105 protein-coding genes and 5 pseudogenes (1 of these 110 cut by a window edge) are annotated in these 113539 nt (G+C 71.9%); 78 read left to right on the plus strand and 32 right to left on the minus strand.

Annotated features, from left to right (window positions below; translation table 11 throughout):
• Positions 1–90 precede the first annotated feature (90 nt).
• Positions 91–1626 carry an IucA/IucC family protein gene (locus ACWEQO_RS19610; RefSeq protein WP_452984610.1) on the minus strand — a complete coding sequence of 512 codons (1536 nt, stop codon included), beginning with the start codon at positions 1624–1626 and terminating at the stop codon, positions 91–93.
• Positions 1627–1741: 115 nt separating this feature from the next.
• On the opposite strand from ACWEQO_RS19610, the gene ACWEQO_RS19615 reads away from it, so the two are divergent.
• Positions 1742–3373, plus strand: a complete 1632-nt coding sequence (locus ACWEQO_RS19615; RefSeq protein ID WP_452984690.1) for an IucA/IucC family protein — start codon at positions 1742–1744, stop codon at positions 3371–3373.
• Between the two features lie 363 nt (positions 3374–3736).
• Here the strand turns inward: ACWEQO_RS19615 and ACWEQO_RS19620 are convergent, their stop codons facing one another.
• Entirely contained in the window at positions 3737–3922 is a 186-nt protein-coding gene (locus tag ACWEQO_RS19620) for a hypothetical protein (protein WP_452984612.1), read from the minus strand.
• A gap of 298 nt (positions 3923–4220) precedes the next feature.
• Here ACWEQO_RS19620 and ACWEQO_RS19625 point away from each other — a divergent pair, with 298 nt between their 5' ends.
• Positions 4221–4784, plus strand: coding sequence for a hypothetical protein (locus tag ACWEQO_RS19625; protein ID WP_361455615.1), 564 nt, complete (start codon positions 4221–4223; stop codon positions 4782–4784).
• Between the two features lie 9 nt (positions 4785–4793).
• On the opposite strand, the pseudogene ACWEQO_RS19630 reads toward ACWEQO_RS19625, so the two are convergent.
• Positions 4794–5051 (minus strand): annotated as a pseudogene (locus ACWEQO_RS19630) (transposase family protein); the annotation flags it as partial.
• A 103-nt stretch (positions 5052–5154) separates the two neighbouring features.
• On the opposite strand from ACWEQO_RS19630, the gene ACWEQO_RS19635 reads away from it, so the two are divergent.
• From ACWEQO_RS19635 to ACWEQO_RS19670, 8 genes and pseudogenes are all read left to right on the plus strand, one after another.
• On the plus strand, positions 5155–5409 hold the full coding sequence (locus tag ACWEQO_RS19635) for a DUF6332 family protein (RefSeq protein WP_361455618.1): 255 nt from the start codon (positions 5155–5157) through the stop codon (positions 5407–5409).
• A 38-nt stretch (positions 5410–5447) separates the two neighbouring features.
• A pseudogene (locus tag ACWEQO_RS19640) lies at positions 5448–6254 on the plus strand (IS5 family transposase).
• A gap of 62 nt (positions 6255–6316) precedes the next feature.
• Entirely contained in the window at positions 6317–6481 is a 165-nt protein-coding gene (locus tag ACWEQO_RS19645) for a hypothetical protein (protein WP_361455621.1), read from the plus strand.
• 672 nt (positions 6482–7153) lie between these two features.
• The gene (locus ACWEQO_RS19650) at positions 7154–8350 is read left to right on the plus strand and encodes a helix-turn-helix domain-containing protein (protein ID WP_361455624.1); all 1197 of its coding nucleotides are present in this window, start codon (positions 7154–7156) and stop codon (positions 8348–8350) included.
• A 254-nt stretch (positions 8351–8604) separates the two neighbouring features.
• Complete coding sequence (locus ACWEQO_RS19655; RefSeq protein ID WP_361455626.1) at positions 8605–9021, plus strand: ATP-binding protein; 417 nt, start codon at positions 8605–8607, stop codon at positions 9019–9021.
• Between the two features lie 35 nt (positions 9022–9056).
• The gene (locus tag ACWEQO_RS19660) at positions 9057–9446 is read left to right on the plus strand and encodes a DUF6415 family natural product biosynthesis protein (RefSeq protein WP_361455629.1); all 390 of its coding nucleotides are present in this window, start codon (positions 9057–9059) and stop codon (positions 9444–9446) included.
• The gene (locus ACWEQO_RS19665) at positions 9443–10156 is read left to right on the plus strand and encodes a hypothetical protein (RefSeq protein ID WP_361455632.1); all 714 of its coding nucleotides are present in this window, start codon (positions 9443–9445) and stop codon (positions 10154–10156) included. The genes ACWEQO_RS19660 and ACWEQO_RS19665 overlap by 4 nt, the downstream gene beginning before the upstream one ends.
• Positions 10157–10322: 166 nt before the next feature.
• A complete protein-coding gene (locus ACWEQO_RS19670) occupies positions 10323–11426 on the plus strand; it encodes an NAD-dependent epimerase/dehydratase family protein (protein WP_452984616.1) in 1104 nt (367 codons plus the stop codon).
• Here the strand turns inward: ACWEQO_RS19670 and ACWEQO_RS19675 are convergent, their stop codons facing one another.
• On the minus strand, positions 11427–12302 hold the full coding sequence (locus ACWEQO_RS19675) for a glycosyltransferase family 2 protein (protein ID WP_361455638.1): 876 nt from the start codon (positions 12300–12302) through the stop codon (positions 11427–11429).
• Between the two features lie 88 nt (positions 12303–12390).
• Here ACWEQO_RS19675 and ACWEQO_RS19680 point away from each other — a divergent pair, with 88 nt between their 5' ends.
• The 9 genes from ACWEQO_RS19680 to ACWEQO_RS19720 all read left to right on the plus strand — a co-directional run bounded on the left by ACWEQO_RS19680 (position 12391) and on the right by ACWEQO_RS19720 (position 22783).
• Positions 12391–13107: a transferase gene (locus ACWEQO_RS19680; protein ID WP_452984618.1), complete on the plus strand. Its 717-nt coding sequence runs from the start codon at positions 12391–12393 to the stop codon at positions 13105–13107.
• Between the two features lie 164 nt (positions 13108–13271).
• Positions 13272–13595, plus strand: a complete 324-nt coding sequence (locus ACWEQO_RS19685; RefSeq protein ID WP_452984620.1) for a hypothetical protein — start codon at positions 13272–13274, stop codon at positions 13593–13595.
• Positions 13596–14127: 532 nt separating this feature from the next.
• Positions 14128–14910 carry a CoA transferase subunit A gene (locus tag ACWEQO_RS19690; protein ID WP_361455647.1) on the plus strand — a complete coding sequence of 261 codons (783 nt, stop codon included), beginning with the start codon at positions 14128–14130 and terminating at the stop codon, positions 14908–14910.
• A gap of 1 nt (position 14911) precedes the next feature.
• A complete protein-coding gene (locus tag ACWEQO_RS19695; protein ID WP_361455650.1) occupies positions 14912–15571 on the plus strand; it encodes a CoA transferase subunit B in 660 nt (219 codons plus the stop codon).
• 179 nt (positions 15572–15750) lie between these two features.
• Positions 15751–17220 (plus strand): extracellular catalytic domain type 1 short-chain-length polyhydroxyalkanoate depolymerase, encoded by a 1470-nt coding sequence (locus ACWEQO_RS19700; protein WP_452984623.1) that lies wholly within the window; start codon positions 15751–15753, stop codon positions 17218–17220.
• A 291-nt stretch (positions 17221–17511) separates the two neighbouring features.
• Positions 17512–18309 (plus strand): 3-hydroxybutyrate dehydrogenase, encoded by a 798-nt coding sequence (locus ACWEQO_RS19705; RefSeq protein ID WP_361455656.1) that lies wholly within the window; start codon positions 17512–17514, stop codon positions 18307–18309.
• Between the two features lie 75 nt (positions 18310–18384).
• A complete protein-coding gene (locus ACWEQO_RS19710) occupies positions 18385–19779 on the plus strand; it encodes an MFS transporter (RefSeq protein WP_452984624.1) in 1395 nt (464 codons plus the stop codon).
• Positions 19780–19952: 173 nt separating this feature from the next.
• On the plus strand, positions 19953–21944 hold the full coding sequence (locus ACWEQO_RS19715) for a GAF domain-containing protein (RefSeq protein WP_452984691.1): 1992 nt from the start codon (positions 19953–19955) through the stop codon (positions 21942–21944).
• Positions 21945–21979: 35 nt separating this feature from the next.
• Positions 21980–22783, plus strand: a complete 804-nt coding sequence (locus tag ACWEQO_RS19720; RefSeq protein WP_452984625.1) for an SAM-dependent methyltransferase — start codon at positions 21980–21982, stop codon at positions 22781–22783.
• Between the two features lie 234 nt (positions 22784–23017).
• Here ACWEQO_RS19720 and ACWEQO_RS19725 read toward each other — a convergent pair whose 3' ends face one another.
• The 6 genes from ACWEQO_RS19725 to ACWEQO_RS19750 are packed head-to-tail and all read right to left on the minus strand — an operon-like array spanning position 23018 to position 28566.
• A complete protein-coding gene (locus ACWEQO_RS19725; RefSeq protein WP_452984626.1) occupies positions 23018–23917 on the minus strand; it encodes an alpha/beta fold hydrolase in 900 nt (299 codons plus the stop codon).
• Positions 23914–24975 carry a branched-chain amino acid ABC transporter permease gene (locus tag ACWEQO_RS19730; RefSeq protein WP_452984627.1) on the minus strand — a complete coding sequence of 354 codons (1062 nt, stop codon included), beginning with the start codon at positions 24973–24975 and terminating at the stop codon, positions 23914–23916. Before ACWEQO_RS19730 ends, ACWEQO_RS19725 begins: the two co-directional genes overlap by 4 nt.
• On the minus strand, positions 24972–25898 hold the full coding sequence (locus tag ACWEQO_RS19735; RefSeq protein WP_452984628.1) for a branched-chain amino acid ABC transporter permease: 927 nt from the start codon (positions 25896–25898) through the stop codon (positions 24972–24974). The genes ACWEQO_RS19730 and ACWEQO_RS19735 overlap by 4 nt, the downstream gene beginning before the upstream one ends.
• Positions 25898–26638, minus strand: coding sequence for an ABC transporter ATP-binding protein (locus tag ACWEQO_RS19740; protein ID WP_361455677.1), 741 nt, complete (start codon positions 26636–26638; stop codon positions 25898–25900). The genes ACWEQO_RS19735 and ACWEQO_RS19740 overlap by 1 nt, the downstream gene beginning before the upstream one ends.
• Complete coding sequence (locus ACWEQO_RS19745) at positions 26638–27378, minus strand: ABC transporter ATP-binding protein (RefSeq protein ID WP_361455680.1); 741 nt, start codon at positions 27376–27378, stop codon at positions 26638–26640. Before ACWEQO_RS19745 ends, ACWEQO_RS19740 begins: the two co-directional genes overlap by 1 nt.
• A 3-nt stretch (positions 27379–27381) precedes the next feature.
• Entirely contained in the window at positions 27382–28566 is a 1185-nt protein-coding gene (locus ACWEQO_RS19750) for a substrate-binding domain-containing protein (protein ID WP_452984629.1), read from the minus strand.
• A 456-nt stretch (positions 28567–29022) separates the two neighbouring features.
• Here ACWEQO_RS19750 and ACWEQO_RS19755 point away from each other — a divergent pair, with 456 nt between their 5' ends.
• The 3 genes from ACWEQO_RS19755 to ACWEQO_RS19765 all read left to right on the plus strand — a co-directional run bounded on the left by ACWEQO_RS19755 (position 29023) and on the right by ACWEQO_RS19765 (position 32860).
• Entirely contained in the window at positions 29023–30288 is a 1266-nt protein-coding gene (locus tag ACWEQO_RS19755) for a MalY/PatB family protein (protein WP_452984630.1), read from the plus strand.
• 277 nt (positions 30289–30565) lie between these two features.
• A complete protein-coding gene (locus ACWEQO_RS19760) occupies positions 30566–31798 on the plus strand; it encodes a PP2C family protein-serine/threonine phosphatase (protein WP_452984692.1) in 1233 nt (410 codons plus the stop codon).
• 147 nt (positions 31799–31945) lie between these two features.
• Complete coding sequence (locus ACWEQO_RS19765; protein WP_452984693.1) at positions 31946–32860, plus strand: HipA family kinase; 915 nt, start codon at positions 31946–31948, stop codon at positions 32858–32860.
• Between the two features lie 61 nt (positions 32861–32921).
• Here ACWEQO_RS19765 and aceB read toward each other — a convergent pair whose 3' ends face one another.
• Positions 32922–34547: a malate synthase A gene (aceB, locus tag ACWEQO_RS19770; protein ID WP_452984631.1), complete on the minus strand. Its 1626-nt coding sequence runs from the start codon at positions 34545–34547 to the stop codon at positions 32922–32924.
• A 155-nt stretch (positions 34548–34702) separates the two neighbouring features.
• Positions 34703–35281, minus strand: a complete 579-nt coding sequence (locus ACWEQO_RS19775; protein ID WP_452984694.1) for a nucleotidyltransferase family protein — start codon at positions 35279–35281, stop codon at positions 34703–34705.
• A gap of 249 nt (positions 35282–35530) precedes the next feature.
• On the opposite strand from ACWEQO_RS19775, the gene ACWEQO_RS19780 reads away from it, so the two are divergent.
• Positions 35531–35848, plus strand: coding sequence for a DUF5955 family protein (locus tag ACWEQO_RS19780; protein WP_361455695.1), 318 nt, complete (start codon positions 35531–35533; stop codon positions 35846–35848).
• A 115-nt stretch (positions 35849–35963) separates the two neighbouring features.
• On the opposite strand, the gene ACWEQO_RS19785 is transcribed toward ACWEQO_RS19780, so the two are convergent.
• The gene (locus tag ACWEQO_RS19785) at positions 35964–36770 is read right to left on the minus strand and encodes an IclR family transcriptional regulator (protein WP_452984632.1); all 807 of its coding nucleotides are present in this window, start codon (positions 36768–36770) and stop codon (positions 35964–35966) included.
• Positions 36771–37026: 256 nt separating this feature from the next.
• On the opposite strand from ACWEQO_RS19785, the gene allB reads away from it, so the two are divergent.
• Positions 37027–38367 carry an allantoinase AllB gene (allB, locus tag ACWEQO_RS19790; RefSeq protein WP_452984633.1) on the plus strand — a complete coding sequence of 447 codons (1341 nt, stop codon included), beginning with the start codon at positions 37027–37029 and terminating at the stop codon, positions 38365–38367.
• A gap of 80 nt (positions 38368–38447) precedes the next feature.
• Complete coding sequence (gene alc / locus ACWEQO_RS19795) at positions 38448–39596, plus strand: allantoicase (RefSeq protein ID WP_452984634.1); 1149 nt, start codon at positions 38448–38450, stop codon at positions 39594–39596.
• A gap of 35 nt (positions 39597–39631) precedes the next feature.
• On the opposite strand, the pseudogene ACWEQO_RS19800 reads toward alc, so the two are convergent.
• From ACWEQO_RS19800 to ACWEQO_RS19810, 3 genes and pseudogenes are all read right to left on the minus strand, one after another.
• A pseudogene (locus ACWEQO_RS19800) lies at positions 39632–39814 on the minus strand (oxidoreductase); the annotation flags it as partial.
• A 96-nt stretch (positions 39815–39910) separates the two neighbouring features.
• Positions 39911–40771, minus strand: coding sequence for a Cof-type HAD-IIB family hydrolase (locus tag ACWEQO_RS19805; RefSeq protein ID WP_361455707.1), 861 nt, complete (start codon positions 40769–40771; stop codon positions 39911–39913).
• Positions 40772–40877: 106 nt separating this feature from the next.
• Positions 40878–41900, minus strand: coding sequence for a Gfo/Idh/MocA family protein (locus ACWEQO_RS19810; protein ID WP_361455710.1), 1023 nt, complete (start codon positions 41898–41900; stop codon positions 40878–40880).
• Between the two features lie 128 nt (positions 41901–42028).
• On the opposite strand from ACWEQO_RS19810, the gene ACWEQO_RS19815 reads away from it, so the two are divergent.
• From ACWEQO_RS19815 to ACWEQO_RS19900, 18 genes are all read left to right on the plus strand, one after another.
• Complete coding sequence (locus tag ACWEQO_RS19815) at positions 42029–42766, plus strand: GntR family transcriptional regulator (protein WP_452984695.1); 738 nt, start codon at positions 42029–42031, stop codon at positions 42764–42766.
• Between the two features lie 283 nt (positions 42767–43049).
• A complete protein-coding gene (locus ACWEQO_RS19820) occupies positions 43050–44234 on the plus strand; it encodes an ROK family glucokinase (RefSeq protein ID WP_452984635.1) in 1185 nt (394 codons plus the stop codon).
• Positions 44235–44293: 59 nt separating this feature from the next.
• Positions 44294–44803, plus strand: coding sequence for a sugar kinase (locus ACWEQO_RS19825; RefSeq protein ID WP_452984696.1), 510 nt, complete (start codon positions 44294–44296; stop codon positions 44801–44803).
• Between the two features lie 147 nt (positions 44804–44950).
• Positions 44951–47941, plus strand: coding sequence for a DEAD/DEAH box helicase (locus tag ACWEQO_RS19830; RefSeq protein ID WP_452984636.1), 2991 nt, complete (start codon positions 44951–44953; stop codon positions 47939–47941).
• Positions 47938–50073, plus strand: a complete 2136-nt coding sequence (locus ACWEQO_RS19835) for an SWIM zinc finger family protein (protein WP_452984637.1) — start codon at positions 47938–47940, stop codon at positions 50071–50073. The genes ACWEQO_RS19830 and ACWEQO_RS19835 overlap by 4 nt, the downstream gene beginning before the upstream one ends.
• 276 nt (positions 50074–50349) lie before the next feature.
• On the plus strand, positions 50350–50874 hold the full coding sequence (locus ACWEQO_RS19840; RefSeq protein WP_452984638.1) for a hypothetical protein: 525 nt from the start codon (positions 50350–50352) through the stop codon (positions 50872–50874).
• A 445-nt stretch (positions 50875–51319) separates the two neighbouring features.
• The gene (locus ACWEQO_RS19845; RefSeq protein WP_452984639.1) at positions 51320–53485 is read left to right on the plus strand and encodes a hypothetical protein; all 2166 of its coding nucleotides are present in this window, start codon (positions 51320–51322) and stop codon (positions 53483–53485) included.
• A 127-nt stretch (positions 53486–53612) separates the two neighbouring features.
• Positions 53613–55142, plus strand: a complete 1530-nt coding sequence (gene pelF / locus ACWEQO_RS19850; RefSeq protein WP_452984640.1) for a GT4 family glycosyltransferase PelF — start codon at positions 53613–53615, stop codon at positions 55140–55142.
• Positions 55139–56530 carry a hypothetical protein gene (locus ACWEQO_RS19855; protein ID WP_452984641.1) on the plus strand — a complete coding sequence of 464 codons (1392 nt, stop codon included), beginning with the start codon at positions 55139–55141 and terminating at the stop codon, positions 56528–56530. Before pelF ends, ACWEQO_RS19855 begins: the two co-directional genes overlap by 4 nt.
• Before the next feature lie 92 nt (positions 56531–56622).
• Complete coding sequence (locus tag ACWEQO_RS19860; protein WP_452984642.1) at positions 56623–57624, plus strand: GDP-mannose 4,6-dehydratase; 1002 nt, start codon at positions 56623–56625, stop codon at positions 57622–57624.
• Between the two features lie 112 nt (positions 57625–57736).
• Positions 57737–58450, plus strand: a complete 714-nt coding sequence (locus ACWEQO_RS19865; RefSeq protein WP_452984643.1) for a sugar phosphate nucleotidyltransferase — start codon at positions 57737–57739, stop codon at positions 58448–58450.
• A gap of 6 nt (positions 58451–58456) precedes the next feature.
• Entirely contained in the window at positions 58457–59425 is a 969-nt protein-coding gene (locus ACWEQO_RS19870) for an NAD-dependent epimerase/dehydratase family protein (protein WP_452984644.1), read from the plus strand.
• Entirely contained in the window at positions 59422–60108 is a 687-nt protein-coding gene (locus ACWEQO_RS19875) for a spherulation-specific family 4 protein (RefSeq protein ID WP_361455745.1), read from the plus strand. The genes ACWEQO_RS19870 and ACWEQO_RS19875 overlap by 4 nt, the downstream gene beginning before the upstream one ends.
• Positions 60105–60968: an endo alpha-1,4 polygalactosaminidase gene (locus tag ACWEQO_RS19880; RefSeq protein WP_452984645.1), complete on the plus strand. Its 864-nt coding sequence runs from the start codon at positions 60105–60107 to the stop codon at positions 60966–60968. Before ACWEQO_RS19875 ends, ACWEQO_RS19880 begins: the two co-directional genes overlap by 4 nt.
• Before the next feature lie 134 nt (positions 60969–61102).
• Positions 61103–63022: an ABC transporter ATP-binding protein gene (locus tag ACWEQO_RS19885; protein ID WP_361455751.1), complete on the plus strand. Its 1920-nt coding sequence runs from the start codon at positions 61103–61105 to the stop codon at positions 63020–63022.
• A 375-nt stretch (positions 63023–63397) separates the two neighbouring features.
• On the plus strand, positions 63398–64201 hold the full coding sequence (locus ACWEQO_RS19890) for an alpha/beta fold hydrolase (protein ID WP_452984646.1): 804 nt from the start codon (positions 63398–63400) through the stop codon (positions 64199–64201).
• Positions 64201–65490, plus strand: a complete 1290-nt coding sequence (locus ACWEQO_RS19895; RefSeq protein WP_452984647.1) for a PP2C family protein-serine/threonine phosphatase — start codon at positions 64201–64203, stop codon at positions 65488–65490. The genes ACWEQO_RS19890 and ACWEQO_RS19895 overlap by 1 nt, the downstream gene beginning before the upstream one ends.
• Positions 65487–65861: an STAS domain-containing protein gene (locus ACWEQO_RS19900; RefSeq protein ID WP_452984648.1), complete on the plus strand. Its 375-nt coding sequence runs from the start codon at positions 65487–65489 to the stop codon at positions 65859–65861. The genes ACWEQO_RS19895 and ACWEQO_RS19900 overlap by 4 nt, the downstream gene beginning before the upstream one ends.
• Before the next feature lie 199 nt (positions 65862–66060).
• Here the strand turns inward: ACWEQO_RS19900 and ACWEQO_RS19905 are convergent, their stop codons facing one another.
• Positions 66061–66234, minus strand: coding sequence for a CsbD family protein (locus tag ACWEQO_RS19905; RefSeq protein WP_361455763.1), 174 nt, complete (start codon positions 66232–66234; stop codon positions 66061–66063).
• 138 nt (positions 66235–66372) lie between these two features.
• Between ACWEQO_RS19905 and ACWEQO_RS19910 the strand changes: the two genes are divergently transcribed.
• A complete protein-coding gene (locus ACWEQO_RS19910; RefSeq protein WP_361455766.1) occupies positions 66373–66543 on the plus strand; it encodes a hydrophobic protein in 171 nt (56 codons plus the stop codon).
• Positions 66544–66925: 382 nt separating this feature from the next.
• Here ACWEQO_RS19910 and ACWEQO_RS19915 read toward each other — a convergent pair whose 3' ends face one another.
• Together ACWEQO_RS19915 and ACWEQO_RS19920 are read right to left on the minus strand one after the other, a co-directional pair.
• Positions 66926–68020 (minus strand): hypothetical protein, encoded by a 1095-nt coding sequence (locus tag ACWEQO_RS19915; protein WP_452984649.1) that lies wholly within the window; start codon positions 68018–68020, stop codon positions 66926–66928.
• Positions 68017–69684, minus strand: coding sequence for a M48 family metallopeptidase (locus ACWEQO_RS19920; RefSeq protein ID WP_452984650.1), 1668 nt, complete (start codon positions 69682–69684; stop codon positions 68017–68019). Before ACWEQO_RS19920 ends, ACWEQO_RS19915 begins: the two co-directional genes overlap by 4 nt.
• 565 nt (positions 69685–70249) lie before the next feature.
• On the opposite strand from ACWEQO_RS19920, the gene ACWEQO_RS19925 reads away from it, so the two are divergent.
• The 7 genes and pseudogenes from ACWEQO_RS19925 to ACWEQO_RS19955 all read left to right on the plus strand — a co-directional run.
• Positions 70250–71056 carry an SDR family oxidoreductase gene (locus tag ACWEQO_RS19925; protein ID WP_361455774.1) on the plus strand — a complete coding sequence of 269 codons (807 nt, stop codon included), beginning with the start codon at positions 70250–70252 and terminating at the stop codon, positions 71054–71056.
• A gap of 33 nt (positions 71057–71089) precedes the next feature.
• Positions 71090–72076, plus strand: a complete 987-nt coding sequence (locus ACWEQO_RS19930; protein ID WP_452984651.1) for an aldose 1-epimerase family protein — start codon at positions 71090–71092, stop codon at positions 72074–72076.
• Positions 72077–72197: 121 nt separating this feature from the next.
• Entirely contained in the window at positions 72198–73976 is a 1779-nt protein-coding gene (locus ACWEQO_RS19935; RefSeq protein ID WP_452984652.1) for a cation:proton antiporter, read from the plus strand.
• A gap of 486 nt (positions 73977–74462) precedes the next feature.
• Entirely contained in the window at positions 74463–74897 is a 435-nt protein-coding gene (locus tag ACWEQO_RS19940) for a DUF7144 family membrane protein (RefSeq protein WP_452984653.1), read from the plus strand.
• A gap of 846 nt (positions 74898–75743) precedes the next feature.
• Positions 75744–76025: an FmdB family zinc ribbon protein gene (locus ACWEQO_RS19945; protein ID WP_387037397.1), complete on the plus strand. Its 282-nt coding sequence runs from the start codon at positions 75744–75746 to the stop codon at positions 76023–76025.
• Positions 76026–76046: 21 nt separating this feature from the next.
• The gene (fmdA, locus tag ACWEQO_RS19950) at positions 76047–77291 is read left to right on the plus strand and encodes a formamidase (protein ID WP_452984654.1); all 1245 of its coding nucleotides are present in this window, start codon (positions 76047–76049) and stop codon (positions 77289–77291) included.
• A gap of 301 nt (positions 77292–77592) precedes the next feature.
• Positions 77593–78081 (plus strand): annotated as a pseudogene (locus tag ACWEQO_RS19955) (transposase); the annotation flags it as partial.
• Between the two features lie 29 nt (positions 78082–78110).
• Here ACWEQO_RS19955 and ACWEQO_RS19960 read toward each other — a convergent pair.
• The 4 genes from ACWEQO_RS19960 to ACWEQO_RS19975 all read right to left on the minus strand — a co-directional run bounded on the left by ACWEQO_RS19960 (position 78111) and on the right by ACWEQO_RS19975 (position 82146).
• Positions 78111–79496, minus strand: coding sequence for an MFS transporter (locus ACWEQO_RS19960; RefSeq protein ID WP_452984655.1), 1386 nt, complete (start codon positions 79494–79496; stop codon positions 78111–78113).
• Positions 79497–79501: 5 nt separating this feature from the next.
• Positions 79502–80458, minus strand: a complete 957-nt coding sequence (locus ACWEQO_RS19965; protein WP_452984656.1) for an isocitrate lyase/PEP mutase family protein — start codon at positions 80456–80458, stop codon at positions 79502–79504.
• A gap of 337 nt (positions 80459–80795) precedes the next feature.
• On the minus strand, positions 80796–81725 hold the full coding sequence (locus ACWEQO_RS19970; protein WP_452984657.1) for a LysR family transcriptional regulator: 930 nt from the start codon (positions 81723–81725) through the stop codon (positions 80796–80798).
• Positions 81718–82146 carry an HtaA domain-containing protein gene (locus ACWEQO_RS19975; protein WP_452984658.1) on the minus strand — a complete coding sequence of 143 codons (429 nt, stop codon included), beginning with the start codon at positions 82144–82146 and terminating at the stop codon, positions 81718–81720. Before ACWEQO_RS19975 ends, ACWEQO_RS19970 begins: the two co-directional genes overlap by 8 nt.
• Before the next feature lie 79 nt (positions 82147–82225).
• Between ACWEQO_RS19975 and ACWEQO_RS19980 the strand changes: the two genes are divergently transcribed.
• From ACWEQO_RS19980 to ACWEQO_RS20005, 6 genes are all read left to right on the plus strand, one after another.
• Positions 82226–83140: an SDR family oxidoreductase gene (locus tag ACWEQO_RS19980; RefSeq protein ID WP_452984659.1), complete on the plus strand. Its 915-nt coding sequence runs from the start codon at positions 82226–82228 to the stop codon at positions 83138–83140.
• 23 nt (positions 83141–83163) lie between these two features.
• A complete protein-coding gene (locus tag ACWEQO_RS19985; RefSeq protein ID WP_361455837.1) occupies positions 83164–84426 on the plus strand; it encodes a cytochrome P450 in 1263 nt (420 codons plus the stop codon).
• Between the two features lie 36 nt (positions 84427–84462).
• Positions 84463–84786, plus strand: a complete 324-nt coding sequence (locus ACWEQO_RS19990) for a 2Fe-2S iron-sulfur cluster-binding protein (protein WP_364745934.1) — start codon at positions 84463–84465, stop codon at positions 84784–84786.
• 6 nt (positions 84787–84792) lie between these two features.
• On the plus strand, positions 84793–86037 hold the full coding sequence (locus ACWEQO_RS19995) for an NAD(P)/FAD-dependent oxidoreductase (RefSeq protein ID WP_452984660.1): 1245 nt from the start codon (positions 84793–84795) through the stop codon (positions 86035–86037).
• 200 nt (positions 86038–86237) lie between these two features.
• The gene (locus ACWEQO_RS20000; RefSeq protein ID WP_452984661.1) at positions 86238–87563 is read left to right on the plus strand and encodes an MFS transporter; all 1326 of its coding nucleotides are present in this window, start codon (positions 86238–86240) and stop codon (positions 87561–87563) included.
• 690 nt (positions 87564–88253) lie between these two features.
• Positions 88254–89090, plus strand: a complete 837-nt coding sequence (locus ACWEQO_RS20005) for an oxidoreductase C-terminal domain-containing protein (protein WP_452984662.1) — start codon at positions 88254–88256, stop codon at positions 89088–89090.
• Here the strand turns inward: ACWEQO_RS20005 and ACWEQO_RS20010 are convergent.
• Entirely contained in the window at positions 88985–89698 is a 714-nt protein-coding gene (locus ACWEQO_RS20010) for an aldehyde dehydrogenase family protein (RefSeq protein ID WP_452984663.1), read from the minus strand. The genes ACWEQO_RS20005 and ACWEQO_RS20010 overlap by 106 nt on opposite strands.
• Positions 89699–89730: 32 nt before the next feature.
• A complete protein-coding gene (locus ACWEQO_RS20015) occupies positions 89731–90297 on the minus strand; it encodes an aldehyde dehydrogenase family protein (protein ID WP_452984697.1) in 567 nt (188 codons plus the stop codon).
• Positions 90298–90302: 5 nt separating this feature from the next.
• Here ACWEQO_RS20015 and ACWEQO_RS20020 point away from each other — a divergent pair.
• A pseudogene (locus tag ACWEQO_RS20020) lies at positions 90303–90650 on the plus strand (superoxide dismutase); the annotation flags it as partial.
• A gap of 324 nt (positions 90651–90974) precedes the next feature.
• Here the strand turns inward: ACWEQO_RS20020 and ACWEQO_RS20025 are convergent.
• On the minus strand, positions 90975–91364 hold the full coding sequence (locus ACWEQO_RS20025) for an ArsR/SmtB family transcription factor (RefSeq protein ID WP_361463070.1): 390 nt from the start codon (positions 91362–91364) through the stop codon (positions 90975–90977).
• A 94-nt stretch (positions 91365–91458) separates the two neighbouring features.
• Here ACWEQO_RS20025 and ACWEQO_RS20030 point away from each other — a divergent pair, with 94 nt between their 5' ends.
• The 3 genes from ACWEQO_RS20030 to ACWEQO_RS20040 all read left to right on the plus strand — a co-directional run bounded on the left by ACWEQO_RS20030 (position 91459) and on the right by ACWEQO_RS20040 (position 94407).
• On the plus strand, positions 91459–93435 hold the full coding sequence (locus ACWEQO_RS20030; RefSeq protein WP_452984664.1) for a heavy metal translocating P-type ATPase: 1977 nt from the start codon (positions 91459–91461) through the stop codon (positions 93433–93435).
• Positions 93432–93836, plus strand: a complete 405-nt coding sequence (locus ACWEQO_RS20035) for a (2Fe-2S) ferredoxin domain-containing protein (RefSeq protein WP_452984665.1) — start codon at positions 93432–93434, stop codon at positions 93834–93836. Before ACWEQO_RS20030 ends, ACWEQO_RS20035 begins: the two co-directional genes overlap by 4 nt.
• 418 nt (positions 93837–94254) lie before the next feature.
• Positions 94255–94407 (plus strand): hypothetical protein, encoded by a 153-nt coding sequence (locus ACWEQO_RS20040; protein WP_452984666.1) that lies wholly within the window; start codon positions 94255–94257, stop codon positions 94405–94407.
• A gap of 140 nt (positions 94408–94547) precedes the next feature.
• Here ACWEQO_RS20040 and ACWEQO_RS20045 read toward each other — a convergent pair whose 3' ends face one another.
• Positions 94548–95141 (minus strand): TetR/AcrR family transcriptional regulator, encoded by a 594-nt coding sequence (locus ACWEQO_RS20045; protein ID WP_361461402.1) that lies wholly within the window; start codon positions 95139–95141, stop codon positions 94548–94550.
• Positions 95142–95277: 136 nt separating this feature from the next.
• On the opposite strand from ACWEQO_RS20045, the gene ACWEQO_RS20050 reads away from it, so the two are divergent.
• Positions 95278–96633 (plus strand): NtaA/DmoA family FMN-dependent monooxygenase, encoded by a 1356-nt coding sequence (locus ACWEQO_RS20050; RefSeq protein ID WP_452984667.1) that lies wholly within the window; start codon positions 95278–95280, stop codon positions 96631–96633.
• Positions 96630–97667 carry an LLM class flavin-dependent oxidoreductase gene (locus tag ACWEQO_RS20055; protein ID WP_452984668.1) on the plus strand — a complete coding sequence of 346 codons (1038 nt, stop codon included), beginning with the start codon at positions 96630–96632 and terminating at the stop codon, positions 97665–97667. Before ACWEQO_RS20050 ends, ACWEQO_RS20055 begins: the two co-directional genes overlap by 4 nt.
• Positions 97668–97791: 124 nt before the next feature.
• Here ACWEQO_RS20055 and ACWEQO_RS20060 read toward each other — a convergent pair whose 3' ends face one another.
• A complete protein-coding gene (locus ACWEQO_RS20060) occupies positions 97792–98469 on the minus strand; it encodes a CBS domain-containing protein (RefSeq protein ID WP_361461395.1) in 678 nt (225 codons plus the stop codon).
• A gap of 81 nt (positions 98470–98550) precedes the next feature.
• Positions 98551–99165, minus strand: a complete 615-nt coding sequence (locus tag ACWEQO_RS20065) for a CBS domain-containing protein (RefSeq protein ID WP_452984669.1) — start codon at positions 99163–99165, stop codon at positions 98551–98553.
• Between the two features lie 463 nt (positions 99166–99628).
• Between ACWEQO_RS20065 and ACWEQO_RS20070 the strand changes: the two genes are divergently transcribed.
• The 10 genes from ACWEQO_RS20070 to ACWEQO_RS20115 all read left to right on the plus strand — a co-directional run bounded on the left by ACWEQO_RS20070 (position 99629) and on the right by ACWEQO_RS20115 (position 108165).
• Positions 99629–100057: a hypothetical protein gene (locus ACWEQO_RS20070; RefSeq protein WP_452984670.1), complete on the plus strand. Its 429-nt coding sequence runs from the start codon at positions 99629–99631 to the stop codon at positions 100055–100057.
• On the plus strand, positions 100054–100986 hold the full coding sequence (locus ACWEQO_RS20075) for a hypothetical protein (RefSeq protein WP_452984671.1): 933 nt from the start codon (positions 100054–100056) through the stop codon (positions 100984–100986). Before ACWEQO_RS20070 ends, ACWEQO_RS20075 begins: the two co-directional genes overlap by 4 nt.
• 94 nt (positions 100987–101080) lie before the next feature.
• Positions 101081–102370 carry a V-type ATPase 116kDa subunit family protein gene (locus tag ACWEQO_RS20080; RefSeq protein ID WP_361461384.1) on the plus strand — a complete coding sequence of 430 codons (1290 nt, stop codon included), beginning with the start codon at positions 101081–101083 and terminating at the stop codon, positions 102368–102370.
• Complete coding sequence (locus tag ACWEQO_RS20085) at positions 102367–102789, plus strand: ATP synthase subunit C (RefSeq protein WP_361461381.1); 423 nt, start codon at positions 102367–102369, stop codon at positions 102787–102789. The genes ACWEQO_RS20080 and ACWEQO_RS20085 overlap by 4 nt, the downstream gene beginning before the upstream one ends.
• Position 102790: 1 nt before the next feature.
• Complete coding sequence (locus ACWEQO_RS20090) at positions 102791–103012, plus strand: V-type ATP synthase subunit F (protein WP_452984672.1); 222 nt, start codon at positions 102791–102793, stop codon at positions 103010–103012.
• On the plus strand, positions 103009–103536 hold the full coding sequence (locus ACWEQO_RS20095) for a hypothetical protein (protein WP_452984673.1): 528 nt from the start codon (positions 103009–103011) through the stop codon (positions 103534–103536). Before ACWEQO_RS20090 ends, ACWEQO_RS20095 begins: the two co-directional genes overlap by 4 nt.
• Positions 103524–105257 (plus strand): V-type ATP synthase subunit A, encoded by a 1734-nt coding sequence (locus tag ACWEQO_RS20100; RefSeq protein ID WP_452984674.1) that lies wholly within the window; start codon positions 103524–103526, stop codon positions 105255–105257. Before ACWEQO_RS20095 ends, ACWEQO_RS20100 begins: the two co-directional genes overlap by 13 nt.
• 30 nt (positions 105258–105287) lie before the next feature.
• Positions 105288–106724: a V-type ATP synthase subunit B gene (locus tag ACWEQO_RS20105; protein ID WP_452984675.1), complete on the plus strand. Its 1437-nt coding sequence runs from the start codon at positions 105288–105290 to the stop codon at positions 106722–106724.
• Positions 106721–107359, plus strand: coding sequence for a V-type ATP synthase subunit D (locus tag ACWEQO_RS20110; protein ID WP_452984676.1), 639 nt, complete (start codon positions 106721–106723; stop codon positions 107357–107359). The genes ACWEQO_RS20105 and ACWEQO_RS20110 overlap by 4 nt, the downstream gene beginning before the upstream one ends.
• Before the next feature lie 131 nt (positions 107360–107490).
• Positions 107491–108165, plus strand: a complete 675-nt coding sequence (locus tag ACWEQO_RS20115) for a CBS domain-containing protein (RefSeq protein ID WP_452984677.1) — start codon at positions 107491–107493, stop codon at positions 108163–108165.
• A 70-nt stretch (positions 108166–108235) separates the two neighbouring features.
• Here the strand turns inward: ACWEQO_RS20115 and ACWEQO_RS20120 are convergent, their stop codons facing one another.
• The gene (locus tag ACWEQO_RS20120) at positions 108236–108691 is read right to left on the minus strand and encodes a hypothetical protein (RefSeq protein ID WP_452984678.1); all 456 of its coding nucleotides are present in this window, start codon (positions 108689–108691) and stop codon (positions 108236–108238) included.
• Positions 108692–108706: 15 nt separating this feature from the next.
• Positions 108707–108937: a hypothetical protein gene (locus tag ACWEQO_RS20125; RefSeq protein WP_452984679.1), complete on the minus strand. Its 231-nt coding sequence runs from the start codon at positions 108935–108937 to the stop codon at positions 108707–108709.
• A gap of 245 nt (positions 108938–109182) precedes the next feature.
• Here ACWEQO_RS20125 and ACWEQO_RS20130 point away from each other — a divergent pair, with 245 nt between their 5' ends.
• Positions 109183–109701, plus strand: a complete 519-nt coding sequence (locus tag ACWEQO_RS20130; RefSeq protein WP_452984680.1) for a universal stress protein — start codon at positions 109183–109185, stop codon at positions 109699–109701.
• A 128-nt stretch (positions 109702–109829) separates the two neighbouring features.
• Here ACWEQO_RS20130 and ACWEQO_RS20135 read toward each other — a convergent pair whose 3' ends face one another.
• On the minus strand, positions 109830–110168 hold the full coding sequence (locus tag ACWEQO_RS20135; RefSeq protein WP_361461356.1) for a helix-turn-helix transcriptional regulator: 339 nt from the start codon (positions 110166–110168) through the stop codon (positions 109830–109832).
• A 286-nt stretch (positions 110169–110454) separates the two neighbouring features.
• On the opposite strand from ACWEQO_RS20135, the gene ACWEQO_RS20140 reads away from it, so the two are divergent.
• The 4 genes from ACWEQO_RS20140 to ACWEQO_RS20155 form a co-directional block, all read left to right on the plus strand.
• Positions 110455–110946, plus strand: coding sequence for a hypothetical protein (locus ACWEQO_RS20140; RefSeq protein ID WP_452984681.1), 492 nt, complete (start codon positions 110455–110457; stop codon positions 110944–110946).
• A gap of 69 nt (positions 110947–111015) precedes the next feature.
• Positions 111016–112044, plus strand: coding sequence for a TerC family protein (locus tag ACWEQO_RS20145; protein WP_361461351.1), 1029 nt, complete (start codon positions 111016–111018; stop codon positions 112042–112044).
• Between the two features lie 468 nt (positions 112045–112512).
• Positions 112513–112962 (plus strand): universal stress protein, encoded by a 450-nt coding sequence (locus ACWEQO_RS20150; protein ID WP_452984682.1) that lies wholly within the window; start codon positions 112513–112515, stop codon positions 112960–112962.
• Positions 112963–113165: 203 nt separating this feature from the next.
• A protein-coding gene (locus tag ACWEQO_RS20155) for a bifunctional acetate--CoA ligase family protein/GNAT family N-acetyltransferase (protein ID WP_452984683.1) crosses the window boundary here: on the plus strand, positions 113166–113539 show its beginning. The gene runs 2320 nt beyond the window's last position; 374 of the gene's 2694 nt are visible here — the first part of the coding sequence; the start codon lies at positions 113166–113168; its stop codon lies off the right edge, out of view.

Consider the following 113539-nt stretch of genomic DNA (forward strand, 5'->3'; position numbering starts at 1 on the left):
CTGCCCACAGCCTGACATCCGCAAGGTCCCCACCCATGACCACACCAACGACCGATCTGGTCAGCAGTCACGCCAAACACCGTTGCAGTACTAGAGCCGGAGGGGATTGGGCAGTTCGGCCCATTCGTCCCCGGCCGCGCGGGGGGACAGCCGCATCAGCGTCAGGGCCTTGGCGGGCAGCGGTTCGCCGAGCAGGGCGGCAAGGTCCGGGGTGCGCGGCAGACCCCGTACGGCCGTCTCCAGCGCGGCCCGGAGCGCCGGGCCCGAACCCGTCGTACCGGCCAGCGCACCCGCGACCAGCGACCCGAACAGCTTGCGCCGCAGGGCGCGTTCGTCGTCCGTGACCATCCGGGCGGGCAGCTCGGGCACCGGGACGCCGTGTCGCGCCAGCCGCTCGGGGCTGATCCGCAGATCGGCCAGATCGCGGTAGACCAGCCGCACCGGCTCCCCGTCCGGCTCCAGCACCACCAGGAGGTTCTGACCGTGCGCCTCCAGCGCCACGCCCAGCTCGAGCAGCCGCAGCCCGACCGTGAGGGCGAGCCGCGCGAACCGGGCCGCCCAGGCGGAGGAGCGGGACACCTCGGTGGCCGCCAGCGCCGCCACCGGGACCACCCGCTCCCCGGCCGACACGTACTCCTGCGGCGACTCGCGCACCACGGCCGCCAGGTCGGGGGAGCCGGCCGCCGCGGCGCCCAGGGTGCGGGTGATGTGCAGCAGCCCGCCGGTCCGCGCGGCCACCGACTCCCCGAAGCCGGACAGCACCGCGGACGCGGCGACCGAGCCGAGCGAGATGTCCCGCACCGAGGACGTCAGCCGCGTACTCAACGCCGTTTTGACATGAGGGCCTTCGGGCAGGGCGAGGGTGCGCAGCGCCATCAGCGGATGCGCGGCGACCCGCCGGGCGGGGGCTTCCCGCTCCTCTTTTCCGGGTTCTCCGGGCTCTCCCCGCCTGAGCACGTGAGCCGCCTGCCACGGGTGCACGGGGATCACCATCCGCTCCCCGTCCCGCAGCCACTCCGGCCAGACCCCCGTCACCAGGCAGCCGTCGGCCGGTACCGGCACCAGCCCCAACTCCACGACCGGCCGGTGCTCGGGCCCGTACGCCAACTGCTCGGCGACCGAGAAACCGGGCCGGGAACGGCAGTTGGGATGGAACGGGTGCCCGTCGACCACCCGCTGCTCCCACTCCCAGTCCCACCGGGGCCCCGCGTCCGGGCCGTCCTCCGGCCGGTCCGCCCGGGACAGCGCCAACGAGGCGACGCTGTGCGCCAGTTCGACGGCGAAGGCCGCCGAGCGCGGTACGGCGAGCCGCGTCATCAACCGTGCCGGATCGTCGTACGCCACCTCGTCCAGGTGGACGACGGTGACGTACGCGGCGGTCGCGTACGGATCCGGTCGCGGGCCGTGCAGCCGCCGCCCGTCCGCCAGCCGCAGGGTGAGCCCGTCCCGGTGCGGCTCCCGGCCGGTGATCCACGGCAGCGGATCGTGCGCGAGGCCGCGCCACAGCCGGGTCAGCACGGCCGCGCGGGCCCCCGGCAGTGCCGTCGCGTACCGGGGCAGCAGAGCAGGCCGTACGGCGGCCAGCTCGTCGGCGATCTCGGCCTCGGCGGTGGGGGGACGGTGCACGGGCGGGCTCCTCGGGTACGAACAGCGTTGCGGGACGAACAGGCGGTCCGCGACGGACATACTGATCGTCCCCGTCCGGACAGACCGTTGGGAAACAGTGGAACGCGTGGACCCCATGCCCCCGCCCGCAGACGACGACGCGGCGACCCGCGCCCACCACACCGCCGGGCTCGCCGCCCGCGCCGACGCGTACGCGGCCGTACCGCTGCTGAACTGCCTGCTGCGCGAGGTGGCACAACCCGTGCCGGACACGGACCCGGACCCGGACCCGGACCCGGCCACGGACCCGGACCCGGCCACGGACCCGGACCCGGCCACGGACCCGGACCCGGACCCGGCCACGGACCCGGACCCGGACCCGGGCCTCAGGACGTACCGCCTGCCCGGCGTCGACGGCCTGCTGCGGGTCCGCGGCACCCGCCGTCCCGCCGCACCCGAGGTCCGCGTGGACGGCGCCTGGCACCGCGTGGACCACGCCGAACTGGTGAAACTCGTCGCGGAGGAGCTGCACCGGCACACCGGCCTGCCCAACCACGAACTGCCCGCCGAGATGACCGACAGCAGGGACGCGGTGGCCGCGCTGCTCGCGGCACGGGCCCGGACGGCCCCGCCCGTCGACCCCTACCTCCGCTCCGAACAGTCCCTGCTCACCGGCCACACCCACCACCCCGCCCCCAAGGCGCGCGGCGGCGGCCCCGCGGCGAACTGGCTGCCGTACGCACCGGAGGCGTACGCCCGCTTCCCGCTGACACTGCTCGGACTGCGCGAGGACACGGTCGTCGAGGAGGGCGACACCTCGGCCCTCGACCGGCTCGGCACCGCCCCGCCCGGCTACAGCCTGCTGCCCGCCCACCCCTGGCAGCTGGAACTGACGGCCCGGACCCTCGCCCCCGCCTTCGCCGACGGCCGTCTGCTCCGACTGGGCACGACCCCGTTCCCGACCTGGCCCACGGCCGCGGTCCGCACCGTGTACGCCCCGGCACGCGACCTGTTCCTGAAGTTCAGCCTCGACGTCCGCATCACCAACGACATCCGCCGCCTGTGGCGCCACGACCTGCTGAAGCTCCGCAGGACCGACACGGCGGTCCGCGAGGCGTTCGCCGCCTTCGACGGCCCGGCGGCCTGGCTCGGCGACCGCGGATACCGCACCGCGGACTTCGCCTTCGAGGAGCTGGCCGTGGTCGTCCGCGACGGCCTGCGCGACCACCTCCTCCCCGGCACGACCCCCCACCTCGCCGCCGCCCTGGCCGAGGAGTACGACGGCAACCCGCTCGCCGCCACCACGACCCCCGCCGCCTGGTGGGAGGCCTACCTGGCCCAGGTCGTCCCCCCGGCCCTGACCGCCTTCGCCCGGCACGGAGTCGTCGTGGAGGCACACCTGCAGAACACCGTGATCGCCGTCGACGCCGGCGGCACGCCCGCACAGGCCCTGTACCGGGACGCCGAGGGCGTGAAACTCCTGCCGGAGGTATCCAGGGAGGCGGGCTGGGAACGCCTGGTGTACTGCCTGATCGTCAACCACCTGACCGAGATCGCCGCCGCCCTCGCCGAGCACCACCCCGGCCTCGACCCCTGGCCCGCGGTACGCCGCGAACTGGCCCGCCACCCTCTCCCCGAGACCCCCGCCCTCCTCACCGCCCCCACCCTCCCCGCCAAAACCAACCTCCTCCTCCGCTGGACCAACGCCGACGGCGCCTCCGCCCGCTACCGCCCGGTCCCCAACCCGTTGACGGACACGCAACCATGACCGCCCCAGCCGATGGTGTTCCTGCGGGTGGGGTAAGAGGTCTGAACGCGGCGTCGCAGGTCGGGGACGGTGGTGCTGCCCGGCGGGCGTGAGATCGAATGGCGGTGCATCGGGCCTTGTCGGGGGCGGCCGACTGCTCGTGCGGGCGGTGTTCCGCGACCGCCCGGCGGGACGGCGGACTCGACGTGGGCGGCGCCGGGACACGCGCCCTTGCCCCCGGGGATGACACACCGTTCCAAAACCGTGAGCACTTCAGCCCCATCTGTCCTGATACCGCTCATCTGAGCGCTTGAGTGACACATGGCCGCCAACTGCTCACGCTTTTCCGCAAGGCACCCGTCTCCGGGCCCGGTTCGGCACCGCTCACGTCACACTCCACGCCCCGAGCGCAGTCAGACCGATAGTGCCGTCTTCCTCCGAGGTGAGAACGCCGTCCTGCGTGGCGGTGACGGAACGCCCCCGCCTGCGCGGGGAACACTCCAGCAGCTCGTCGAAAAGGTTGGCGAAGAGCTTCAGCTCCAATTGGTCCCGCACTACCGCTGTCGTCACGTGAAAGTTCTCCCGACATCTCAGTAGCCCACCAGCGTCAACGCCTCGATGTCGTATGGACGGAGTGACCGCCCTGTGCATTACACCTGGCGAGTCTCGGGGAGGGGGAAACACTGAGCCCCGCCAACTTGACGTCGCAGGTCAAAGGGCTGGTGTGGCGGCCTCCTGGGGTACTCGCGCCGGTCATGGGCGGGAGTCTGCGGGGTAGATCGTCCGTCAGCTTGCCGCTTAACGTCTGGTACCGAACTTGATCAGTGGACTGTGAGCGGCTTCGAGGGGTGCTGTGGATCTCGGCTCTGTGATCATCGCGGTGGCAGGTGTGGCCGGAACACTGGGGGGATCGTTGCTTACTCAACGTGTCTCTGAACGGGCAAAACGTCGGGAGATAGAGCTGGTTCGGGACCATGAAGAGGTCCGCGACAACCTCCTGCTCCGACGTACCTGCTATGTGGAGCTCAATCGGGACGCACGTCAGTTCACCACGGCGCTCAGCCAGTTCCTGCATGTCATGCAGGAACGTGGGGCCGAGGAGACCGATCGGGCAGCACTCGATGAGGCAAAAAGAGCCCACCGCGACACGTACTCCCAAGCGCAGATGATCGCCCCTGACGACGTGCTCGTATCTGCGAGTGAGGTCAACAAAGCCCTGACCAATGTATATGGCCAGGTCAAACGCCTGGAGCGAGAAGCGCCCGGCCCTGAGGAGACGATGGCCGCTGCGTTCCGGGCCCAGGCGGAGGTCTGGGGCCTGCTGCGGGCCATGAGGACTGTGATGCGCCGTGACCTCGGGGTGACCTTTGTGAGTGACGACGCGTCGGTACATCTCCCCGCCCAGTTGGCCGGTCCTCAAGGCAGGGGTTGAATCACAAGCTCAGCGGTTGACTTCGAGGTTCGTCAGGACGAGCAGAGCGCGCAGGAGTCGGGTGGCGCGGGCGGGATCGGTGCGGAGCTTGGTGAGGATCCGCCAGTTCTTGAGGTGGGCGAAGCCGTGCTCGACCGGTGCCCGTCCGATCGCGAGGACGCGGTTGGCTTCCTTCTCGCCCGGGGTGAGCTTGTGGGTGCGGCTGGCGGTGTAGCCGGTGACGATGACGGGATCGTGGATGTCGTTGTCCAGGCCACGGAAGCCGAGGTCGGCTAAGAAGCCATCTCAATTGGTGTGTGCGCCTCCGCACGTGAGAGTCAGGCTGTCCGGCCCATGCACCATGGCTTGACCGTGATGTGAGACTTGCGGCATGGACATGGGGCGTGAGTCGCGGTGGGAAAAGGACGCAATGACGGTGGAGATCGTTTTCGCCCTGGTGACTGCCCTCGCGCTGGCTGCGGCGATCTTCGCCGTTGCTCTGGCTCTCTCGCTAGCCTTTGGCATCTCTGGTGCAGCGAAGGAGGGCGTGTTGGTGGGGGGCGCACTGCTCGGAGCGACGGCCGGAATGTGGCGTCTGGTACGGGTGCTGCGTCGGTTCGACGAGCAGCGCCGAATGGGCCGCTGACTGCAGGCCCTCCCCTTGAGGTCGCTAGCCTGCCGGCGGTGGCAGGGATCGTTGAGCGGCTGGTGCCGGACGAGTTGTGGGAGCTGTTCCAGCGGGTGGTGCCGGAGGCGCCGACGCGGCCCCAGGGCGGTGGCCGACGTCGGCACGGCGACCGTGAGGTGCCGGCCGCGATCGTGTTCGTCGCGACCTCCGGCTGCACGTGGCAGCAGTTGCCCGCCGCCTCGTTCGGGCCGTCCGGGGCCACGGCGCACCGCCGGTTCACCGAGTGGGCCAAGGCCCGGGTCTGGGCCAAGCTGCACCGGCTGGTCCTGGACGAACTCGGCGCCCGCGGCGAGCTGGACTGGTCGCGGTGCGCGATCGACTCGGTGAACCTGCGGGCCCTGAAAAGGGGGACCTGACGGGTCCGAATCCTGTGGACCGGGGCACGTACGGCTCGAAGATCCATTTGATCACCGAGCGGACGGGTCGGCCCCTGTCCGTCGGCATCTCCGGCGCCAACGTCCACGACAGCCAGGCTCTGGTCCCCCTGGCCAAGGGCATCCCTCCCGTCCGCTCCCGGCGGGGCCCCCGTCGGCGCAGGCCCGGCAAGTCCATGCCGACAAGGGCTACAACTACCGCCATCTGCGGCAATGGCTGTCCCGGCGGGGCATCCGGTACCGCATCGCCCGCAGGGCATCGAGACCTTGCAGCGGCTCGGCCGACACCGGTGGACGATCGAACGCACCATGGCCTGGCTCGCCGGCTGCCTTCGGCTTCACCGCCGCTACGAGCGCAAGGCCGAGCACTTCCTGGCCTTCACCAGCATCGCCTGTACCCTCATCTGCTACCGCAGACTCGCCAAATGAGATGACTTCTAAGCTGGATCTGGAACTGGCAGCCGGAGGAGTTGCGGCCCGACCCCTCGCGCGTGCGCGGGAAACTGCGGCTGTGGCGGCAGGAGTGGAGGTCGGTCGGCGGGGAGGTCGACCGGGCGGCCGCGCTCACCATCCCCGACCTCCTCAAGTGCCTCGACCAGTGTGACGAGTCCACGAACATCGGCAAACGCGACGCGTTCATTCTCGCCCTGACCTAGTGCAACCTCCACCGTCGCGCCGAGCTGACCGACCTCCTGGTCAAACAGGTCAAGATCCTGCCCACGGGCCTGATCGTCACCACGGCGACGTCCAAGACGGACCGGCAGGCAAAGAGCGCAACGGAGTTCATCGCCAACCGCGATGACATCCGGTTCGTCGCCCGCGCCCGGGCCTGGTACGCGGTGCTCAAGGAGCTCGGCGCGGACGGTCCGACTCAGCCGGTGTCCCGGGCCCTGACGGTCACGGGCCGGCTCGCGAACCGGGCGCACGCCACCCGGCGCGGGGAGCGCATGAAGGGCGGCGCGATCAACGAACGCGTGCAGCTTCTCGCAGGCCGGGCCGGGATCCCCTACATCGGGGAAGAAGGTGCGGGCGCACAGTCTGCGGGCCGGCGCCGACACCGACATGATCGTCGCCGGGGTGCCCCTGCGGGAATGCAATCGGCGCGGCCGGTGGTCGGCGGAGTCGAACACGGCGGACACCGTTTATGACCGGCCGGTGATCGATCCGCAGGACGACCCGCTGTCCAAGGTGCCTCTCGGGGGCCACACGACAGTCCCTGAGCAGTAAACGACGAAGCCCCACCGCTCGGTTGAACGGTGGGGCTATTCGTGTACCTGCGGAGCCGACCGCGGGTACGGTTCTGGTGTCGAAGCAGAACAGGAGCCAGTATGCATGCTCTGCCGCAAGACCACACCGGTACTCGAATCGCACGTCTGCGCCGCGAACGGGGCCTGACGCAAAGGGCCCTCAGCGAACTCGCGAACATCCCGTACAGCACCCTGACGAAGGTCGAGCAGGGCGCCGCCCCCGCCTCACCCCACGTCGTGGGTGCGTGCGCCCGCGCGCTGCGAGTAGAGGTCTCCACCATCCAGGGACAGCCCTACGCGGACGAGCTGCGCGCCGACCAACTCGACGTGCTGATAAGGCCCATCCGCGAAGCCCTCGACGTGTACGACCTGGGCCCGGACCCCGACGTTCGCGCCCGCCGGCCGGAGGAACTGCACCGCGAAGCCGAACAGCTCTGCGCCGATGTGCGGGCAGGGCACATCAAGAGCGTCGCGTCGCGCGTCGCGGGCCTCATCGAAGAGGGCACGACCGCCGCGCACACTGCGCAGACCAGGGAGGGCTGGCTGACCCTGGCGAGTTTCTACCGCACGGCCTACGACGTCGCGGCAAAACTGGGCTACCCCGACCTCGCCCAGCTCTCTCTCGCCCGGCTCGACTGGGCGGCCCAGCGCGGGTCAGACGCCGTCCTCGGAGGCATGCACCACTACATGCGTGCCCTGACCTACCTGCGCGAAGGCAAGTACCACACGGGCCACCGCCTGGTGCGTCTTGGCCTGTCCACCCTGGAGCAGGCCGAGCCTGGACGTGAACGGCAGGTAGTCACCGGGCAGTTGCACCTTGGCGCCGCGGTGTTGTCCGGCCGCGCGCACAACGCGGAACAGGCGCACGTACACCTCGACGAGGCCGAGCGGATCGCGGCGGAGACCGGCGAAGCGATGGAAGTTCACTGGCTCGCTTTCGGGGAGACCAATGTGCGCGTGCACCGCGTAGCGGTTCTCTCAGAGCTGGACCAGTACGGCAAGGCCGTCGAGGAAGCGGAGAAGACCCGCATCCCGAAGGGATGGGCCAACTCCCGGACCAGTCACCACTATGCGGAGGTCGCGCGCTCATTCCTGTGGACAGGCAACCTCGACGCCTCCTTCGAGAACCTGCTCAGGGCGCGCAAGGCCGCTCCCCAGCAGGCCAAGTACCACCCGACCGTGCGCGAGACGTACGCGGGCCTTGAGGCCGCTCACCGGCGTCTCCCGAACAGCTTCCTCTCGTACGGGGCATGGCTCGGCCCCGCACCCGCACACTGATTCACAACGGGTGAAACTTTGGCCCCAACTATCCGAAAGTCCGGATAGTTGGGGCCTTTACGGTCCGCCACCATGTCGTCACTGGCCATTTCGACATGGAGCCGACCATGACGACTACCCCCCGCCCGGCACCGGGGCTCGCCCGTCGAAGCGCCTCAGACGCCGCTGAGTCCTCCCTGCCGGCCGCCGCACCAGCAGACGGCTTACCCCACGATCGCCTTCCACCCGCACCCGCCCGCCTGATCAACGACCCGATGAGCGTGTGCTTCGAGGTCTGCCCGCCCCGGGCCGGAAACGGCGTCCCCGAGGACGACGCTCGCCGTGTGGGAATGGCCCGGCGCCTGACCACCGACCGACTGCGGTACTGCGGCCTGGAGCCGCTGGTCGACGACGCCACGCTCATCGTCTCCGGGCTGGTCACCAATGCCATCCTGCACAGCGGTGGCGCACAGATCACCTTCACCATGACGGTCCGCGACGGCTTCTTGCACCTGGCCGTGCACGACGAGATGCCGGGCCGGCCGGTCGCCCGGCGCGCCGATGACACCGCCGAGCGCGGCCGGGACCTCTTCCTCGTCAACTGCCTTGCCAGCGCCCACGGCGGAGCCTGGGGTACCAGCGGCGACGGGACGACCTGGTGCAAGCTCGGCCTCTCCGGCAGCCGGCCGTGACCGCCCGCGGCACCGCCCGATGCCTCCCCCGGCCTGTGGAGCAGTGGAAGCCGCCCCTGCCCCATGACCAGCTGGCCACCGTCCTGGACAAGCTCCGCGCCTGGCGGCCGTTCGACGGGTATGCCCTCCTCGACGACGTCGCGGCCGCCCTGGACGACGTCGTACCGGCTGAAGAGGACGTCGCGGAGATCGCCGAGCGGCTGCGCGGGCACCTCATGCAGCTCGTGGACATCGCCCTCGCCGCCGAAGAAGACCAGCGGGACGTCACCTCGGCACAGCTCATCGAGCAGGCCCGCACGCTGCGCACTGAAGACCTGCCCGGAGACCACCGCAGGGCCGTCGGGCACCTGCGCCGGATGGGCTGGACCGTCAACGAACTCCTTGACCGGCTCGTCGCAACGCGCTGCCTGCGGGAGGTGGCATGACCCGCTCCCAGACGCCCACCCGTACGCCCCTGCCCCGTACGAGAGAGAACACCGTGCGCACCGAGCCGCCCCTGGTCCCCTTCGTCATCCAGCGCGAGGGGGAGGAAGCCGCTCCCGACAACCTGATGCTGTCCCCGCTCGGGAAGGGCCGCTACCGGCTGAGCTACGCCGACGAGGACCCCCGGGACCGGGACCTGCGCGGCGTGCTGTGGGCCCGCTGCGGTTTCGGCGCCGTCGACGGCCGCGGGATGCCGGCGGGTCGGCCACAGTGGCGGATGATGCACCCCCTGCGGCAGCGGGGGACGATGCAGATGATGCGCTGCCAGGTCTGCGCCGAACGCGCGCGGACCCCGCTCGGGTACATCTTCCTCGCCGGGCCGGACACCGTGGACCCCGACGACCCGGTGATCCTCACGAGCCAGCCGCCGGTGTGCGCCCAGCACGCGCGCCCTGCTGCCGAACAGTGCCCGCAGCTCACCCCCGACCCGATGGTGTTCCTGGCGCAGAGCGCGCCCCTGTACGGCGTGAACGGCGTCGGCTACGGCTACAAAGACCAGAAGATGCAGGTCGTGGAGCGACCGGCCGGACCGATCCCCTACGGCCACCCGCTTCTGCCGACCGTCCTCGCCTCCCAGATGGTGCGCCGGCTCAGCTCCTTCCGGCTTGCGGGCCTGAACGAACTGCTCCGGAACCTGGAGCGCACCGCATAGACCCCTGTCCGGTGGCCCGGCTGTCCCCCGACCTGGGCCGTCGTACAGGTCCAACTCCCGGCGCGGGGCTGACTGCCCGACTCGTGTTCCCCCACGGCAAGGTCACTGCCCCGCGCCGGGTCCATCAAGAAGCCCTACACCTCGCTGTTGACTGACGGAGGGCATTGTGCACGACACCCAGTTAAAGGAACTCGCAGGGCGGACCGTACTGGTCACCGGCGGCGCCGGGCTGATAGGCAGCCGGATCACCGGTTACCTGCGGCAGCTCGGGGCCCGTCCGATCGCCCTGTGCACGCTGGACGCCTACCCGCGGCACACCTATCGGGACCTTTTCGGCGTCGACCCCTCCGACCCGGACGTCATCGTCGGCAACATCCAGAACCCGAGCCTGGTCAAAAAGGTAGTGGCCGAGGCCGACTACGTGATCCACGCCGCCGCCCTCGCGGACGTCGCTGCCTGCACCCGCAAGCCCATGGCGGCGATCCACAACAACATCACCGGTACGCAGGTGCTCCTCGATGCGGTCGCGGCCTGCGAACGGATCCGTCGGCTGGTGTTCGTCTCCTCGGCCAGCGTCTACGGCAACGGAAACCCGGATGACTGGGCCCGCCCCTGCGATGAGTACCGGGCGGTGCGGGCGCTGCTGGAATCCGTCTACGGCCGGATGCCGCCGCAGTTCCACGAGTACGGGCCGCTGCGACCGATGTCCCTCTACGGCAACACCAAGGCGTGGGGGGAGACCCAGGCTGCTCTCACGCTGGGCGCCGTAGGCACCTCGTACACGATCGTGCGGTACTTCTCCGTCTACGGCGATCCGCAGGTGATCAAGGAGAACAGTCATTCGTGGGTGGTGGCCTGGTTCGCCACCCGCGCCGCGCTGGGGCTGCCCCTGCACCTCAACGGAGGCGGCCACCAGATCCGGGACCTGGTCCACGTCGATGACATCGCCGCCGCCACCGTGCGGGCCCTGGTCGCGCCGCGGGCCCACAACGAGACGCTCAATATCGGTACGGGAACCCCCACCAGCATCCGCAAGGTGGCGGAGCTGGTCACTGCGCGGTACCCGGGAACCCGACTGGTGGAGACACCGAGGCCGCCCGGCGACCCACTCGGCGGATACGCGGCCACCCACCGCATGGAAACGGTGCTGGGCTGGCGGCCGACGATCACCGTCGAGGAGGGGGTGGCCCGCTATGCGCGCTGGCTGGGCCGGACCCCCGCAGTGATCCCCGAATGGTTGCGGAGCGAGTCCGAAGCCGCGTCCGCCTGATCAGATGACCGGCGGCCGACCCAGCCGGGTCATCCGCCACACCGTGGACCACCGCATCGGCCGGCGGGGTGGGCACGCAGTGCGCACCCCCTCGGCGAACCCGCCGAACCAAGCCCGAAGACCTCCCGCCGACCGGGTGCGTGCCACGGTCACCACGGCCCACACGCCCAGGTAGACGGGGACGAGGGGGGCGGGAAGGTGCCTTTTGGCGAGCCAGACCCGGTTACGGGCCACCATTCGGTGAAAGACCGCGTGCCGGGTCGGCGACGTCCACGGATGTTGGAGCACCAGCTCCGGCGCGTAGAGCACCTTCCAGCCCGCATTTAGCGCCCGCCAGGCGAGATCGGTCTCCTCGTGCGCGTAGAAGAACGGCTCCGGCCACCCGCCGATCTGATCCAGCATGCGCATGGACAGCCCGTGGCCGCCCCCCAGGAACGTCGTCACCAGCCCGCCGCGCATCGGGTCCGATGCCCGCAAGCGCGGGATGTGACGGCGCTGGGTGCGGCCGAGTTCGTCGGCGATGCGGAAGCTGACAATGCCCAGCCGGTCGTCCGCCGCGTACAGGTCCGTAAGGCGGGTGAAAACGTCCGGACTGATCAGCAGGCCGTCATCGTCCAGGTCCACCACCACATCGACGTCCCCGAACTCCCGCAGCCGGGCCAGAGCAGCGTTGCGGCCGCCGGAGACCCCCAGGTTCTCCGGCAGTTCGACGCCGGTCACCCCCTCGGGCAGGGGCGGCAGCGGCGAGCCGTTGCCGACGACCACCACCCTCGCAGCGGGCGTGTCCTGCTCGGCGACCGATGCAAGAAGGTCAGCGAGCTCGGCGGGCCGCGTGCCCATGGTCAAGATGGCGACGCCTAAGCGCGGGTGGCGCACGGATGAACTCCCCGCTCCTCGACTCTGGTGCCGGTGATGCTAGCCGTCCCAGAGCCGTCCACCGACCACCTACAGGAAGGCCTCCTCCATGCCCACCCTCCGCCTCGGCGAATACCTCACCGTCCCCACCAGCAGCATGCTGGCCGGCGCCCCGTACGAGCAGCTTGAGGAGACGGAACTGGCCGACTTCCTCGCGCGCTGGGAGGACTGGCACGACCAGGCCCTGGCCCGGCTCCCCCATCGCATCCATCCCACCGCGCAGATCCACCCGACCGCGATCATCGGCGATGACGTGATCATCGGCCCCGGGGTACGCGTGTGGGAGTTCTCCACCGTCCGCGCCGGAGCCGTGCTGTGCGCTGGTGTCTCGGTCGGCTTCAACTGCGAGGTCACCCGTACGTTCCTCGGCGAGCGGACCGTCCTCGGCCACCGGATCGGCGTCAACCGCACCCTGGTCGGTGCGGATGCCCACCTGTCCGCCAACCTGACCGTCGCGGCCATCAGCATGTGGAGCCCTCACATGCGCAGCCCCGAACGAGAGATCGTCCTGCGCGCACCCGGCGGCCTGTACCGATGCGGCACACCGCAGTTCGGTGCCCTGATCGGCGACCGGGTCCAGACCGGCAACAACATCAGTCTCGGGCCCGGTCTTGCGGTCGGCCGTGACTGCCGGATCGCCAGCGGCGTCACCCTCGCCGCACGCACCATCCCCGATCACAGCGCCATCAACGCACCGCACACCGCCGACGTCCATGTCCGCCAGCGTCCCGCCCGCACGTTGCAGGAACACCAGCCCCAGCACTGACCGGCACGGCCCTGACCTTGGTAGTCCCCGCTCCAGAGCGGGGACCACCCCGTTCTCCCTCTCCTTTCGGACCACCCAGGTGTAACGTCTTGGGCGCTCACTCCGTCCATATGACATCGAGGCGTTGACGCTGGGGGCCACTGAGATGTCGGGAGAACCTTCAGGTGACGACAACGGTAGTGCGGGACCAACTGGAGATCGGGCTCTTCGCCAACCTCTTCGATGAGGAGTTGGAAGGGCCTCCGCCGCCCCCCGCCCCAGCCCAGACCGATTCTCTCGCGCACGTGTGGATCGTCGTTGCGGAGCTCAAGGTCAAGGACCGCATCGCGAAGCAAGCCGACTTCCGCGGCTCGTTCACCGCCGCGCCCGAGACCCGCGTGGATGCGCGGAACACCCCCCCCGCCTGCGCAGGGACCACTGGCCCGCACCAGCTGATCGCGTTTCACCAGCCGAACACCCCCCGCCTGCGCAGGGACCACGCTTCGTGACCTGGGGCGCCAAGAGGGCTTTGCCGTTTCTTGACTATTGGCGGGCCTCATTGACATGGGTGAATTTTGCCAGAGTCGTCCTCTGGTGTGTGGGTGTATGGGAGCTGAGTGGCTTCCTCCGGTGTGAAAGTTGCTCGGTCTGTTTCATGCCGCAAGCCGGAGGGCCGTGAAGCGATGTGAGTGGTGGACCGGCGTGGAGAACGGGCTGCTCGGGAAGGAGTGGGCTCTGCGAGCGGTCTGAGGTGGCTGTCGAGCGGGCACGGTGAGGGCGTGGATGACGGCTGCGGGTGTGGTTGCCGGCGCCATAGCGTCCGGGCGTGCGGCTGGGGTGCTCGCGTGCATGTCGGGCTTCTGTGCCTGGTCGCGAGCCACACTCCGACCGTGCGGTAGGTGTCGGAGGCAGCTATATCGGTGGGCTCCGGTGCGTCCTTAGGGTCGTCACGTCGATGGATGCCGGGACATGTGGAGGGCACACCCTCTGCGCGTCCCGGCGGCTCGGGGCGGGACGCGCCCCTTGATGGAGAGGGGCCGTATGGGGCTGGACAAAACGGTCGGCAGCGTGGGCGAGGCAGTGGCGGACATCCCCGAGGGGGCGTCGCTGGCCGTCGGCGGGTTCGGCCTGTGCGGCATACCGAGCGCGCTGATCGCCGCACTGCTGCGGCGGGAGGCGGGCGGGTTCAAGGTCGTCTCGAACAACTGCGGCGTGGACGACTGGGGGCTGGGGCTCCTGCTGCGGGCCGGCCGGATCGTGCGCATGACCAGTTCGTACGTGGGCGAGAACAAGGAGTTCGCCCGCCAGTACCTCAGCGGGGAACTGGAGGTGGAGCTGGTGCCCCAGGGCACGCTGGCGGAACGCCTGCGGGCCGGCGGGGCGGGCATCCCGGCGTTCTACACACCGGCCGGGGTCGGGACGCAGATCGGGCAGGGCGGACTGCCCTGGCGGTACGGCGCGGACGGGCAGGTCGTGGTGGCGTCGCCGCCGAAGGAGACCCGGGTCTTCGACGGGCGCGAGTACCTGCTGGAGGAGGGCATCAGGACCGATTACGCCCTGGTGCGGGCGGCCGTCGGGGACCGGCACGGCAACCTGGTGTTCCGTTCCTCGGCCCGCAACTTCAACCCGCTGGCCGCGATGGCCGGGCGCGTCACCGTAGCCGAGGTCGAGCACCTGGTGGAGCCGGGTGAACTGGACCCGGACGAGGTGCACCTGCCGGGGGTGTTCGTGCAGCGGGTGGTCCGGGTCCTCCCCGACGACCCGACCGCCACCCGGCGGATCGAACGACGGTGTGTGCGGACCGAACAGGAAGGCGGTGCCTGACATGGCGCTCACTCGCGAGCAGATGGCGGCCCGGGCGGCCCGCGAACTGGTGGACGGCACCTACGTCAACCTCGGCATCGGCCTGCCCACACTGATCCCGAACCACCTTCCGCCGGGAGTCGAGGTGGTGCTGCAGTCCGAGAACGGCATTCTCGGCGTCGGCCCCTACCCGCTCGAGGAGGAACTCGACGCGGACTTGATCAACGCGGGCAAGGAGACGGTGACCGCCTTGCCCGGGGCGTCGTTCTTCGACTCCGCGCTGTCCTTCGGAATGATCCGCGGCGAGCACATCGACGCCGCGGTGCTGGGCGCCATGCAGGTGTCGTCCTCCGGGGACCTGGCGAACTGGATGATCCCGGGGAAGATGATCAAGGGCATGGGCGGTGCCATGGACCTGGTGCACGGGGCGCGCCGGGTCATCGTGCTGATGGAGCACACCGCCAAGGACGGCAGCCCCAAGCTCGTGGAGCGATGCGGTCTGCCGCTGACCGGCACCGGGGTCGTCCAGCGCGTCATCACCGATCTCGCCGTCGTCGACGTCACGCCGGAGGGTTTCTCGCTGGCCGAACTCGCCCCCGGCGTCGGCGTCGACGAGGTGCGTGCCGCGACCGGGGCCGACCTGCGCGTTCCCGCGCGGCTGGAGACGGTGGCCGGTGTCTGAGTAGCAGATGCCACCCGGCGGCACAACCGGTTCGGGTCCCCAACGCGGCAAGCGGGCTGTGGTGCTCCCTGCCATATCGTTGCGCGTTGAACGGACCCTACGGTGCCGGGCACCGGGCCGCTCCGGCCGATCCACGCCCTTGGAGCGGCCCGGTGTCCCCACCGCACCGAGGAGCCGCCATGCAACCGTCGTCTTTCCGGGGCGCCGTCGCCCCGCTGTCCCGTCTCGTGGCCGTCGTGGTCCTCGCCCTCGCGGCCGCCCTGGTCGGTCCGGCGCCGACCGCTCGGGCCGCGGTCGGCCTGACCAAGGTCACCGATTTCGGCGCCAACCCGGGCCAGTTGAACATGTACGTCTACCGGCCCGCGTCCCTGCCCGCCGAGCCGGCTGTGGTGTTCGCGCTGCACGGCTGCAGCCAGAACGCCCAGATGTACGCCGACAACTCCGGTCTGCCCGAACTCGCCGACCGGCACGGGTTCCTGGTGGTCTTCGCCGAGACCACTTTCTCGAACCACATGAACAAGTGCTTCAACTGGTACCAGAGCACCGACATCCGCAGGGGCCAGGGCGAAGCCGCGTCGATCCGGCAGATGGCCGCGCACGCGGTCTCCGCCTACGGCGCGGACGCCGGGCGGACCTACGTCACCGGCCTGTCCGCCGGCGGCGCCATGACGTCGGTGATGCTCGCCATGTACCCGGACGTCTTCCAGGCCGGCGCGGTCGTCGCGGGTCTGCCCTACGGTTGCGCCGGCGACGTCATGGCCGCCTTGAAGTGCATGGACCCCGGAGTCGACCTGACGCCGGACCAGTGGGCGAAGCGGGTCCGCGACGCCCATCCCTCGTGGTCCGGACCCTGGCCCCGCGTGGCTGTCTGGCACGGTGACGACGACCCCACGGTCGTCCCGCTCAACGCCGACGAACTGCGCGACCAGTGGACCGCACTGCACGGCCTGTCCCAGAAGCCGACCCGCACGTCCGTGATCGGCCCGAACTCCACCCGGCACGAGGAGTACGCCGCCGCGGACGGCTCGGTGGCCGTCGAGGTGAACCGGGTCCCGAAGATCGGGCACGCCACGCCGGTCGATCCCGGCAGCGGGCCCCAGCAGTGCGGCAGCACCGGCACCGTCAACTTCCGGGCCTCCATCTGCTCCAGCCACTGGATCGCCCAGTTCTTCGGCCTGACGAAACCCTTCGAGGACGACAGGCTGCCCGCCCCGGCCGGCCTGGCCGCGACCGACGCCACCGACACCACCATCCGCCTGAGCTGGAACGCCGTCGACGGCGCCGACGACTACGTCGTCTACCGCGACGGTGACCCGGACCCGCTCGCCACGGCAGACGCCACGTCCTATACCGACACCGGCCTGACCGCGGGCTCCTCCCACACCTACGCGGTCGCCGCCCGCGACGCGGACGGGAGGACGGGACGGTTCTCCGGCGCGGTCACCGCGCGGACCACCGGCGCCACCGCCGTCTGCTGGACCGCCACCAACTACGCCCACGTCCAGGCGGGACGCGCCACGACCAGCGGCGGCCACACCTACGCCAAGGGCTCCGGACAGGACATGGGTCTGTACAACACATTCGTCACCCGCACCCTGAGGGAGGCGCCCGTCGGCCACTTCACCGTCGCGGACGGAACCTGCGGCTGACGCAGGGCGCAGGGCCGGCCACGACCGTGGACGCCTCCCCGCACCCTCCACGGTCCCGTGTCCGTCATGGTGGCGGCCCGGAAGCCGCCGCCGTGTCGGCCCCGGCACGGTCGGTCACCGACGGTGCCGACGGCCCCTCCTGTCCCGCCACCGATGGCCGCCGCGGGGCCCGGCCCGCGGAGCGCGTCACGTCACGCCTCGCCTTGTGGAGGGAGCCACCATGGAAGCAGCCCTCACTGTGTGGGTCGCATCCATAGGTGTGTTCGGGCGGCGTCCGTACTGTTTCCGGCCATGACAAGCGAATTCCCTCCTCCCACCGCCCACTCGGCGCCGCCCGGCGCCGGCGTGGACCTGACGTCCCGGACCGCTCTGGTCACCGGTGGCGGCAGCGGCATCGGCAAGGCGTGCGCCACGGCGCTGGCCGCCGCGGGTGCCACCGTGCACGTGGTCGACCGGGACGCCGATTCGGCCAAGGAGGTCGCCGCCGGGATCGGGGGCGAGGCGCACGTCGTCGACCTGGCCGACCCGGCCGCGATCGAGACACTGCCGACCGAGGTCGACATCCTGGTCAACAACGCCGGCCTGCAGCACGTGGCACCCCTGACCGAGTTCCCGCCGGAGCGGTTCGCCCTCATCCAGCAGGTGATGGTCACCGCCCCGTTCCTGCTGATGCGCCGCAGCCTGCCGCACATGTACGCGCAGGGCTGGGGCCGGCTGATCAACATCTCCAGCGTCCACGGACTGCGGGCCAGCGCCTACAAGTCCGCCTACGTGACCGCCAAACACGCGCTGGAGGGCCTGAGCAAGGTGGCCGCGCTCGAGGGCGCCGCCCACGGCGTGACCAGCAACTGCGTCAACCCCGGCTACGTCCGCACCCCCCTGGTCGAGAACCAGATCCGCGACCAGGCCGCCGCACACGGGATCAGCCCCGACGACGTCCTGACCGATGTGCTGCTGACCCGCTCACCCGTCAAACGCCTGCTGGAGGCGGAGGAGGTCGCCGCGGCCGCGCTGTGGCTGTGCGCCGACCACAGCAGCTACATCACCGGAACCTCGCTGCCCCTCGACGGCGGCTGGGGAGCCGGCTGACCCGCCGCCCCGCACCCGAGACCGCCCCCCACGCCCGTCCCCGCACCCACACCTCACCCGAGAATCGGTGAAGCCATGTCCGAGACCACAACCGCCAAGCCGGGCGAGCCCCGCTCCGGCGGCATCGCCCGCATCGTCGGGGCGAGCCTGATCGGCACCACCGTCGAGTGGTACGACTTCTTCCTCTACGGCTCCGCCGCCGCGCTGGTGTTCAACACCCTCTTCTTCCCCAGCAGCGACCCGCTGGTGGGCACGCTGCTCGCCTTCATGACCTACGCGATCGGGTTCCTGGCCCGGCCGATCGGCGGCATGGTCTTCGGGCACTACGGCGACAAGATCGGCCGTAAGAAGCTGCTCGTGCTCAGCCTGCTGATGATGGGCGGCGCCACCTTCGCCATGGGTCTGCTGCCCACCTACGGCAGCATCGGCGTCGGCGCCCCGATCCTGCTCACCGTCCTGCGCCTGATCCAGGGCTTCGCCCTGGGCGGCGAATGGGGCGGCGCCGTGCTGATCGTCTCCGAGCACGGGGGCGACAAGCACCGCGGTTTCTGGGCCTCCTGGCCGCAGTGCGGCGTCCCCGCCGGCAACCTGCTGGCCACCGCCGTTCTCGCGGTGCTGGCCTCGGTCCAGTCCGAAGCGGCGTTCCAGTCCTGGGGCTGGCGCATCCCCTTCCTGCTCTCCGGCGTCCTGGTCCTGATCGGACTGTGGATCCGCGTCTCGGTGTCCGAATCCCCCGTCTTCCTCGCCGCCCAGGCCAAGGCCGACGCGGCCGCCGCCCAGGGGGCCAAGGAACAGCCGCCCGTCGTCGAGGTCTTCCGCCGCAGCTGGCGCGAGGTGCTCGGGGCCATCGGCGTCCGCTTCGGCGAGAACATCTCCTACTACATCGTGACCTCCTTCCTGCTGGTCTACGTCACCACCCATCTGGACCTGCCGAAGAGCACCGCGCTGAACGCCGTCCTGATCGCCTCGGCGGTGCACTTCGTCACCATCCCGCTGTGGGGAGCACTCTCCGACCGCATCGGCCGCAGGCCCGTGACGCTGATCGGCGCGGTCGGCATGGCCGGCTGGGCGTTCGCCTTCTTCTCCCTGGTCGACACGGAGTCCTTCACCGTGATCACCCTCTCGGTCACCGTGGGCATGCTGCTCCACGGCGCCATGTACGGACCGCAGGCCGCCTTCATCTCCGAGATGTTCGACACCAAGGTCCGCTACTCCGGGGCCTCCGTGGGCTCGCAGCTCGCCTCGATCCTCGCCGGCGCCCTCGCCCCGATCATTGCCGTCGAGCTCCTCAGGCGCTTCGGTTCCTCGACGCCCATCGCCCTCTACCTCGCGGCCGCCTCGGTGGTCACCGCCGTCACGGTCCTCGTCATCAAGGAGACCCGCGGCCGTGACCTGACCGTCTCGATCGCGGACGAGCCGTCGGAGCGGCAGCGGCAGGAGGCGTCGCTCACCGGTACCGACCGGGCCTAGAAGTCCGAAGGCCCGGAGGCCGCCGTGTCGCGGTCCGCCCCGTGCAGGAGGAGACGGGCGGACCGCGGCATGCCCGTCCGCAGAGACCGCGCCCCCGAGGGGGCTACCACAGCCCATCCGCGCACCAGCCGAGCAGCTGGAGGGAGGACCGCCCCATGCCCCCCACGCCCCCCATGTCCCCCGTGACCGTGGGCAGCGACCCCTCCCGCACGGCGACGGCGGCACTCCGGCAACTGCTCGACCTGCTCGCCGCCGACGCACCCGTCGAACGCCTGGCCCAGCCCGCGGCCCGGGCCCGCGCGGCCGGAGCCGACCCGGGCGAGCAGGCCGTCATCGACGAGGCCACCCGGACCGCACTGGACATCCACCGGGCCCTGACCCAGAGCCGGCGCCGGGAGGCCGAGCTCGCCGCCCTCTTCGACACCGCGAGCGACCTGGCCGCACTGCGCGACCTGGACGCCGTACTGCGGGCCATCGTGCACCGGGCCAGAACCCTGCTGGGCACCGACACCGCGTACATGACCCTGAACGACCCCACGGCCGACGACACGTTCATGCGGGTGACCGCCGGCTCGGTCTCCGCGAAGTTCCAGCAGCTGCGCCTCGCCATGGGGGAAGGGCTCGGTGGTCTGGTCGCGCAGACCGCCCGCCCCTACGCGAGCCCCGACTACCGCACCGACCGCCGTTTCAAGCACACCGGAACCATCGACGAGGGAGTCGACGAGGAGGGCCTGCGCGGCATCCTCGGCGTGCCCCTGCGCGTCGGCCGGCGGGTGATCGGCGTCCTGTTCGCCGGAGACCGCGCGCCGCGCGACTTCACCCCCGAGGCCATCGCCCTGCTCTCCTCCCTGGCCGACCACGCCGCCGTGGCCATCGACGGCGCGCGCCTGCTGGAGGAGACCCGCTCCGCGCTGGTCGAACTGAACGCCGCCAACGAAACGGCCCGGGCCCACAGCGAGGACCTGCACCGCGCGGCCGACGCCCACGACCTGCTCACCGACCTGGTCCTCAGGGGCGGCGACGTCGACGACGTCACCCGTGAGATCGCCGCCCTCCTCGGCGGCGGCCTGGCCGTGCACGACGCGGACGGCACCGAACTCGCCCGCCTGGGCACCGGCCCGGTCCGCCCGCCCGAGCGGGGCATCGAAGCCTCCCGCCGAGGCGGCCGGGCCGTCCCCGTCGGCGGCAACTGGGTGTGCGCCGTCCTGGCCGGCCCGGAACTCCTCGGCAGCCTGGTGCTCACCGGCCGGGCCGACCTCACCGACGCCGACCGGCGCCTGTTCGAACGGGCCGGCATGGTCACCGCCCTCCTGCTGCTGCTGCGCCGGTCCGTGGCCGAGGCCGAGGACCGGGTGCGCGGCGAACTCCTCGACGACCTGCTCACCACCCAGCCCCCCGGGAGCCACCGCAACACCGGCAGCCTGACGCTGCGTGCCAGGAAACTGGACATCAACCTCGCCCAGCCGCACGCGGTACTCGTCCTCAACTGCGACCCGGACCTGCGCTCACGCCTGCTGATCGAGGCGGCGCGCCGTGCCCGCACGCTCGGCGGCCTGGCCGGCACCCGCAACGGGCACACCGTCCTGCTCGCCCCCACCCCGACCCCGGGCCCCCTCGCCCAGGAACTCGCCCAGAGCCTCTCCCAGGGCCTGGGCACCCCCATCACCGTCGGAGCGGCCGGTCCCGCCACGGGCCCCGAACACCTCCCCGGCACCTACGACGAGGCACGCCGCTGCCTGGAAGCCCTCGAAGCACTCGGCCGCACCGGCACCGGCGCCGGACTGGCCGACCTCGGCTTCCTCGGGGTGCTCCTCGGCGACCGGGCGGACATCCACGGATACGTGGAGCGGGTCCTGGGCCCCGTCCTCGCCTACGACGCCCAGCGCGGCACCGAACTCGCCCGCACCCTCGGCGCCTACTACGACCACGGCGCCAGTCTCGCCAGGGCCAAGGACGCCCTGCACGTCCACGTCAACACCGTGGTCCAGCGCCTCGACCGGGTCGCCCAGCTCCTCGGCCCCGACTGGAACACGCCCGGCAGGGCCCTGGAGATCCAGGTCGCCCTGAGCCTGCACCACCTCGCCCGGAACCAGGATCCCGGCCACCGAGCTGGATTCGACGATCGGCGTCGTGAGTCCAACACCGAACCGAAACAAGGGAGTTGAGAGCCCCGAAGGGCTCCGTGTGTCATGCTTCGATCATGACTGACCGAGACGCCCGGGGCAGCGGGCTGCAGACCGACCGACCCCACTCGGCGCGGGTGTGGGACTACCTGCTCGGCGGGAAGAACCACTACCCGGTGGACAGTCAGGCCGGCGACCTGATCCTCCGGAACTTCCCCGAATTCGCGGCCGTCGCCCGCGTGCAACGGCGCTTCCTGGTGCGAGCGGTGCGGTTCCTGGCGCGCGACGCCGGGATCCGCCAGTTCCTCGACATCGGGACCGGCCTGCCGACCGCCGACAACACCCATGAGGTCGCCCAGGGCATCGCGCCGGAAAGCAAGATCGTCTACGTGGACAACGACCCCATCGTCCTCGCCCACGCCGACGCCTTGCTGCGCAGTACGCCGGAAGGAGAGTGCGCCTACCTCGACGCCGATGTGCGCGATCCGCGGAAGATCCTCACCCGGGCGGCCCGCACACTGGACTTCGACCGGCCCGTCGGTCTGATGCTGCTCAACATCATGGGCCAGGTCTCGGACGAGGAGGAGCCCGAGCGGATCGTGGCCGAGCTGATCGACGCGTTGCCGCGGGGCAGCTATGTGGCCCTGAGCGACGGCACGGCCACCGACGAGCGGCTCGCGGCGGCCGTCGAGGCGTACAACGCGCAGTCCGTCAACACGTACCACCTGCGCTCGCCCGAGCGCATCGGGAGTTTCCTGCGGGGGCTGCGTCTGGTCGAACCGGGCCTGGTCAGGTCTGCCGACTGGCGCCCGGCCCCCGACTCCGCGGCCGTCACCCGCGAACAGGGCCACGCCGCCGGGGCGGTGGGCCTGAAGGAGTAGGGCCGGGCGGGTGCCCGGAGTCCCGAAGTCCCGGAGCCCTGGGGCGACGCCGACGGCGTGCATCCCGTTCGACCGGCCGGGTCAAGGCCGTGGCCGACGGCCCGGGCGGTACCCGCGGTGCGCCTGTCGCGGCACGGCCCTGCGCGCCGTGCCGCGGATCCCGGCGCCCGCCGGGCGGGCGCCCCGCGTGAAGTGAGACGGGGCCGCCGGCCGGACTCCCGCATCCGGCGCGCCTCACCACCCGCCCGAACCGTGCGTCGAGGCCCGCACGGCGGCCGCGACTGCGCCGGCGGCCGGCGGGAACAGGATCGAGTAGTGGTTGGTGCCGCCGACGCACCGGGTGGGCATCCGGTCGGGGTCGAGGGCGGCCGCGGCGATACGGCCCGGATCGTAGAGGGCCTGCGGTTCGTCGAGCAGGCCGCGTTCGGCCCACAGCAGGGTGCCGTGCACCTGCGGCTGGTGGACGGCGGCCAGGGTCTCGGGGTCACCGAGCACGCCGGCGCCGTCCGCGCGCACCGCGTCGAGTACGCAGCTGCTGCGCAGCTCGGGCGAGCGGCCCGTGAGGTCGCGGTCGACGTAGGCGGCCAGCTGTGGGCTCCAGTGCGGGGCGAGTGCGGGGTGGGCCCGGAAGAACCCGAGGTAGGCCTCCCGGTCCTCGAAGGTCATCGACAGCCGGTCCATCGCCGGGCCGATGACGGCCTGGAGCAGTGCGTCGATGTCGGTGCCCGGGGGAGCGGGGAATCCCAGGCCGCCGTCGACCAGGACCACGCGCGGGAAGCGCTCCGGGTGCCGGGCGGCGGCCAGGGCGGCGACGAAAGCGCCCATGGAGTGGCCGAGGAGCACCGCCTGCCGCCGGCCGAGGTGGTCGAGCAGCGCGAGGGTGTCGCGGACGTGGGCGGTCAGGCCGTACGGACCGGGCAGAGCCGCGCTGGCGGCCCGGCCCCGCAGGTCGGGAGCGTAGAAGTCGGCCTCGGGCAGCGCTTCGGCCACGGCGGTGAAGGCCAGGCAGTTGGCGGTGATGCCGTGCAGCGCGATGACCGGCGGGCCGTCGCCCGGCCACCGGGTGACGGCGAGTTCACCGCCGTCCACCGGGACGGTGAGACTCTGCACGATGCCTCGGGCGGGCGCGGTCACGGACTCCTCCTCCGGCCCAGGGCGGCGATGCCGCCGGGGGCCGCGTAGACGGCGATGACGAAGAGCACACCCAGGATCAGCATGGGCTCCACACCGAGGTTCCAGCCGCCGAGCCGCTGGTCGAGGTAGGTGAAGAGCACCCCGCCGACGATCGGCCCCCAGCGGGTGCCGCTCCCGCCCAGCACCGCCATGACCAGCAGGGTGAGCGTGAACTCCGAGGTGGAGGTGTGCGGAGTGGCGCCCGCGGTGACCAGGAGGTGCAGCACGCCGCCGAGCAGGGCGAGCGCGGAAGCGAGGGTGAAGGCGCCGAGCTTGTGGGCGAACGGGCTGCGGCCGAGGACCGCGACGCGCTGCTCGTTGTCGCGGATCCCCTGCCAGACGCGGCCGACCGGGCGGGCGGTGGCGATCCACACGACGGTGGCGACCAGGGCCAGGTAGCCGAGGGCGAGCCAGTAGACGTGGGCGGTGTTCTGCACGCCGACCAGCGCTTCCGGCACCCCGTCGGTGTGCAGCGGCAGGCCCTCCTCGCCGCCGGTGAGACCGCCGGGGTTGCGCTCCACCCAGATCGCACCCGCCTGCGCGAAGGCCAGGGTGACCATGGCGAAGCCGACGCCGCCGAGGGCCAGCGTGCGCAACGAGATGGCGCCCAGGACGAGGGCGGCCACCGTGCCGAGAGCCAGGGTGAGCAGGGCCGCGGGCAGCAGACCGAGACCGAGTTCGGCCATCGCCAGCTGCGTGCCGTAGGCGCCGCCGGCGATGTACAGGGCGTGGCCGAAGGAGAGCAGCCCGGTGCGGCCGAACATCAGATCGTAGCCGAGCGCGAGCGCGCCGAAGACCAGGCAGAGCGCGAACAGCTGCAGTGACCCCGGGGAGTTGACCGGGCCGTCGAGGAGGACGGGGATCTCCACCGCCGAGTACGGCAGCAGCGCGAGCACCAGCAGCACGGCGGCCGGGACGGTCACCGACCGGGCCCGCCGCAGACGTCCGGCCCGCGGCGGTGCCGGCTGCCTCACCGGTGCGGCGGCGGGGATCGCCCGCGGGGTACGGGTGTCGGTCATGCCGTGCCTCCTGCGGACTGTGCCCGGTGTGCGGTGAGCGCGCGCCGCAGCCGCAGCAGCGGCGCGTCGGTGCCGGCCCGCGGCCGGGCCAGCACCACGGCGGCGAGCAGGAAGATGACGGCGAGGTCGCCGTAACCGCCCGCGTAGTAGTTGGCGTACTGCTGCACCAGGCCCACGCTGAGCGCGGACAGCGCGACGCCGGGGATCGAGCCGAGACCACCGATGATCACGACGACGAAGGCGAAGATGAGCAGTGAGGTCCCCTGATGAGGGGAGAGCGAGCCGAAGTAGATTCCGCCCAGCACGCCGGCGAGCCCCGCCAGGGCGCCGCCGAGCGCGAAGACGAGGGTGAAGGCCCGGGTGACGTCGATGCCCAGCGCCGTCACCATCGCCCGGTCCTCGACCCCGGCGCGGACGATGAGCCCGTAGCGGGTGCGGGACAGGAACAGCTGGACGCCGAAGAGGACGAGCACCGCCACCGCGATCAGCAGGAAGCGGTTGACGGGCACCCGGGCGCCGAGCACCCCGACGGTGCCGCTCAGCGCGTCCGGCACCGGGAAGGTGCGGGCGTCGGCGCCCCAGAAGGTCTGCACCGCCGCCGGAACGGCCAGCGAGAGCCCGACGGTGACCAGGATCTGCTTCCTGCCCCGGCCGTACAGCCGCCGGATGAGGACCAGCTCCACCACCACCGCCAGGGCGAGGCCGGTGGCCGTGCCCACCACGGCCGCCAGCAGCAGCCCCGGGACCCCGCCGACCGTCTCGGCGGTGCGCCAGGCGGTGTAGCCGGCGACGGTGAGGAACGCGCCGTGCGCGAAGTTCAGCACGTCCATCAGCCCGAAGATCAGGGCCAGACCGGAGGCGATGAGGAAGTACAGGGCGCCCAGACCGAGACCGGTCAGGGTGAGCAGGACGAGGGTGTCCATCAGGCGGCTCCGTTGCTCGAGTGACTGCCGACGCCCAGCAGCGCGGTCGTCCGCTCCGCGTCGGCGAGCAGTTCGCGGGCGTCACCGGTGTGCACCACCTGTCCGGCGTCCAGCACGACGGCGCTGCGGGCCAGTCGGCGGACGACGGCGAGGTTCTGTTCGACGAGCAGGAGCGGCACCCGCTGCGCGGCGCGCTCCAGGACCTCGGTGGCCTCGGTGACCACGCGGGGAGCCAGGCCCTTGGTGGGTTCGTCGACGACGACCAGGGCGTTGTCGTTGAGCAGGGTCCGGGCGAGGGCGACCATCTGCTGCTGGCCGCCGGACAGGGTGCCGGCGCGCTGGCCGCCGCGGGCGGCGAGTTCGGGGAACAGGTCGTGCACGAGGTCGTAGTGGTGGGCGCTGCCCGGGCGTTCGGCGAGGGCGAGGTTCTCGGCCACGGTCAGGCCGGCGAAGATCCCGCGGTCCTCGGGGGCGTAGCCGATGCCGCGGCGGATCGTGCGGTGGGTGGGCTCGGCGGTGATGTCGTGGCCGTCGAAGGTGACGCGGCCCGCGGTCACCCGTCCGCCGTCGGGCAGCAGCCCGAGGACCGCGCGGATCGTGGTGGTCTTGCCGACGCCGTTGCGCCCCAGCAGGGCGGTCACCCCGGAGGCCGGGACGTCGAAGCCGACGCCCTTGAGGATGTGCGACCCGGCGATGTCCACCTCGAGGCCGCTGACGGTGAGGATCGGTGGGGATGACATCAGAGCTCGTCTCCCAGGTAGGCCTGCTGGACGGTCGCGTTCGCCATGACCTCGGCCGGTGCCGCGGCGGCGAGCAGCCGCCCGTGGTGCATGACGGCGACCCGGTCGGCCAGGCCGAGCACCACTTCCATGTGGTGCTCGACGAGCATCACGGTCCGGCCCTCGTCGCGGTGCAACGCGCGGATGAGGTCGGTGAGTTCGCCGGTCTCCTCCGCGGCCACACCCGCCATCGGCTCGTCGAGCAGCATCAGCCGCGCTCCGGCCGAGCCCCCGGCGAGGGTGGGCGCGAGGAGCATCGCCAGCTCGAGCTTGCGTTTGTCGCCGTGGGACAGGCCGGCCGCGAGAGCGGCGCCGCGGTCGGCCAGGCGGACCCGGGCCAGCACCCCCGTCACGTCGGCCGCGCTCACGCGGCGCACCCCGGCGGAGCGGGCGGCCAGCTCCACGTGTTCGGCCACCGTCATGGTGGAGAAGACCGAGGACGACTGGAAGGTCCGCCCGATGCCCCGGCGGGAGCGCCGGTGCGGCGGCAGGGAGGTGACGGCGTGACCGTCGAGGCGGATGGTGCCGCCGGTCGGAGAGGTCAGGCCGGAGACCAGATTGAACAGGGAAGTCTTTCCGGCTCCGTTGGGGCCGATGACGGCCAGCAATTCTCCCTCGCCCACGTCGAGGGAGACCTCGTCGATGATGGTGGCTCCGCCGACCGACCAGCTGAGCCGGTCCAGTTGCAGTACGGGCGTCATGCGTCAGCCGATCTTCTTCTCGGCGGGCGCGACCTGCTCGGCGGGGAAGGTCTTCGACACCTCCGGGTGGTCGGCCGAGGCGAACTTCGCCTGGAAGGTGGGCTGCAGCAGCGCGTGGTCGCCCGCCCGGACGGTGTTCTCCCCCTTGACCCCGGAGAAGGTGAAGCCCTCCAGGGCCTTGATCATGGCGTCGGTGTCCCCGTCCGCCCCACCGGCCTTGACGGCTTCGACGACCATCTGGGCGGCGTTGAAGCCGTCCGGCGAGAACAGGTCCTCGTCCCACTTCTTCTTCGCGAAGTACGCCCGCATGGCCTCGGCCTCCGGCGTGCCGGTGGCCTCGGGCACGTAGTGGGCCAGCAGGGTGACCTTCTCGCGGGCCTTGCCGAAGACCGGGTAACTGGCCCGGATGTCCAGGCCGGTGACGACGGTGGCGGCGTCCAGCACGCCCTGCTGGTCCAGGGTGGACCACATCGACTGGGCGGTGTCTCCCGCCCAGGCGACGAAGACCATGTCCGGTTCGGCCGCCTTGACCTTGCTCGCCACGGGGGTCAGATCGGTGGCGCTGGGCGGCGCCAGCACCGAGGTCACCGTGGTGCCGTCGGTGCCCAGCACGGCCTTGACGGCCTCGGCGTTGGCCTGCCCGAAGGCGCTGTCCTGGGCCAGGACGACGACCTTCTTGCCCCGGGAGTCGCCCAGGATGTGCTTGGCGGTCGTCACGTCCTGGTAGGTCTGACGTCCGGAGCGGAAGGTGTAGCGGTTGACGCCGGTGACCGCGTCGGTGGCCGCGGGTCCGCTGATGTACAGCGTCTTGTTCTGCGCCGCCACCGGGGCGATCTGGGTGGCCACCCCGGAGGCCGCGGTGCCGGCGATGATCGGCACCCCCTGGCCGATGCGCTTCTTGGCCAGGGAGACGCCCTTGGCCGGATCACCGGCGTCGTCGTCCTTCAGCACGGTGATCTTGATGCCGTCGACGGCGCCGGTGCCTTCGGTGGCGTGGTCGAGGCCGGCTTCGAAGCCCTGCAGGTACTGCTCGCCGTAGGAGGCCAGCGGCCCGCTGGTGGAGGTGACGAGGGCGACCCGCACCTCCTTCGACCCGGAGGCGGCGTTGCTGCCCGGGCTGGAGCAGGAAGCGGTGAACGCGACGGCGATCGCGACCACGGTGGCGGAAAGGAAAACGGATCTACGCATGGCCGTACGGCTCCTCGATGCGACGACGGATACGCCCCAGGGGTTCCTCACGGACTCGGTTCCTGAGCGACGTCCGGGCAGTGTGTTTCACGCCACCTGGACGCCACAATGTGGCTCACCTCCATGTGGCACCGCCCGGCTGTGTCGGTGGCGCCCACCGGTGACGCCCGTCGACGGGACTGTCGGTGGCGGTGAGGCGACCGGGGGCAGCCGGCGTCGGCGACGACGAACCGGACGCCGCGATGTGGCCCACCCCCATGCGGCACCGTCCGGCTGTGTCGGTGGCACCTGTCGGTGGTGACTACCGGTGGCGACCGAGCCCGGATCCGCTGGCTCGATTCCGATGCGATCATTCGGATCTTCCGACCGGTATGCGGGGAGAACGGGGTACCGTCCAGCAGGACGATCACACCGGCACCGCACAGGCCCGGTTCTCCCGGGCGAGGGGAGCTACGCATGACCGGGGCCACGCACCACTCGCCCTCCGAGCCCGAGCCCGAGTCCGGTGACGGCGGCCGCACCGATCCGCTGGTCCGGCTCTCCCTGGAGCAGTTGCGGCAACGCACCAGCATGAAGTGGCGTACGCACCCCGCGGACGTCCTCCCGCTCTGGGTGGCGGAGATGGACGTGCCCCTGGCACCCGCCGTCGCCGACGCGCTGCACCGGGCCGTCGACCTGGGAGACACCGGGTACCCGCACGGCACCGCCTACGCGGAGGCCCTCGCGGGCTTCGCCGCCGAGCGCTGGAAGTGGGACGGCCTGCGGGTGGAGAACACGGCGATCGTGCCCGACGTCATGCTGGGCATCGTCGAGATCCTCCGCCTCGTCACCGGCCCCGGCGACGCGGTCGTCGTCTGCTCACCCGTCTACCCGCCGTTCTACGCGTTCCTCGCGCACGACGGCCGGGACGTCGTCGAGGCCCCCCTGGGCCCCGACCTGCGGGTCGACCTGGCCGCACTCGAGGACGCGTTCACCCGTGCACGGCGCCACGGCCGCCGCGCGGCCTTCCTGATGAGCAACCCGCACAACCCGACCGGTGTCGTCCACACCCGCGCGGAGCTCGAGGCGATCGCCGCGCTCGCCCGCCGGCACGGTGTCCGGGTGGTCTCCGACGAGATCCACGCCCCGCTGGTGCTGCCAGGAGCCGTCTTCACACCGTTCCTCGACGTCCCCGGCTCCGAGAACGGGTTCGCCCTGACCTCCGCGTCCAAGGCGTGGAACCTGGCCGGCCTCAAGGCCGCCGTGGCCGTCGCCGGCACCGAAGCCGCGGACGATCTGCGGCGCATGCCCGAAGAGGTCGGCCACGGCCCCAGCCACCTGGGCGTCCTCGCCCACACCGCGGCGTTCCGCGACGGCGCCGACTGGCTCGACGAACTCCTGCTCGGCCTCGACGCCAACCGGAGCCTGCTGGGCAGGCTGATCGACGAACACCTTCCCGGCGTGGGGTACGTCCCGCCCCAGGGCACCTACCTCGCCTGGCTGGACTGCACCGGGCTCGCACTGCACGACGACGGTCCGGCCGACGGCCCGGGCATCGTCAGCGACCTCGCCGGACCGGCGAGGATGTTCCTGGACGAGGCCCGCGTCGCCCTCAGCTCCGGGCACGTCTTCGGCACCGGCGGCGCGGGACACGTACGCCTCAACTTCGCCACCTCACCGGTGATCCTGCGCCAGGCGCTCGCCCGCATGGGACGCGTGCTCGCCGGCCGGGCCGGCGGGTGATCGAGGGGACCGAGGGGCCGGCACACCGGGCACGGCCGGAGACGGCCGCCCGGACGAGCACCGCCGCACGGGAGTCGGCCTGCATGCGGAAGCCGAGGTGCCGGGTCACGATGTTCTGGAGCGCGTGACTCAGGTACCACGCCCGGTGTGCGAAGAGAGGTGGATGGCCGTGGCTCGGGAGGACGGCCGACGGCGCCCGGGGTCCCCCCGCTTCGGGGAGGAGGACAGGGGCCGCAGCACCGACCGGACCGACCACCCGGCCAGGACACAGCGGCGCATGCAGGGTCTGCTGGGCGCGTTCCTGTCCGTCAGCCGGGAACTGGAGCTGCCGGTGGTGCTGCGGCGGATCGTGAGCACCGCGATGGAACTCGTCGACGCCCACTACGGCGCCCTGGGCGTGCTGAGCGAGGACGGCACGGCCCTGCAGGAGTTCATCCCCCTCGGCCTGAGTGCCGAGGAGTACGCGGACCTCGCCGGCTCCGAGTTCCCGCACGGCCGGGGCCTGCTCGGGCACCTGATCCACCATCCCGAGCCGCTGCGCGTCCAGGACCTGCCGAACCACCCGGACTCCATCGGCTTCCCGCCGGGCCACCCTCCGATGCGCACCCTGCTCGGGGTGGCGATCAGCGTGCGCGGGCGGATCTACGGCAACCTGTACCTGTGCGACCGGCGCGACGGTGAGCCGTTCGACGACGAGGACGAGGCCGTGGTGAACGCGCTGGCCGGTGCGGCAGGCATCGCCATCGAGAACGCCCGCCTCTTCGAGCAGACCCGCGCCTCCGCGGAGCACTTCCAGCGACTGCTGCTGCCCACGCTGCCCGATCTCGGACCCTTCTCGGCGGCCGCGGTCTACCGGCCCGCCACCGCCCCCGGGCACCACCTGGGCGGTGACTGGTACGACGCCCTGCTGCTTCCGGACGACAGCTGCGCGGTCATCGTCGGTGACGTGCTGGGCCACGACATGGCCGCCGCCGCGGCCATGTCGCAGATCCGGAACATGCTGCGCGCCCTGCTCTACGACCGCCGCACCCCGCCCAGTCTGGTCCTGCACCGGCTCGACCACACCCTGCACGCCATCACCGAGGCCCCGGTCACCACCGCCTGCCTCGCCCGTGTCGAAGCCGCGGGGGACGGCTGGCGCCTGCACTGGTCCACCGCCGGCCACCTGCCTCCCCTGGCCGTCTCCGCCGACGGGCACGCCCGCTATCTGGACGCCGAACCCGGCCTGCCCCTCGGTGTCGACGACGCGCTGCCGCGGCCCGACCACATCCGGCCGCTGACGGCGGGCGAGACGGTGCTGCTGTTCACCGACGGTCTGGTCGAGCACCCGCACCGGTCCCTGGATGCGTGCCTGGACGAGCTCGCCGCCCTCGCCTCCGTCCACAACGGGTTGCCGCTCGACGAGCTGTGCCGGGTTCTGGCCGAACGGCACCCGAGCGACGGGCACGACGACCTCGCCCTCCTCGCCCTGCGGCTCCCGTCGCGTACCGGCGTCAGCCACAGCAGGTGAGGACCGGCTGGGCCTTCCTCCCCGGCTGCCACGTCCGGTTAATATGCTCATTTCATGCCGGAGGCCGGAAGCGAGGGCCGTACCGCACCGCACCGCGTGGGAGCCGACCGTGGAACGTAAGGTGAACGAGCTGTGGGGCCTCGGAGAATGCTGAGAGAGGTCACCGCCACCCGCTACATCGCACCCCTGCACTCCGGCGGCTCCGTGCCCGGGGTGTTCGAGGCCGACGACCTGGGCACCTACGTCGTGAAGTTCACGGGGTCCGCGCAGGGGCGCAAGGCGCTGGTCGCCGAGGTGATCGTCGGGGAGCTGGCCCGCGCCCTGGGGCTGCGTTTCCCGGAGCTGGTCCTGGTCCACTTCGACCCGGTGGTCGCCGCCGGCGAGCCCCACCAGGAGGTGCGGGAGCTGCACTCCGTCAGCGCCGGGACCAACCTCGGCATGGACTACCTGCCGGGCGCGCGGGACTTCACGCCCGAACTCGCCGAGGACTTCCCCGTCGATCCGGTGGAGGCCGGGCGGATCGTCTGGCTCGACGCGCTCACGGTGAACGTGGACCGGACCACGCACAGCTCCAACCTGATGGTCTGGCCCACGCTCGGCGTCGCCCCGCCGCGCCTGTGGCTCATCGACCACGGGGCCGCGCTCGTCTTCCACCACCGCTGGGCCGCCTCCGACCCGGCGAAGGCCTACGACTTCCGCCACCACGCCCTGGGCCGCCACGCGCCCGACGTCCGCGCCGCCGACGCCGAGCTGGCTCCCCGGGTGACCGAGGAACTGCTGCGGGCCGTCACCGCCGAGGTGCCCGACGCCTGGCTGGCCGGCGACCCGGACTTCGCGACGCCCGACGAGGCCCGCGAGGCGTACGTGGCGTACCTCCACGCACGCGTGCGGGCCTCCGCGGCGTGGCTGCCGACCGACTTCCCCGCCGCGGCGGAACTGGCCGAGGAGAACGCCCGCCGCGCGGCCCGGACCCGGCAGGGCCGCCCGGACTGGCTCAAGCGCGTCCCCGACCTGCACGGCAAGCCGCAGGCGGCCCAGGACTGGTCGGTGCATCTCGGATGACCGGCGGGGCGGACCGGAGGCCTTCCGGCCCGCCCCGCCGTGGCGGGCCGCGCGGCGGGCGTCAGCCCTGGAGCTGCTCGTACGCCGGCAGGGTGAGGAAGTCGGCGTAGTCCTCGTCGAGGGAGACCTTCAGGAGCAGGTCGTGGGCCTGCTGCCAGTGGCCCGCCGCGAAGGCCTCCTTACCGGTCTCGGCGCGGACGGCCGCCAGTTCCTCGGCGGCCACCCCGCGGACCAGGTCCGCGGTGACCTGCTCGCCGTTGTCGAGGACGACCCCCGCGTCGACCCACTGCCAGATCTGGGAGCGGGAGATCTCGGCGGTGGCCGCGTCCTCCATCAGGCCGAAGATGGCGACCGCGCCCGTGCCGCGCAGCCAGGCCTCGATGTAGCGGATGCCGACCTGGACGGCGTTGACCAGGCCCGCGTACGTCGGCCTGGCCTCCAGGGAGCCGATCGCGAGCAGGTCGGCGGCGCTGACGTCGACGTCCTCGCGCAGCCGGTCCTTCTGGTGCGGCCTGTCGCCCAGCACCCGGTCGAAGGACTCCATGGCGATCGGGACCAGGTCCGGGTGGGCGACCCAGGAACCGTCGAAGCCGTCGTTCGCCTCGCGGTCCTTGTCGGCGCGGACCTTCTCGAACGCGACCTTGTTGACCTCCGGGTCCCGGCGGGACGGGATGAAGGCCGCCATGCCGCCGATCGCGTGCGCGCCCCGCTTGTGGCAGGTGCGCACGAGGAGTTCGGTGTACGCCCGCATGAACGGGGCCGTCATCGTGACCGCGTTGCGGTCCGGGAGGACGAACCCGGGGCCGCCGTCACGGAAGTTCTTGATGATGGAGAACAGGTAGTCCCAGCGTCCCGCGTTCAGCCCCGAGGCGTGGTCGCGCAGTTCGTAGAGGATCTCCTCCATCTCGTAGGCGGCCGTGATCGTCTCGATGAGGACGGTGGCGCGGACGGTGCCCCGGGGGATGCCCAGGTGGTCCTGCGCGAAGACGAAGACGTCGTTCCAGAGGCGGGCTTCCAGATGGGACTCCGTCTTCGGGAGGTAGAAGTACGGGCCCTTGCCGAGGTCGATGAGGCGCTGGGCGTTGTGGAAGAAGTACAGCCCGAAGTCGACCAGGGCGCCGGGCACCCGGGTGCCGTCCGGGGCGGAGAGGTGCCGCTCGTCCAGGTGCCAGCCGCGCGGGCGCATGACGACCGTCGCCAGTTCCTCGGCCGGGTGCAGGGCGTAGGACTTGCCGGACACCGCGTCGGTGAAGTCGATGGTCCGGGTGTAGGCGTTGATCAGGTTGAGCTGGCCGAGGACCACGTTCTCCCAGGTGGGCGCCGAGGCGTCCTCGAAGTCCGCGAGCCAGACCTTCGCGCCCGAGTTGAGGGCGTTGACGGTCATCTTGCGGTCGGTGGGGCCGGTGATCTCGACGCGCCGGTCGTTCAGGGCCTCGGGGGCCGGGGCCACCCTCCAGGAGTCGTCGGCGCGGACGGCGGCCGTCTCCGGGAGGAAGTCGAGCGTGGAGGTGCGGGCGATCTCGGCACGGCGCTCCGCGCGGCGGGCGAGGAGTTCGTCACGCCGGGGGGTGAACCGCCGGTGCAGCTCGGCCACGAAGGCGAGGGCCGCCTCGGTGAGGACCTCCTCCTGTCCGGGCAGGGGCTCGGCGTCGACGATGGCCAGCGGGAACGGCGCTGGTGCGGACATCAGCTGTCACTTCCTTCGGGCGGGCGCTCTGGCCAGTGGATAGTAATTTCCTCATGGTGGAAGTTCAATGGTTTGTTGATGTCGAGGGGTTTCCGGTCGGGCCGCGCGGCGGCGCCCGGGCGCCGCCTCCTGCAGCCGAGGCTTCACGCGAGGCCTCACTCGAGGCGGGCCAGGTCCTCCTCCGTGTCGATGTCGTAGGGCTCGGCCACGTCCCCGCACTCGACGAGCGTGATCCGGTCCGCGTGCTCCTGCAGGTAGGCGCGCGCGCCCCGGTCGCCGGTCGCGGTCGCGGCGACACCGGCCCAGTGCGCGGACCCGAACAGGACCGGGTGACCGCGTACGCCGGCGTAGGCGGCCGCGGCGAGCGACTCCCGCGGCTCTCGCGCCGTGCGCGCGCCGAGCACCCGCGCGACCGCCCCCGGCCCGATCCCGGGCTGGTCGACCAGCAGGACCAGCGCGGCCTGTGCGTCCGTGCCGGTCAGCGAGGTGAGCCCGGCCCGCAGGGACGAGCCCATGCCCTGCTCCCACGCGGGGTTGCCGACGAGCACGCAGCCCGGCAGTGAGGCACGCGCGCGCACCTCGTCCGCCCCCGCGCCGAGCACCACGTGGACGCGCTCGCAGCCGCCCTCGCGCAGGGACCGTACGGCGTGCTCCACCAGCGGTCGTCCCCGGTGCGTCAGCAGTGCCTTGGGGCGTCCGCCCAGCCGTCGCCCGCCGCCCGCCGCGAGCAGCAGTCCCACGACCCGTTCCGGGGCCGCCCGCCCGGTGTCCGGGCTCCTCCCGTGTGTTCCCGATGTCGTCACGGACCCTGCATACCGCACCCGTCGCCGGGTGTCCGTACGGCGCGATGTCACGCTGTGGAGCACTCCGATGACGCAGCGGACTGGCGCGGAGGGGGCGGGGTGGCGTTTACTGGCGCGCACCGGCGACGGGGCGCGAGGCCGGTGGGGAGAGGCGCGCAGCGGTGCGTGAGGGGGAGGACTGTGGTGCGGAGCGTAGAGAAAAGGCGTGCGAGCGACAGTCGTCAGGACGATCCGCGGGCGGTGGAGCTGCGCTCCGCCGTGTCCCGACTGCGGCGCCGACTCGCGGCTCATCCAGCGGAGTTCGCTGATCGGAGCATCGCGGAGGAGGAGCTGGCCGCCCTGGACGCCCTGGTGGCGGACGGCGGCCTCGAGGTCCCCCGGCTGCGCCGTTCCCTGCTGCTGATCGCCGGCGCGATCGGTTCGGTGAGCGCGCTGGGCCCGGGGCTGCGGGAGGTGCGGGAGGCGGTGGAGCTGTTCGGGCCGTCACCCCGGGACTGACGAACGGACGTGCGACGCACCCTCAGAAAGGGGGGCGTGCGCGGGCGCTGAGGCCGAGGGACGGCGTGTCCGCCCGGTGGCCGGGTTCGGTGACCGGACCGGGCGGCCGGACCGGTCAGAGCGTCGGGCCGCCGCCCGGAGCGGTGAGCACCTCGGAGAGTTCCCCGGCCACCTGCTGGAGCACCGGCACGATCCGTTCCGTGGCCGCCTCCGTGAGCCGCCCCGAGGGGCCGGAGACCGAGATGGCCGCGGCGGTGGGGGAATCGGGCACCGGGACGGCGAGGCAGCGCACGCCGATCTCCTGCTCGTTGTCGTCGATGGCGTAGCCCCGGCGGCGCACCTCGTCGAGCGCCGCCAGGAAGCCCTCCGGCGTGGTGATGGTCCGGTCCGTCGCGGCGGGCATCCCGGTACGGGCGAGCAGGGCCCGCACGTCCTTCGGCGGGAAACCGGCCAGCAGGGCCTTGCCCACCCCGGTGGAGTGCGGCAGGACGCGCCGGCCGACCTCGGTGAACATCCGCATGGAATGCTTGGAGGGCACCTGCGCGACGTACACGACCTCGTCCCCGTCGAGCAGCGCCATGTTCGCCGTCTCGCCCGTCTCCTCCACCAGCCGGGCCAGGAACGGGCGGGCCCAGCTGCCCAGCAGCCGGGAGGAGGACTCGCCGAGCCTGATCAGGCGCGGACCGAGCGCGTAACGGCGGTTGGGCTGCTGGCGCACATAACCGCATGCGACGAGGGTGCGCATCAGACGGTGGATGGTCGGCAGGGGCAGCCCGCTGCTCGCCGACAGTTCGCTGAGCCCGACCTCGCCGCCCGCGTCCGCCATCCTTTCGAGCAGGTCGAAGGCGCGCTCGAGGGACTGGACCCCGCCGCCGGAGGCGGACCGGACGGAGCCGTTGGTGCTGGCGCTGGACGTCGGCACGGCGCGTTTCCTTTCAGGGCTGCTGGGGGCTGCGGGAAGGGCGAAGCCTACCCGGCGGCCGGTAGCCGCCCGATGGCGTGTCACTTCATTCCGTTTTGCGGAAGTCTAATTCCGCTTCCTGGGAAGATTCAGGGAGCGGTCGTCGGCTGCCGTCCGGGCAGTGTGCCCCTTGACGGTGCGGGAGGGGGAGTGAAGACTCCTTCAACAGAAAGTTGAACTCCCGGGATGCGCGCCGGTGGAGGGGAGGCGGACACGGGTGTCCGACACCGAACGGGTGCTGCGCTCGACGCGCGTCGTCACTCCCGAGGGGACGCGGGCCGCGTCGGTCGTGGTCGCCGACGGCAGCATCACGGCCGTTCTGCCGTACGAGGCGCCCCTCCCCGAGGTGGCCCGCCTGACGGACCTCGGCGACGATGTTTTGCTGCCCGGCCTGGTCGACACCCATGTGCACGTCAACGATCCGGGCCGTACCGAGTGGGAGGGCTTCTGGACCGCCACCCGCGCGGCGGCGGCCGGCGGCATCACCACGCTCGTCGACATGCCGCTCAACTCCCTCCCGCCGACGACGACCGCCGGTCACCTGCGCACCAAGCAGCGGGCCGCCGCGAGCCGGGCCCATGTCGACGTCGGCTTCTGGGGCGGCGCCCTGCCCGGCAACGCCTTGGAGCTGCGCCCGCTGTACGAGGCGGGGGTCTTCGGCTTCAAGGCGTTCCTGTCGCCGTCCGGCGTCGACGAGTTCCCGCACCTCGGTCCGGAGCGACTGGCCCGCACCCTGGCGGAGATCGCCGCCTTCGACGGGCTGCTGATCGTGCACGCCGAGGACCCGGGCCGCCTGGCCGCCGCCCCGCGGTGCGGCGGCCCGAGGTACGCCGACTTCCTCGCCTCCCGTCCGCGCGACGCCGAGGACACCGCCGTCGCCCTGCTCCTCGCGCAGGCGAGGCGCCTCGACGCGCGCGTGCACATCCTGCACCTCTCCTCGAGCGACGCGCTGCCGCTGATCGCCGAGGCCAAGGCGGACGGGGTGCGCGTCACCGTCGAGACATGCCCCCACTACCTGACGCTCACCGCCGAGGAGGTCCCGGACGGCGCCGGCGAGTTCAAGTGCTGCCCGCCCATCCGCGAAGCCGCCAACCGGGAGCCGCTCTGGCGGGCTCTGACGGACGGCGTCATCGACTGCGTGGTCACCGATCACTCCCCGGCCACCGCCGACCTCAAGACCGCCGACTTCGCCACCGCCTGGGGCGGCATCTCCGGCCTCCAGCTCGGCCTGCCCGTCGTCTGGACCGAGGCCCGCGGACGGGGCCACGGCCTGGAGGACGTCGTGCGCTGGATGTCGACGCGCACGGCGGAACTGGTCGGCCTCGGCACCCGCAAGGGCGCCATAGCGCCCGGCCGCGACGCCGACTTCGCCGTCCTCGCCCCCGAGGAGACCTTCACCGTCGACCCCGAAGCGCTCCAGCACCGCAACCCGGTGACGGCGTACGCGGGCAGGACCCTGTACGGAGTGGTGAAGTCCACCTGGCTGCGCGGCCGGTGCGTCATGACCGACGGCGAGTTCGCCGACCCCGAGGGCCGCCTGCTCACCCGCACCCCCTGAGGCCGGCCGCCACCCTGCGTCGGATTCCGGTCGACCTCGGACTTCCGGCTCCCCACCCCGAAAGGCAGGATCGGACCACCGTGACGGCGCAGCACCCCTCCCCGTTGCCCCGCTTCAGCGGCCATGCGGCCCCCTACGGCGGCGGTGACCCGTACGCGGACTACCGCACCGCCGCCTTCCCCTTCGACGGCCTCACCGATCTCGCCGACCGTGGGCTCGGCGCCGGTGTCGTCGCCGCCAACGACGAGTTCTTCGCCCAGCGCGAGAACCTGCTGCTGCCCGAGCGCCCCCTGTTCGACCCGGAGAGCTTCGGGCACAAGGGCAAGATCATGGACGGCTGGGAGACCCGGCGCCGCCGCGGCCCCTCCGCCGAGCAGCCCTGGCCGGCGGCCGAGGACCACGACTGGGCGCTGATCCGCCTCGGCGTGCCCGGAGTCGTCCGCGGCATCGTCGTCGACACCGCCCACTTCCGCGGCAACCACCCCCGGGCCGTGTCGGTCGAGGGCGCCTCGGTGCCCGGCTCCCCGGCACCGGAGGAACTGCTCTCGGACGGGGTGACGTGGACGACGCTGGTGCCGCGCACCCCGGTGGGCGGCCACGCCGCCAACGGCTTCGCCGTCCCGGTCGAGCGGCGCCTCACCCACCTGCGGCTGTCCCAGTACCCGGACGGCGGCATCGCGCGCCTGCGCGTGTACGGCGACGTGGTGCCGGACCCGGGGTGGCTGGAGGCCCTGGGCACCTTCGACGTCGTCGCCCTGGAGAACGGCGGCCGGGTCGAGGACGCGTCCGACCGCTTCTACTCACCGGCCGCGAACACCATCCGGCCCGGCCGCTCCCGCGCGATGGACGACGGCTGGGAGACCCGGCGCCGCCGGGACCGGGGCCACGACTGGATCCGCTACCGGCTCACCGGCCAGGCGCTGATCCGCGCCCTCGAGATCGACACGGCGTACCTGAAGGGCAACAGCGCCGGCTGGGCCTCGGTGTCGGTACGGGACGCCGAGGGCGGCGCGGCCGACGGCTGGCGGGAGATCCTGCCCCGTACCCGCCTCCAGCCCGACACCGACCACCGCTTCGTCCTCCCCGCCCCGGCGATCGGTACGCACGCGCGCGTGGACGTCTTCCCCGACGGCGGCATCTCCCGGCTGCGCCTGTTCGGCTCGCTGACCGAACGGGGCTCGGCCGCCCTGGCCGCCCTGGCCGCCCGCCACCGGGAACCGGAAGGCTGACAGCCGAGCCCCGCCGAGCCCGCCGGGGCAGCACGTCATGCCGCGTGGCCGCCGTCCACCGCGAACTCCGCACCGGTGACGCAGGCGGCGACGGCCAGGTGGGCGATGGCGGTGGCCACCTCGTCGGCGGTGCCGAAGCGGACCACGGCGGTCATCGCCGCCCGACCGGGGGCGTGCGGGCCGTCCGCCGGGTTCAGGTCGGTGTCCATCGGCCCCGGGAGGCGCCGGCGGCCGACGGACATCGACGTCGGGGCCGCCTTTGGCGCCGGCCGCTCTGCCCGGAGAACGTCTGGGAGTCCCGAGGCGCCGTGACATCACTCGCCGGGCAGGGCGAGCAGCCGTTCGATCGTGCGCAGGACGCCGTCCTCGTTGTTGGACGGGGCGACGTGGCGGGCGCGGGCCAGGACCTCGGGGTGGGCGTTGGCCATGGCGAAGGACCACTCGGCGGCGTCGAGCATCTCCAGGTCGTTGAGGTAGTCGCCGAACACCAGCGTCTGGGCCGGGGTGATGCCCAGCTCCCGCTGGACGCGGCGCAGGGCGGCGCCCTTGTGGGCGGTCCGGTTCATCACGTCGACCCAGTGCTCGCTGGAGACGACGACCTGATGGGTGGAGGTGAACTCGGACAGGGCCGGTGCGACGGTGCGGGCCGCGGGGGCGAAACCGAATATCGCGATCTTGTTGATCTCGTCGTCGACGGCGGTGGCGTCCGCGACGTTCCGGTGGGCGACGTAGTACTGCTCGACCTTGGCGAGGAAGGCCGCGTCGGTGCGCTCGGTGTAGGCGTGGCGCTTGCCGCAGACGACGACGCCGACGTCCGTGCCGTCGTCCGCGAGCCGGCGCACCGTCCTGACGAGCCGGGCGGCGACGGCGGGGTCCAGCGGGTCGGAGGCCAGCTCGACGCCGTCGCGGACCACCTGGGTGCCGTTCTCCGCGATGAAGACCATGCCGTCGTCGAAGCCCTCGAACAGGCGGGCGAGGGTGGCGTACTGGCGGCCGCTCGCCGGACTGAACAGCACCCCGCGCTCGCGCAGCCGCGCCACCGTCCGGCGCAGCCGCCGCGGCGGATTCCCGGCGTCGTCCAGGAGGGTGCCGTCCATGTCGGTGACGACGAGCCTGATGTCGACCGGCGCACCGGGCAGGTGGGGGAGGGCGGCGGACGCGGTGGGCGCGGTCATGGACGGGTCCTGTTCTGCATCTTCGGGGACGGTTCCGGCGGGGCCGTGCACCCATTCTAGTAAGGACCCTTGCCCAACCCGTCGGCACGCTCAGGGGCCCCCGGCCTCAGCCGAAGGGCGAGGCCGGCCCGCCCGCGATCTCCATCAGCCGTACCGCCCTGCGCTCCCGCCGGGACACCTCGCACGCCTCCGCGACGCGCAGCGCCTGCAGGGCCTCGCGCCCGTCGCAGGGGTTGGCCCGCTCACCCCGCACCACCTCGACGAACGCGATCAGCTCCGCCTCGTACGCGGGCCCGAAGCGCTCCACGAAACCGGTCCACGGCTTGTCCGCGGCCGGCGGCCCGGTCGGCTCGGTGGACGCGATCGGCGTGCGCTCGTCGAGCCCGACCACGATCTGGTCCAGCTCCCCGGCCAGCTCCATGCGCACGTCGTAGCCCGCCCCGTTCATCCGCGTCGCGGTGAGGGCGGCGAGCGTGCCGTCGTCGAGGGTGAGCAGCGCCGCGCCGGTGTCCACGTCGCCCGCCTCGCGGAACATGGCCGGACCGGCGTCGGAGCCGGTGGCGCAGACCTCCACGACCTCCCGGCCGGTCACCCAGCGCACGAGGTCGAAGTCGTGGATCAGGGTGTCCCGGTACAGCCCGCCGGACTGCGGCAGATACGCGGCCGGCGGCGGTTCCGGGTCGCTGCTCATGGCCCGTACGGTGTGCAGCCGGCCCAGCCGTCCCGAGCGCACCGCCTCGCGCGCGCCCAGGTAGCCCGGGTCGAACCGGCGCTGGAAACCCATCTGGAGCACGGTCCCGGCCGCCTCGACCTCCGTGACCGCCTGTAACGTCCCGGCCAGGTCCAGGGCGATGGGCTTCTCGCAGAACACCGGCAGCCCCGAGCGGGCCGCCCGGCCGATGAGTTCGGCGTGGGCGGACGTGGCCGTCGTGATCACCAGGGCGTCCACCCCCCAGGTGTAGATCTCGTCCACCCCGGGCGCCGCCGTCTCGCCGAGCCGCTGGGCGAGTGCCTGGGCCCGGGCCGGTTCCGCGTCCGTGAGGATCAGGGAACCGACGTCGCGGTGCCTGCTGAGTGTGTGGGCGTGAATGGTGCCGATGCGGCCCGTACCGATGACCCCGATGCGCATGGGAACAACCTGGGGCCCGCGCCCCTCCCTGTCAATCCACATGTCCGGACAACCGAACTACACGACTTCCCGTCAACCACGCGTGGGACTACGCTCGGCCCGTGCCGAAACCAGGAGTGGACCCGACCGTGCAGCTGGAGCTGAGCGTGGACCGCGGCTCCCCCGTACCGCTGTACTTCCAGCTCGCCCAGCAGTTGGAGGCCGCCATCGAGCACGGCAGGCTGACCCCGGGGAGCCTGCTGGGCAACGAGATCGAACTCGCCGGCCGGCTCGGCCTGTCCCGGCCGACGGTCCGTCAGGCCATCCAGTCCCTCGTCGACAAGGGACTGCTGGTGCGGCGGCGGGGAGTGGGCACCCAGGTGGTGCACAGCCAGGTCAAGCGCCCCCTGGAACTCAGCAGCCTCTACGACGACCTGGAGGCGGCGGGCCAGCGCCCGGCCACGAAGGTCCTGGTCAACACGGTCGTCCCCGCGTCCGCCGAGATCGCCGCGGCCCTCGGTGTGGCCGAGGCGGGCGAGGTGCACCGGATCGAGCGGCTGCGGCTCGCGCACGGCGAACCGATCGCGTACCTGTGCAACTACCTGCCGCCCGGGCTGCTCGACCTGGACACCGGGCAGTTGGAGGCCACCGGCCTGTACCGGCTGATGCGGGCCGCCGGAATCACCCTGCACAGCGCCCGCCAGACCATCGGCGCCCGCGCCGCCGGCGCCGTCGAGGCCGAGCGGCTCGGTGAGGAGACGGGCGCCCCGCTGCTCACCATGGAGCGCGTCACCTTCGACGACACCGGACGCGCCGTGGAGTTCGGCACCCACACCTACCGGCCCGGCCGCTACTCGTTCGAGTTCCAGCTGCTGGTGCGGCCGTGAAGCCGGTGCGAGCCGGCGGGAACGTCGCGGTGAACGCCGGGTGACGTGAGCCGATCTTCCTCATATTGTCCGGACAATGTGACCGGATGTGGGTCCGGGGGTGCGGATCGGGGTGCAGGTCCGGGGTGCGGATCGGGGCGCGGAGGAGGGCGTTGATCCGGGCCCGAGGCCGCCGGTGGGCGACCGGAGACCGCCGCGATCGCCCCGGGAACGGCAGGCGTCACGCGATGCCATTGCTCCCGAGTACGTCCCCCCGGGTCACCGTGAGGCAGAATCGGCGGCAATGAGCACCTACCGCGACCTCACACTGCCCAGGACGCTGAGTTCCGCTCGGGCGGGCGCAGCCCCCGTCGGCTCCCGCCGTACACCCGTGCTCCGCACGGTCGGTACCAGGGAACGCCGCTCCCACCTGTCGGCACCGCGCGTACCGACCGTCGGCATCGACATCGGCGGCACGAAAGTGATGGCGGGCGTCGTCGACGCCGACGGCAACATCCTGGAGCGGCTCCGCACCGAGACCCCGGACAAGTCGAAGAGCCCGAGAGTCGTCGAGGACACCATCGTCGAACTGGTGCTGGACCTGTCCGACCGGCACGACGTGCACGCGGTCGGCATCGGCGCGGCCGGCTGGGTCGACGCCGACCGCAACCACGTGCTGTTCGCCCCGCACCTGTCCTGGCGCAACGAACCGCTGCGCGACCGGCTCGCCGGCCGCCTCGCCGTCCCCGTCCTGGTCGACAACGACGCCAACTCCGCCGCCTGGGCCGAGTGGCGCTTCGGCGCCGGGCGCGACGAGGACCACCTCGTGATGATCACGTTGGGCACCGGCATCGGCGGCGCGATCCTCGAGGACGGCCAGGTCAAGCGCGGCAAGTACGGCGTCGCCGGCGAGTTCGGCCACATGCAGGTCGTCCCCGGCGGCCACCGCTGTCCCTGCGGCAACCGCGGCTGCTGGGAGCAGTACAGCTCCGGCAACGCACTGGTCCGGGAGGCGCGCGAACTGGCCGCCGCCGACTCGCCGGTCGCCTACGGGATCATCGAGCACGTCAAAGGGAACATCGCCGAGATCAGCGGCCCGATGATCACCGAGCTGGCCCGTGAGGGCGACGCCATGTGCATCGAGCTCCTCCAGGACATCGGCCAGTGGCTCGGCGTCGGCATCGCCAACCTCGCCGCCGCCCTCGACCCCTCCTGCTTCGTCATCGGCGGCGGGGTCTCGGCCGCCGACGACCTGCTGATCGGCCCCGCGCGGGACGCCTTCAAGCGCCACCTCACCGGCCGCGGCTACCGCCCCGAGGCCCGTATCGTCCGCGCCCAGCTCGGCCCCGAGGCCGGCATGGTGGGCGCCGCCGACCTCGCCCGCCTGGTCGCCCGCCGCTTCCGCCGCGCCAAGCGCCGCCGGGTCGAACGGTACGAGCGCTACGAGCGGTACGCGGAGGCCCGCAGGACCCCCCAGGAGACGCCGTGACGGCTGCTCCGCAGACCCGCCTCCCCGGCGGACCCCGGCCGCCCGAGGACCGCCGGCACATGATCCGCCGCAGGGCGCTCACCCTGCTGATCATCGTGCTGCTCATCGGCGTCCCGGCCGGGTACCTGGTGATCTCCGCGAACCAGAGCCGCGCGAGCGGCAAGGACAAGGAGGCGAGGTACTCGGCCAACAGCCTGACCCAGGGCTGGCCGACGAAGCTGCAGCGCCGCCTCTACCAGGTGCCGGTCCCGCACCCCGCCTGGTGGGTGGCGTCCTACGAGACCAACAACTGGAAGACCAGCCGCCTCTACGTCGAGTTCGAGACCACCGACGCCGGCCTGAGCGCGTTCCTCACCAGCATGGGGGTGCAGCAGGACGAACTGAAGCGGGACGAGATCACCATCAGCGACCGTGACCAGGAGGTCACCGGCTGGAAGTTCGACCGCCCCGGTCTGTGGTACGGGTTCGTCAACGAGCAGAAGGACCCCGCGCCGACCCACGACGTCGTCGTCAACCACGGCAAGCCGGGCTTTCCCAAGGTGTACGTCGTCTCCCGGACGGTGCCCTGACCCCGCGCAGCTCCCTCGCCCCCGCTCGCCCCGGCCGCCCGGTCAGGGCGCCGGGACCGATTGTCAGTGCCCGTCCGTAGAGTCGGGGACGGCTGATGTGACCAGGCGGGCGGAGCGGACGGGAACGGGCGGGAGGTGACGGGACGGATGAGTGAGGGGACGACCGTGACGGCCGAGCGGCGCACGGCCGGGGCGGGGAACGCAGAGAGCGCTGAGACCACGGTGAGCACGGGGGCGACGGAGCCGGCGGAGATCTCCGTCGGGCTCGCCGCGGTGTTCCTGCCCGCACCCCTTCCGCGCGACGGACGGATCGCCTTCTACGACCCCGAGAGCGACCCCGTCGAGCCCGCGGGGCCCGTCGGGCCCATCGACCTCACGGGCCCCGTGGATCCCGTGGACCCGACCGCTCCCGCGCCGGAGCCCGCCCCGCGTACCCGGCTCACCGTCATCCGCCCGCACGGTGCCGGGGTGCGGCGGCGGACGGTCGGCGCCCACTTCCTGTCCCTCGACGACGCCCTGCCCCTGCTGGTCCGCGCCCGGCACGATCCCGCCGCCCACCCCGCCACCGCCTGCTGGGGCGCCGCCGCCCTGCACGCGCTGCGGCTCACCGCCCGCGGCCGGCTGCTGCCCGGCCTGACGCCCACCGGGCACGACGCCTGGCGGGCCGGCCCGCTCGACCCCGACGACGTGGCGCATCTGCGCGCGGTGGCCGCGGCCCTGCCGTTCGAGGGGCACGCGGTCCCGCTCCCCGGCTCCGGCCCGCTGCGGCTGCCGGAGCCGGAAGCACTCGTCCGCGCCTTCCTCGACGCGGTCGCGGACACCCTGCCCCGCACCCCCGCCGCGCCGTACGCCTCGGGGCTGCCGTTCGCCGCACGGAAGGCCCAGCGGCTGCCCGGAGCCCACGACTGGGCCGCCGAGGTCGCCGCCGGAATGGACGCCGGGGTGCGCGTCTCGCTCCGTCTCGACCTCTCGGCGTACGACGTGTTCGACGCGTCCGACGGCGCCGACCGGAGCGCGGCCGGCGACGGCGCGCGCGGGGCCGGTGCGGCGGTCGTCCAGGTGCACAGCCTCGCCGACCCCACCCTCGTCGCCGACGCGGCGGCCCTGTGGGCGGGCACGGCGGACAGCGCGTTCGGCCCCCGCGCGCGGGTGGACGCGGCCCTCGCCGTCCGCCGGGCGGCCCGTGTCTGGGCCCCGCTGGACCGGCTCTCCGACCAGGACGTACCCGACGTGCTGGCCCTGTCGGAGGACGAGGTCAACGACCTGCTCGGCGTGGCCGCGACCCGACTCGCGGCGGCCGGTGTCGCCGTGCACTGGCCCAGGGACCTCGCCCAGGACCTGACCGCGACGGCGGTGGTCCGGCCGGCCCCCGGTTCGGCGACCGACGGGAGCGGCTTCTTCGAGAGCGGGGACCTGCTGCGGTTCGGCTGGCAGCTCGCGCTCGGCGGCGACCCGCTCACCGAGGCCGAGATGGACGCCCTGGCCGAGGCCCACCGCCCGGTCGTCCGGCTGCGCGACCAGTGGGTGCTGGTCGACCCCGCCCTCGTCCGCAAGGCCCGCACACGGGAGCTGGGCCTGCTCGACCCCGTCGACGCGCTGTCCATCGCCCTCACCGGCACCGCGGAGGCCGACGGCGAGACCGTCGAGGCGGTCCCGGTCGGCGCCCTGGCGGTGCTCCGCGACCGCCTCACCGCCGGAGTGCGGCCCGCCGACCCGCCGCCCGGACTCGACGCCACCCTGCGCGACTACCAGCTGCGCGGCCTGGCCTGGCTCGACCTCATGACCTCCCTCGGCCTCGGCGGCTGCCTCGCCGACGACATGGGCCTGGGCAAGACGATCACCCTCATCGCACTGCATCTGAAGCGGGCCCGTACCGAACCGACGCTGGTCGTCTGCCCGGCCTCCCTGCTCGGCAACTGGCAGCGGGAGATCACCCGGTTCGCGCCCGGCGTCCCCGTGCGCCGCTTCCACGGCCCGGACCGCACCCTGGACGACCTGGCCGGAGGCTTCGTCCTCACCACCTACGGCACCATGCGCTCGGCCGCCCCGACACTGGCCGCACAGCGCTGGGGCATGGTCGTCGCCGACGAGGCCCAGCACGTCAAGAACCCGCACTCGGCCACGGCCAGGGCCCTGCGCACCATCCCGGCCCCGGCGCGCGTGGCGCTCACCGGCACCCCCGTCGAGAACAACCTCTCCGAGCTGTGGGCCCTCCTCGACTGGACGACCCCCGGGCTCCTCGGCCCGCTCACGTCCTTCCGCGCCCGGCACGCCCGCGCGGTGGAGAGCGGCGAGGACGAGCAGGCCGCCGAGCGCCTCTCCCGCCTGGTGCGGCCCTTCCTCCTGCGGCGCCGGAAGTCCGACCCGGGCATCGTCCCCGAACTGCCGCCGAAGACCGAGACGGACCACCCCGTCCCGCTCACCCGTGAACAGGCCGCGCTCTACGAGGCGGTGGTGCGCGAGTCGATGCTCGCCATCGAGACCGCCGAGGGCATGGGCCGCCGCGGTCTGGTGCTGAAGCTGCTGACCGCGCTCAAACAGATCTGCGACCACCCGGCGCTCTACCTCAAGGACGAGCACGCACGCGTCGGCGGCGACCGCCTGGCGGCCCGCTCGGGCAAACTGGCCCTGCTGGACGAACTGCTGGACACCCTGCTCGCCGAGGACGGGTCGGCCCTGGTCTTCACGCAGTACGTCGGCATGGCCCGGCTGATCACCGAGCATCTGACCGGGCGCGCGGTTCCGGTCGAACTCCTCCACGGAGGTACGCCGGTACCGGAGCGGGAGCGCATGGTGGACCGCTTCCAGAGCGGCGCGACCCCCGTCCTGGTCCTCTCCCTGAAGGCGGCCGGCACCGGTCTGAACCTCACCCGCGCGGGCCATGTCGTCCACTTCGACCGCTGGTGGAACCCGGCGGTCGAGGAGCAGGCCACCGACCGCGCCTACCGCATCGGCCAGACCCAGCCGGTCCAGGTCCACCGCCTCATCACCGAGGGCACGATCGAGGACCGCATCGCCGAGATGCTGGAGGCCAAGCGGGCCCTCGCCGACGCGATCCTCGGCTCCGGCGAGTCGGCGCTCACGGAACTCTCCGACCGCGAACTGTCCGACCTGGTCTCCCTGCGGAGGACGTCATGACGCCCCGCCCGTCCGACCGGGCGCGGGAGGCCCTGCGAGCGGCCCGCCGACGCGCGAACGCCGAGCCCGCGGACATCGAACCCGCGGACACCGGCATCCCGGACCGGCACCCCGCGCCCGCCCCCGCCCCCGAGCCGGGGCCGGACAACGGGGGGCGGGGGCAGGCCGCGGACCGGGAGCAGCGCCCGGGTGACGTGGCCCGCGACGCCCTGCGCAGGGCGGTGCTCGCCCGACGCACGGCGGGAACGGGAGGCCCCGAAGCGGCCGGGCCCGCGGACGCGGCCGGGGAAAGGGACACGGAGACAGAGGAGGACGGCGAGGGCGACGAGGGCGCGGACGCCACCGCACCGTCGGCAGCCGCAGTCGCAGCCTCCCGGAACCGGCCGACCGCGCCCGACCGGCCGATCACGCCGGAGCCGTCGGAGCGGTCCGGCCGGCGTCCCGGTGACATCGCGCGGGAGGCCCTGCGTTCGGCCCGGGAGGAAGCGCTGCGCGCACGCACGGAGACCGCTGACGGGGAGACGGCCGACCGGGAGACCGGCGACCGGGAGACCGCCGTGCGGCGCGCCGGACACCGCGTCGAGCGCACCCCGTCGGGTACCGCTTCCCGGGTCCCGCGCACCACCCGGGGCGATCGTGCCGAGAACGCCCGGACGGGGGAGCGGGCGGCGGGCGGAGGAGCGCACCAGGTACGGGAACTGCTCGCCGGCGCCCTGCCCCCGCCCCCCGGCGTGGACGAACCGGCCCCGAAGCCCGACGGGACCCGCCACGAACCCCCGGCGCCCCTGCCGTCCCAGGCGTCCTCCACCCCGCCGTCGCACACCCCCCGCTCCATGGCCGCCCCCGCCCGCGACGGCGAACTCCGCCGCACCTTCCCCGCGTTCCCGCCCGGCGCCTCGGCCGGCCCGGGGTTCGCCGAGACCTGGTGGGGCAACGCGTGGGTCACGGCGCTGGAGGAGGGCGCGCTGGACGCCGCGCGGCTGGCACGCGGACGCCGGTACGCGGAGCGGGGGCACGTCGACGCCGTCACCGTCACCCCCGGGCTCGTCCTCGCCTACGTCCAGGGCAGCCGCCCCCGCCCGTACCGGGTGCAGGTGCGGCTGCGCACGTTCGGGGACGCCGACTGGGAGCGCTTCCTGGACACCGCTGCCGAACGGCCCGGCGACATCGCGGCCCTGCTGGAAAAAGAGCTGCCCCAGTCCCTCGCCGACTGCGGGGCCCCGCTGCTCCCCAGCCCCGGGGACCTCGAGCCGCGGTGCAGCTGCCCCGACTCCGGGCACCCCTGCAAGCACGCCGCCGCCCTCTGCTACCAGACCGCCCGGCTGCTCGACGCCGACCCGTTCGTGCTGCTCCTGCTGCGCGGCCGGGGCGAACGCCAGGTGATCGACGCCCTGTCCCGGCGCAGCGCCGCCCGCGCGGCCCGAGACGCCCGCGCCACCCAGGACGGGGAACAGGACTCCCTCCCCGGGGTGCGGGCCAGCGAGGCCGTCGCCCCCCGCAGCCTCCCACCGCTTCCGGCACCCCTGCCCCCGCCCCCGCACCCCGAGCAGCCGCCCGTGTACCCCGCGTCCCCCGGCGGCCCGGACCCGTTCGCGCTCGACCAGCTCGCCACCGACGCCGCCGCCCGCGCCCACACCCTGCTCACCACCGGCCGCGACCCCGTCGGCCGGCTCACCCTGTGGCAGGACGCGGTACGGCTGGCCGCCGCCCGCCCCGGCTCCGGGCTCACCGGGGCCACCCGCGCGCTGTACTCCTCGCTCGCCCGGGCGGCCGGCCGCACCCCGGCCGCCCTGGCGCGCGCGGTCGCCGCGTGGCGCCAGGGCGGCCCGACGGGACTCGAGGTCCTGGAGGAGCCCTGGGATCCGCCGGCCGGCCGCTTCGACCGCGCCCGTCCCCTGCTCCTCGCCGCCGACCTGCCCGCCTTCCGTCCCTGGCGCAATCACCTCACCCACCCCCGCGGCCACGTCCAGCTCCGCCTCGGCCGGGACCACCTCTGGTACGCGTACGAGTCCGAACCGGGCCACGAGGACTGGTGGCCCCGCGGTACCCCCGCCCCGGACCCCGTCGCCGCCCTGACCGTCCTGACCTCCCTGGAGGCCCTGGACGCTCTGGACAGCCCGCACACCCTGTGATCGGCCCCGCTTCCGACGCCGTCACCGTGCGCGGCCGGGCCGTCGCCCAAACGGTATGCGCCAAAGTCTCCGGGGGCGGCGGCGAGACCACTCCACCGGCCCGTCGCCTCGGTCGCTTCACCGGACCGCCGGTGCCGTGCGGCGATGCCACCGCTCGGTGGGCATCACCACACGCGCACAACTCCTTCGCGGCGGGTGCGCTTTCGGTCGGCGGGCGGAGGGGAGGCCCCCGACGGGGGAGACGGTCGCCGGGGCGCGTGCCTAGCCTCCCGGCTCATGAGATCACCACTGAGACGCCTCGGGCCCGCCGCCGTTCTCGCCTTCGTCCTCGCCCTGTTCGGCATGGCACCCCAGGCGACCGCGGCCGGACCCGCGCCCGCCGAGCTGACGTTCACCACCGACACCGCCACCACCACGCCCGGCGGCACGGTCCAGCTGTCGATGACCCTCACCAACAACAGGACGTACGACATCTGGTTCGTGTACCAGACGATCGACCCCACCTGGCTCACCACCCAGCGCCCCGACCTGAAGTACGACTTCACCGGGTGCGTCCTGGCCACCGCGGACGGCAGCACCCCCTGTGCGGGGACCGGGCCGGCCGACCTCGGCGCCAACTACGGCACCACCGTCCCGCCCGGGCAGAGCCGGACCGTCACGCTGACCCTGCGGATCGCGCCCGACTCCGGCTGCAACGGCAACATCGGCTTCTACTCGTACTACTACGCCGAGTTCAGCGACACCGGCAACGCCGGCGGCGGTCCGGTGTACACGCCCGAGACGCGGGTGCTCTGCGCCTGACGGGTCTGACGGGTCTGACGGACCCGGCGGGTTCGTCAGGCCTCTGAGGGGCGGCCGGTTCCCGACGTCGTCGACCGCAGCCGGTCCGGGGCCGCACCGGCCGAGAGGCCCGGACCTCCGGCAGTCCCACCGGCGGGCCGCTTCGGCCCGCCGGTGCTCCGTTCCCGTCTTCGACCTGCTCGGGTCTTCCACGCGCCCGCTCCGGCCTCCCGCGTCCCGAAGCGCCGCACCGGTCGCTGCCGGACCGCCGACACCCCGATGGTCACCTGCGCTTTTCCGTCAGTTTCCGCAACTAGCCCACGAGAAACGCACAAAGCCATCACTATGTGACACGACGGATGTGTCGACGACTGGCTTCTGAGGGGGATGCCGGCGTCGCGCGCGGGGGTGCGTCGGCTCCGGCGGAGCGGTGTCCACCCCTGTCCGTGGGAGGGGAATACACCGCATGAAGCGGATCACACGCACCGCCGTGCTCATGGTGGGCGCACTCATCGCTGCCCTGGGCGTACCGAGCGCGGCCGCGCACGCCGCCGACGGCTTACCCCGCGTCGACCTGCGCGTCCTGGTCGTCAGAGACGGGGGCCCGGCCGTGGACGCGATCGCGGCCGAACTGAGGACCGCCGGCACGCCGTACACCGAAGTGGACCTCACCCGGTCCGACCGCCCCGTCATCGACGCCGGCTTCCTCGCCGACACCGTGGACGGGCGACCACGCGCCAAGTACCAGGCGGTGGTCCTGCCCAACGACAACCCGTTCCCGGCGAACTCGCCCGAGATGACGGCGCTCGCCGCCTACGAACGCACCCACGACATCCCGCAGGTCGACGCCTACACCTACGCGCGCCCGGAGGCGGGCCTGGAGTACCCGGTCGGCGACGGCTACGCCGGCAGCATCGACGGGGTACGGGCCGAGGTGACCGACGCGGGCCGGGCAGGCCCCTTCGGCTACCTGGACGGCCAGGTCCCCTTCGAGGACAACTCGCCCACCGTGGGTGAGAGTTACGCCTACCTGTCGACCCCCGTGGCCGGTGCGGACTTCACCCCGTACGTCGAGGCCGCGATCCCGGGCGGGACCGGGCGGGGTTCGCTGGTGGGGGAGTACCGGCACGACGGCCGGCGGGAACTCGTCGTCACCTTCGTCTACAACCAGTACCAGCAGCAGTTCGGACTGCTGGCCCGGGGCATCGTGGACTGGATGACCGGCGGCGTGCACCTGGGCGCCTCCAGGAACTACTTCGCCGTGCACGTCGACGACGTCCTCGCCGCCGACGACCGCTGGGACACGGAGCTGAACTGCACCCCCGGCGACGTCGACTGCCCGGAGGGCGAGGGCACGCCCGACCCGATCCGGATGCTCCCGGCCGACGTGGACCACGCCACCTCCTGGCAGCGCGAGCAGGACTTCACCCTCGACCTCGCCTACAACGGCGCCGGCAGCGTCGACCAGCGCCAGGGCAACGGCGGAGCCGACCCCCTGGCGGACAGGCTGATCGCCGAGCGGGACCGGTTCCGCTGGATCAACCACACCTACACGCACGCCTTCCTCGGCTGCGAACAGGACACCTCAGTGGTGCCGTGGCGGTGCGCCACCCACGCCGACGGCAGCACCAAGTGGGTCAGCCGCACGACCGTCTCCGACGAGATCGCCACCAACCGCGTCTGGGGAGAGACCGTCGGACTGCCCCTGCACGACGACGAGTTGGTGACCGGCGAACACTCCGGACTCAAGGTGCTGCCGCAGCAGCCCGAGGACAACCCGAACCTGGCCCCCGCCCTCGCCGACAACGGCATCACCTGGCTCGCCTCGGACAACTCCCGCGATCCCGTGCAGCGCAGGATCGGGCCGGCCACGACCGTCTCGCGCTACCCGATGAACGTCTTCTTCAACGCCGGGCGGACGGCCGAGCAGGTCGACGAGTACAACTGGATCTACACCAGCCGTGCCCAGGGCGGGAGCGGCATCTGCGAGGACAACCCGGCCACCACGACGTGCCTGCCGGCTCCGCTGGACATCGCGACGGGGTACACCGAGTACATCGTCCCCCTGGAGACCCGGATCGCGCTCGGCCACGTCCTCGCCAACGACCCCAAGCCGCACTTCATCCACCAGTCCAACCTGGCCGAGGACCGCATCGCCTACCCGGTCCTGGACGGCGTGCTCGACGGCTACGGGGCCCTGTTCGCCGACGACACCCCCGTGGTGAACCTGCGGATGAAGGACATAGGCGTCGAACTCCAGCGCCGTGCCGCCTGGGCCGACGCCCTGCGGGAAGGCCAGGTCACCGCCTACCGCATCGGCGGCACGGTGACCGTCGAGGCGCCGGACGGCACGGCCGTCACCGCCACCGCGCCCACCGGGACCACCCTCGCGGGAGATGCGTTCGGCGAGGCCTACGCGGGCCGGGTGTCCGGCTGGACGCAGACGGCGGGCCAGACCTCCCTCTCCTTCACCCTGCCGGCGTCCGCCACGGACGGCGCAGCCACGGACGGTACCGCCGCCGACGGCGACGGAGCGGCCCCGGACGCGGAGGCCCCGGCCGTCGAGCCGGCCCCGGACACCCGGGTTCCCGCCGGCGTGAGGGACCACGTCCCGTACACCGCGCGGAGCTGAACGGCGCACCGATCCACCCGAGGCACCGGACCCGGTCACCGACGCGTGACCGGGTGCCGGGACCCGGCCCCGCACGACCCTCCCCGCACCCCGCCTCACCCACCCCACCCGGCCGTGGAGCCCACTGATGTACGTTCACCACGGCGCGCGCCGCCCCAGCTCGGCGCGCGTCACCCTGCTCACCGAAGGCACCTATCCGCACAGTCACGGCGGTGTGAGCGTCTGGTGCGACCAACTCGTCCGCGGCATGCCCGACTTCGACTTCGATGTCCTCGCCGTCACCGGCACCGGCCGCGAACCCGTCGTGTGGGACCTGCCCGCACACGTCTCGAACGTCCTGACCGTCCCGATGTGGGGAGACCCGCCCGCGGGCCGCCCGCCCGGGCGGCGGCCGAGCGAAGTCCTGTCCGGTGCCTACGAGCAGTTCCTGACGGCGCTGCTCGACCCGTGCGCGGAGAGCGGATTCGCCCCGGCCCTGTACACCATGGCGCGGGCCGCCGCGGACGGGACACTCGGTCCGTTCCTGCGCGGCGACCGGGCGATCTCCGTGCTGAGCGCCGTGTGGAACCGCCGGGGCCTGGTCGTCCGTGAGGCCCGCCCCACACTGCACGACGCGGTCACCGCCACCGGACTGCTCGAGCACGCCCTGCGCCCGCTGGCCGCGCCCCTGCCGAGGGACGGGGTCGCCCACGCGGTCAGCGGGGGCATCGCCGTCCTGCCCGGACTGGCCGCCCTGGAGCGGCACGGCGTCCCCCTGCTCCTCACCGAGCACGGCGTCTACCTCCGCGAGCGCTACCTCGGCTACCGCACCGGCCCCTACCGCTGGCCGGTCAAGGCACTCCTCCTGGGCTTCTTCCGGCTGCTGGCCGAGGAGAGCTACCGCAGGGCCGCCCTGATCACACCGGGCAACCGCTACAACCGGCTGTGGGAGGAGGAGGGCGGGGCCGACCCGGCGTCGATCCGCACGGTCTACAACGGGGTGGACCCGGAGGCCTTCCCGCCGGCCGGACCCGAACCGGAGGCGCCGACCCTCAGCTGGGCCGGCCGCGTCGACCCGATCAAGGACCTGGAGACCCTCATCCGGGCCCTCGCCCTGGTCAGGGCGGAACGGCCCGACGTCAGGCTGCGGATGTTCGGCGGGACGCCCCGGGGCGGGGAGGCCTACCGGGAACGGTGCGAGGCACTCGCCGCCGAACTCGGACACGGGGACGCCGTCGTCTTCGAGGGCCGCGTCGACGACATCAGGGACGCGTACGCCGCCGGCAACGTCGTGATGCTCTCCAGCATCAGCGAGGGCTTCCCCTTCACACTGATCGAGGCCATGTCCTGCGGGCGGGCGACGGTCTCCACCGACGTCGGCGGAGTCCGCGAGGCCGTGGGGGACGCGGGCCTCGTCGTACCGCCGCGGGACCCGGCCGCGATGGCCGCCGCCGCGCTGGAACTGCTCGGCGATCCCGCACGGCGCGCGGCCATGGGGGAGGCCGCCCGGCTCCGGGTGATCGAGCAGTTCACCCTGCGCCGGACCGTCGACACCTTCCGCGCCATCTACCTGGAGCTGTCCGGCCCCCGGCGGCAGCCGGCCGACCGCGCCGCACCGCCCCCGGGCGAGCGCACACGGATCCCGTCGCCCACGGCGGCGAGGAGCGTGGCCGTATGAGCGGCCCCATGGCGCTGGAGCCGGGCGGAGCCGAACAGGACACCCTCGCCCTACGGCTGCCCCGGGCCCTCCCGGCCGACGACCCCACCCTCGTCGTGCGATTACCGCGGCCCGTCCCGGACCGGGAGGAGGTGGACCGGCTGGCCGCCGCCCTGGCCGACCGCATCGGCCCCGCCGTCCACCCCTACGAGGTGGCCGCGCTGCTGGAGGCGGAAGGACTGTCCGCGGACGTCGTCCGGCGGCGGTACGGCCATCCGAACCTGTTCTCCCTGGCCTCCGCCCTGTACGAGCGCATCCCCAGGACGTTCCCCGAGCTCGCCCCCGCCCCCGACCCCTGGCATCCCGACACCGTGCGCTGCCTGCTGCGCGGCGTGCTGTTCGCCCTGCCCGGCCTCGCCTACCTGCTCGCCGCACCGTTGGGGCAGGCGGCACGGTACGCACCCGCCCTGATCGCGGCCGGTGTCGTCTCCTGGGCCTGGAGCCAGGCCCTGGGGCACCGCGCCCACCTGCGTCTGGCGACGGGGCCCCACGAGGCGGGCCGCACCCTGCTGACCGGAGCCGCCCTCGGCGCGGCCCTGGCCACGGCGACCGCGGCCGCGGTCGCCGGCGGCGGGCCGGCCGTCCTGGCCGCCGCCGCACAGTCGCTGTACCTGGCCGCCGCCTCGGTACTGCTGGTCCTCGCCCGGGAACGGCTGCTGCTGGCGGCCCTGACACCGCTGATCGCCGGCGCCGTGCCACTGCCCTGGTGGGAACCCGGCCCCGTGCTGAGGCTCGGTCTGCCCCTGCTGGCGCTGGCGGCCACGATCGCCGCCGCCGGCCGGGTGCTCCGGGGCGTGCTCGGCACCCCGCCCGCCCCCGGCGCGCGCCGACCACCGCTGCGGGCCTCCCTGCCCTACGGCCTCTTCGGCCTCGCCGCGGCGTCCCTGGTCCTGCTGGAGGGCCGACAGCACCCGTACGCCGTGATCGTGCTGACCGTGAGCATGGGGCCGGCCGAGTGGCTGCTGTACCGCTACCGCGGCCGGTCGGTCGCGGCGCTGCGGGCGACCGCGACGCCCACCGCCTTCCTCCTGAGGTCGGCCGGCCTCCTCGCTCTCTGCCTGCTCGCCTACCTCCTGCCGCTGACGCCCGCGGCCCTCCTCACCGGAGCCGACCCCGCAGCCCTGCTGCTGCTCGCCGCGACACTGTGGACCGCCCTGCTGCTCCAGGCGTTCGGTGTCGCCTGGCCCGCCGCCCTGATCTGTCTGGCCGCCGCGGGCTGCGCCGTCCTGGTCACCCTGCTGCGCCTGCCACCGGGCCCGGCCGTCCTGCCGCTGTGCTGCGCCGCCGCGGCCCTGTGCCTGTCGGTGTGCGTGCTGTGGCTGCTCGGCCGGCCGGCGGTCCACGCCTGACCGTCCACGCGCACGACACCACCCGCGACCCGCACCGCATCGCACCGCACCGTCGCACCTCACCTGTTCGAACAACCGGAAGGACACCTGCGTTGACCTCCGCACCGCTCGCCGCCGTCACCGGGGCCGAAGGCTTCATCGGCTCCCACCTCACCGAAGCACTCGTCGCCGCCGGGTACCGCGTCCGGGCCATGGCCCAGTACAACTCCTTCTCCTCCTACGGTTGGCTGGAGACCCTGTCCCCGGACGTCCTGGACCAGGTGGAGATCGTCCTCGGCGACGTCCGGGACCCCGGATCGGTACGCGGTCTGCTCGAAGGGGCCGACAGCGCCTACCACCTGGCCGCGCTCATCGCGATCCCGTACTCGTACCGGGCGCCGCACAGCTATGTGGACACCAATGTCACCGGCACCCTCAACGTGCTGGAAGCGGTACGCCAGTTGGGCACGCCGAGGCTGGTGCACACCTCCACGAGCGAGACCTACGGCACCGCGCGGACCGTGCCGATCACCGAGGACCACCCCATCAACACCCAGTCCCCGTACGCCGCTTCGAAGGCGGGCGGGGACCGGCTGGCCGACAGCTACCACGCGAGCTTCGACATACCGGTGGTGACGCTGCGGCCGTTCAACACCTTCGGGCCGCGCCAGTCGATGCGCGCGGTGATCCCCACCGTCATCGGCCAGGTCGCGGCGGGGGAACGCACCATCACCCTCGGCGACCTGCGGCCCACGCGGGACTTCACCTACGTCAAGGACACGGCGCAGGCCTTCCTCGCCGTCGGCACCGCACCCGCCGAGCAGGTCGTGGGCCGCACCTTCAACGCCGGGACCGGCGGGGAGATCTCGGTCGGCGACCTCGTGGCGCTGATTGGCAAGGTCATGGACAGCGCCCTCGACGTACGGGAGGACACGGCACGGCTGCGGCCCGCCAACTCCGAGGTGATGCGGCTGGTCGCCGACACCACCCGGCTCGCCGACGCCACCGGCTGGAAGCCCGCCCACACGCTGGAGCAAGGGCTCGCCCGGACCGTGGAGTTCTTCCGCGACCCGGCCAACCTGGCCCGCTACAAGACCGGCATCTACAACATCTGACCCGTCTCTCCCGACCCGTCCCTCCCGACCTGCCCGGCCCGTCCGGCCCGCACCACCCGGCCGGTGTCCGGCACGTCCCCGGGCGACACGAAGCATCCGAAGGAGAAGTCCCATGCACGCAGTGATACTGGCCGGAGGCAAGGGCGTCCGGCTGCGGCCCTACACCACGGCCCTCCCCAAGCCGCTCGTCCCCATCGGCGACCAGCACGCCATCCTGGAGATCGTGCTGCGCCAGCTCGCCACGTCCGGCTTCACCCACTGCACCATCGCCATCGGCCACCTCGGCGAGATCATCCGCGCCTACGTCGGAGACGGCTCCCAGTGGGGCATGGACATCGACTACGCCACCGAGGAGAACCCGCTGGGCACCATGGGCCCCCTGCTCACGCTGCGCGAGCGGCTGCCCGAGAACTTCCTGGTGATGAACGGCGACGTCCTGACCGACCTCGACTACGCCGACGTCCTGAACCGGCACCGGGAATCCGGCGCCCGGCTGACCATCGCGACCTACGCCCGCAAGGTCCACATCGACTTCGGCGTGCTGACCACCCGGGCGAGCCGGGTGGTCGCCTTCACGGAGAAGCCCAGCATGGACTACCGCGTCTCCATGGGCGTCTACGGGCTGTCCCGCTCGACGCTCGAGGACTACACACCCGGCCTCCCGCTGGGGTTCGACGAACTCGTCCTGGACCTCCTCGCCGCCCAGCGCCCGCCGCACGCCTACGAGTTCGACGGCTACTGGCTGGACATCGGACGCCCGGACGACTACGACCGGGCCAACGCGGAGTTCACCACCCGCAAGTCCATGCTGCTCAAGGGGGCCTGAGCACCCATGCGCGTTCTCGTCCTGGGCCGCACCGGCTACCTGGGCCGCCATGTCGTCGCCCAGCTGCGCGGCCTGCCGGACACCCAGCTGCCCGAGGCCGGCCGCTCGACCGCGGGGGCCGGCGCGGCACTGCGCGTCGACCTGGCCACCGACTCCCCCGACCGGCTCGCCAAGACCCTGGCGGAGGCGGCGCCCGACGCCGTGATCAACTGCGCGGGCGCGACCGCCGGGGACGCGGTCACCCTGGCCGAGGTCAACACCCGCGGCCCCGCCGTCCTGTGCGCCGCGCTGCGGCAGGCCGCTCCCCGGGCACGCCTGGTGCACCTGGGGTCGGCCGCCGAGTACGGCCCGGGGGAACAGGGCACCAAGGTGCCGGAGACGGGGGCGACCCGCCCGCTCGGACCGTACGGCGCGACCAAACTCGCGGGCACGGCGGTGGTGACGGCCTCCGGCCTGGACGCGGTGGTGCTGCGGGTGGGCAATCCGGTGGGACCGGGCGCGCCGCCCACCGGGCTGCCCGGCAGGGTCGCCGCCCTGCTGCGCGAGACCGGCGCATCCAAGCCGGGGGGAGGGACAGGGGCGGTGCTGCGGCTCGGTGACCTGTCCGCGTACCGCGACTTCGTCGACGCACGCGACGTCGCGCGTGCGGCGGTGCTCGCCGCCCTGGCGGCCGGACCGCTCCCGCCCGTCCTCAACATCGGCGGCGGCGAGGCGGTCCGGGTGCGCGACCTGGTGCACCTGCTGGCCCGCCGGGCCGGTTTCGGGGGACGTATCGAGGAGGCCGCAGAGACCGCAGAGGCCGCGGAGGACACGGGGGCCGCGGGAGGCTCGGCCCGCTCGGCGGCGGTGTCCTGGCAGTGCTCCGACATCACGGCGGCGGGCGAGGCACTCGACTGGCGCCCCTCGTACACCCTCGAGGAGTCACTGGCCGCGCTGTGGGCGGACACCGGCACGGAAGGCGGCCGTACGCCGTGAGCCTGCTGATCCCCCTGTACGTCCACCCGGCCGAGGACCCGGGCGCCTGGCACCGGCTGATCACGGCGGCCGACCGCACCCACTCCGTCGTGCTCAACCCCGCGAACGGCCCCGGGACCGGCCCGGACCAGGCGTTCACGGCGGTCGCGGAGGCGCTGCGGGCGGCCGGGGCCCGGCTGCTCGGCTACGTCGACACCGACTACGGCGCGCGGGACCCGTCCGCGGTCACCGCCGACGCGCGCCGGCACCGGGAGTGGTACGGGGTCGACGGCTGCTTCCTGGACCGGGTGACCGCGGGGCCGGAGGGCCTGCCGGGCTGCCGCAGGCTGGTCCGGTCCCTGCGCGGGGCCGGTGCGCGGACCGTCGTGCTCAACCCCGGAGTGGACCCGGCGCCCGGCTACGTCCGCCTCGCCGACCTGACCGTCACCTTCGAGGGGCACTGGTCCACCTACGCCGCCGCGTTCAGCCGTCCCGCCCGGACGAAGCCGCACCCGCCGGAACGGATCTGCCACCTCGTCTACGGCGTGCCCGGGGCACTCGTACCCTTGGCCGTACGCACCGCGCAGGACCGCGGCGCCGGGACCTGCTGCCCGGTGACGGGTGAACTTCCCAACCCCTGGGCCGAGTTGACCCCTGCCCTGACCACGACCGAGACCGAGATCGAGACCGAGGGGCGAGCATGACCAGGAAGCCTCCGCTTCGCACGCCCGCGCCGAGGGTACCGACCGTGCTGGTCGCGCTGGTCGCGCTGCTCGTGCCGGCCGTCACGGCCCTGACCGGGTGCTCCGCCCCGCCCCGCACCTCGCCGAAGGCCCCGACCGGAACCGCGTCCGCCCCCGACGGGGAACTCTGGCGCCCGCGCCCCGGGCTCGCCTGGCAGTGGCAGCTCGACGGCAGGGCCGACCCGTCGGTCGAGGTGCCGGTCTACGACATCGACGGCTTCGAGAACACCGCCGCGGACGTGGCCCGCCTCCACCGGGACGGCCGCAAGGTGATCTGCTACATCAACGTCGGCGCCTGGGAGGACTTCCGGCCCGACCGGGACGAATTCCCGCGCTCCGTCCTCGGCAGGAACAACGGCTGGGAGGGCGAGCGCTGGCTGGACATCCGCCGGATCCCCGTACTGAAGCCGATCATGGAGCGACGGTTCGACATGTGCCGGGACAAGGGCTTCGACGCGGTGGAGCCGGACCTGATGGAGGGCTACGGCAACGACACCGGATTCCCGCTCACCGCGGCCGACCAGCTCCGCTACAACCGCATGATCGCGGAGATCGCGCACGAACGCGGACTGTCGGTGGGCCTCAAGAACGACCTGCCGCAGATCCCGCACCTCGTGGACGACTTCGACTTCGCCGTCAACGAGGAGTGCGCGCAGTACGGCGAGTGCGCCGAGCTCACTCCGTTCATCGAGGCGGGCAAGGCGGTCTTCCACGTGGAGTACACGGAGCCGACCGGTGAGTTCTGCGCCGAGTCCCGCGAGCTGAAGCTGTCGTCCATGCGCAAGAAGCTGGAACTGGGGGTCTGGCGGGACCCGTGCTGACCCGCGGACACCGCTGCGCCGCGCACGCCGAACGCGGTGCAGCGGTGTCCGGTTCTCACCGGTCCGCGGTAAATGCCTGGACCGGGCGCCTCCCCTGACGGGAAACTTCCGACTTCCGAACCTCCGGGAGTGTGATGGGGACAACAGATACGCGAGGGCCGGCGCCGGGCAGGAGCGCGGTCGTCCTGGCACTGCGCCGCTACGGCCGGGAACTGCTGCGACTACGACTACTGGCCCTGCCCGCGCTGCTGCTGCCGGCCGTGGGTAACATCGGCATCCGTTACGTCGCCCCCCTGCTGATCGCCAAACTGGCGGGTCAGGCCGCCGGTGACAGCGGTCTCACCCTCGCCTCGGCGCTGCCGTACGTGCTGGGCTTCGGCGCGACGCTGCTGCTCGCCGAGGCCGTGTGGCGGGTCGGGCAGCACTGCCTGAACCGCGTGGACGCCCTCGGCATGGAGCACCTGTACGTGAGCGGCATGGACGAACTCCTCGCCAAGGACGCCGCGTTCTTCCACGACAACTTCGCCGGCTCCCTGACCAAACGGGTGCTCAGCTTCGGCAAGCGCTTCGAGGACTTCGTCGACACGCTGACGTACCGGATCGTGGGCAGTCTCGTCCCCCTGGTGTTCGGCGCCGTGGTGCTGTGGAGCTACGAACCGATGCTCGTCGTCGGCCTCCTGGTGATGATCGCGCTGACCGTGGTGGCCGCGACACCGCTGATCCGCCGTCGGCAGAGGCTCGTCAACGACCGCGAGGCCGCGATCGCCCGGGTCTCCGGCCACGTCGCCGACAGCCTCATGAACATGGAGACCATCCGGGCGTTCGCCGCCGAGCGGCGGGAGGCCGACGAACACCGCAGCCGTGTCGCGGACTCCCGGCGCCTGACGCTGAAATCGTGGGACTACGGCAACCTGCGCGTCGACACCCTGATCGCCCCCCTGTCCGTACTGACCAACGTGCTGGGCCTGTTGGTCGCCCTCGCCTTCGGCGGTCCGGGCCAGGGAGTGGAGGAGATCGTCGTCGCCTTCACCTACTACTCCAACGCGACCCAGATCATGTTCGAGTTCAACCAGATCTACCGGCGGCTGGAGAGCTCGATGACCGAGGCCGCGCAGTTCACGGAGCTGCTGCTGGACCCGCCCACCGTGCTCGACCCGGCCGCACCCGAACCGCTCGCACCGCGGGACACCGGCGTCCGCTTCGAGGCGGTGACCTTCGCCCACACGGGTGCGAAGCCGATCTTCGAGGGCCTCGACCTGGACGTGCCCGCAGGCGCGCGGATCGGTCTGGTCGGCAGGTCCGGCGGCGGCAAGACCACGCTCACCCGGCTGCTGCTGCGGATGTCGGACATCGACGACGGCCGCATCCTGATCGGTGGTCAGGACATCAGCCGGCTGCGCCAGACCGACCTGCGCTCACTGATCGCCTACGTTCCGCAGGAACCCGCGATGTTCCACCGCAGCCTGCGGGACAACATCGCCTTCGCCCGGCCCGGCGCCACCGACGCGGAGGTCCGCGCGGCGGCCGAGGCCGCGCACGTCACGGAGTTCGCCGAACAGCTCCCCGACGGCTTCGCCACCCTGGTGGGGGAGCGGGGAGTCAAGCTCTCGGGCGGCCAGCGCCAGCGCGTCGCCCTCGCCAGGGCCATCCTGCGCGACGCCCCGATCCTGCTGCTCGACGAGGCGACCAGCGCGCTGGACTCGGAGAGCGAACTCCTCGTCCAGGACGCCCTGTGGCGGCTGATGGACGGACGTACGGCCCTCGTGGTCGCCCACCGTCTGAGCACCGTCGCCGGAATGGACCGTCTCGTCGTCCTCGACCGCGGAAGCGTCGTCGAACAGGGCGCCCACGAGGAGCTGCTCGCGGCGAACGGCGCCTACGCCAAGCTGTGGCAGCACCAGTCGGGCGGCTTCCTCGGCGAGAGCACCGAGCCGTCCCCCGGGTGCCCGGACCCCGAAGCCGGCCCCGGCGGACTGCCCGACCCGGCCGACCCGGCGCCGGAGGACGACCACAGAGAGTCGCCACACGCCGGTGCGAGCTCCTCGCTCATGTGACCGAGTCGATTACCGGCCATTCCCGGCCGCACGCGACGGCACGCCCCTCCGCCCCCGTGTGCGGCGGGCGGAGGAGCGCCGTAGGAAGAACGACCAGTGCTCCCGGACATCGCCGGAGACCGCGGTCGCCGGCCCTGCCACGCGGTGCCGCACAGGAGCTTGCCCGTTCCGTCGGGGAGCCCACGTCGCGCCTCTGAGCTGGAATCGGATATCCGGGCCACGGCCTGTTCGGCGTCGGAGGCTGTTCCGAGACACGAGGAGACGACGAGGCGCTGACCTCCTGTGTTCGCAAGCCGGGTGTGGAGACAGTGGACGGGATGTGGAGGGCCCGAGGCCGGATCGGGCCGCTGGGCGGGTCCTGGGAGACTGACCGGCATGGACATCGCTCGCAGGAACAATGTCACCGTCACCGGCACTCCGCAGGGGCGGACGGTGGTGCTGGCTCACGGGTTCGGCTGCGATCAGAACATGTGGCGGCTGACCCTGCCCGCCCTGGTCGAGGAGTACCGGGTGGTGCTGTTCGACTACGTGGGTTCCGGCCGCTCGGATGCGGCCGCGTTCTCGGAGGACCGATACGGCTCTCTGAGCGGTTACGCCCAGGACGTGGTCGAGGTGTGCGAGGCGCTCGATCTGCGCGACGCGGTGTTCGTGGGGCATTCCGTCAGCGCGATGATCGGTGTGCTGGCGGCCGGCACGGCCCCGGGGCGGATCGGGGCGCACGTGATGGTCGCTCCGTCTCCGCGGTACATCGACGACGAGGGCTACCGTGGCGGTTTCAGCGCCGACGACATCGACGAGCTCCTGGCGTCACTGGATTCGAACTACCTGGGCTGGTCGGCGGCGATGGCCCCGGTGATCATGGGCAACGCGGACCGGCCGGAACTGGGCGAGGAGCTGAAGAACAGCTTCTGCGCCACCGACCCGGACATGGCGCGGGTCTTCGCCCGGACCACGTTCCTGTCGGACTCGCGGGACGACCTGAAGAGCGTGGAGGTGCCGACTCTGGTGCTGGAGTGCACCCAGGACGTGATCGCTCCCCGGGAGGTGGGTGCCTTCGTCCACCGGGCGATCCCCGGCTCGACACTGGTCACGCTGGACGCGACCGGGCACTGCCCGCACCTGTCCGCGCCCGAGGCCACCAACCAGGCGATCACAGAGTTCCTGGCGGCCCTGCGGTGATGTGTCGTACCGGGCAGCAGCCCGATCCGCACGAGGCCGACGACGAGGAGACCTCCGGCGCGGCGTTCGCCGCGCTGCTGGAGGACAGCGCCGAGGAACTGTACGAGAGCGCACCGTGCGGCTACCTGTCCACGCTGATGGACGGCACCATCGCGAAGATCAACACCACGCTGCTGACCTGGCTCGGCCTGGAGCGGGGGGCGGTGGTGGGCCGGATGCGGTTCACCGACCTGCTGACCGTGGGCGGCAAGATGTACCACGAGACGCACTTCGCGCCGCTGCTGCGGATGCAGGGCGAGGTCAGCGGCATCGCCATGGAGATCAAGCAGGTCGGCGGCGGCCGGATGCCCGTGCTGGTCTCCTCCGCGGTCAAACACGGCAGTACCGGCGAGCCCCTGCTGATCCGCACCACCGTCTTCGACGCCCGGGACCGCCGCGCCTACGAGGAAGAGCTCCTGCGCGGCCGGAAGGCGGCCGAAGAAGCACGCAAACAGGCGGAGGCGGACCGGGCCCGGCTTCAGGACGCCCTCGCCGTCCTCCAGCAGTCACTGCTGCCCGACACCCTCCCGGAGATACCCGGGGTGGAGACGGCCGCCTACTACCACACCGCCCATCCCGACCGGCTCGGCGGCGACTTCTACGACGTCTTCCCCATCGACGGCAAACGCTTCGGCTTCTTCCTCGGGGACGTGTGCGGCAAGGGCCCCCAGGCCGCCGCGCTCACCTCGCTGACCCGCTACACACTGCGCGCCGCCGCCCTGCACGACCCGGACCCCGTCTCGGCCCTGACCACCCTCAACAAGGTGCTCCACGAGCGGTACGCGGGCAGCGGCGACCCGCGCTACTGCACCGCCGTCTACGGCACCCTCGAGCCCGACCCCGATACCGGGCAGGTCGCCGTCCACCTGGCCTCGGGCGGCCACCCGCCGGTCATCACCGTGCGTGCCGACGGCGCCGCCGACTTCCTGCCCACTCCCGGTGGCCTCCTCGTCGGCATCCTGCCCTCCGCGTGCTTCACCGCCGCCACGACCGTGCTCGCCCCCGGCGACATGCTCCTGCTCTACACCGACGGCATCACCGAGGCCCGTACCGGCGAGGACCGCACCGGCCTGTACGGGGACGAGGCCCTGCTCGCCTTCGCCGCCGACCACGCCGGCCGGCCCCCGCCCGTTGCGATCCAGGCCCTGACCGACCTGCTGCGCAGCTTCGGTGACGGCCTCGATGACGACACCGCACTGCTCGCCCTCGGTGTCCCGGCCCTCGCCCCCCGGACGAGAAGCAGCCGATGAGCCCACTGAAGATCACCGTCCGAGACGCTGCCACTGGTCCCGTTCTGGAGATCTTCGGCGCGCTCGACCACGACAACGCCACGGAACTGCTGGAACTGATCCCCGCCATCACCCTCCGACCGGGCCGGCGCCTCATCCTGGACCTGGGAGGCATGGAATTCTGCGACTCCAGCGGCCTCAGCGCCGCCCACCACCACGCCCACACCGCCCGAGCGGACTTCGCACTCGCATCCGTACCCACGCACACCCTGCGCACCCTGCGCATCGTCGGCCTCGACCAGATCTTTCCCATCTGCCCCGACGGCGACTGCGTCCTCCCCCCTGAGAGCGCAGTGCGCTCACCGCACGGTCACGCGACAACACGACCGTGATCGCGCGCTCACCTCTGTGTGCCGCGCATGTCACGGACCACTTCACCACTCGTCCGTGCCGAGGATTCCACCCGTACCGCTTCATGCCGGCAGGGTGCTCCACGGGCCTGCGGAAGCCGGAAACAGAGCCGCGTACCGGGAAACCCCGGAGGGCCTTCCCGTGACATCACGGGAAGGCCCTCCGAGGAAAGGGATGCCGTCAGTGCTTGAAGGCGTCCTTGGCCTTCTCCTTTGCCTCACGGGCATCCCCCTTGCTCTTTTCGGCCTGTCCTTCGGCGGCCATGCGGTCATTTCCGAGGGCGCTTCCCGCGGCCTCCTTCGTCTTGCCCTTGGCCTGCTCGGTCTTCGCCTTGGCCTTCTCGCCGGCAGTCATGGAATAAGCCTCCTCGTCACTTCGGTGCCGCTTTTGCCGTAGCCCCCTCGTGCCCCGGCTCTCCCTCCACAAACACGTCACATCCGCGGAATGAAGGAACAGCCGCTGGGCATACGGCGGCCCAGGAGGTCGACAACCATGATTCCCTTGCTGCTCGTTCTGCTTCTCGCACTCGTCCTTTTCGGTGCCGGTTTCGCCGTCGAGGTCCTCTGGTGGGTGGCCCTGGCCGTCCTGGTGCTGTGGCTGCTCGGCTTCGTCATGCGCTCCACGAGCGCCGGAGGTGGCCGTAGCCGCTGGTATCGATGGTGACCTGATCTCGCAACCTCGTGGGGCCCGTGTGCAGCAACGGCACACGGGCCCCACGAGCCTGCGCCCCGGTGAGCGGGACGGCCGACCGGAGAAGCATCCACCACGCGAGAACTCGATCACCCTGCCGATCCGGGGAACAACCCCGAAACCCCGTGGAACCGGGCCCGGACCGCCAGGGCGAGCCGGCCCCGGGACCGCCGGGCGGAGGTGCCCACGGAACCGCCCACACCGTTGGAGGCGGAGAACGTCGCCCGGCGGAAGAAGGCCCGTGAGTCGACCGGCCGGAGCCGTCGGGGCCGAGCAGCCCGGTCACGGAGCCGGGACGGAGCGGGGAGCGGCACTCGGTGAACGATTGAGCGCCGCCCCCGCATTCCGGCCGTCGTCAGTCCAGGGCGGCGACCACCTGCGCCGACGAGTTGCGGATCTTGCAGTAGTAATCCGTCATGTCGGCGCCGCTGCCCCGGTAGCACCAGGGCAGCGCGTTCACATGACCGTCCACGAGCCGGAACTGCTCGATCGCCATCTCGTCCCGGTCCTGGAGCGAGAGGTAGTACGCCAGCAGGTGGCGCAGTTCCGGCAGCCGCGGATGGGTCGGGTCGGCCGCGGCGGCGTCCGCCAGGCCCGCGTCCACCCGCGCCACCACCTCGGGCGTGCGGTCGACCTCGGCGTCGTCCGACTCATCGTGCTCGAAGTGGGCGATCAGCGGGAGCACGGTCAGCAGGCTGCCCAGCGGTGCCTTCGCCGCGGCCTGTTCGGCGAACTCCATTGCCAGCCGCTCGGATCCGCGCCACTTCTTGCACCAGTACTGGAGCGCCTGCCAGTGCCCCTCGTAGTGGTGCGGGGCGCGCGCGGTGATCTCCGTCCACAGCTTGTCCATCTCGGAGTGCGGGTAGCCCAGGCCGAGCGCCACCGAGATCTCCGTGACGTACGGCGTGGGGTCGTCGGGGTTGAGCGCCGCAGCCCGGGCTATCTCGTCGCGGGAGCGGTGCAGCATCCGGTGGAAGCCGGCGAACTGCTCCTCCGTCGTGTGGCTGGCCCGCTTGGCGCCGCGGATCTGCCCGGCGAGGGTGATCGTGCTGCTGGCCCGGACCACGGCGGCGTCCGGGTCATCAGGGTGGGCGGCCTCCCAGGCGAGCAGCCAGGTGTCGTCCTCCACCGCCAGCTTGCCCAGCACCCCGACGGCCTTCGACCGCCGGTCCCAGTCCCGCCCGATGCCCCGCAGCAGCTCGGCCGCCGCGTGCCAGTCACCGCCGCCCACGCGGCTCAGCGCCGCTTCCCAGCCCGCGGGCAGCGGGCCGGCGTACTCGGTGTTCTGTCGGCCGGCGGGCAGCAGACCGAGCTTCTCGGCCGCCTCGGCGGCGGCGTCCTCGGCATGACTCGGGGAGAAGAACTCCTTGAGGAACACCCAGGCCAGCCACCCGAAGAAGATCAGGGTGGGTACGGCCAGGATGGCCAGGATCCACAGGACTACGGTCATCGTGGACTGTCCGTTTCTCGGTTCGCGGGATCGGTCGGAGTGGAGGGCAGCAAGGCGCGCAGCGGGCCGGTGTCCGGGTGGTCGGCGACGGCGGCTCCCACGGCGGGGCCGATCAGGTCGCTCGGAGCCGCGTCGGACGGCGGTGCCGGTTCTCCCGGCGTGGGCAGCAGCCGCGCGGTCGGCCCCCGATCCCAGGAGAACTCCCAGTGCAGCCGGCTGTGTGCACTGAACTCGGCCAGCACCATGCGGTGCAACGACTCGGCCAGGGCCGGTCGCACGAACTCCCGGAAGGCGCGCCCCTTCGCGGCCACCGCCTCGTCGGACAGCGGCAGCCGCCGCGCCAGCTGCCACAACCGGCCGTCGTCGATCAGGTCGAGCAGCGCGGGCAGGGTCGGGCGCGCCTTGGTGTACCGGGCCAGGGCCCGGTGCAGGGGGGTGTCGAGGCCCGCGAGCCGGTTGGACATCGAGCCGTTGAGCAGCTCCGGCCAGTCGGCCGTACGCCGGAACCGCCGCACCTCCTCCGTCAGGACCGCGTCCTCCAGGGCCGCCAGGGTCCGTTCGGGGTCGGACAGCAGTCCGAGGGCGGCGCCCCTGCCCTCGTCGGTGCGGTGGTCGGCGGGCAGCGCCTCGATACGGCGGACGCGGTCGGCAATCGGTGGGTGGGAGTCGTACGGCGAGGAGGGCTCGGTCGACAGCTCGGTGCGCAGCCCGGCCAGTTCCAGCTGGCGGGCGCTCAGCATCCGGCCGAAACCGCCGAACACCTCACCGCGCGGCGGCAGCAGCTCGGCGTCCTCGCCCAGGACGACGTAGTGGTGCGTGTAGAAGGCGAACGCGGCGTCCAGCACCGGGATCTCGCGCAGAGCCGAGGCGGTGGCGTCCCTGCCGGCGATCCGGGCGGCCGCGGCGTCGGCGGCGTACTCCTGGCCGCGGGCGCCGGCCAGCGTGGCGCGGAGGTACAGCTTGGCGTACCCGGTGTAGATCCGGGCCATCGTGCGGTAGGTGACGCCTGGGTGCCGGGTCTCGACCTCGCTCGTCTTCTTGCCCTTGGCCGCGGCCTTGGCGTTCTTCTTCTCCTGCCGGGCCTGTTCGCGTGCCGCGGTCTTCCCGGCGAGCCTCTCGAAGTGCCCGATGGTGCGCAGGATCTGGGCGCGGCCGCGCACGGTGAGGGCGGCGAGGCGGGTGTCGGCGTTGGAATAGTGGCCCAGTTCGTGCGCGAGGACCGATCTGAGCTGGGCCTCCGTCAGCCCCTGGAGGAGAGGCACGCCGAGGTGGAGGCGGCGCGGGCCGGGCAGCAGGCCGAGCAGGCGGACGTCCTCGGCGACGGCCGCGTTGACGTCCGGCGTCAGCAGGACGCGGGATGGCGCGCGGGTGCCGATCCGGTCGGCCAGCTCCCGTACGACGCGCCACAGCACGGGCTCGTCGGCCTCCGTGACGGGCAGGCCGGGGGCCTCCTCGGCCTTCGGGGTACGCAGCATGAACAGACCGCGGACCAGCGGAATCGCCAGCAGCACGGAGATGAGGTACAGCTTCGCCGCGAGGCCCGGCGGGACGTACAGATACAGCAGGTAGTCGATGCCGGCAAGCACCGCCAGCAGCAGGAAGCCGAGCAGATAGAAGCCGGCGAGCAGCAGGAGAGCGCGCAGCGCGCGCAAGGTCGCGCCCATTGGGCAGGGGCCCCCACGGGATGTCCGGTTGACGAAAACGGGTGCGGCAACACGGGTGCCGCAACTGATCGCGGCCGGTGTGAGGCGGGCTCACGGACGGTCGTGATCAGCGGTGGTGGGGGGAAAGCGGAGTATCGCCTACCGGGGGGTTGACGCGCAAGGCGCGTCCATGACAGGCCGGTCGGTGCCGACCTGCCCGGGACGGACGAAGCGGTGGCCCGGGCAGAGCGACGTCGGCCTTGTCCTTGACGAAGGACAGGATGGCCAGGTCTTTGACCTCGCGCGGGTCGAGGTCGGGTCCGGGCGGGGTTCTGGAGCAGTTCGTAGCCCGACCGCGTGACGTGCCCGGCCGAAGTGCGGCTGCGTTGCGCGCCGGTACGTTCCCCCCGCGACGCAGGGTGCTTTCGTCGGAGGGCCGGGTGTGCGACGGCTCCTGTGTCGGTCCTGACGGGCCGGCCGACGTCCAGCCGTTCTTCTGCGCGTCGTCCGGTGGCCGAGGGTTTCCGTCCGCAACGCAGAAGGGGAGACCGTGGTGGCAGGAAATGACGACGTGGACCGTGGGGCGATGCCCGCGCAGCTCCTCAGGGGCCAGAAGGCGCTGGTGACCGGTGCCAACTCGGGCATCGGCCTGGCGACCGCCGTCGCCCTGGGCCGGGCCGGAGCGGACGTCGTGGTGAACTACGTCGTCGGTGCGGACGAGGCCGACAAGGTCGTGGCGGAGATCGAGGGCTTCGGGGTCCGGGCTTACGCCCACAAGGCCGACGTCTCCGACGAGGACCAGGTGACCGCCATGGTCGCGCGCATGGTCGAGGAGTTCGGCACCATCGACATCATGGTGGCCAACGCGGGCCTCCAGCGGGACGCGCCGGTGGCGGAGATGACTCTCGCCCAGTGGCAGAAGGTCATCGATGTCAATCTGACCGGCCAGTTCCTGTGCGCGCGGGAGGCCGCCAAGGAGTTCATCCGGCGCGGCGTCGTGGAGGAGGTGTCCCGGTCGGCCGGGAAGATCATCTGCATGAGCTCGGTCCACCAGATCGTCCCGTGGTCGGGGCACGTGAACTACGCCTCCTCCAAGGGCGGTGTGGGCATGCTGATGCAGACCCTCGCCCAGGAACTGGCCCCCCGACGGATCAGGGTCAACGCGATCGCACCCGGCGCCATCCGCACTCCGATCAACCGCGACGCCTGGTCCACCCCCGAGGCCGAGGCCGACCTGCTGCGCCTCATCCCGTACCGCCGCGTGGGTGACCCGGACGACATCGCCAACGCCGTCGTCGCCATGGCGTCCGACCTGCTCGACTACGTCGTCGGGAGCACCCTCTATGTCGACGGCGGGATGACGCTCTTCCCCGGCTTCGCCACCGGAGGCTGATCCCCGGTGCAGGATCACGTCACGCCCCACAGGGTGGCCATCCTCGTGACCTTCCTGTTCTCGTGGGCGATCCGGGGCCTCGACCTCCAACCCGAGGCGTTCGAGCCGGGCATCAGGCCGGTCTCCGAGCTGATCGACGCCCCCAACGCCTTCTCCGTCGTCGTCGAGCTCGGCGCGGCCCTTCGGTCATACGCGGTCGGTGAGCGCACCGTGATCGACGGATTCGCCGAACAGGACCGGATCACCGGCGGGCGCGGCCAGATCCTGGTGCCGTGGCCCAACCGGGTCCGCGACGGCCGCTACCCCTGGGACGGGCAGCGTCTGCAGCTGCCGCTCACCGAGCCGACCGGCAACAACGCCATCCACGGGCTGCTCCGGTGGGTCGCGTGGCAGGTCGTGGAGGCGAGCGACAGCCGCGCCGTCCTGGAGGTTTCGCTGTGGCCGCAGCCGGGCTACCCGTTCCACCTCCAGGTCCGCGCCGAGTACGCCCTGGGCGAGAGCGGGCTCGGCGTCGCCGTCACCGCGCACAACCTCGACGCGAGCACCGCACCCTACGGCTTCGGCCAGCATCCCTACGTCACCGCGGGCACCGCCCTCGTCGACCAGGCCGTGCTGACCGTCCCCGCACGCACATGGCTGCGCACCGATGAGCGCGGCCTGCCGGTCGCCGCCGAGCCGGTCGCCGGGACCGAGTACGACTTGCGAACGCCACGAGCTGTCGGTGCGCTCCGGCTGGACACCCCCTTCGGCGACCTCGACCGGGACGCGGACGGTCGGGCCGTGGTGCGCCTGGCCCACCCGTCGGGTGCGTTCGGCGCGGACGTGTGGCTCGGTGAGGGCGCCGACCACGTGCAGCTCTACACCGGCGACACCCTCCCGCCGGGGGAGTGCCGTCGCGCGGTCGCCATCGAGCCGACGACCTGCCCACCCGATGCCTTCCGCAGCGGCACCGGGCTCGTCGGCCTCGGCCCCGGCGAGCAGCACACCGTCCGCTGGGGGATCACGCCGTGGGGGGAGTGACGACGCCGTCACGGCGTCCGACCTTCACGCGGCACTCGGCGGAGGTCCGGCCCGGCCGGCCGCGCGGCCGGCCGGCAAGAGCACCCGCTCGTCCCACCACCCCGCACCGGAAGGGCCGCATGTGACGACGGACCAGGTGCTCATCGGCGTGGGCCTGATCCTGGTCCTGGCCGTCGGATCGCAGATCCTGGCCGACCGCCTGAACATCCCCGCCCTCATCGTCCTGCTGCCGGTGGGCTTCGCCGCCGGCGCGCTGATCGACGACGTCGACCCCGAGCGGCTGCTGGGGGCGGCGTTCTCACCGCTGGTGTCGCTGGCCGTCGCCGTGATCCTGTACGACGCCGGACTCGGGCTGGACCTGGCGAGACTGAAGGGCCACACCCGCCGCGTCGTCCTCCGGCTGATCTGGATCGGTGTCCCGGTCACCGGGCTGCTCGGCACGCTCCTCGCCGCGCCGCTGCTGGGGATGTCCGCACAGGCGGCCGTCATGATCGGCGCGATCCTCGTGGTCTCGGGGCCGACGGTCGTCGGACCGCTGCTCGGCTTCGTGCGACCGAAGGACCGCCTCCAGCGCCTCCTGATCTGGGAAGGCTCCCTCATCGACCCGGTCGGCGGCGTCCTGGGAACACTGGTCTTCCACGGGGTCGTGGCCGGCTCGCGCCACCGCCTCGGCGGTGGGGTGGAGTATTTCCTCGTCAGCATGGGCATCGGAGCGGCCGGAGGAGCGGTCGGGGCGGCTCTGCTGTGGGTGCTGTTCCGGGTGCTGCGGCTCGGCGAGGTCCTCGGCACCACGGCGCAGCTTGCCGCGGTGATCGGTGTGGCGGCGTTCTGCGATGTCCTGCGCGACGACACGGGGCTCATCGCCGCCGTGGTGATGGGCCTGGCCGTCGCCAACCTCCCCAGCATGGACGTACCCGCGCGTCGGCCCTTCTTCGAGACCCTGGTCAGCCTGATCCTCGGCCTGCTCTTCATCTCGATCTCGGCCACCGTCACCCCGCACTCGCTGCGCCATGTGTGGCTGCCCGCGCTCGGGCTCGCCGCCTTCCTGGTACTGGTCGTCAGGCCGATGGTCGCGGTCGTGTCCACCCTCGGCACCGAACTGACACGCGGCGAGCGGGGCTTCATCGGCTGGATGGCGCCGCGCGGTATCGTCGCGGCCGCCACGGCTTCGACGTTCTCGGCGGGTCTGGTGGCCAAGGGGATCGGCGGCGCTTCGAAGATCCTTCCGGCCACGTTCGTGGTCATCGTCGCGACCGTGACGCTCTACGGCCTGACCGCCTCTCCCGTCGCCCGGCGCCTGGGCGTGGTGCGCCCGTCCCGCTCGCGGCCCCTGCTGGTCGGCGGCGACCCCTGGGTGGTCGACCTGGGCGTGGCCCTGAAGTCAGCGGGGCTGGAGGTGCTGATGTGGGCAGGGGAAGAGCAACAGCGCGAACGTATCCGGCAGGCCGGGGTCGAGCTCGCGCCCGGTGAGCTGCTGGGCGCCGCCACGGGCGGGGTCGCCGAGCTGGAGGGCATCACGGCGGTGTACTTCCTCACCGCCGAGGACGACTTCAACGCCCTGGCGGCGGTGCTTCTGCGAGGCAGCGTGGAGGGTACGGTCCACCGTCTCGGCGCACCGGCCGACAGTCACGGCGTGGTGGCGCCGTTCATCGGTGGCGAGGTTCTGTTCGGCCCGGATCTGACCTGGCCGACGTTCTCCCGCAGGTACGAGGGCGGGGCAGCCGTGCTGGGGCAGCCCGCCTGCGACGTCCCGCGGCCAGGAAGCGATCTGCTGTTCCTCGTGCGCCGGGACGGCCGCCTCGATCCGGTCACGGAAGGCAGTACACCACTGTCCCGGCCGGGGGACACGGCCGTCCTGCTGGTCCCGGGCGCGCGGGGCACCGAGAGCCCGCCGGAGTAGGCCGGCTTCGGCTGTCGGTTGTCCGAAGCTCCGCCCCAAGTACCCGCACGCCCGTCTCAGCGAGCAGGTTGCCCAGGCAGCGTGGCCCCCCCCGGGGCCCGGCCACGGCCCGTCGGGCGCGGCCCGCTCGGCATGCGCCGGTTGCGGGCGTGACCGCCGTCCTCGTCCAGCGCTGCGCCTGCGCGGAGGCGCGACGAGCTGCGCAGCGCCACAGCCGGCACTGCTGACACCAGGCGGCGGTCTGCAGATCGCCCATCAGGCCGTGGTGGGCGATGGGGGAGAGCGGTCCATGACCGTCCCCTCCCAAAGGTTCCGACGCAATCCACTGTCCGGCAGGCCGTGCACGGGCGCCTCCCGGAGCCGCGGACAGGGCCGTCGGCCCGCGGGCGCCCACGAGCCGGTCGCCCGAGAGCACAGGCGGCCGCGCAACACTCACGGGCCCCTACCGATTGCGGGCCTGCGGTGGTGCTGCATCTCATGGGTCCCATGCAGCGACACACCTCTCCACCAGCCGGTTCCGTGCCTCCGATGGAGCGATCGCACTGGGTGGCCTTCGCCGGAATCCTGCTCTTGGTCAGCGCCCTCTTCAACCTGCTCAACGGATTCGTGGCGATCTTCAATCACGGCTACTACTCGGCCGTCTATTCCGGGGGCAACCGGCTGCTCATCTTCAACTACACGGCTTGGGGCTGGATCTGGGTCGTCATCGGCATCGTGATGGCCCTGGCGGGTATCGGCGTGCTCGTGGGCTCCAGAGCGGCGCGGCTGACAGGCATCTGTCTGGCAGTGTTCTGTCTCGTCGGTCAGATGATCTTCCTTCCGGTCTACCCATTCTGGTCTCTGCTCACGATGGCGGTGTCCGTGCTGGTGATCTACGGTCTGCTGGCCGAGCCGCGGCACGTGCACGGCGCACGCGTGTAGCGCAGCGCGGGCCGGAGGACATTGCCGCATCGGGGGCACGGCTCGCGGCGGTTGTCGTGCCTGTGGTGGCGCCCCTCCCGGCACACTGCCCGCTCGGTGTCGGCGGCGCGCACCGAGCCGGGGCAGCCGGTCCGTGCCCGGGGAGCAGCGCGGGCGGCGTGAAGGCCCACTCGGCTTGTCATTCATCCGGTTCGGCGCCGCTTCGTGCCGACCTCGTGGTGGGCGGGACGGCTGAACGCCTCGCCGGCGGCGAGGACTCTGCCCACGTCATGACGGGGAGCCGGGCGGCGGTTCTTCGCACCCGGTGGCCGACCTGGCCCGGGACAGGTGAGTTTCGGTGCGCCGACCGATGCCCCGGTTTTCGCGTGCAGGCTTCTGAACGCCCTGCGGACGCGGGCGGGTGTCAATGAGAAAACCTCAGTGACACGATCGGCGTAACCACGGCGGGGCAACACTCCCACCCACCCGGAGAACGCGTCGTGCTCTGCTGCGACGAGAAGCCCCAGGTCCAGGCGCCGGCTCGCCATGCCCCGATTCTGCCGCCGCGGCCCGGGAGCCCCGAAAGGCAGACCCAAGACTGCCTCGGAGTGCACCACCGCCCCGTTCACCGCACCGGAAGCGGCCACCGGCAAGGTCGTCGACCCCTGTGGGGCCTGTCGAACACGGCGCGCCCCCCATCTGCGCGCCGCCATACCCGACGGAGTTACCCCACACCGAGTCGTTCAGCTGTACCGCTGAACGATCATTATGCTTAAACCACCACGAATTGCTTCAGCGGCAGTGGGGAAGTACGGCCGGCGCCGTCACACCCCCGGTCCGCCCCGAATGTGACGCGGAGGCTCTCCCATGGCGAGGTACGACTACGCGTGCGGGCAGTGCGGCGTGTTCGAGGTCGTCCGTCCGATCGACGCCCCGGTACACGAGCCGACGTGCGCCACATGCGGCGGGGCGGCGACGCGTGTGTACGCCCCGCCCGCCATCACCTCGCCCCGCTCCGCCCTGCGACGGGCGCGCGACGCCGCCGAGGCCAGCGCGCACGAGCCGACGGTGCTGCACCGCATGCCCGCACCACCCCGGCGTCATGCTCATCCGCCGAATCCACTGCACGCACGCCTCCCGAGGCCGTGACCCACAGGCAAGGAGCGACAGATGCCCGAAGTGCTCTTCAGCGTCGACCAGTCCCGGTCGTTCTACGACCAGGCAGTCCCGCCGCACAACCGCTGGCACCCCGACATCCCGCCGGTGGCGACCGTTCGGCCCGGCGCCGAGTTCCGCCTCGAATGCCGGGAGTGGTTCGACGGGACGGTTCACAACGACGACTCCGCCAACGACATCCGCGACCTCGATCTCTCGATGGTCCATCCGCTGAGCGGACCGATCGCCGTCGAGGGCGCGCAGCCCGGTGACCTGCTGGTGGTCGACATCCTCGACATCGGCCCCGTCCCGCAGGAGACCGGGCCGGCCGCCGGCCAGGGCTGGGGCTACACGGGCATCTTCGCCAAGTCCAACGGCGGCGGTTTCCTCACCGAGCACTTCCCGGACGCGTACAAGGCGGTCTGGGACTTCCACGGGCAGATCGCGACCTCCCGCCACCTGCCCGGCGTGCGCTTCACCGGCATCACCCACCCGGGCATCATCGGCACCGCCCCGTCGCACGACCTGCTTGGTCGGTGGAACGCCCGGGAGGCCGAGCTCATCGCGACCGATCCCGACCGAGTGCCCCCGCTCGCGTTGCCGCCGGAGCCGCACAGGGCAATCCTCGGCACGCTGGAAGGCGAAGCGTTCGAGCGTGCTGCACGGGAGGCGGCACGAACCGCGCCGCCACGCGAGAACGGCGGCAACCAGGACATCAAGAACCTCACCCGCGGCGCCCGGATCTTCCTGCCGGTGTATGTCGAGGGTGGCAAACTGTCCGCCGGTGACCTGCACTTCAGCCAGGGCGACGGCGAGATCACCTTCTGCGGCGCAATCGAGATGGGCGGCTACCTCGATCTCGGCGTGGACCTCATCAAGGGCGGCATGCAGACCTACGGGGTGACGACGAACCCCGTGTTCTACCCCGGCAACGTCGAGCCGCGCTACAGCGAGTTCCTCACCTTCGTCGGCATCTCCGTCGACGAAGACGGCCGCCAGCGCTACCTCGACTCACACGTCGCCTACCGGCGGGCCTGCCTGAACGCGATCGAGTACCTGACCAAGTTCGGCTACTCACGTGAGCAGGCCTACCTGCTCCTCGGAGCCGCCCCGATCGAAGGCCGCCTCAGCGGCGTGGTCGACATCCCCAACTCCTGCGCCACGCTCTATCTGCCCACCGCCATCTTCGACTTCGACATCCGCCCGTCCGGCGACGGGCCACAGCGCGCCGATCGGGGAAGCTGCGCCCGCACGAGCTAGCCGGGCTTTCCGGACACCCGGGATCCGAGGTGCACCCGAAGCAGCGGAACCCGGCTGCTTCGGGTGCACCCTGGTGGACAGCCGACGAGTGACGTTTTCTCAGCGAAATGATCTACGCGAAGCGGCATGAACCGCTGCATGCGTGAGCAGGCCGGACGGACACCCGTGCCTTCGCCACCCTCGTGCGGAGCGTTCGGGCCTTGGGCGAGCGCGCCGCTGCCGAGCCCGAGCAGCGCCGGCGCACGCTGCGGCACGTCACCCTCAGCCCCGGCCGAACCGACGACATCACCCGCGCCTCGCCGTGCGCCTGCTGATCGAGGAGCCGCTGCTCGACGCCTGCTTCCACGAGGGCGACCTGCTGCTCGCCATCATCGACGCCCTGCCCCGGCCCTGCTGCCAGAGCCCGGTGCGCGGCTGCGGACCGTCGGCGCTGGGGCATCCAGGACCGCACCGGCTGCAGCACCTACTGTCACGGGCGTGGTTCGACCATGACCGGGCCCGGGAGGAGATCGCCCGCCTGGTCATTCATGAACGTGCGGGTCAGGACGTGGTGCTGGTCGCGGACGAGACCGGGGACGCGAAGTCCTCGACCGACTGTGTTGGCGCCGGCCGCCAGTACTCCGGTGCGATCAAAGGCGTCGGACTGTGTCAGGGCGCCGTGCGCCTGGCCGCGGGCACCGCGTCGGTGCGGGTGGTGATCGACCGGGCGCTGTATCTGCCGAAGGACTGGGCCGCGGACGAGGAACGCCGTGTCGTGGCCGGGGCGGTGGCTCGTGTATGCATCGCTACCGGCGGATCCGGCCTGCGTACAGGAACGACTCAGGAGCCATGGCGGTCGCGCTGGGCAGGGATCAGCAGGCTGAGCAACGTGGCGAGGCCGCTCGCGGCCGCCGCGATGCCCAGCGAGAGGGCGAAGCCCGATGCCGACGGCACACCGCTGTTCGACTCGGTGGCGATGAGCGCGCCGGCGACGGTGGCGGCGCCGGCGGTCCCGAAGATCCGGATCTGCGCGTTGAGACCATTGGCCGCCGCCGCGTCCTGGGCAGGCACCGCGGACATGATGATCTGCGGGATCATGGCGAACACGACCCCGAAGGCCGCGCCGACCACGATGTTGACGGCGAACAAACTCTGCGGACTCGTCGGCACGATCGCGACGGCGATGGCGACGGTGACGATGGCGGCGCCCGCGGCAGCAGCCGTTCGCGGCTCGACCCGGCGCAGGATTCGGGCGAGGAAGGGAGTGGCGATCGCCTGCGAGACCCCGTTCGCCATCATGATCAGGCTCGCGGCCAGAGGACCGAGACCGAACCCGGCCGGGGAGCCGGCGGGCAGCACGAGCAGTTGCGGGAAGACGACCATGGTCGTCATGGTCGCGAAGTTGATGAGCAGTGAGAGCACGTTGGTACGCAGGATCTGAGGTCGCAGCGAGACGCGCACGTCGATGAGTGGTGAGGGATTGCGTGCCATCGCGAGCCAGCCGAGCGTGAGACAGACGGCGCCGCCGATGACGAGGACGAGGGTGACCGGCGAGTCCCATCCGAGGGTGAGTGCCTCGGCGATGCCGATGAGCAGCGCGGCTGACCCGACGACGTTGGTGGTCGCACCCACGAGATCGAACCTGCCAGGTGCGCGACTCTCCGCGGCCGGGACGGCGACCGCGATCAACGGCGCGGCGACCAGCGACAACACGAGGCTCGCCCAGAAGATCGAGCGCCATCCGGCCCACTCGCTCAGCGCTGCACCGAGCGGGATCCCGAACGCGGCACCGATGCCCATCGTCGCGGAAGCGAGGGCCAGCGCGGGGCCGAGCCTGTGCGCAGGGAGGATCTCCTTCAGGATCGACATGCTGAGCGGGATGAGGCCGATCGCGACGCCCTGCACAGCACGGCCGGCGATGAGCACCCCGACGCCAGGAGCCAGTGCGGCCAGGAGTGAGCCGACGGCGAGCAGTCCGACCAGGACGAGCGCGACACGCTTGCGGCCCCAGAGGTCTCCCAGCCGCCCGCTGACGGGTGCGAACGCGCTTGCCGAGGCGACGGTCGCGGTGACGACCCATGCCGTGACCTCGCGTGGCTGTGCGAGCAGGTCGGGCAACTCGGCCTGGAGGGGAAACGCGATGGTCTGGACGAGACTGGCGTTCAGGCAGCCGAACACGAGCGCGGCGACCGCTGCACGGTCGCCGCGCCGGAGCTTTGCAGCCACCGCAATCAGTCGTGGATCGTGTTCTCGTAGTCGCGCTGCTTCTCGGGTGGGTAGTACATCTCCTCCCACCGGCGCACGTCTTCGTAGCTGGGCTTGATGAACGCGTCACCGAAGCCGACGTAGTCGGGCTGCCCGGCGCGGGAGAAGGCCGCGGAGTTGTACGCGTCGATCGGGGCGAGCTCACCGGATTCGCGCAGCTCCAGCAGGAGCCGCCACACCTCGAGCACGCCGGGGAGGATGAACGGGGCGATCTGGATCGCCTGCCCCCATTCGCTCAGCTGCGCGATCGGCGGGGTCGGCCCGGCATGCCGGGAAGCGATCGCGTACGCGGGTCCGGGGGTCTCGGCGAGGGCGATGCGTACTTCCTCCCAGGAGCGCAGCCCCTCGTAGAAGATGACGTCCACGCCGGTCTCCTGCCGGTAGAGCACGCCGCGCCGGATCGCCTCCTCCAGACCACCGCCCTCCGCTCCGTACCCGTCGGTGCGGGCGACGATGACGAAGTCCTCGTCCATTTCGTCGCGGGCGTCGACGGCGGCGTTGAAACGTCCGATGGCCTCGGCGTCCGACACCAGTTTGATGCCGGCCTGTCCGCCCGCCTTCTTCGGCTCCTCCTGGTCCTCGAGGTGGATGCCGGCGACGCCCGCGCGGATGAACTCCTGCACGGTGCGCCGGGTGTTGATGGCGCTGCCGTACCCGGTGTCCGCGTCGCAGAAGACCGGGATGTCGACCGAGTCGGCGATGGTCTTGCAGTGTGCGACCACTTCGCTCATGGTGAGCCAGCCGACGTCGGCGACGCCGCCGACCCACCACGTGCTCATACCGCCGGACACTTCGAACGCCGGGAATCCGGCCCGCTCCGCCATCTGGGCGTGCATCGGCAGCGTCCCGAACGGCATGATCGTCGTCTGTGGACTTTCGAACAAGGCGCGCAGCCGGGTCGTCTTCTTCTCGGTGGCGGACATGATGGGTGCGTTCTCCTTTCGGCCGGATGCTCGCCACGGGGCGTCGGCCGGCCGCACCTCGGTAGCGAGTTACCGAGCAGTGGCTTGTTCGCGCGACGCATGGTGAGCCCGGCGATGAATCGCGGCGACCGCACTGCTCGCCGCTGCTCCCGGGGCAGGGGCTGAGCACGTGACTGTCGGTCGCGCCCGATACGGTCGCTCCGGTGGGCGCGCCGCGCCGTGCGGCGAGGGATCGCCCCTTCTGGGCATTGGTTCGTCAACGACACTACGGGCGGAGCGAGTTATTACGCCAATGCAATGTGGAGCCTGTTTCGATCCATCTCATGCATGGAACCGGTCACCCCGAGCCTTCGACGGAGTCCGTCCGCATGTTGTGGGCGGAGTACAACTCACGGGCACGGTCGACGGTGAGTTGCATGACGAATCGCACCGCGGGTGAGAGCGTCCGGTGGGCGGGGCGATTGAGTGTCACGGCCGTGGCGGGCAGCGCGTCACCCCGGTCGACGTCGAGGCGCACGAGTCCCGGGGTCGGGGCCGCGCTGTTCGCGATCAGGACCGCGTCGACCTCATGCGCCAGGTGGGACATGATGCCGAAGTCGTCGACCTCGATCGAGGCGAACAGGTCGCGGGCCAGCTCCGGTGGGGCGAACGTGGAGAGCACTTCGTTCCAGGCGGTGCCGCAGATGCGGGGGAACCGCGCCAGGTCGGCGAACGCCACGGACGGCTGCGCCAGGAGGGGGTGCGAGGGGCGCACGAAGAAGTCCGGCCGCGCATAGCCGAGCACGACCGTGGTCAGTTTGTCGGTCCACCCTGGATTGGGTTCCCGGGAGATGAAGAAGTCCAGACTCCCGTCGAGGATCATCGAGTACATCGTGTGGGCCTGGGACAGCACGGTACGCACCGAGATCTCCAGTTCGGAGGCGAGTACCTCTCTGATGACCCCGGGCAGGATGGTCCCGCCGATCGCCGGCCCCGCCCCCACGTTCACGTGGCCGCGGATGCCCCGTGCGCGCATCGAGATGTCGGCCTCGATGCTGTTGGCGTGGCGCAGCAGATCCTCGGCATGGTGCAGGAACTCCATGCCGATCTCCGTCAGCTCGATGCCGTTGCGTCCTCGGTCGAGGAGTCGGGCGTTGAGGGTCTTCTCCAGGCTCTGGACACTGCGTGTCAGCGTGGGCTGCGAGACGTGGAGGGCGGCCGCGGCGGTGGTGTAACTGCCGTGGCGGGCCAGCACGACGAACTGCTGGAGCTTGACGAAGTCAAGCATCGCCGCCGCCCTCGATGCGCAGCGGGTCGAGCAGATCTCCCGGCGCGTAGACGTCCCCCAGCAGTCGCGCTCCCTCGACGGTGAGCCGGAGGTCCGCCACGGCCGGCTCGCTCCCCGCGAGGTCGACGACGCGGGCGAGATGGACCCGGCGGCCGCCCGGCCCGGGGGACACCCCGACCGTCAGCCGCGCCTCACCGTCGGCGTGCTCGACCATCAGGTCGGCGATCAGCACGTCCAGGAACCCCCCGTGCGCTTCGAAGTGCACGCTGCCGGTGAAGCGGTAGGAGCCCTCCGGCGTGCGTTCTCCGTCGAAGACGAACACGTCACCCTCACGCCGGGCGCCGTCCCCGCAGCTCACCGTGCCGCCGGCGGCGAGTACGTAGCGCTCGAAACTCCGGCGGATCGACCAGCACAGTTTCACGACCGAACTCCTCGCTATTCATTATGTGCATTGAAATCCGATCCTACATGCTGGTGAAGCATGCGTAAGCCTGCCTACAGTGCCGAGCAACCTCGATCCGCTGGAAGCCGGCGTCGACGAGGAAACGACAGCACGAGGGAACGGACGCGATCTCATGGCGGACTTCGACTTCACCGGGGCAGGCACGGTGATCACGGGTGCGGGCAGCGGTATCGGGCGCTCGATCGCCCTCGAGTTCGGACGGCTGGGCGCCCAGGTCCTCGTCGCCGACATCAACGGCGAAGCCGCTGCGTCGGTCGCCGAAGAGATCGTCGCGACGGGTGGGACGGCCCGCGCGCAGGTGGTCGACGTCACCGAGTACGAGAGCGTGGAAGCCCTCGCGGACACGGCGTTCTCGGAGTTCGGCCGCGTCGACGTGCTCTGCAACAACGCCGGAGTGACCTGGCGGCCGTTTCGCGCGGTGTGGAACGCCAGCGTGGCCGACTTCCGCTGGATGACCGAGGTGAACTACTTCGGCGTGGTGCACGGCGTCTTCGCCTTCCTGTCCCGGATGCGCGAACAGGACGGTCACAAGCACATGGTCAACACGTCGTCTCTGGCGACCCTGTCGACCAGCCCCGGTCACGCCCCCTACACCGCGTCGAAGCACGCCGTCGACGGACTCAGCGACGTCCTTCGCGAGGAACTCGTCGACCACGGCGACGACTTCGGCATCACCGTCCTGTATCCGGGGCTGATCACCACGAACATCGGCGAGACCAGCACGGCGGTCCGCCGTCAGCAGACCGACGACGACCTGACCGCGGCGATCGCCTACCAGCAGGTGCGCACGTTCGACTTCCTCCACAACCAGCCCAAGGGTCCGGAGAACGTGGGCAAGCAGGTGGTCGAGGCGATCCGTCACAACGACCCGTACTGCATCACCCACCCGGCGCCCGCCGACCAGCTCGAAGAGCGCAAGAACCTGTGGATCCGCGGCTACCGCGGCCTGTGAACCAGCGCAGAAAAGGACAGAACATGACTCTGCCAGCCGACATCGACGAAAAGCTCGTGGATCCCGCGTTCTTCGCCGGGACCGACTTCCACGAGACGCTCAAGCAGTTGCGCCACGACGACCCCGTCCACTGGACGGACGCGCCCAGCTACCAGCGCGGATTCTGGACGCTCACCCGCTACGAGGACTGCCTGCGGCTGTTGCAGGAGCCCGAGAACTTCAGCAGCTCCGCCGGTACGCACATCCCGCCCGCGGGCCGTGAACTCACCGACGAAGAGCGGTACAAGATGGGCTACGACGTGCAGCTGGTCGTCAAGGACCCGCCGGAGCACGCGGTCCTGCGCCGCCCGTTCAACCCGCACTTCAGCGTGCCCGCCGTCGCGAAGTTCCACGGCGACTGCGAACGCATCGTCGACGAGATCATCGACGAGATCGCGGCCAAGGGCACCGCGGACGGCGTGCGCGACATCGCCGCGTTGCTGCCCGTGCGCCTGTTCCTGGACCTGATGGCCATCCCGCACAAGGACTGGGACACGGTGCGGGCGATCACGCTGAAGATGCTCCACCCCGAGGACCCCCGCTTCGGCGACCCGGACGCGGCGGACTACAACGCGGTCATCGCCGACGCCATGGGCAGCCTGTACGACTACATCTCCGCGCACGTGCTGTCGCGCCGCGGCAACCCGTCCGACGACTTCGCCAGTCTCATCGCGAACAAGGACTACCGCGGGGAACTGCTGAGCGAGCGAGAGGCCGGCTGGATGGGCTTCAGCGTGGTCGCCGGCGGACTCGAGACCACTCGCAACGCCGCGGCGGTCGCCATCATGGAGCTCATCAGGCGCCCCGAGCAGGCTGCCCTGCTCCAGGACGACGCCGTCGCCAAGACCGCGGTCGAGGAGATCATCCGCTGGGTGACCCCGTCGAAGAACCGCCTCCGCGTCGCGACCAAGGACCTGGAGATCGGCGGCAAGGAGATCAAGAAGGGCGACTGGGTGGTCGGCTGGATCGTCTCCGCGAACCGCGACGAGACGGTGTTCGGCCCCACCGCCGACCAGTTCGACATCACCCGGGACCCGAACCCGCACCTGGGCTTCGGTGACGGCGAGCACCTCTGCCTGGGCCGCAACGTCGCACGGCTCGAACTCAAGATCCTCCTCCAGAGGCTCTTCGAGCGCCTGCCCGACATGCGTCTCGCCGGCGACGTCGAGTGGGTGCACTCCACCAACACGACCGGGCTCTCCACGCTTCCCCTCGCCTTCGAAGCGCGGACGCCGACCGCCGCCTGAACCCCCACCCGCACCACACGGACCGAAAGAACAACCATGCCGAAGATCACCTACATCACGCCGCGCGACGGCGCTCGCCACGTCGTCGAGTTCACGCCCGGCGACGACATCATGACGGCCGCCGTCAACAACGACATCCCCGGTATCGAGGGTGAGTGCGGCGGCGAGATGAACTGCGGCACCTGCCACGTCTGGGTCGGCGAAGGCGAACGCGAGAAGTTCGGCGAAGTCGACTGGGACGAAGAGGTCATGCTCGACATCCTCGACGACCGGCGACCCGAAAGCCGCCTGGGCTGCCAGCTCAAGCTGGACGCCCAGCTCGACGGCATCACCGTGACCGTCGCGACCGGGGAAGCCTGAGCCGCCGTGCAGCACTTCGACGTCCTCATCGTCGGTGCCGGACACGCGGGTGTGGCGCTCGTGGGACAGCTGGCGAAGTCCGGCTACGACGGCAGCGTCGGCATTCTGGACGGCCAGGACTGCCGGCCCTACGAGCGTCCCCCGCTGTCCAAGGGGTACATGCTGGGTGAGGTGCGCGACGAAGACCTCCTGCTCCGGCGGGAGGACTACTGGTCCAAGGGGAACGCCCGGTTGGTGACGGGTACGACCGTCACGCGGGTGGACCCCGGGGCGCGGACGGTCACCACGGACAGCGGCGAGGAGATCGGCTACACCCACCTGGTCTGGGCGACCGGCGCCTCGGCGCGGGTCCTGTCGATACCGGGTGCCGACGCCGAGAACGTCCTCTCCGTGCGCACGCTCGAAGACGCGCGGCGGCTGAGGACACTCGCGGCCGACGCCCGGCGGGCGGTGCTCATCGGAGGCGGCTACATCGGGCTCGAGACCGCGGCGACACTCGCCGAGCTCGGCAAGCAGGTGACCGTCGTCGAGTTGCAGGAAAGGCTGCTCGCCCGCGTCGCCGGCACGACGATCGCGGAACACCTGCGCCGCGTGCACGAAGACCATGGAGTCCGCGTCATCCTCGGTACCGGCGTGAGTGAACTCGGCACCACGGACGGCGTCGTCACCTCGGTCACCCTGACCGACGGACAGACCCTTCCGACGGACGTCCTGATCGTCGGCATCGGCGTCGAACCCCTCGTCGCCCCGCTCGTCGCCGCGGGTGCCACAACCGGCAACGGGGTGCTCGTCGACGCGCGCTGCCGTACCAGCCTGCCGAACGTCTATGCGATCGGTGACATCGCGGCTCAGCCCAACGAGTTCGCCGGTGGCGCTGTCGTACGCCTCGAATCCGTGCCGAACACCACCGAGCAGGCCCGGCTCGTCGCCGCCGACCTCAGCGGCGCCGAACCGCCCCGGCGCGGGGTGCCCTGGTTCTGGTCCAACCAGTACGGCGTGCGCCTGCAGACCGCCGGGATCCTCACCGGGTTCGACCACGAAGTGCCCCGTCACCAGGGCGACGGACCCCTCGTCGTCGGGTACTTCAAGGACGGTCGTCTGATCGCCGCCGACTGCGTCGACGCACCACGCGACTTCAGCATGGTCAAGGCGCTGCTCGCAGCCGGCGGCGCCGTGACAGCGGAGGAATTCGCCGACACCTCGGCTCCACTCGGCACGCTGGTCAAGCGCAGCCGGGCAGCCGTCTCCTGAAGAACAGATCCGATCACCACCGCCCCGTCGCTTCGTCGCGGATTCCGTTTCCGGCCTGACGCGGGAAGCGACCGGGCGGCCTCCACCCGCCAGGGCCGAAGAGCGCGAGACCCGCCGGCCCCGGTGCTGCTCGGTCGTCACCCCGACACAGCGATGCCGTACTGCAATTGATCAACTTTCCGATCACAAAAGGCGGTTCAATGTCGAACGTCGAAACCCCTGCGAAGAGTGCGATAGCCGAGCAGTCGGAATGGCGCTCCGGAGGGCGAACAGCCGTCACGGCGGCAATCGGGTACGGGGCGGGGCCTGTCCTGTTCCTGACCACGGCGAGCGTGTTCGTGGCGCCCACGGTCGAAGCGACGGGCTGGTCGACGCGTGAGGTGCTGATCTCCCCCTGGCTCTCCGGACTCTTCGCACTGTGCGGGCCATTGGTGAGTCGAAGACTCAACAGGAAAGGTGTGCGCTCGACCGCCGTCCTGGGATTGCTGGGATTCAGCGCGCTCCTCGTCCTGTTCGCGGTCATGCCCCTGAACCATCTCACCTTCTACGGGGTCGCGGCCGGCATCGGACTGTTCGGGTCCTTCGCCTATGCGGTGACCTTCAACCGAGCCGTCGCCAACTGGTTCAGCAAGAGTGCCGGAACCGCCTTCGGCCTGGTGGGAGCAGGCGGTGCGGTCATGCCGCTCGTCGCCATCCCCGTCGTCAGTTATGTGATCTACACCTACGGCTGGCGGATGGGCTACCTCGCCCTGGGAGCCTTCGCGCTCCTCGTCTCCTTGCCCAACGTCCTGTTCGGCATCAAGGAGCCCCCGCTCGCGCCGGTCAGGGACGAGGCCAAGTCCCGTCAGCGGGGTGAGTGCCACGCACAGCCGAGCGTTCTGCGGACCGCGCGGTTCTGGGTTCTCGTCCTTTCCTGCACCGTGGCTATAGGCGGAGCGAACGGATTCCTCTCCAACGTCCAGCCCATCCTGCTGGACGGAGGACTCACCCCTGTAGTGGCGACCTCGATCACCACCCTCTTCACCGTGGGCGTCATCACCGGTCGCCTCGGCGCCGGAGTGTTGCTCGACCTGACCAACAAGTACGCGGTGGCCGTCAGCGTGCTCACGATCTCCGGCCTCGGCGCCCTGGCCCTGACCCAGGTGTCCGCGCTCCCGCTGATCGTCGTGGGCGCAGCCGCCCTCATGGTCGCGTTCAGCCAGGGAGCGGAAGGTGACATCGCGGCCTACTTCATCCTGGACGAGTACGGAAAGAAGGACTTCGCGACCCTGTTCGCCCTGGCCATGGCGGCCACGGCGGTGGGTGGCATCGGCGTTCCCTTCGCCTTCGCCTGGATCATCGATTCCACGGGGTCCTACCTGGGTGCCTGCATCCTCGGAGCTGCCTGCTACCTCGCGTCCGCGGCACTGCTCCTGGTGTTCCGTGCCATGGGCCGGAAGAACGGGCGTCACGACAGCGGGGCCGGAAATGACGCCGCCGGCGCGCTTGTCACGCCGGCGCCGACAACGCCTGCTGAGAACAAGTAACTGCTCCGGGAAAATACCAAGAGGCACTGCGGGCGCCGACACATCACCCGGCCTGCTCACGCGGCATGTCGGTATTCGTGCAGGGTTCCTCCGAGTCGGTTTCGTCGGCGGGCCTCCTCGGAAGCCATTGTCGTACCGATCATGGCGAGCGTGGGTTCGACTGCGGCGGCTCGGTCGGGTGATCCTCCCATGGCAGGGGCATGAGGGCAGGGCCTCCTGTACAGCTCGTGGGTGTCGAAGTCCATGAGCAACAGGAGGCCCTGCTGCCGCAGTCTCCCGTGTCACTGCCCGCTGGGTCCGACTCGGTTGCGCTGTCGTGTGATTGCCTCGCGCATGTGTACGGCAATGCCGCCGACCGGCCCCACAGGCGCCCGAAGTATCCGTCGGACATGACGGACGCGGAGTGGGCCGAGGCCCGCACGTCGCTGCCAGTGCCGGGATGGCCGGAGGGCAGGGGCGGCCGGCCGGAGGGCTACTGCCACCGGCAGATGGCCGATGCGGTCCGGTACCTGGTCGCGGGCGGTATCACGTGCGGGCGATGCCCGCGGACCTCCCTGCGTGAGACCGGGTCTACGCATTCTGGCGGCGCTGACGCGACAAGGGCTGAGTCCGTGAACTGCACGACCGGCTGCGCGATCGCCTCCGGACTGTGGCCGGCCGCGATCCGGAACCCACCGCGGGATCATCGACGTGCAGTCGGTCAAGGGCGCCGCGTCGGTGCCTGCCGCGACACGGGGGTACGACGGCGGGAAGAAGGTGAACGGACGCAAGCGGCACATCGTGGTGGACACGCTCGGGCTGCTGTTGGCCGTGACCGTCACAGCGGCATCGGTGTCCGGCCGGGATCTGCCGGCCCGGTTCGGCGAGCGGCACCGGCGGATCACGCGGGTGTGGGCCGACGGCGGCTACACCGGACAGTCGCTGGAGTCCGTGCAGAATGCCACGGAACAGGCGAAGGCGGTGGCGTCCGATCTGCTCGGGGACCCGCGGCCGTACCGTGTGGTGCCGTGGTTCTGGTCGAACCAGTACGACGTGAAGCTGAAGACGGTGGGGGTGTTCACCGGGCACGACACCGTCATCCTGCGGGGAGACCCGGCCGACGGCGCCTTTACCACTGTCTGTCTCGCGCAGGGGCGTGTCATCGCGCTCGACTGCGTCGACACCGCCGCCGACTTCGCCCAGGGCAAGGTGCTGGTCGACCGGTCGATGGAGATCGACCCCCGAAGAACCGGCCGACACGTCAAGGCCGTTGCAGTCCTTCCTGGCCTCCCGACAGCCGGGTCCCACACTGCGGATCGCGGCCGGGCACGTTGCCCGGCCGCGACGTCGTATGTGCTCTTCCGCCTACGCGCAACGCCGAGCGGCCCGCCGACGCCAGGACGTCGGCGGGCCGCTCGGGTATGGAGTCATGCGGGACGGAATCAGACGGAGATGGCCGGCCAGCCGATCGACTTCGTCTCAAGGAATTCCGCGAAGGCGGACTCGCCGAACTCACGGCCCAAGCCGCTCTGCTTGAAACCGCCATAGGGTCCGAAGGTGTTGTTTCCGCCGGTGCCGCCGTTGACGTCGACAGAACCGGCGCGCATCTGCCGGGCCACCCCGTATGCCTTGACCGGGTCACGTGACCAGACACCGGCCCCGAGGCCGTACTCGGTGTCGTTCGCCAGGCGGACGGCCTCGTCCTGGTCCCGGAACGGGATGACCGTGCCGACCGGGCCGAAGATCTCCTCCTGAGCGATGGTCATGCCGTTGCGGGCGTCGACGAAGAGCGTCGGTTCGATGTAGAAGCCCTCGTCCAGGCCGGCGGGGCGGCCGCCCCCGAACGCCGGGCGGGCTCCTTCGGTGGAACCGCTGCGGATGTGGTTCTCCACCCGATCGCGCTGCATTGCACTGATGACCGGGCCCATCATGGTCGTCGCGTCGGAGGGGTCGCCGACCTTGATGCCTGCCAGCAGGGCGCACACCTTCTCGACCAGCTCGTCGTGGACCGACTCCTCGACCAGCGTCCGCGTCTGCAGCACGCACGCCTGACCGCTGTGAAGAGTCATGTTCATCACGACGGACTGCGCGGCGGCGTCCAGATCGGCGTCGGCGAACACGATGCCCGCGGACTTGCCGCCCAGTTCGAGCACCACCTTCTTCACCGTGTCGGCGGCCTGCTGGAGGATCAGCTTGCCGACCCGCCCAGGCCGGTGAAGCTGACGACGTCGACCGCCGGATGAGAACTCAGCTCCGTGCCGGCCTCGGCGTCCCCGGTGACGATGTTGAGTACGCCGGGCGGCAGTCCGGCTTCGTCGGCGATCTCGCCGAGGATCAGGCCCACGAGCGGGGTGAGTTCGGAGGGCTTGAGCACGACGGTGCAGCCCGCGCCGAGCGAAGGGCCGAGCTTCATCAGGCTGAGGTGGAAGGGGAAGTTGAACGCCGTGATCAGCGACGCCACCCCCGCCGCCTCCTCCATGACGACACCCTGGCCCACCTTGTGCCCGACGACCGGCGGAATGGCGCGGATCGGCTCATGGCCGGCGACCACCCGTTCGGCCATGTCGGCGAAGTGCTCCATGCACAGCCGGAACTGGAGCGGCTCGGCCATCGCGCGCGGGGATCCTGCTTCGCGTACGAGCAGATCGAGTATCTCGGGCTTGCGCCGTTCCATGATCTCGGCCATCCGCAGCAGATGTGCGGCCCTCTCGCGCGGCTTGAACAGATGATCCCGCTTCCCTCGTGCCCACCGCAGAACGGGCCGAGTCCTTCGGCTCCTTCGCCGGCTTCAAGGCACAGCTGTCCAAGGCGGCGGCGACCACCCAGGGGTCGGGCTGGGGCGTGCTGGCGTACGAGCCGCTGAGCGGGCGGCTGATCGTCGAGCAGGTCTACGACCACCAGGGCAACGTCGGCCAGGGCTCGACCCCGATCCTGGTCTTCGACGCCTGGGAGCACGCCTTCTACCTGCAGTACAAGAACCAGAAGGTCGACTTCATCGAGGCGATGTGGAAGGTCGTCGACTGGCAGGACGTGGCCAAGCGCCACGCCGCCGCGAAGTCCCGCACGGATGTGCTGCTGCTGGCCCCCCTGACCGCAGCGGCCGCATGACGTCCTGCTCGTGATCGTCTTCTCACCCTTCACCGGCAGGCGGCACAAGGAAGGGCCCCTAGAAACCGCCGGGACGACTCGGCCGGGGGCCCTTCCGCCATGTCCGGGACCCGCCCCTGCACACAGGTCCTGGATGCGCTCGAACTGGCCGGCGCTTACGGCGCCGTGATTCCTGCGCCCGGCCACCTCGGGCCGAACACACGGCGACCCGCCCGCTCCCCAGGGCACTCAGTGACCCGGCGGACCCCAGCAGGCTGGGCTCCGCCGAGTATCGGCGACAGTCGAATACGCGAGCCCGCCAGTATTACACCCGGACGCGGCTGCTTATCGCCGGTTCGCGGCTGGCGCTGCCTCGGAGATGGGGGCGTCGCGCAGGCCGAGCCGCAGGTGCTCCACATGGAAGAGGGCCTGCTCCAGGAGTTCGGCGACGTGGTTGTCGTACAGCGAGTAGACGATGGAGCGGCCGTGACGTTCGCCGGAGACCAGTCCCAGGTTACGCAGCAGGCGCAGTTGGTGGGAGCAGGCGGAGGCTTCCATGCCGACGGAGTCGGCGAGGTCGCCGACCGAGCAAGGGCCTTCCTGGAGCCGGGCCAGGATGTACAGGCGTGAGGGGGTGGCCAGAGCCTGGAGGGTCGCGGCGACGTCGGTTGCCCCCGCTGCGTCCAGTCGCTCGCGCGGGGTGGCGTTGTTCCTGTCGTCGGCTCCGTGACCCATGGTGCCCATCCTAGCGGCGATACATGAAGACCTGTTCAAATATTCCTGTATGGTGAGGTCGTTTCCCAGCCCGCCCGTGAAGGGTTGCTTCGTCATGTCCTCTGTCCTGGACCGGCGGCCCGCGCCGGCCGCCGCCGGGCCGCGTCCGGCCCTGCCGCGGCGCCGCACGCGCGTCCTGGCGCTGCCGGAGGCCCGGTGGGCGCTCGCGGCGCTGGTGCTGTTCCTCCTCGCCCTCCCGCTGTACCTGCTGGGCGCCCCGGCCTGGCTGTGGGGGACGCTGTTCGCCGCCACCTACGTCACCGGCGGATGGGAACCGGGCTGGGAGGGACTGAAGGCCCTCAAGGACAAGACGCTGGACGTGGACCTGCTGATGGTCGTCGCGGCGCTCGGCGCCGCCTCCATCGGCCAGATCCTGGACGGTGCGCTGCTGATCGTCATCTTCGCCACCTCCGGCGCCCTGGAAGCGGTCGCGACCGCCCGCACAGCGGACTCCGTGCGCGGCCTGCTCGACCTCGCCCCCTCCACCGCGACGAGGCTCCTGCCCGACGGCACGGAGGAGAGTGTCGACGCCGCACAGCTGAAGGTCGGGGACACGATCCTGGTCCGACCCGGCGAGCGGGTCGGCGGTGACGGCCAGGTCCTCGACGGAGCCGGCGACGTCGACCAGGCCACCATCACCGGCGAGCCGCTGCCGGTGGCCAAGCAGGCCGGGGACGAGGTGTTCGCCGGCACCGTCAACGGCACCGGCGCCCTGCGCGTGCGCGTCGAGCGCGACCCGGCGGACTCCGTCATCGCCCGGATCGTGAAGATGGTCGAGGAGGCCTCCGAGACCAAGGCCCCCACCCAACTGTTCATCGAGAAGATCGAGCAGCGGTACTCGATCGGCATGGTCATCGCGACCCTGGCCGTCTTCGCCGTCCCGCTCGCCCTCGGCGACGAGGTGCAGTCGGCCCTGCTGCGCGCGATGACGTTCATGATCGTCGCCTCGCCCTGCGCGGTGGTGCTCTCCACCATGCCGCCGCTGCTGTCCGCGATCGCCAACGCCGGACGCCACGGTGTGCTCGTCAAGTCCGCCGTCGTGATGGAACGCCTCGGGCAGATCGACGCCGTCGCGCTCGACAAGACCGGCACCCTGACCGAGGGCACCCCCTATGTCACCGACATCCGCCCGCTGTCCGGCAGCACCCTGACCGAGGACGAGGTGCTCGCCCTCGCCGCCTCGGCCGAGCACCCCAGCGAACATCCCTTGGCACGCGCCGTCGTGGACGCCGCCCGCGAACGCGGCCTGCCCCTGGCCGACGCGGAAGACTTCACCTCCACCCCGGGGCAGGGCGTCACCGCCACCGTCGCCGGCCGCACCGTCCAGGTCGGCGTGCCCGCCCGGATGCTGGACGGTGCCTCCGCCCCGGCCCACCAGAAGGCGGTGCGGGAGCTGGAGGATGCCGGGCGTACCGCGGTGGTGGTGCTGCGCGACGGAACACCGGAAGGGGTGCTGGGCATCGCCGACCGGCTGCGGCCGGACGCCGCCGCCGCCGTCGCCGCCCTCACCCGCTTGACCGGCCGCGCCCCGGTGCTGCTGACCGGCGACAACGAGCGCGCCGCCCGGCGCCTGGCCGCCGAGGTCGGCATCACCGACGTCCGCGCCGGGCTGCTGCCCCAGGACAAGGTGGCCGCCGTGCGGGAATGGCAGGAGCAGGGCCGCAGGGTGCTCGTCGTCGGCGACGGCGTCAACGACGCACCCGCGCTGGCCGCCGCCCACTCCGGTATCGCCATGGGCAAGGCCGGCTCCGACCTCGCCCTGGAGACCGCCGACGCCGTCGTGGTCCGCGACGAGCTGGCCACCATCCCCTCGATCGTGCAGCTCTCCCGCACCGCCCGCCGCCTGGTCATCCAGAACCTGGCCATCGCCGGGGTGTTCATCACCGCCCTGGTCGCCTGGGACCTGATCGGCACCCTCCCGCTGCCCCTCGGCGTCGCCGGACACGAGGGCTCCACCGTCATCGTCGGCCTCAACGGCCTGCGCCTGCTGCGCGAGGCCGCCTGGACCAGCCCTGCCAAGGACACCGCATGAGTAAACGCACCCGCCGTGCCGCCCCCGCGACGGGGGCGGCACGGCCCACCATCACCGTCTGCCGCGGCTGCTGCTGCGGCACCCCCAAGATCCCCGGCCTCGACCACGCAGCCCAACTGCGCGACCTGCGCCAGGCCGTGGGTGATGCCGCGACCGTACGGGTCACCGACTGCCTCGACGCCTGCGAACGCGCCAACGTCATCGTCGTCCAGCCCTCCGCCGACGGCCGCAGGAACGGCGGGGCGCCCGTCTGGCTCGGCCTGGTCAACGACCTTGACGCCACCACCGACATCACCACCTGGATCACCGAGGGCGGCCCCGGCCTGGCCGACCCGCCCGGCATCCTCGACCTCTACACCTTCCAGCCCTCACGCCGCGTCCGCGCCGAACTCCACGACTGACCGACCTCCCGGGCCGGCGCCGTCGCATCCGGCTGCACACCAGCAGGCCCTCGCCCCGGTGCGCCACGATCGGTACACGTTCCCGGGCCTCGATCAGAGCGGCGTTCGCCGCGGCGAACGTGTCCGTCCGGAGGCGATCGCCGAGCTCACCAGTCTGCTCGCCCTCGGGCGACAGCAGACGCTGACGGCCTGGTGGGCGGGTTCCCTACCAGGCGCGGTGCATCGGGACGCGCACCTGCCCGCAGAGGGAAGACGGCCTGACAGCCTGCCGGCCGCGGGTCCGATGCTGGTCGAGGGCCGGTGCGGTGTGGGGGCGGGTGGTCAGCCGACGGGGTCGGGGCGGGGTGGTCGCAGGCGAAGCCGACCGGGCGGCCCGCGTCGCCGCCGCCACCGCGGTGAACCCAGGATGCTCCGTGCCGTGGCCGAGGTGGTCGAGCTGGCCACCGCCGAATGGACCGACTGGTGCAACCACACCCGGTTCCACGGTGAGACAGGGCACATTCCGCTCGCCGAATACGAAACAAGCCACTACATGAGCACCACGAAAGACCAGGTCACAACCAACACCTGAGATTTCTACCGAACCCGGAACGGTTCACTGACATGAAGCCGAGATGCCGCAAGCACTGGCCGGCCGAGGGGCGATCCGGGTGAGTTGTTCGGCTTGGTGGACCGGTGGCTCGCCGACGGTCTTGACCGGGTGTGGCCTGGCTACGGTCGACGGTCGGCTCCGCTCGCGTAACCGGTCTCCGTCATCGCCCGCAAGGCCTCCAGCGAGGCGCTGTCCGCGGTTCCCGCACTTTTGACCCACGCCAGGGACAGTGCGGAGAGGAACAGGGTGTCGGCCTGGACCGAGGCCCGTGCGGTTCCGTCGCGTCGCGCGGACTGGAGCAGCTCGTCGGTGATGGCGATCAGGTTCTGGCAGGACACGGCGAGCGGGGAGTCGCCCTCCTCGAGGGCGCTGATCACCGGGTTGGGCAGCCCGCTGAAGAGGCTCAGGTAGTCCTCGAGGACCCGCATCCACTGCCGCAGTGCCTCGTCCGGGTCCGCGATCCGTTCGATCTCGGCGCGGCGGGCGAGCAGTTCCTCTCCGCGGACGTGCAGGGCGGCGGCGAGCAGGGTCTCGCGGTTGGGGAAGTGGCGGTAGAGCGTGGCGGGGCCGACGCCGGCGTCCTTGGCGATCGCCTCCAGCGAGGTGCCGATGCCGTGTTCGGAGAAGTGGCGGAGTGCCACGTCGAGGATCTTGGCGCGATTGAGGAGTGTGTCCTTGCGCGGCCTGCGCTCCCCTGACTGCCCGCTCGCCATGGTGGCCCTCCTGTACGGCCGTGACTCTGAGCCTTGACGTACCGGAGGCTACCTCCGTATCGTCTCGAGCGAAAGTGGATGCTGCCTCCGCTTATGGACGCGGGGTGACGGTGTCCCACATCGCTAGGGATTCGACATGCACAAACCGCAACAGATGCACCTGACCGTCCAGCTCATCGGCGGTACGGGCATCGAACAGGGCGCCTGGCGCTGGCCCGGGGACCGAGCGAACGCCTTCATCGACGTCGACGCCCTCGTCCGGGCGGCCCGGACCGCCGAGCGGGGCAAGCTCGACGCGATCTTCTTCGCCGACACCCCCGCCGTCACGGTGGACCTGGCGACGAGTTCACCGCAGGCGGCCCTCGACCCGGTCGTCGTGCTGACCGCCCTCGCCCGGGAGACCGAGCGCATCGGGCTGGTCGCCACCGCGTCCACGACGTTCAACCACGCCTACACCGTGGCCCGCCAGTTCCGCGCCCTGGACCTGGTCAGTAGCGGCCGGATCGGCTGGAACGCCGTCACCACCTCCCACCCCGCCGCCGCACTGAACTTCGGCGCCGAGATCCCCGACCGGGCCGAACGCTACGCGCACGCCGAGGAGTTCATCGCCTCGGTGATGGCGCTGTGGGGCAGCTGGCCCGAGGGCGCGCTGCTGCTGGACACCGAGAACGGGCGCTTCGCCGACACCGAACGGATCCGACCGGTGATGGCGCGCGGACGGCGCATGTTCTCGCGCGGCCCGTTGGGTCTGCCACCGTCCCCCCAGGGGCAGCCCGTCGTCTTCCAGGCCGGCGGCGGAGGCAACGGCCTGGCCCTCGCCGGTGCCTACGCGAACGCCGTCTACAACAACCCCTTCGATCTCTCCTCCGCCACCGCCCACTGGCAGGCGGTCCGGCGGGCCGCCGAGGCGTACGGCCGGAACCCGGACCACATGACGGTCTTCAACGGCATCGTCACCTCGGTCGCCTCCACCGAACGCGAGGCGCTCCAACGGCGCCGGGAGCTGGACGAACTCGGCGACCTGCCGTCCAAGGTGGCCTACCTCGGCACCCAGATCGGCGTCCCGCTGACCATGGACGACCTGGACGAGCCGGTCCACGAGGAACTGCTGCGCGACGCCCACGCCCACCCCGGCGATCCGCGCGCGCCGCTGGCCCTGCGCCTGGCGAAGGAGGGCTGGACGGTGCGCGACGTCATCGCCCACGGGCCCATCCAGTACCACCCGGTGGCCCTGGGCACCCCCGAGCAGATCGCCGACATGCTGCAGCACTGGTTCGAGGCCGGCATCGGCAACGGCTTCAACATCTCCCCCGACGCCGCCGACGGCGTGGCGGACTTCGTCGACCACGTGGTGCCGATCCTGCAGAAGCGCGGCGTGTTCCGCACCGAGTACGAAGGCACCACCCTGCGCGACCACCTGGGCATCCCTCACCAGAACGGACTGGCCGCGAACCACCCGGCCCTGCGCAGCGCCAAGGAGCCCCAGGCATGAAGCTCTCCCTCGTCGAACTCGGCACGGTCACCCCCGGCACGGACAAGACCACCGCTCTTCAGTCGGCCCTCGACGCAGCCCGCCAGGCCGAGGAGCTCGGCTACCACCGCATCTGGTACACCGAACACCACGGCACCCCCGGATTCGCCTCCCACGCCCCGGAGTTGCTCATCGCCCTGGCGGCGCGCGAGACGAACCGGATACGCGTCGGCTCGGGCGCGGTGCTGCTGAACCACTACAGCCCCTTCAAGGTCGCCGAGACCTTCCTGCAACTCGAAGCCCTCGCCCCCGGCAGGATCGACCTCGGACTCGGACGCGCCACCACCGGACCCGTGATCGACCTGGCGCTGCGCCGGGACCGCGCCGCACGGCCCGTGGACGACTTCGACGGGCAGGTCCAGGAGATCCTGGCCTACCTGCACGGCGCCTTCCCGGAGGAGCACCCCTTCGCGCAGATCGACGTCACGGCGGGCGTGGCCACGCGGCCCGACGTGTGGGTCCTGGGTTCCTCCGGTAGCAGCGCGCACCTGGCCGGACGGCTCGGCCTGGGCTATGCGTTCGCCGGGTTCATCAATCCCGCGCGGGCCGAGCAGGCTCTGCTGGGGCATCGCCACGCCTTCACCCCCACCGCGTTCGGGAGTACCGACCACCGCGCGATGCTCGCCGTCAACGTCGTCGTCGCGGACACCGACGCCGAGGCCCAGCGCCTCGTCTGGCCCACACGTGCCCTCTACGCCCGCCTCGGACGTATGGGGCCGTCCGCAACCGTCCCGACCGTGGCCGAGGCCGAACGGGAACTGAGCAAGGCGGAGAAGGACGCGCCGACGGTCATCCACGGCGGCCACTGGCCGCGCCAGCTGGCGGGCAGCCCCGAGATGGTGCGTGAGCAGCTCCAGCTGATGGCCGCCGCCACGGGCGCCCAGGAGATCATGGTTCAGGACATCATCCCCGACCCCGATGCCCGTGCGAAGTCCCGCGCCCTGCTCGCCGACGCGCTCGGTGTCACGCCGGCCGCTGCTTCGGACCGGGCGTGATCGCATCCGGCACTTGCGGCTCGGTTCCGGTGGAGATCGTGGGAACAGATCTTGCCTGCGAGGTCGATTGTTTGGACAGACCATGAGGCCGGGCTGGAGCGTGCTCGTGTCGGACAGCCGATTCTTACGTTGCGTCCCGGGGCCCGGCCGTACGGGGGGACTCGCCGGTGAGATGAGGCTCGACGTCCACGACACCTTCCACGGCGCGGACGAGCCGGACGGCCACCGAGATCAGCGAGGTGTCGTGGATGTGTCCGCGGAGCGTGACGACTCCCTCGTGCACGTTCACGTGAACGGCGTGGCTGAAGGCAGGGAAGAGGTAGGACACCACCGTGCGTCGCACCTCCTCCTCGATGTCCGCGTCCGGCCGCAGAAAGACTTTCAGCAGGTCGGCGCGGCTGACGATGCCCTGGAGCATGTCCAGGTCGTCGACCACGGGCAGCCGTTTGACGTGCTGGACGGCCATGGTCCTTGCCGCTTGGGCCAGGGTGGTGCCGGGGTGGATCGTGAGGGCGGGCGTACTCATGAGATCCCCGGCCGTCACCGCTCCGGCCTTGACGATGACGGACAGGCGCCGGCGCTGCTCGAGGAGGACCGGGTCGCTGTCGCGGAACTCCTCCTTGGGCAGCAGGTCGGCCTCGGAGACAATACCGATGACGCGCCGCTCTCCCTCGAGCACCGGCAGGGCACTGACCTGCCACTGCTCCATGGTCCGGACGATCTCCTTGAAGGATGCGTCGCGCCTGACGGCCACGACCGTTCGGGTCATCACATCGCTCACGATGTGCGGGGTTTCGGACACTGCGGACCTCCTGAAGAGGCGGAGGGTGATGCGCCTCGGGTTTCCTCGAGGCCCGCCCACGTGGTGCTGACCGAACCACGCTCACCCGGGGCCCAGACGGTCGACCACGTCGACCACGTCCTCGATCTCCCGGATCGCGTCCAGAAGTCCGGGCACGAGCGCCGGATCAAGCGTCCCGCTCACGGTGACGACCCCGTCCCCCACCGTCACGTCAACGGTGCCGGGGCTGACGAGGAGTTCGCGGCGCAGGATCCGGGACTCGATCTCCTCACGGATTTCGGTGTCGTCGCGGATGAGGGCCCTGAGCAGGTCGATGCGGCTGACCGCACCCACGAGCCGGCCCAGGTGGTCCATGACGGGCAAGCGCTTGAAGCGTCCGCGAGCGGCGGTCCAGGCGGCATCGGCCACCAGGTCGCCCGGATGGACGGTGACCGCCGGGTACGTCATGAGGGTGGCCGCGGTCTCGCCCCGGCTCTTCTCGTAGAGGTGGCGCTCGCGGAGCCTCCCGATGGGACCCGACCGGTGCGGGAGAGCCATGACGGCGGCCTTGGCGAGGAGGTCGGATTCGGAGACCACACCGATCACGTGGTCCTCGCGGTCCACCACGGGTACTGAACTCAGGTGTTCGCTGGAGAGGGTGCGGGCGACGTCCAGGAACGGTGTGTCGCCGGCGACCGAGACGGCCGGGACGTTCATGACGTCGCGTACACGTGGTGCCTGCGGTGCCCGGTCGCGGTCCTGCGGCTGGGCGGGGGCCGGGGCCGCCGGTGCTGCCGGGGATTCGCTAGTCCTCGCCTCCGCCGCCGAGACGGAGGCGAGAGCACCGAGATAGCGTCGCAGCAGATCCTGGCGGTCCTCTTCCTCCGGTGTCCAGGAGCGGCGCGGAACGGCGCCACGGGCTTCTCGCGCGGCGGCTCGACGTTCGTAGTCACTCACCGCAGCCTCCCGACAGAGCGGTCGGTCTCCTACGCGGTCAGTGTCGCATTGATCCCGGGCTCATGCCCTGTGCCCCGTAGCGGCTCACACGGCGCGACAGCGCCGACATGAGAGCGGAAACTTGGAACAGGGGCAGACGTGAGGGGAGCCCATGGCGGGATTCCGGGATTTCCTGACGCGTTTTCGCCGCCGGATGCCGCCTGGCCGTGCGGCCCCCGGGGGTGTGCCCGCGGATCGTTCAGCAGAGGCCGCCGCCGAACTGCAGCCGCCGTTCGCGCTGCTGGAGCGGGCGGAGGCCGAGGCACGGGCCGTGCGTGAGCGGGCTGCCCGGGACGCTGCGAGCGTGCGGGCCGAGGCCGCGCGGCAGGCCGAGGAGATTGTGGAGCAGGCACGTGCCCGCGCCCCCGAGGTGCGGGCGGAGGCCGCCGTCCGGGCACGCCGCTCCGCCGAGACCGAGGCGGCCGTGCTCCTCCGCGACGCCGAGCGGGAGGCGGCACGCGTATGCCGACAGGCTGCGGCACGCACACCCGCTCTTGTGGACCGTGTGGCCGCACTCGTCATCGAGGAACTCGGCACACTCGGCACAGGGGAAGACGTCCCCTCTCAGGCACTCACCAGGGACGGGCGGCCCAGGGAAGAGGGCCCGACGTGAGCGCCGGATGGGTGGCCGGGGCCACGCGGGCCCGGACCATGCGGTCGCGGTGCCTCGGCGCGACCGGCCTCCGGGAGGTGGCCTCCGCCCCGACGCTCGACGCCGCCCTGCGCTACCTGGGAGGCACGGCCTACCGGCGCGACCTCGCTCCCGGGATGTCGCTCGCCGAGGCCCAGCGGGCAGTCGCGGCGACACTGCTGTGGCACCTGCGTGTCCTCGCGGGCTGGCAGCCACGCGGCGGCGCGGCGGTGATCCGGATGCTGGCGGCAGGGTTCGAGATCTCCAACACCGAGGACCATCTCCGCAGCGTGTCCGGAGCGGCTCCCGCCCGGTCCCACCCGCCCTACGTCCTCGGCACGCTGGCGACGGCGTGGCCCCGGCTGTCCCGGACCGGAACGCCGGCTGGGCTCAGGGCCGAACTGGCCGCCTCCGTGTGGGGCGACCCCGGCGCCGACACGCCGGCCGCGGTAGCCACCGGGATGCGGGTCTCCGCCGCGGTGCGCACCGCTGACTCCGTACCCGAGGCCTCCCGTTGGGCAGCGGGACGGCTCGCTCTGCTGATCGCGCGCGAGGTGTTCCTCGTCGGCCGCCCGCTGACCGAACCCTCTGCCCGGACGGCCACCCGGCTGCTCGGGCGGGCGGCGGTCGCGGCCTCCTCGTTCGCAGACTTCCAGCGGCGGCTGCCGAAGCCCGCGCGCTGGGCACTGGACGGGCTCGACGCCGCTGAGGACCTGTGGCGGGCGGAGGCCCGATGGTGGGAACGGCTCGCCCGGGACGGCTCCGAGCTGCTGCGCGCATCCCGCCCCGGCTCCGGGCCGGTGGTGGGTGCGGTCACGGTGCTGTCCACGGACGCCTGGAGGGCACGCGGAGCATTGGAGCTGGCCGCGCGGGGCGGCGGATCGCCGGAGGCGCTCGATGCTCCGTCCTGATGCCATGGGCCCCGTTCGCATGCAGCGGGTGGCGGTAGTCGCCCCCCTGCACGCTGTGCGGGGGGCCCTGGTGCGCGTCGCAGAGGCGGGTTGTGTGGAGCTCGACAGTTCCGACGGCGCAGCGAGGGGTGAGGCGGCCGACCGCCTGCGGCGCCTGCGCTCCGGGCCCGCGAAAGCCGTCGTCAGCGCCAGTCCCCCCGACCTCGACGCCCTGGAGCGCGCGGGCCGGGCCGATCTGCTGGCGGGGGAGGCCCAGCTCGAGGAGCGGCTCTCCGGCGTGGTCCGGCACGGTGAGGTCGGGGCGCTCGCCGGCTGGTGCCCCGCCGCCGACGTGCCGGCGACCGCCGAGCGCCTGGCCGGTGCCGGGGCGGCGCTGGTGCCGCTGAAGGCACCACGCGGGGCCGACCCTCCGACCCTGCTGCGCGACACCGGCACGATACGCCGCTCGTTCACGCCGCTGGTGCGCACCTACGGGACGGTGCCCTACTCCGACCTCGATCCCACGGTGCCCGCGGGCCTCGTGTACGCGGTGATGTTCGGCGTCATGTTCGGCGACGCCGGACACGGTGCGCTGCTGCTCCTGGCCGGGCTCCTGCTGCGCGCCGGCCGCCCGCGCCGGGCGGCGCCGCTGCGTCCGCTGTGGCCGCTGGTGGCCGGTGCGGGACTGACCAGCACACTGGCCGGGTTGGCCTACGGCGAGTTCTTCGGCCCGACCGGCGTCCTGCCGGTGCTCTGGCTGAACCCGCTGGACGAGCCGATACGGCTGCTGGCCGCGGCCGTCGCGCTCGGCGCGGCCCTCCTGACGCTGGCGTACGGGGCCGGAGCAGTGAACCGCTGGAGGGAGAGCGGGCCGTCCGGCGCCCTCCACGCGGTGTCCGGCATCGCGGGAGGGGTGCTCTATCTCGGGCTCGTCGTGACTGCCGGAGCCACCTGGCTCGGCCGCTCGGGGTACGCCCTCGCCGGGGCGGGCATCGCGGCCACGGGGCTGGTTCTGGCCGGAACCGGAATGTACGCCGCCACCGTCGGCGGTCCGGGCGGCGTCGCCCAGACCGGTGTCCAGCTCTTCGACGCCGTCGTACGGATCGGCTCGAACCTTCTGTCCTTCGCGCGGCTGGCCGCCTTCGGGCTCACCCATGCCGCGCTCGGCGACATCGTGTGGCGCGGCACCACGGCGCTGGCGGGCGGGGGGCCTGCCGCACTCGTGGGGGCCGTGGCGCTCTTCCTCGTCGGCAATGGCCTGGCCTTCGCGCTGGAGGCGCTGGTCGCCGGGGTGCAGGCGCTGCGGCTGGAGTTCTACGAGCTGTTCTCCCGGGTCTTCGAGACACAGGGCCGGCCCTTCCGGCCCTGGAAGGTGCCCGTTCAACGCACGGAGGTGATGTCGTGATCGCCTGGCTCATCGCTCTTCCCGTCATCACGGTGGTCTGGCTCGTCACCCGGCTGCTGGTGCGCCGGTCCGCCCGCGCGGCCTTACGGCTGGTCCTGGCCGCCGACGCCTTCCTGTTCGCCGGGGCGCTCGCGCTGCTCGTGGTGGCCCTCGGCGGCGGGGACGCACGAGCCGCCGCCGCAGCCGAGACGGCGCAGAGTTCCGGATCCGGCGCCGCCGCACTGATCGGCGCCGCGATCGCGGTGGCCGGAGCTTCGATCGGGGCGTCGATCGCCGTGGCCTACACCGGCGCAGCGGCGCTGGCGGCGCTCAGCGAGCGGCCCGAGCTCTTCGGCCGGGCCATGGTCATCGTCGGCCTCGCCGAGGGCATCGCCATCTACGGCCTGGTCGTCGCGATCATCCTGATCGGAAAGGCCTGACATGGGACGCGTGGCCGCCATAGGCGAACAGATACGGGTGGCCGGATTCGCGCTGGCCGGAGTCGCCGTGCTCCTCGCGGAGGAACCGGACGCCGTGCGGGCGGCGTGGCGGACCCTTCCCGAGGACGTGGAACTGGTGATCCTCACCCCGGCGGCGGCCGACGCGCTCGGCCCGGAGCCGTCGGAGGCCACCGCGCCGCTGTCTGCGGTGATGCCACCATGAGGACGCCTGCCCCGGACCGGGTCGAGGGCGCACTCGACCCGGTCCGTGCCGAGCTGCTGCGGGCCGCCCGGGCAGAGGCCGCCGACCTGCTGGCCCGAGCCGACCGGGACGCCACGGCGCTCCTCGAACGCGCCCGCGCCGAGGCCCGCGCCCTGCTGGAGGACGCCCACCGCGAGGGGGAGGCCCAAGGAGCCGCTGCCGGACGGGTCGTACGCGCGCGGGCCCGGCGAACGGCGAGGACGCGTGAACTGACCGCCCGCAGGGAGGCGTACGAGGAACTGGGCCGCCGTGCCACCGCCCACGTCCGGAAACTGCGGCACACGGCCGACTACCCGTTGCTGCTGGAACGGCTGACCCGGCACGCGCGCCGACTCCTGGGACCGGACGCCGAGACGACCGTGCACTCCGGCGGGGGCCTGGTCGCCCACGCCGCAGGCCGACGGGTCGACTGCACCCTCGATGCCCTGGCCGCGCGGGCGCTGGACCGGCTCGGGGCGGAGGTGGAGAGTTTGTGGGCGCCGTGAACACCGACCCCACCGTGCGGATTCTGCGGGTCGCCGGACCGCTGGTCGAGGCGGAGTACACCGGCGGCACGGCGATGCACGACCTGGTCTTCCTCGGCGAGGCGGGGCTGCCCGGCGAGGTGGTCGCGATCAGCGGTGGCACCGTCACCGTCCAGGTGTACGAGTACACGGGCGGGCTCGCCCCCGGAGACCCCGCACGGCCGGGCGCGGGGCCGCTCTCCGCACGGCTCGGCCCCGGGCTGCTCGGAGGCGTCTTCGACGGCCTGCTCCGGCCGCTCTCCGATGCGGGCGACCGGCTGGTTCCCGGCACGAACCGGTCCGCCGGTGAGGAGCGCGACTGGCCGTTCGTCCCCGGCGTGGAGGAGGGGGCACGGGTCGCGGAGGGCGAGGCGCTGGGGGAGGTGCGAGGGGCGGGACCGGTCCGCGTGCGGGTGCTCGTACCGCCGGGCGTCACGGGCGTGGTGGAGCGGATCGCGCCGGAGGGAACCCGTCCGCAGGACGCGGTCGTGGCCCGGGTCGACGGCACCGACGTACGCATCGGCACCACCTGGCCCGTACGCCGCCCGCGGCCCGTGCGTGAGCGCGGGGGAGAGCCGGAGGCCCTGAGCACCGGGCAGCGCGTGATCGACCTGCTCTTTCCCGTCGCCCGCGGCGGCACGGTCGCCGTCCCCGGCGGCTTCGGCACCGGGAAGACCATGCTGCTGCAGCAGATCGCCAAGTGGTGCGACGCCGACGTGATCGTCTACGTGGGCTGCGGTGAGCGCGGCAACGAGATGGCGGACGTCATCGCCGAGCTCCCCGAACTGGAGGACCCCCGGACCGGCGGACGGCTCGCCGACCGGACCGTGACCATCGCCAACACCTCCAACATGCCGATGATGGCCCGTGAGGCGAGCATCCACACCGGGACCACGGTCGCCGAGTACTTCCGGGACATGGGGCTCGACGTCGTGGTCATCGCCGACTCGACCTCCCGGTGGGCCGAGGCGCTGCGCGAGTTCGCCTCCCGCACCGGCGAACTGCCCGCCGAGGAGGGGTATCCGGCGGGGCTCGCCTCGGCGATCGCCGCGTTCTACGAGCGTGCGGGAGCCGTGACCACACTCGGCGGCGAACGCGGCTCGGTCACCGTGATCGGCGCGGTCTCCCCACCGGGCGGTGACATGACCGAACCGGTCACCGCCCACACCGAACGGTTCGTGCGTTGCCTGTGGTCACTGGACCGCGACCTCGCCTACGCCCGGCACTACCCGGCCCTGTCCTGGTCGGGGTCGTTCTCCCGTGACGCGGCGGCCCTCACCGCCCGGCAGGCGGCGGACGACCCGGCCCGGCCCGCGCGGCGCGCACGCGTGGCCGCCCTGCTCGCCGAGGCGGACCGGCTGGCCGCTCTCGTCGATCTGATCGGCATCACCGCACTGCCCGACCGGGAACGTGTCGGCGTTCTCGCCGGACGGCTCGTCCGCGAGGGCCTCCTCCAGCAGAGCGCCCTGTCGGCAGAGGACGCCTACTGCGGCGCCGACAAGACCGCCGCACTGGTCGACGCGGTGCTCGCGGTGGTCGACCGGTGCCGGGAACTCGTCGACTCCGGCACCCCCGCGGCCGTCCTCGAGGACGTGGACTTCGGTCCGGTGCTCCGGGCCCGCGAGGAGGTCGGCCCGCACGACACCGAGGGCGTGCGGGCACGACGGGACGCCCTGCTCACCCGGCTGCGGGAGGTGCGGTGACATGAGCCGCGGGGACGGAGGCGACCGGCCGTGACCCTGTGGGGCGATGTCGAGTACACGGCCGTCCGCGAACTGCGCGGTCCGCTCGCCGTCCTCGAAGGAGTCGAAGGCGTCGGCTACGACGAGTTCGCCCGGATCACGCTGGAGAGCGGCGAACAGCGGCACGGACTCGTCCTGGAAGTGGACCGGGACCTCGCCGTGGTGCAGGTCCTGGAGGACACCACCGGCATGGACCCGCGAGGCACCCGCGTGGCTTTCACCGGAGGGCCGCTGCGCATTCCGATCGGTCCCGCCTGGCTGGGCCGGGTCTGCAACGGGCGCGGCGAGCCGGTCGACGGAGGGCCTCCGGTCTTCGGACGGACCAGCGCCCCCGTGGGCGGCGACCCCCTCAATCCCGTACGGCGTGAGCCGCCGTCCGAGCCGGTCCTCACCGGTGTCGGCGTGGTCGACGCGCTGACCACCCTGGTGCGCGGGCAGAAGCTCCCGGTGTTCTCCGCCGCCGGACTGCCCCATCTGGAACTGGCGGCCCAGATCGCGGCCCAGGCCACCGCCGGCGGTGAGCCGTTCAGCGTGGTCTTCGCCGGCATGGGACTCACCCACCCGGACGCCTCCTTCGTCCGGGACGCGCTGGAGGAGCGCTCCGCCACCGGCGACCTCGTGCTGTTGCTCAACACCGCCGACGACCCCGTCATCGAACGGATCCTCACCCCGCGCCTCGCCCTGACCGTCGCCGAGGACCTCGCCTTCACCGGCGGGCGGCACGTCCTCGTCGTCATGACCGACATGACCAGCTACGCGGAGGCCCTGCGCGAGGTCTCGGCGGCGCGCGGCGAGGTCCCGGCCCGCCGTGCCTACCCCGGCTACCTCTACAGCGATCTCGCCTCTCTCTACGAGCGCTGCGGCCGGCTCCGCGGACGGCCCGGCTCGGTGACCGTCCTGCCCGTCCTGACCATGCCCGCCGGTGACATCACCCACCCCGTTCCGGACCTGACCGGCTACATCACCGAGGGCCAGATCGTCCTCTCCCGCGAGACGCACGCCTTGGGCGTGTACCCGCCCGTGGACGCCCTTTCCTCACTGTCCCGCCTGATGCGCAAGGGGGCTGGATCGGGCCGTACCCGCGCCGACCACCTCGACGTCGCCGCGCAACTCCTGGCAGCCCTCGCCCGGGCCCGGCAGGTCCGTGAACTCGCCGACCTGGTCGGCCGGTCGGCGCTGAGCCCGGCCGACCGCCGCCATCTGGTCTTCGAGGGGGCATTCCTGCGCAGTTTCGTGAACCAGTCGAGCGACGCGTCGCGTCCCCTGGAGCAGACGCTGGAGGACGCCTGGCAGGTGCTGTTGACGCTGCCGCGCAGCCAGCTCTCCATGCTGCCCGCCGCCCTGCTCGACGAGCACGGCGCGCGGGAGGGGCCGGGAGACCAGGACGAAGGGGCCGATACGCCCGGGGAGGAGGGGACGCTCCCATGACGGCTCCGTCCCGGATCCCGCCCTCACGCGCCGGGCGTCTGTACCTGCGGCACCGTCTGACGGTCGCCCGCCGGGGCGCCGACCTCCTCGAACAGAAGCTGCGCATCCTGGGCTCCCGCCACGAGCTCCTGCGCCGCGCCGAGGAGAGCGGTGCCCGACGCTGGCACGACAGTGCGGAGGAAGCCGACATGTGGCTGCTGAGAGCGGTCCTGCTCGGCGGCGAACCCGCGCTCGACGGCGCGGCCGCCGGAGTCGGCCCGGCAAGCATCACGATCGTCGAAACCGTCACCATGGGGGTTCGTCATCCGTCCGAGGCCACCTGTTCCGTGCCCGACCGCACGCCCACCTCGGCCCCACCCGCCAACACGGCCCTGAACCATGTGGAGACCGCCTTCCGTGAGGCACTGCGAGCGGCAGCCGAGTACGCCGTAGCCCGGGAGGCCAGGAGGACCGTCGAGGCCGAACTGACACGTACCCGCCGACGTGCCCGAGCTCTGCGACGACACTGGACACCCCGCCTCGAGTCAGCGCTCGCCCGCGTCGAACTCGCCCTGGAGCAGGCCGAGCACGAGGACGCGGTGAGGCGCCGCTGGGCGGCTCGTACCCGGGAGGGCGGCGGAGCGCACGGTGAGTGAGAAGGGCCGCGACGGCCGAGCCCGGCTCGCACGGTCGTCCCCGCTTCCCCACAATGGTGCTGTAACCGATGCGACCCGGCAGGGGTGTCATATCCGAGCAGCCGGACCGCCCACCGGAACGGAGAGGCGACATGCACCACCGCACGGTCGCAGAGCTCATGACCCGGAACGTGGTCCGGGCACCGCGTGACATGCCGTTCAAGGAAATCGTCAGACTGCTGGAGGACAACGACATCACCGCCGTACCGGTGGTGGACGAACTGGACCGGCCCATGGGCGTGGTGTCCGAGGCCGATCTGCTGCGCAAGTCCTCCGCCCAGCCCGACCCGTCCGGGCGGACGCCGATCCCGCACCTCGAGGCGTGGGAGCGGGCCAAGGCCGAGGGCACCCGTGCCGAGGAGCTCATGTCGGCCCCTGCCGTGTGCGCGCGTCCCGAGTGGACCGTGGTCGAGGCGGCCCGCCTCATGGCGGTGCAGAACGTCAAGCGACTGCCCGTGGTGGACGAGACCGACCGGCTTCAGGGCATCGTCAGCCGGAGCGACCTGCTCCGGATCTTCCTGCGCCGCGACGACGCCATCCACGACGAGATCACCGGGGACGTTCTGCGGCGGACGCTGGGCCCTGCCGCCGATCAGGTCACGGTCGAGGTGCACGAGGGGAAGGTGACCCTCGGCGGGTCCATCGAGGTCAAGATGATGATCCCCGTCATCGAGCGGTTGTGCAGGAGTGTCGACGGCGTGGTATCGGTCTCCGAGCACATCGCGTCCCGCACGGACGACCCCCGACGCTTCCCCACCGGCGCATAGCCTGCGACCCGTCCGTGGATCACGTGTCGGCGTGCCGACCGGTCCAGGGGCATGGTGCGCTGTTGCCACTTCAACGGCACGCTTTCTTCTCGCCGACACGGGTGCGCAGGTTGCGGAACCGGCGGGTCTGCATGATGAGGTGCGCCGGTTCCCCGAGCAGCACGTCGAACGGTCGGGTGAGCCACCGGGGGCGGCCCTGTCCGCGGGTACGGACCACGAGACGCGTTCCGCCGTCGGGAGACCGCCTAAGGGGGAAGCCCCAGAGTCCCGTCATGCGTGCCCACGGCAGGGGGCCCGGTCCCGGGGCGAAGGAGCGGCCGGAGGCCAGGTTCAGCTCCGAACGCAGCACCAGCGTCCGGTTCGGCTCCGGACGGGCCACGGTGAACCAGGACCGGCCGTCCCGGGTCGTGAGCAGCCGCTGTCCCTCCGTCAGGTTCTGCCACTCGGGCACGATGCGGTCCGCGCTGGGTGCCCCGTACCGGTCCAGGCGATCCCAGCTGTACCACCCCGCGCGGTCGTAGCCCATCTGTACCAGCCACGGTCAGACCCTCTCGGGCGGCGTGGGAAGCGTCGTCGCCATGACCGAGGAACCGTCGGCTTCGGGGAAGAACCCGTCGCCGGGGCAGGCGCGTCCGGTCTCGTCTTCGGTCGCGCCCCAGGTCAGCAGCCGCAGCCGGATCCACAGTGCGTACAGCGTCGACGCGGCGGAGACCACCACCGGCGGAAGCAGCCGAGTTGCCGACCACTGCCGGCACGCCTGCTTCGCGGACATCGAATCCTCCTCGGTCCTCGAAGGGTGCACGGAGCCGTGGGGAGAAGCGGCAGCCGGGGTTCAGCCTTTGGCGAGAGGGCCGGAGTGCAGCGTACTCAGACGACGCCGGGGTGCGGGACAGTGAGGGCGAAGGAACACGCGATACAAGATATGCGAAAAAAATTTCACGTAAATGTTGACGTGCTTTCTGGTCGGCGGAGATGCTGGAAGCGCCCCTCCTCCCTCTTCCGGAAGGCGCGACGGTCATGAACTCCCTCCGCCTGAACTCCTCGCACAGCGCGGATGTCGCTCCCGCAGTCGCGCGCCGTCGGTTCCCGGTGGCCGCGGTGCTGGCCGATCGCCTCGATGACGCCCCGGTCGTGGAGGCCGCCGTTCGGCTTGCCGCCCGGCGGGGTGCGCCGCTGCTGCTGATCGCGGTACTGCCTGCGCCGCCGCCCTGGGCCAAAGCGCTCCGCCCGGACGGGGCGGCGGCCCGCGCGGTGCTCGGGCGGGCCCTGCCGCGCCTGGCCCGGGCCGGGATCGCCCACCGATCCGCCGTCTTCCATCCTCCCGCCGGGCGGGGCGGGCGGCTGTGCGCGGCGAAGGGCCTGCTGGAGGTGGCCATCGCTCATGGCTGCTCGCAACTGGTCGTCTCGCGCAGCGGGCCGGCGGGGTTGGACGCGTGCACGGTGATGGAGGCGGCCGTCATCCGCGGTGGCCCGTTCATCCATGCGGCTCCCCCGGTGCCCTGGGTGCCGCTGGTCGCCCCCTGCTCTCCCGCCTGACGGCCGCACCGAGCCGCCGGAGGATCGTCGCCGGCCAAGGTGTCGGCCCCGGTCGGCGCACCACGGGGAAGGGCGGCCGGGATCGATGCCGCACACCCTGGCGCCGCTTCGGCCTGCCCTGCGGGCGGCTACGGGGCGGCGTGCTCGGGTTCGGTGGCGGGGGTCTCCTCGCGGTGCAGGAAGGTGGCCAGGAGGTCGCCGACGGGGTGGTCGGCCTCGGTGGGGTGGCGCAGGGCGACGGTGGGGTCGATGGTGTAGCGGTTGCGGCGGCCGATGCGAGTGCGGGTGAGGTATCCGGCGGCTTCGAGGTCGGCGACGATCAGCTGCACGGCGCGTTCGGTGATGCCGATCAGGTCGGCGACGTCCCGCAGCCGGGTTTCGGGGTCGCGGGCGAGGGCGATCAGGACGCGGGCGTGGTTGGTCAGGAACGTCCACTGGTCGCCGCGCGCGGAGGAGGGCTGACTCATGACCCTCATCATACGAACCCGGCTTCGCATAACCAAGGTTCTTTCGTGAAAGACGATTCACGAAAAGATATTCGCGTAATCCTTGACGGGTATCAAGGTGCCGGGTGACGCTGGGCACATACCCACCTTTTCCCTTCGACTTCGCGGAAGGGGGTCACGATGTCCCCCCAGACCTCCACCCCGATGACCTCCACCCCGATCCTGAGCCATCGCACGGCCACCGGCGCGCCCGTGCCGCCGGTCTCCCTGGCGCATCCGGTGACCGTGTCGCCGACCGACCGTCCCGATGACCTCGCCGTGGTGGACGCAGCCGTCCGTCTGGCCGCCCCTCCGCAAGGCTCCGGTGCTGCTGGTCGCCGTCCTGCCTGCTCAGCGGCAGGGCCCGGCCCGGGCCGGTGCGGACGCGCACAGCCTGATCGAAGCCTCAAGCCTGCACGGCGGGCCGTTCGTGTACGCGGTCGCCCCTGCCCACTGGACGGTGCCCGTCGCCGGATCCGGCCCGGGGTCGGCCGAGCTGTCGCCCACCGGGGTGCGCAACGTGTGGGCGCCGGCCCAGCGGCGCCTCCCGCACCGCCCGGCCGGTGCGGGAGGCGTGACGGACGGCCCGACCGCGTGGGCGCCGTGGTGGCTGCCGACGCTGGTGGACCTGGTCGTCAGCGGAGTGTGTCGCCCTCACGATGCGTCCGCGCCGCCGTACCACCGCAGCCGGGCGACCCGCATGACCGGGGAGGTGAGCGCCTATGTGAACCGGTGGCCCGGGCCCGGCTCCCCTCCGTAACCCGCCAGGGCCCGGCACCCGCCCCCCTTCTCCTGTCCTTTCGAACCCCTCCGAGGAAGCCGAGCCATCATGAATGAGCTGTCGCTCACCGTCCCGCTGTGGGTGTGGGCCGCGGTCACCCTCGTGATCGCCGTCATGCTCGCCGTCGACCTCATCGCCCACCGCGACAACCACGTGATCGGCTTCAAGGAAGCGGCCATCTGGTCCGCGGTGTGGATCGCCTTCGGCCTCGCCTTCGGCCTGGTCCTCCTGGCCTGGCAGGGCGGGGAGGTGTCCTCCACCTACTACGCCGGCTACCTGATCGAAAAGGCGCTGTCCATCGACAACGTCTTCGTCTTCGCGCTGGTCTTCTCGTTCTTCGCCGTGCCCGACACCTACCAGCACAAGGTCCTGTTCTGGGGCGTCATCGGCGCCTTGGTCTTCCGGCTGGTGTTCATCTTCGTCGGCGCGGAACTGCTCCAGTTGTTCTTCTGGACCGCCTACCTGTTCGGCGCGTTCCTGATCTGGACCGGCTACAAGATGGCCGTCTCCAAGGACGAGGAAGTCCACCCCGACCGCAACCCCGTGGTCCGCTTGGTCAAGAAGATCATCCCCACCGACCCGACGTACCACGACGGACGCTTCTTCACGAAGATCAACGGACGCCGGGTGGCCACGCTGCTGTTCGTGGCGCTGGTCGCGATCGAGGCCACCGACCTGATCTTCGCCGTCGACTCCGTCGCCGCGATCCTGGCGATCACCACCAACACCTTCCTGGTGTGGACCGCCAACGCCTTCGCCGTCCTCGGCCTGCGCAGCCTGTACTTCTGCCTCGCCGGACTGCTGCGCCGCTTCACCTACCTGCACTACGGCCTCGCCGTGCTGCTGGTCTTCGCCGGCGTCAAGCTCATCCTCTCCGAGACCCCCGTCGGCAAGCTGCCCCTCCCGCTCACCTTGGGCGTCATCGTCGTCACCATCACCGTCTCCATCGGCTGGTCGCTGATTGCCACCCGCGGCCAGAACGGCGACACCACGACCGACGCCGGCAGCCCGGCCCCGGACGACGCCGACCGCACCCCGGCCGACGCAGCCGCGCGCCGGCCCCCGGGCACCGCCTGAGCCGACCACCTCAGGGCGAGTGCATCGGCTCGGGTGTGACACGGCGGGTGCCCGCCTGGTCCACCGTTCCCCTCCGTGGTGACGGAGCAGGCATCGGAGCGCTCAGCACGGCACGGCTCGTGCAGCGGGGCGCGGTCCGGTCCGGGGACACCGAGGCAGCCGCCGTCGTCGAGCGACTGGCCCGCACCGCATCCGGACCGTGCGTTTCGGCCACGAGCGGGCAGCGCCGGCAGCGCCCGGTGAGCACGTAGGCGGCGCTGATCGGCCTGCGCCCATTCCACGAGGCCCGCCTCTCCACCGAAGGGTGGGCAGTTCTGTCACGGGCCGGTGCCGCGGTCACTCGGGTGGAGCGGCACCGCTCGGCCCCTGGGGCCCATCGGCCCGAGACCGGGACCTGCGATCACTGCACCGTGACGTGCCCCGCCATAACTCCGGAATCGGGAAAATCCGACTCAGGAGGTGAAGGCCATGTCCCGCACCGTCACCGTGGGTCTCGACGGCTCGCTCGAGAGCCGTGCCGCCGTCGAGGAGGCCTGCCGTCGCGGGGTGCCCCTGGAGGCCCTACGGGCCCGGCGGTGCCCGGCGCACGAGACCACCGCCCCTCCTCCCGCAGATTTCGTCCGGGGGCACCCCCTGTCGGCCGTTGAGTCCACCCGCACACACGAGGAGCGGGCGGCCGAGGAGCTTCGGACAGCACGGGACGACGTTCCCGGCGGACGTCGAGGTGCGGCGGCGCACCGTCGAAGGGCACCCCGCCGAGCCCTCCTGAACGCTTCGCACCAGGCCGACCTGCTGGTCGTCGGCGCCCGACGCCGGGACGGGCACGGCGGGCTCCAGCTCGGGCGGGTCGCCCACGGCCTTCTGCACCACTCCGCCTGCCCGGTCGCTGTGGTGCCGCACCGGGAGGGCGACGCCTGAGGCGGCAGGCCGCCCCGGAGCGGGCCGCCCGTCTGCCGTCTTCGTGCGGCATTCGGTCGTGTTGCAGCACGTACACAGCGCGCCGGGGATCTCCGGCGCAGCCTTGGGCCGACCGGCCCTTGTACAGCCCCCGGACAGCCCATGGGACCTCGACCCGATCCGTCGGATGCTCGAGGTGACATGAGGTTCGGAGGAGTCCCGCGATGACACAGCACGACGTGACCGACCAACCCCCCGTCCACGCCCTGCTCGCGGACGGCACCACCGTGTGCATCCGTCCCCTGAGGCCCGGTGACCACGATCGGATCGAGGGGTTGTACGAGGAGATGTCCCCGGAGAACCTGCGCCGGAGGTTCTTCGCCCCGAGCCGCCGAGCGGCCCGTCCGGCCGCCGATCGGGCCTGCGCCCCGGCCCGCCCGGGCTACCGTGCGCTGCTCGCCGAGACGCAGGGCCGGGTGATCGGTCTCGCCGAGTACGACGCCGGGGACGAGAAGGACACCGCCGAGGTGTCCATCGCCGTCGCCGACGGACTGCACCAGCGCGGAGTGGGCACCCTGCTCGTCGAGCACCTTGTCTC

It is taken from the genome of Streptomyces sp. NPDC004051 (assembly GCF_053604275.1).

Bases quoted from the DNA above. Each gene is read 5' to 3' on its own strand.
- ACWEQO_RS19615 (WP_452984690.1), top strand. From the start codon at position 1,742: ATGCCCCCGCCCGCAGACGACGACGCGGCGACCCGCGCCCACCACACC.
- ACWEQO_RS19635 (WP_361455618.1), top strand. From the start codon at position 5,155: ATGGACATGGGGCGTGAGTCGCGGTGGGAAAAGGACGCAATGACGGTG.
- ACWEQO_RS19650 (WP_361455624.1), top strand. From the start codon at position 7,154: ATGCATGCTCTGCCGCAAGACCACACCGGTACTCGAATCGCACGTCTG.
- ACWEQO_RS19655 (WP_361455626.1), top strand. From the start codon at position 8,605: ATGAGCGTGTGCTTCGAGGTCTGCCCGCCCCGGGCCGGAAACGGCGTC.
- ACWEQO_RS19665 (WP_361455632.1), top strand. From the start codon at position 9,443: ATGACCCGCTCCCAGACGCCCACCCGTACGCCCCTGCCCCGTACGAGA.
- ACWEQO_RS19680 (WP_452984618.1), top strand. From the start codon at position 12,391: ATGCCCACCCTCCGCCTCGGCGAATACCTCACCGTCCCCACCAGCAGC.
- ACWEQO_RS19690 (WP_361455647.1), top strand. From the start codon at position 14,128: ATGGGGCTGGACAAAACGGTCGGCAGCGTGGGCGAGGCAGTGGCGGAC.
- ACWEQO_RS19695 (WP_361455650.1), top strand. From the start codon at position 14,912: ATGGCGCTCACTCGCGAGCAGATGGCGGCCCGGGCGGCCCGCGAACTG.
- ACWEQO_RS19700 (WP_452984623.1), top strand. From the start codon at position 15,751: ATGCAACCGTCGTCTTTCCGGGGCGCCGTCGCCCCGCTGTCCCGTCTC.
- ACWEQO_RS19705 (WP_361455656.1), top strand. From the start codon at position 17,512: ATGACAAGCGAATTCCCTCCTCCCACCGCCCACTCGGCGCCGCCCGGC.
- ACWEQO_RS19710 (WP_452984624.1), top strand. From the start codon at position 18,385: ATGTCCGAGACCACAACCGCCAAGCCGGGCGAGCCCCGCTCCGGCGGC.
- ACWEQO_RS19715 (WP_452984691.1), top strand. From the start codon at position 19,953: ATGTCCCCCGTGACCGTGGGCAGCGACCCCTCCCGCACGGCGACGGCG.
- ACWEQO_RS19720 (WP_452984625.1), top strand. From the start codon at position 21,980: ATGACTGACCGAGACGCCCGGGGCAGCGGGCTGCAGACCGACCGACCC.
- ACWEQO_RS19730 (WP_452984627.1), bottom strand. From the start codon at position 24,975: ATGACCGACACCCGTACCCCGCGGGCGATCCCCGCCGCCGCACCGGTG.
- ACWEQO_RS19735 (WP_452984628.1), bottom strand. From the start codon at position 25,898: ATGGACACCCTCGTCCTGCTCACCCTGACCGGTCTCGGTCTGGGCGCC.
- ACWEQO_RS19740 (WP_361455677.1), bottom strand. From the start codon at position 26,638: ATGTCATCCCCACCGATCCTCACCGTCAGCGGCCTCGAGGTGGACATC.
- ACWEQO_RS19745 (WP_361455680.1), bottom strand. From the start codon at position 27,378: ATGACGCCCGTACTGCAACTGGACCGGCTCAGCTGGTCGGTCGGCGGA.
- ACWEQO_RS19750 (WP_452984629.1), bottom strand. From the start codon at position 28,566: ATGCGTAGATCCGTTTTCCTTTCCGCCACCGTGGTCGCGATCGCCGTC.
- ACWEQO_RS19755 (WP_452984630.1), top strand. From the start codon at position 29,023: ATGACCGGGGCCACGCACCACTCGCCCTCCGAGCCCGAGCCCGAGTCC.
- ACWEQO_RS19760 (WP_452984692.1), top strand. From the start codon at position 30,566: ATGCAGGGTCTGCTGGGCGCGTTCCTGTCCGTCAGCCGGGAACTGGAG.
- ACWEQO_RS19765 (WP_452984693.1), top strand. From the start codon at position 31,946: ATGCTGAGAGAGGTCACCGCCACCCGCTACATCGCACCCCTGCACTCC.
- aceB (WP_452984631.1), bottom strand. From the start codon at position 34,547: ATGTCCGCACCAGCGCCGTTCCCGCTGGCCATCGTCGACGCCGAGCCC.
- ACWEQO_RS19805 (WP_361455707.1), bottom strand. From the start codon at position 40,771: ATGACCGCGCCCACCGCGTCCGCCGCCCTCCCCCACCTGCCCGGTGCG.
- ACWEQO_RS19810 (WP_361455710.1), bottom strand. From the start codon at position 41,900: ATGCGCATCGGGGTCATCGGTACGGGCCGCATCGGCACCATTCACGCC.
- ACWEQO_RS19820 (WP_452984635.1), top strand. From the start codon at position 43,050: ATGAGCACCTACCGCGACCTCACACTGCCCAGGACGCTGAGTTCCGCT.
- ACWEQO_RS19825 (WP_452984696.1), top strand. From the start codon at position 44,294: ATGATCCGCCGCAGGGCGCTCACCCTGCTGATCATCGTGCTGCTCATC.
- ACWEQO_RS19830 (WP_452984636.1), top strand. From the start codon at position 44,951: ATGAGTGAGGGGACGACCGTGACGGCCGAGCGGCGCACGGCCGGGGCG.
- ACWEQO_RS19835 (WP_452984637.1), top strand. From the start codon at position 47,938: ATGACGCCCCGCCCGTCCGACCGGGCGCGGGAGGCCCTGCGAGCGGCC.
- ACWEQO_RS19840 (WP_452984638.1), top strand. From the start codon at position 50,350: ATGAGATCACCACTGAGACGCCTCGGGCCCGCCGCCGTTCTCGCCTTC.
- ACWEQO_RS19845 (WP_452984639.1), top strand. From the start codon at position 51,320: ATGAAGCGGATCACACGCACCGCCGTGCTCATGGTGGGCGCACTCATC.
- pelF (WP_452984640.1), top strand. From the start codon at position 53,613: ATGTACGTTCACCACGGCGCGCGCCGCCCCAGCTCGGCGCGCGTCACC.
- ACWEQO_RS19855 (WP_452984641.1), top strand. From the start codon at position 55,139: ATGAGCGGCCCCATGGCGCTGGAGCCGGGCGGAGCCGAACAGGACACC.
- ACWEQO_RS19865 (WP_452984643.1), top strand. From the start codon at position 57,737: ATGCACGCAGTGATACTGGCCGGAGGCAAGGGCGTCCGGCTGCGGCCC.
- ACWEQO_RS19870 (WP_452984644.1), top strand. From the start codon at position 58,457: ATGCGCGTTCTCGTCCTGGGCCGCACCGGCTACCTGGGCCGCCATGTC.
- ACWEQO_RS19880 (WP_452984645.1), top strand. From the start codon at position 60,105: ATGACCAGGAAGCCTCCGCTTCGCACGCCCGCGCCGAGGGTACCGACC.
- ACWEQO_RS19885 (WP_361455751.1), top strand. From the start codon at position 61,103: ATGGGGACAACAGATACGCGAGGGCCGGCGCCGGGCAGGAGCGCGGTC.
- ACWEQO_RS19890 (WP_452984646.1), top strand. From the start codon at position 63,398: ATGGACATCGCTCGCAGGAACAATGTCACCGTCACCGGCACTCCGCAG.
- ACWEQO_RS19895 (WP_452984647.1), top strand. From the start codon at position 64,201: ATGTGTCGTACCGGGCAGCAGCCCGATCCGCACGAGGCCGACGACGAG.
- ACWEQO_RS19900 (WP_452984648.1), top strand. From the start codon at position 65,487: ATGAGCCCACTGAAGATCACCGTCCGAGACGCTGCCACTGGTCCCGTT.
- ACWEQO_RS19905 (WP_361455763.1), bottom strand. From the start codon at position 66,234: ATGACTGCCGGCGAGAAGGCCAAGGCGAAGACCGAGCAGGCCAAGGGC.
- ACWEQO_RS19910 (WP_361455766.1), top strand. From the start codon at position 66,373: ATGATTCCCTTGCTGCTCGTTCTGCTTCTCGCACTCGTCCTTTTCGGT.
- ACWEQO_RS19915 (WP_452984649.1), bottom strand. From the start codon at position 68,020: ATGACCGTAGTCCTGTGGATCCTGGCCATCCTGGCCGTACCCACCCTG.
- ACWEQO_RS19920 (WP_452984650.1), bottom strand. From the start codon at position 69,684: ATGGGCGCGACCTTGCGCGCGCTGCGCGCTCTCCTGCTGCTCGCCGGC.
- ACWEQO_RS19925 (WP_361455774.1), top strand. From the start codon at position 70,250: ATGCCCGCGCAGCTCCTCAGGGGCCAGAAGGCGCTGGTGACCGGTGCC.
- ACWEQO_RS19940 (WP_452984653.1), top strand. From the start codon at position 74,463: ATGCAGCGACACACCTCTCCACCAGCCGGTTCCGTGCCTCCGATGGAG.
- ACWEQO_RS19945 (WP_387037397.1), top strand. From the start codon at position 75,744: ATGGCGAGGTACGACTACGCGTGCGGGCAGTGCGGCGTGTTCGAGGTC.
- fmdA (WP_452984654.1), top strand. From the start codon at position 76,047: ATGCCCGAAGTGCTCTTCAGCGTCGACCAGTCCCGGTCGTTCTACGAC.
- ACWEQO_RS19965 (WP_452984656.1), bottom strand. From the start codon at position 80,458: ATGTCCGCCACCGAGAAGAAGACGACCCGGCTGCGCGCCTTGTTCGAA.
- ACWEQO_RS19970 (WP_452984657.1), bottom strand. From the start codon at position 81,725: ATGCTTGACTTCGTCAAGCTCCAGCAGTTCGTCGTGCTGGCCCGCCAC.
- ACWEQO_RS19985 (WP_361455837.1), top strand. From the start codon at position 83,164: ATGACTCTGCCAGCCGACATCGACGAAAAGCTCGTGGATCCCGCGTTC.
- ACWEQO_RS19990 (WP_364745934.1), top strand. From the start codon at position 84,463: ATGCCGAAGATCACCTACATCACGCCGCGCGACGGCGCTCGCCACGTC.
- ACWEQO_RS20000 (WP_452984661.1), top strand. From the start codon at position 86,238: ATGTCGAACGTCGAAACCCCTGCGAAGAGTGCGATAGCCGAGCAGTCG.
- ACWEQO_RS20025 (WP_361463070.1), bottom strand. From the start codon at position 91,364: ATGGGTCACGGAGCCGACGACAGGAACAACGCCACCCCGCGCGAGCGA.
- ACWEQO_RS20030 (WP_452984664.1), top strand. From the start codon at position 91,459: ATGTCCTCTGTCCTGGACCGGCGGCCCGCGCCGGCCGCCGCCGGGCCG.
- ACWEQO_RS20035 (WP_452984665.1), top strand. From the start codon at position 93,432: ATGAGTAAACGCACCCGCCGTGCCGCCCCCGCGACGGGGGCGGCACGG.
- ACWEQO_RS20045 (WP_361461402.1), bottom strand. From the start codon at position 95,141: ATGGCGAGCGGGCAGTCAGGGGAGCGCAGGCCGCGCAAGGACACACTC.
- ACWEQO_RS20050 (WP_452984667.1), top strand. From the start codon at position 95,278: ATGCACAAACCGCAACAGATGCACCTGACCGTCCAGCTCATCGGCGGT.
- ACWEQO_RS20055 (WP_452984668.1), top strand. From the start codon at position 96,630: ATGAAGCTCTCCCTCGTCGAACTCGGCACGGTCACCCCCGGCACGGAC.
- ACWEQO_RS20065 (WP_452984669.1), bottom strand. From the start codon at position 99,165: ATGAACGTCCCGGCCGTCTCGGTCGCCGGCGACACACCGTTCCTGGAC.
- ACWEQO_RS20090 (WP_452984672.1), top strand. From the start codon at position 102,791: ATGGGACGCGTGGCCGCCATAGGCGAACAGATACGGGTGGCCGGATTC.
- ACWEQO_RS20095 (WP_452984673.1), top strand. From the start codon at position 103,009: ATGAGGACGCCTGCCCCGGACCGGGTCGAGGGCGCACTCGACCCGGTC.
- ACWEQO_RS20110 (WP_452984676.1), top strand. From the start codon at position 106,721: ATGACGGCTCCGTCCCGGATCCCGCCCTCACGCGCCGGGCGTCTGTAC.
- ACWEQO_RS20115 (WP_452984677.1), top strand. From the start codon at position 107,491: ATGCACCACCGCACGGTCGCAGAGCTCATGACCCGGAACGTGGTCCGG.
- ACWEQO_RS20120 (WP_452984678.1), bottom strand. From the start codon at position 108,691: ATGGGCTACGACCGCGCGGGGTGGTACAGCTGGGATCGCCTGGACCGG.
- ACWEQO_RS20125 (WP_452984679.1), bottom strand. From the start codon at position 108,937: ATGTCCGCGAAGCAGGCGTGCCGGCAGTGGTCGGCAACTCGGCTGCTT.
- ACWEQO_RS20130 (WP_452984680.1), top strand. From the start codon at position 109,183: ATGAACTCCCTCCGCCTGAACTCCTCGCACAGCGCGGATGTCGCTCCC.
- ACWEQO_RS20135 (WP_361461356.1), bottom strand. From the start codon at position 110,168: ATGAGTCAGCCCTCCTCCGCGCGCGGCGACCAGTGGACGTTCCTGACC.
- ACWEQO_RS20140 (WP_452984681.1), top strand. From the start codon at position 110,455: ATGACCTCGCCGTGGTGGACGCAGCCGTCCGTCTGGCCGCCCCTCCGC.
- ACWEQO_RS20145 (WP_361461351.1), top strand. From the start codon at position 111,016: ATGAATGAGCTGTCGCTCACCGTCCCGCTGTGGGTGTGGGCCGCGGTC.
- ACWEQO_RS20150 (WP_452984682.1), top strand. From the start codon at position 112,513: ATGTCCCGCACCGTCACCGTGGGTCTCGACGGCTCGCTCGAGAGCCGT.